The sequence below is a fragment of the Pseudomonas sp. RC4D1 genome, assembly GCF_018390395.1.
GTDB lineage: Bacteria > Pseudomonadota > Gammaproteobacteria > Pseudomonadales > Pseudomonadaceae > Aquipseudomonas > Aquipseudomonas danubii.
On record NZ_JAHBAW010000002.1, the window covers coordinates 1,107,672 to 1,221,269 of the forward strand.

Annotated in this window: 107 protein-coding genes and 4 pseudogenes (1 of these 111 cut by a window edge); 54 read left to right on the forward strand and 57 right to left on the reverse strand. The window is 60.3% G+C overall.

Going from position 1 to position 113,598, the window contains the following annotated elements:
• The first annotated feature begins 1 nt into the window (after position 1).
• The 7 genes from KHO49_RS20565 to ppnP all read left to right on the forward strand — a co-directional run bounded on the left by KHO49_RS20565 (position 2) and on the right by ppnP (position 7,487).
• Complete coding sequence (locus KHO49_RS20565; RefSeq protein WP_102880407.1) at positions 2-871, forward strand: SDR family oxidoreductase; 870 nt, start codon at positions 2-4, stop codon at positions 869-871.
• 3 nt (positions 872-874) lie between these two features.
• Complete coding sequence (gene atuC, locus KHO49_RS20570; protein WP_213665750.1) at positions 875-2,491, forward strand: geranyl-CoA carboxylase subunit beta; 1,617 nt, start codon at positions 875-877, stop codon at positions 2,489-2,491.
• 41 nt (positions 2,492-2,532) lie between these two features.
• Positions 2,533-3,690 carry a citronellyl-CoA dehydrogenase gene (gene atuD / locus KHO49_RS20575; protein WP_213665751.1) on the forward strand — a complete coding sequence of 386 codons (1,158 nt, stop codon included), beginning with the start codon at positions 2,533-2,535 and terminating at the stop codon, positions 3,688-3,690.
• Positions 3,687-4,484, forward strand: coding sequence for an enoyl-CoA hydratase/isomerase family protein (locus KHO49_RS20580; protein ID WP_102880410.1), 798 nt, complete (start codon positions 3,687-3,689; stop codon positions 4,482-4,484). Before atuD ends, KHO49_RS20580 begins: the two co-directional genes overlap by 4 nt.
• Positions 4,485-4,540: 56 nt before the next feature.
• On the forward strand, positions 4,541-6,526 hold the full coding sequence (locus tag KHO49_RS20585) for an acetyl/propionyl/methylcrotonyl-CoA carboxylase subunit alpha (RefSeq protein WP_213665752.1): 1,986 nt from the start codon (positions 4,541-4,543) through the stop codon (positions 6,524-6,526).
• A gap of 62 nt (positions 6,527-6,588) precedes the next feature.
• Positions 6,589-7,128, forward strand: a complete 540-nt coding sequence (locus KHO49_RS20590) for a 3'-5' exonuclease (RefSeq protein WP_102860940.1) — start codon at positions 6,589-6,591, stop codon at positions 7,126-7,128.
• Positions 7,129-7,202: 74 nt separating this feature from the next.
• Complete coding sequence (gene ppnP, locus KHO49_RS20595) at positions 7,203-7,487, forward strand: pyrimidine/purine nucleoside phosphorylase (protein WP_102860939.1); 285 nt, start codon at positions 7,203-7,205, stop codon at positions 7,485-7,487.
• Positions 7,488-7,568: 81 nt separating this feature from the next.
• Here ppnP and KHO49_RS20600 read toward each other — a convergent pair whose 3' ends face one another.
• Both KHO49_RS20600 and KHO49_RS20605 read right to left on the reverse strand, forming a co-directional pair.
• Positions 7,569-8,372 (reverse strand): MOSC domain-containing protein, encoded by an 804-nt coding sequence (locus KHO49_RS20600; protein WP_102880413.1) that lies wholly within the window; start codon positions 8,370-8,372, stop codon positions 7,569-7,571.
• Between the two features lie 94 nt (positions 8,373-8,466).
• A complete protein-coding gene (locus tag KHO49_RS20605) occupies positions 8,467-9,402 on the reverse strand; it encodes a chemotaxis protein CheV (protein WP_102860937.1) in 936 nt (311 codons plus the stop codon).
• A 563-nt stretch (positions 9,403-9,965) separates the two neighbouring features.
• On the opposite strand from KHO49_RS20605, the gene KHO49_RS20610 reads away from it, so the two are divergent.
• From KHO49_RS20610 to KHO49_RS20620, 3 genes are all read left to right on the forward strand, one after another.
• A complete protein-coding gene (locus KHO49_RS20610; RefSeq protein WP_102860936.1) occupies positions 9,966-10,403 on the forward strand; it encodes a hypothetical protein in 438 nt (145 codons plus the stop codon).
• Positions 10,404-10,937: 534 nt separating this feature from the next.
• Entirely contained in the window at positions 10,938-11,831 is an 894-nt protein-coding gene (locus KHO49_RS20615; RefSeq protein ID WP_213665990.1) for a sensor histidine kinase, read from the forward strand.
• Complete coding sequence (locus tag KHO49_RS20620; RefSeq protein WP_102880415.1) at positions 11,828-12,487, forward strand: response regulator; 660 nt, start codon at positions 11,828-11,830, stop codon at positions 12,485-12,487. The genes KHO49_RS20615 and KHO49_RS20620 overlap by 4 nt, the downstream gene beginning before the upstream one ends.
• 1 nt (position 12,488) lies before the next feature.
• Here KHO49_RS20620 and yegS read toward each other — a convergent pair whose 3' ends face one another.
• Positions 12,489-13,388, reverse strand: coding sequence for a lipid kinase YegS (yegS, locus tag KHO49_RS20625; protein ID WP_102860933.1), 900 nt, complete (start codon positions 13,386-13,388; stop codon positions 12,489-12,491).
• 208 nt (positions 13,389-13,596) lie between these two features.
• On the opposite strand from yegS, the gene KHO49_RS20630 reads away from it, so the two are divergent.
• The 3 genes from KHO49_RS20630 to KHO49_RS20640 all read left to right on the forward strand — a co-directional run bounded on the left by KHO49_RS20630 (position 13,597) and on the right by KHO49_RS20640 (position 15,739).
• Entirely contained in the window at positions 13,597-13,782 is a 186-nt protein-coding gene (locus KHO49_RS20630; protein WP_213665753.1) for a sugar transferase, read from the forward strand.
• The gene (locus KHO49_RS20635; RefSeq protein WP_213665754.1) at positions 13,783-15,240 is read left to right on the forward strand and encodes a mannose-1-phosphate guanylyltransferase/mannose-6-phosphate isomerase; all 1,458 of its coding nucleotides are present in this window, start codon (positions 13,783-13,785) and stop codon (positions 15,238-15,240) included. It begins immediately after the preceding gene.
• Positions 15,241-15,484: 244 nt separating this feature from the next.
• Positions 15,485-15,739 carry a hypothetical protein gene (locus KHO49_RS20640; protein WP_102880416.1) on the forward strand — a complete coding sequence of 85 codons (255 nt, stop codon included), beginning with the start codon at positions 15,485-15,487 and terminating at the stop codon, positions 15,737-15,739.
• A 54-nt stretch (positions 15,740-15,793) separates the two neighbouring features.
• Here the strand turns inward: KHO49_RS20640 and KHO49_RS20645 are convergent, their stop codons facing one another.
• Together KHO49_RS20645 and moaB are read right to left on the reverse strand one after the other, a co-directional pair.
• Entirely contained in the window at positions 15,794-17,020 is a 1,227-nt protein-coding gene (locus KHO49_RS20645) for a molybdopterin molybdotransferase MoeA (RefSeq protein WP_213665755.1), read from the reverse strand.
• On the reverse strand, positions 17,004-17,543 hold the full coding sequence (gene moaB, locus KHO49_RS20650; protein ID WP_213665756.1) for a molybdenum cofactor biosynthesis protein B: 540 nt from the start codon (positions 17,541-17,543) through the stop codon (positions 17,004-17,006). The genes KHO49_RS20645 and moaB overlap by 17 nt, the downstream gene beginning before the upstream one ends.
• Before the next feature lie 284 nt (positions 17,544-17,827).
• On the opposite strand from moaB, the gene KHO49_RS20655 reads away from it, so the two are divergent.
• Positions 17,828-18,049: a YgdI/YgdR family lipoprotein gene (locus tag KHO49_RS20655; RefSeq protein ID WP_102880419.1), complete on the forward strand. Its 222-nt coding sequence runs from the start codon at positions 17,828-17,830 to the stop codon at positions 18,047-18,049.
• Between the two features lie 72 nt (positions 18,050-18,121).
• On the opposite strand, the gene KHO49_RS20660 is transcribed toward KHO49_RS20655, so the two are convergent.
• From KHO49_RS20660 to KHO49_RS20675, 4 genes are all read right to left on the reverse strand, one after another.
• Positions 18,122-19,012, reverse strand: coding sequence for a pseudouridine synthase (locus KHO49_RS20660; RefSeq protein WP_213665757.1), 891 nt, complete (start codon positions 19,010-19,012; stop codon positions 18,122-18,124).
• A gap of 78 nt (positions 19,013-19,090) precedes the next feature.
• Complete coding sequence (locus tag KHO49_RS20665; protein ID WP_102860926.1) at positions 19,091-19,411, reverse strand: transcriptional regulator; 321 nt, start codon at positions 19,409-19,411, stop codon at positions 19,091-19,093.
• A 40-nt stretch (positions 19,412-19,451) separates the two neighbouring features.
• The gene (locus tag KHO49_RS20670; RefSeq protein WP_102860925.1) at positions 19,452-19,898 is read right to left on the reverse strand and encodes a S24 family peptidase; all 447 of its coding nucleotides are present in this window, start codon (positions 19,896-19,898) and stop codon (positions 19,452-19,454) included.
• A 111-nt stretch (positions 19,899-20,009) separates the two neighbouring features.
• Positions 20,010-20,246, reverse strand: a complete 237-nt coding sequence (locus KHO49_RS20675) for a glutaredoxin family protein (protein ID WP_102860924.1) — start codon at positions 20,244-20,246, stop codon at positions 20,010-20,012.
• Positions 20,247-20,546: 300 nt separating this feature from the next.
• Between KHO49_RS20675 and KHO49_RS20680 the strand changes: the two genes are divergently transcribed.
• Positions 20,547-22,502, forward strand: coding sequence for a monovalent cation:proton antiporter family protein (locus KHO49_RS20680; RefSeq protein ID WP_213665758.1), 1,956 nt, complete (start codon positions 20,547-20,549; stop codon positions 22,500-22,502).
• Positions 22,503-22,552: 50 nt separating this feature from the next.
• Here KHO49_RS20680 and KHO49_RS20685 read toward each other — a convergent pair whose 3' ends face one another.
• Positions 22,553-23,761: an ammonium transporter gene (locus KHO49_RS20685; protein WP_213665759.1), complete on the reverse strand. Its 1,209-nt coding sequence runs from the start codon at positions 23,759-23,761 to the stop codon at positions 22,553-22,555.
• A 333-nt stretch (positions 23,762-24,094) separates the two neighbouring features.
• Here KHO49_RS20685 and KHO49_RS20690 point away from each other — a divergent pair, with 333 nt between their 5' ends.
• From KHO49_RS20690 to KHO49_RS20735, 10 genes are all read left to right on the forward strand, one after another.
• Positions 24,095-24,409, forward strand: coding sequence for an ElaB/YgaM/YqjD family protein (locus KHO49_RS20690; RefSeq protein ID WP_011062506.1), 315 nt, complete (start codon positions 24,095-24,097; stop codon positions 24,407-24,409).
• A 1-nt stretch (position 24,410) separates the two neighbouring features.
• A complete protein-coding gene (locus KHO49_RS20695; RefSeq protein WP_102860922.1) occupies positions 24,411-24,800 on the forward strand; it encodes a phage holin family protein in 390 nt (129 codons plus the stop codon).
• Positions 24,797-25,138 (forward strand): hypothetical protein, encoded by a 342-nt coding sequence (locus tag KHO49_RS20700; protein WP_102860921.1) that lies wholly within the window; start codon positions 24,797-24,799, stop codon positions 25,136-25,138. The genes KHO49_RS20695 and KHO49_RS20700 overlap by 4 nt, the downstream gene beginning before the upstream one ends.
• 211 nt (positions 25,139-25,349) lie before the next feature.
• Entirely contained in the window at positions 25,350-26,513 is a 1,164-nt protein-coding gene (locus KHO49_RS20705; RefSeq protein ID WP_102880423.1) for an EAL domain-containing protein, read from the forward strand.
• A gap of 247 nt (positions 26,514-26,760) precedes the next feature.
• On the forward strand, positions 26,761-28,092 hold the full coding sequence (locus KHO49_RS20710) for a deoxyguanosinetriphosphate triphosphohydrolase (protein ID WP_102860919.1): 1,332 nt from the start codon (positions 26,761-26,763) through the stop codon (positions 28,090-28,092).
• 765 nt (positions 28,093-28,857) lie between these two features.
• A complete protein-coding gene (locus tag KHO49_RS20715) occupies positions 28,858-30,582 on the forward strand; it encodes a ShlB/FhaC/HecB family hemolysin secretion/activation protein (protein ID WP_110653138.1) in 1,725 nt (574 codons plus the stop codon).
• A gap of 101 nt (positions 30,583-30,683) precedes the next feature.
• Positions 30,684-35,642 (forward strand): hemagglutinin repeat-containing protein, encoded by a 4,959-nt coding sequence (locus KHO49_RS20720; RefSeq protein WP_213665760.1) that lies wholly within the window; start codon positions 30,684-30,686, stop codon positions 35,640-35,642.
• 250 nt (positions 35,643-35,892) lie between these two features.
• Positions 35,893-36,519 (forward strand): response regulator transcription factor, encoded by a 627-nt coding sequence (locus KHO49_RS20725; protein WP_102860916.1) that lies wholly within the window; start codon positions 35,893-35,895, stop codon positions 36,517-36,519.
• 43 nt (positions 36,520-36,562) lie between these two features.
• On the forward strand, positions 36,563-38,287 hold the full coding sequence (locus KHO49_RS20730; RefSeq protein WP_213665761.1) for a response regulator: 1,725 nt from the start codon (positions 36,563-36,565) through the stop codon (positions 38,285-38,287).
• A gap of 185 nt (positions 38,288-38,472) precedes the next feature.
• A complete protein-coding gene (locus KHO49_RS20735; protein WP_213665762.1) occupies positions 38,473-41,421 on the forward strand; it encodes an HD domain-containing phosphohydrolase in 2,949 nt (982 codons plus the stop codon).
• A gap of 6 nt (positions 41,422-41,427) precedes the next feature.
• On the opposite strand, the gene msrC is transcribed toward KHO49_RS20735, so the two are convergent.
• Positions 41,428-41,910 (reverse strand): free L-methionine (R)-S-oxide reductase MsrC, encoded by a 483-nt coding sequence (gene msrC, locus KHO49_RS20740; protein ID WP_016965076.1) that lies wholly within the window; start codon positions 41,908-41,910, stop codon positions 41,428-41,430.
• On the reverse strand, positions 41,907-42,797 hold the full coding sequence (locus KHO49_RS20745; RefSeq protein WP_213665763.1) for an ATP-binding protein: 891 nt from the start codon (positions 42,795-42,797) through the stop codon (positions 41,907-41,909). Before KHO49_RS20745 ends, msrC begins: the two co-directional genes overlap by 4 nt.
• Positions 42,798-42,962: 165 nt before the next feature.
• On the opposite strand from KHO49_RS20745, the gene KHO49_RS20750 reads away from it, so the two are divergent.
• Positions 42,963-45,284: a hybrid sensor histidine kinase/response regulator gene (locus KHO49_RS20750; protein WP_213665764.1), complete on the forward strand. Its 2,322-nt coding sequence runs from the start codon at positions 42,963-42,965 to the stop codon at positions 45,282-45,284.
• On the opposite strand, the gene KHO49_RS20755 is transcribed toward KHO49_RS20750, so the two are convergent.
• The 3 genes from KHO49_RS20755 to msrB all read right to left on the reverse strand — a co-directional run bounded on the left by KHO49_RS20755 (position 45,268) and on the right by msrB (position 46,707).
• Positions 45,268-45,729, reverse strand: a complete 462-nt coding sequence (locus KHO49_RS20755) for a MarR family winged helix-turn-helix transcriptional regulator (protein WP_102860911.1) — start codon at positions 45,727-45,729, stop codon at positions 45,268-45,270. The two genes, KHO49_RS20750 and KHO49_RS20755, sit on opposite strands and share 17 nt — an antisense overlap.
• Positions 45,726-46,211, reverse strand: coding sequence for a glutathione peroxidase (locus KHO49_RS20760; protein ID WP_110594560.1), 486 nt, complete (start codon positions 46,209-46,211; stop codon positions 45,726-45,728). Before KHO49_RS20760 ends, KHO49_RS20755 begins: the two co-directional genes overlap by 4 nt.
• Before the next feature lie 103 nt (positions 46,212-46,314).
• Positions 46,315-46,707, reverse strand: a complete 393-nt coding sequence (gene msrB, locus KHO49_RS20765) for a peptide-methionine (R)-S-oxide reductase MsrB (protein ID WP_102880431.1) — start codon at positions 46,705-46,707, stop codon at positions 46,315-46,317.
• 223 nt (positions 46,708-46,930) lie between these two features.
• Here msrB and KHO49_RS20770 point away from each other — a divergent pair, with 223 nt between their 5' ends.
• Complete coding sequence (locus KHO49_RS20770; protein WP_016965070.1) at positions 46,931-48,142, forward strand: pyridoxal phosphate-dependent aminotransferase; 1,212 nt, start codon at positions 46,931-46,933, stop codon at positions 48,140-48,142.
• 304 nt (positions 48,143-48,446) lie between these two features.
• A complete protein-coding gene (gene htpX / locus KHO49_RS20775) occupies positions 48,447-49,334 on the forward strand; it encodes a protease HtpX (RefSeq protein ID WP_102880432.1) in 888 nt (295 codons plus the stop codon).
• 68 nt (positions 49,335-49,402) lie between these two features.
• On the opposite strand, the gene KHO49_RS20780 is transcribed toward htpX, so the two are convergent.
• Complete coding sequence (locus tag KHO49_RS20780; RefSeq protein WP_110653133.1) at positions 49,403-50,068, reverse strand: thiopurine S-methyltransferase; 666 nt, start codon at positions 50,066-50,068, stop codon at positions 49,403-49,405.
• A 101-nt stretch (positions 50,069-50,169) separates the two neighbouring features.
• On the opposite strand from KHO49_RS20780, the gene KHO49_RS20785 reads away from it, so the two are divergent.
• Entirely contained in the window at positions 50,170-50,937 is a 768-nt protein-coding gene (locus tag KHO49_RS20785; RefSeq protein ID WP_102880434.1) for a DODA-type extradiol aromatic ring-opening family dioxygenase, read from the forward strand.
• 138 nt (positions 50,938-51,075) lie between these two features.
• Here the strand turns inward: KHO49_RS20785 and KHO49_RS20790 are convergent, their stop codons facing one another.
• Positions 51,076-52,749: a DEAD/DEAH box helicase gene (locus KHO49_RS20790; RefSeq protein WP_016968524.1), complete on the reverse strand. Its 1,674-nt coding sequence runs from the start codon at positions 52,747-52,749 to the stop codon at positions 51,076-51,078.
• 110 nt (positions 52,750-52,859) lie between these two features.
• On the opposite strand from KHO49_RS20790, the gene KHO49_RS20795 reads away from it, so the two are divergent.
• Both KHO49_RS20795 and KHO49_RS20800 read left to right on the forward strand, forming a co-directional pair.
• Positions 52,860-53,075: a hypothetical protein gene (locus KHO49_RS20795; RefSeq protein ID WP_162884077.1), complete on the forward strand. Its 216-nt coding sequence runs from the start codon at positions 52,860-52,862 to the stop codon at positions 53,073-53,075.
• 96 nt (positions 53,076-53,171) lie between these two features.
• Positions 53,172-53,963: a crotonase/enoyl-CoA hydratase family protein gene (locus tag KHO49_RS20800; RefSeq protein WP_102880435.1), complete on the forward strand. Its 792-nt coding sequence runs from the start codon at positions 53,172-53,174 to the stop codon at positions 53,961-53,963.
• 52 nt (positions 53,964-54,015) lie between these two features.
• On the opposite strand, the gene KHO49_RS20805 is transcribed toward KHO49_RS20800, so the two are convergent.
• Positions 54,016-54,771, reverse strand: coding sequence for a spermidine synthase (locus KHO49_RS20805; RefSeq protein WP_102860905.1), 756 nt, complete (start codon positions 54,769-54,771; stop codon positions 54,016-54,018).
• Between the two features lie 160 nt (positions 54,772-54,931).
• Between KHO49_RS20805 and KHO49_RS20810 the strand changes: the two genes are divergently transcribed.
• Positions 54,932-56,278 (forward strand): class II 3-deoxy-7-phosphoheptulonate synthase, encoded by a 1,347-nt coding sequence (locus tag KHO49_RS20810; RefSeq protein WP_102860904.1) that lies wholly within the window; start codon positions 54,932-54,934, stop codon positions 56,276-56,278.
• 67 nt (positions 56,279-56,345) lie between these two features.
• Here KHO49_RS20810 and KHO49_RS20815 read toward each other — a convergent pair whose 3' ends face one another.
• Positions 56,346-57,560, reverse strand: coding sequence for a winged helix-turn-helix domain-containing protein (locus tag KHO49_RS20815; RefSeq protein WP_213665765.1), 1,215 nt, complete (start codon positions 57,558-57,560; stop codon positions 56,346-56,348).
• 65 nt (positions 57,561-57,625) lie between these two features.
• Positions 57,626-57,847, reverse strand: coding sequence for a DUF1127 domain-containing protein (locus KHO49_RS20820; protein WP_102861006.1), 222 nt, complete (start codon positions 57,845-57,847; stop codon positions 57,626-57,628).
• Positions 57,848-57,944: 97 nt separating this feature from the next.
• Between KHO49_RS20820 and KHO49_RS20825 the strand changes: the two genes are divergently transcribed.
• Entirely contained in the window at positions 57,945-58,799 is an 855-nt protein-coding gene (locus KHO49_RS20825) for a LysR substrate-binding domain-containing protein (protein ID WP_102880437.1), read from the forward strand.
• Here the strand turns inward: KHO49_RS20825 and KHO49_RS20830 are convergent.
• Positions 58,789-59,538, reverse strand: coding sequence for a sulfite exporter TauE/SafE family protein (locus KHO49_RS20830; protein ID WP_213665766.1), 750 nt, complete (start codon positions 59,536-59,538; stop codon positions 58,789-58,791). The genes KHO49_RS20825 and KHO49_RS20830 overlap by 11 nt on opposite strands.
• Positions 59,539-59,643: 105 nt before the next feature.
• Here KHO49_RS20830 and KHO49_RS20835 point away from each other — a divergent pair, with 105 nt between their 5' ends.
• The 3 genes from KHO49_RS20835 (at position 59,644) to KHO49_RS20845 (ending at position 61,770) form a co-directional block, all read left to right on the forward strand.
• Complete coding sequence (locus tag KHO49_RS20835; RefSeq protein WP_213665767.1) at positions 59,644-60,594, forward strand: LysR family transcriptional regulator; 951 nt, start codon at positions 59,644-59,646, stop codon at positions 60,592-60,594.
• Positions 60,595-60,669: 75 nt separating this feature from the next.
• Entirely contained in the window at positions 60,670-61,131 is a 462-nt protein-coding gene (locus KHO49_RS20840) for a MarR family winged helix-turn-helix transcriptional regulator (RefSeq protein WP_213665768.1), read from the forward strand.
• Positions 61,132-61,350: 219 nt separating this feature from the next.
• Positions 61,351-61,770, forward strand: coding sequence for an organic hydroperoxide resistance protein (locus tag KHO49_RS20845; RefSeq protein WP_102880441.1), 420 nt, complete (start codon positions 61,351-61,353; stop codon positions 61,768-61,770).
• Between the two features lie 71 nt (positions 61,771-61,841).
• On the opposite strand, the gene KHO49_RS20850 is transcribed toward KHO49_RS20845, so the two are convergent.
• Together KHO49_RS20850 and earP are read right to left on the reverse strand one after the other, a co-directional pair.
• Positions 61,842-62,414 (reverse strand): elongation factor P, encoded by a 573-nt coding sequence (locus tag KHO49_RS20850; RefSeq protein ID WP_007931398.1) that lies wholly within the window; start codon positions 62,412-62,414, stop codon positions 61,842-61,844.
• 48 nt (positions 62,415-62,462) lie between these two features.
• Positions 62,463-63,596, reverse strand: coding sequence for an elongation factor P maturation arginine rhamnosyltransferase EarP (earP, locus tag KHO49_RS20855; protein ID WP_213665769.1), 1,134 nt, complete (start codon positions 63,594-63,596; stop codon positions 62,463-62,465).
• Positions 63,597-63,720: 124 nt separating this feature from the next.
• On the opposite strand from earP, the gene KHO49_RS20860 reads away from it, so the two are divergent.
• Positions 63,721-64,119, forward strand: coding sequence for a hypothetical protein (locus tag KHO49_RS20860; protein ID WP_213665770.1), 399 nt, complete (start codon positions 63,721-63,723; stop codon positions 64,117-64,119).
• A 2-nt stretch (positions 64,120-64,121) separates the two neighbouring features.
• Positions 64,122-64,604 carry a GreA/GreB family elongation factor gene (locus KHO49_RS20865; protein ID WP_213665771.1) on the forward strand — a complete coding sequence of 161 codons (483 nt, stop codon included), beginning with the start codon at positions 64,122-64,124 and terminating at the stop codon, positions 64,602-64,604.
• Between the two features lie 6 nt (positions 64,605-64,610).
• Here KHO49_RS20865 and cysB read toward each other — a convergent pair whose 3' ends face one another.
• From cysB to KHO49_RS20890, 5 genes are all read right to left on the reverse strand, one after another.
• Complete coding sequence (gene cysB / locus KHO49_RS20870) at positions 64,611-65,585, reverse strand: HTH-type transcriptional regulator CysB (protein ID WP_102860894.1); 975 nt, start codon at positions 65,583-65,585, stop codon at positions 64,611-64,613.
• Positions 65,586-65,696: 111 nt separating this feature from the next.
• Positions 65,697-66,197: a universal stress protein gene (locus tag KHO49_RS20875; protein WP_102860893.1), complete on the reverse strand. Its 501-nt coding sequence runs from the start codon at positions 66,195-66,197 to the stop codon at positions 65,697-65,699.
• A 95-nt stretch (positions 66,198-66,292) separates the two neighbouring features.
• Positions 66,293-67,198 (reverse strand): 5'-nucleotidase, encoded by a 906-nt coding sequence (locus tag KHO49_RS20880; protein WP_102860892.1) that lies wholly within the window; start codon positions 67,196-67,198, stop codon positions 66,293-66,295.
• 25 nt (positions 67,199-67,223) lie between these two features.
• Positions 67,224-68,180: a putative 2-dehydropantoate 2-reductase gene (locus KHO49_RS20885; protein ID WP_102880445.1), complete on the reverse strand. Its 957-nt coding sequence runs from the start codon at positions 68,178-68,180 to the stop codon at positions 67,224-67,226.
• Positions 68,180-68,566: a YbbN family protein gene (locus tag KHO49_RS20890; protein ID WP_102880446.1), complete on the reverse strand. Its 387-nt coding sequence runs from the start codon at positions 68,564-68,566 to the stop codon at positions 68,180-68,182. The genes KHO49_RS20885 and KHO49_RS20890 overlap by 1 nt, the downstream gene beginning before the upstream one ends.
• Between KHO49_RS20890 and KHO49_RS20895 the strand changes: the two genes are divergently transcribed.
• Together KHO49_RS20895 and KHO49_RS20900 are read left to right on the forward strand one after the other, a co-directional pair.
• Positions 68,565-68,999: a PilZ domain-containing protein gene (locus KHO49_RS20895; RefSeq protein ID WP_213665772.1), complete on the forward strand. Its 435-nt coding sequence runs from the start codon at positions 68,565-68,567 to the stop codon at positions 68,997-68,999. The two genes, KHO49_RS20890 and KHO49_RS20895, sit on opposite strands and share 2 nt — an antisense overlap.
• 140 nt (positions 69,000-69,139) lie before the next feature.
• Positions 69,140-70,216 carry a 3-deoxy-7-phosphoheptulonate synthase gene (locus tag KHO49_RS20900; protein WP_016967428.1) on the forward strand — a complete coding sequence of 359 codons (1,077 nt, stop codon included), beginning with the start codon at positions 69,140-69,142 and terminating at the stop codon, positions 70,214-70,216.
• 60 nt (positions 70,217-70,276) lie between these two features.
• On the opposite strand, the gene KHO49_RS20905 is transcribed toward KHO49_RS20900, so the two are convergent.
• A complete protein-coding gene (locus KHO49_RS20905) occupies positions 70,277-70,558 on the reverse strand; it encodes a GNAT family N-acetyltransferase (RefSeq protein ID WP_011062548.1) in 282 nt (93 codons plus the stop codon).
• A 634-nt stretch (positions 70,559-71,192) separates the two neighbouring features.
• On the opposite strand from KHO49_RS20905, the gene oprI reads away from it, so the two are divergent.
• Positions 71,193-71,444: an outer membrane lipoprotei OprI gene (gene oprI / locus KHO49_RS20910; protein ID WP_003448337.1), complete on the forward strand. Its 252-nt coding sequence runs from the start codon at positions 71,193-71,195 to the stop codon at positions 71,442-71,444.
• Positions 71,445-71,571: 127 nt separating this feature from the next.
• On the opposite strand, the gene KHO49_RS20915 is transcribed toward oprI, so the two are convergent.
• The 3 genes from KHO49_RS20915 to KHO49_RS20925 form a co-directional block, all read right to left on the reverse strand.
• The gene (locus KHO49_RS20915) at positions 71,572-72,546 is read right to left on the reverse strand and encodes a L,D-transpeptidase family protein (protein WP_110594578.1); all 975 of its coding nucleotides are present in this window, start codon (positions 72,544-72,546) and stop codon (positions 71,572-71,574) included.
• Positions 72,547-72,680: 134 nt separating this feature from the next.
• Positions 72,681-72,974 carry a hypothetical protein gene (locus KHO49_RS20920; protein WP_007931378.1) on the reverse strand — a complete coding sequence of 98 codons (294 nt, stop codon included), beginning with the start codon at positions 72,972-72,974 and terminating at the stop codon, positions 72,681-72,683.
• 56 nt (positions 72,975-73,030) lie between these two features.
• Positions 73,031-73,636 (reverse strand): arylesterase, encoded by a 606-nt coding sequence (locus tag KHO49_RS20925; RefSeq protein WP_102860887.1) that lies wholly within the window; start codon positions 73,634-73,636, stop codon positions 73,031-73,033.
• Between the two features lie 10 nt (positions 73,637-73,646).
• Between KHO49_RS20925 and KHO49_RS20930 the strand changes: the two genes are divergently transcribed.
• Both KHO49_RS20930 and KHO49_RS20935 read left to right on the forward strand, forming a co-directional pair.
• A complete protein-coding gene (locus KHO49_RS20930) occupies positions 73,647-74,330 on the forward strand; it encodes an ABC transporter ATP-binding protein (RefSeq protein WP_102860886.1) in 684 nt (227 codons plus the stop codon).
• Entirely contained in the window at positions 74,330-76,834 is a 2,505-nt protein-coding gene (locus KHO49_RS20935; protein ID WP_213665773.1) for an ABC transporter permease, read from the forward strand. The genes KHO49_RS20930 and KHO49_RS20935 overlap by 1 nt, the downstream gene beginning before the upstream one ends.
• Before the next feature lie 33 nt (positions 76,835-76,867).
• Here KHO49_RS20935 and greB read toward each other — a convergent pair whose 3' ends face one another.
• The gene (greB, locus tag KHO49_RS20940) at positions 76,868-77,341 is read right to left on the reverse strand and encodes a transcription elongation factor GreB (protein ID WP_102860884.1); all 474 of its coding nucleotides are present in this window, start codon (positions 77,339-77,341) and stop codon (positions 76,868-76,870) included.
• Positions 77,342-77,642: 301 nt separating this feature from the next.
• Between greB and KHO49_RS20945 the strand changes: the two genes are divergently transcribed.
• The gene (locus KHO49_RS20945; RefSeq protein ID WP_102860883.1) at positions 77,643-78,272 is read left to right on the forward strand and encodes a response regulator transcription factor; all 630 of its coding nucleotides are present in this window, start codon (positions 77,643-77,645) and stop codon (positions 78,270-78,272) included.
• Positions 78,273-78,416: 144 nt separating this feature from the next.
• On the opposite strand, the gene KHO49_RS20950 is transcribed toward KHO49_RS20945, so the two are convergent.
• The 3 genes from KHO49_RS20950 to KHO49_RS20960 form a co-directional block, all read right to left on the reverse strand.
• Positions 78,417-78,725, reverse strand: coding sequence for a hypothetical protein (locus tag KHO49_RS20950; RefSeq protein ID WP_102860882.1), 309 nt, complete (start codon positions 78,723-78,725; stop codon positions 78,417-78,419).
• A gap of 298 nt (positions 78,726-79,023) precedes the next feature.
• Positions 79,024-79,458, reverse strand: coding sequence for a DoxX family protein (locus KHO49_RS20955; protein WP_102860881.1), 435 nt, complete (start codon positions 79,456-79,458; stop codon positions 79,024-79,026).
• Positions 79,459-79,560: 102 nt separating this feature from the next.
• Complete coding sequence (locus KHO49_RS20960) at positions 79,561-80,982, reverse strand: MltF family protein (RefSeq protein ID WP_213665774.1); 1,422 nt, start codon at positions 80,980-80,982, stop codon at positions 79,561-79,563.
• A 235-nt stretch (positions 80,983-81,217) separates the two neighbouring features.
• On the opposite strand from KHO49_RS20960, the gene KHO49_RS20965 reads away from it, so the two are divergent.
• The 3 genes from KHO49_RS20965 (at position 81,218) to KHO49_RS20975 (ending at position 84,098) form a co-directional block, all read left to right on the forward strand.
• A complete protein-coding gene (locus KHO49_RS20965; protein ID WP_213665775.1) occupies positions 81,218-82,024 on the forward strand; it encodes a TatD family hydrolase in 807 nt (268 codons plus the stop codon).
• Positions 82,025-82,109: 85 nt separating this feature from the next.
• The gene (locus tag KHO49_RS20970) at positions 82,110-83,591 is read left to right on the forward strand and encodes a methyl-accepting chemotaxis protein (RefSeq protein WP_102880451.1); all 1,482 of its coding nucleotides are present in this window, start codon (positions 82,110-82,112) and stop codon (positions 83,589-83,591) included.
• A 144-nt stretch (positions 83,592-83,735) separates the two neighbouring features.
• Complete coding sequence (locus tag KHO49_RS20975; RefSeq protein WP_102861005.1) at positions 83,736-84,098, forward strand: terminase; 363 nt, start codon at positions 83,736-83,738, stop codon at positions 84,096-84,098.
• Between the two features lie 4 nt (positions 84,099-84,102).
• Here the strand turns inward: KHO49_RS20975 and KHO49_RS20980 are convergent, their stop codons facing one another.
• From KHO49_RS20980 to KHO49_RS20990, 3 genes are all read right to left on the reverse strand, one after another.
• Positions 84,103-84,900, reverse strand: coding sequence for an acyl-CoA thioesterase (locus KHO49_RS20980; RefSeq protein WP_110653122.1), 798 nt, complete (start codon positions 84,898-84,900; stop codon positions 84,103-84,105).
• A 109-nt stretch (positions 84,901-85,009) separates the two neighbouring features.
• Positions 85,010-85,777: a CHAD domain-containing protein gene (locus KHO49_RS20985; RefSeq protein ID WP_110653170.1), complete on the reverse strand. Its 768-nt coding sequence runs from the start codon at positions 85,775-85,777 to the stop codon at positions 85,010-85,012.
• A 143-nt stretch (positions 85,778-85,920) separates the two neighbouring features.
• Positions 85,921-86,199 (reverse strand): hypothetical protein, encoded by a 279-nt coding sequence (locus KHO49_RS20990; RefSeq protein ID WP_213665776.1) that lies wholly within the window; start codon positions 86,197-86,199, stop codon positions 85,921-85,923.
• Positions 86,200-86,420: 221 nt separating this feature from the next.
• Between KHO49_RS20990 and KHO49_RS20995 the strand changes: the two genes are divergently transcribed.
• Complete coding sequence (locus tag KHO49_RS20995) at positions 86,421-87,455, forward strand: patatin-like phospholipase family protein (protein WP_102880454.1); 1,035 nt, start codon at positions 86,421-86,423, stop codon at positions 87,453-87,455.
• 26 nt (positions 87,456-87,481) lie between these two features.
• Here KHO49_RS20995 and KHO49_RS21000 read toward each other — a convergent pair whose 3' ends face one another.
• From KHO49_RS21000 to kdpF, 6 genes are all read right to left on the reverse strand, one after another.
• Entirely contained in the window at positions 87,482-88,177 is a 696-nt protein-coding gene (locus KHO49_RS21000; RefSeq protein WP_213665777.1) for a response regulator, read from the reverse strand.
• A 103-nt stretch (positions 88,178-88,280) separates the two neighbouring features.
• The gene (locus KHO49_RS21005) at positions 88,281-90,932 is read right to left on the reverse strand and encodes a DUF4118 domain-containing protein (protein WP_102880455.1); all 2,652 of its coding nucleotides are present in this window, start codon (positions 90,930-90,932) and stop codon (positions 88,281-88,283) included.
• A gap of 74 nt (positions 90,933-91,006) precedes the next feature.
• Positions 91,007-91,552, reverse strand: coding sequence for a potassium-transporting ATPase subunit KdpC (kdpC, locus tag KHO49_RS21010; protein ID WP_102880456.1), 546 nt, complete (start codon positions 91,550-91,552; stop codon positions 91,007-91,009).
• A gap of 36 nt (positions 91,553-91,588) precedes the next feature.
• Complete coding sequence (gene kdpB, locus KHO49_RS21015; protein ID WP_102880457.1) at positions 91,589-93,673, reverse strand: potassium-transporting ATPase subunit KdpB; 2,085 nt, start codon at positions 93,671-93,673, stop codon at positions 91,589-91,591.
• 10 nt (positions 93,674-93,683) lie between these two features.
• Complete coding sequence (kdpA, locus tag KHO49_RS21020; protein ID WP_102880458.1) at positions 93,684-95,378, reverse strand: potassium-transporting ATPase subunit KdpA; 1,695 nt, start codon at positions 95,376-95,378, stop codon at positions 93,684-93,686.
• 11 nt (positions 95,379-95,389) lie between these two features.
• Positions 95,390-95,479 (reverse strand): K(+)-transporting ATPase subunit F, encoded by a 90-nt coding sequence (gene kdpF, locus KHO49_RS21025; protein ID WP_016964080.1) that lies wholly within the window; start codon positions 95,477-95,479, stop codon positions 95,390-95,392.
• Between the two features lie 343 nt (positions 95,480-95,822).
• Between kdpF and eat the strand changes: the two genes are divergently transcribed.
• The gene (gene eat, locus KHO49_RS21030) at positions 95,823-97,187 is read left to right on the forward strand and encodes an ethanolamine permease (protein ID WP_102880459.1); all 1,365 of its coding nucleotides are present in this window, start codon (positions 95,823-95,825) and stop codon (positions 97,185-97,187) included.
• Between the two features lie 132 nt (positions 97,188-97,319).
• A complete protein-coding gene (locus KHO49_RS21035) occupies positions 97,320-97,487 on the forward strand; it encodes a DUF2897 family protein (protein WP_020796133.1) in 168 nt (55 codons plus the stop codon).
• A gap of 45 nt (positions 97,488-97,532) precedes the next feature.
• Here KHO49_RS21035 and KHO49_RS21040 read toward each other — a convergent pair whose 3' ends face one another.
• Positions 97,533-98,384, reverse strand: a complete 852-nt coding sequence (locus tag KHO49_RS21040) for an urea carboxylase-associated family protein (protein WP_102880460.1) — start codon at positions 98,382-98,384, stop codon at positions 97,533-97,535.
• Positions 98,385-98,399: 15 nt separating this feature from the next.
• Positions 98,400-99,053 (reverse strand): GntR family transcriptional regulator, encoded by a 654-nt coding sequence (locus tag KHO49_RS21045; protein WP_213665778.1) that lies wholly within the window; start codon positions 99,051-99,053, stop codon positions 98,400-98,402.
• 192 nt (positions 99,054-99,245) lie between these two features.
• Between KHO49_RS21045 and KHO49_RS21050 the strand changes: the two genes are divergently transcribed.
• Positions 99,246-99,806: a TetR/AcrR family transcriptional regulator gene (locus KHO49_RS21050; RefSeq protein WP_102880462.1), complete on the forward strand. Its 561-nt coding sequence runs from the start codon at positions 99,246-99,248 to the stop codon at positions 99,804-99,806.
• A 23-nt stretch (positions 99,807-99,829) separates the two neighbouring features.
• Here the strand turns inward: KHO49_RS21050 and KHO49_RS31110 are convergent.
• Positions 99,830-100,153, reverse strand: a pseudogene (locus KHO49_RS31110) (SDR family NAD(P)-dependent oxidoreductase); the annotation flags it as partial.
• A gap of 56 nt (positions 100,154-100,209) precedes the next feature.
• Between KHO49_RS31110 and KHO49_RS21055 the strand changes: the two are divergent.
• The 3 genes and pseudogenes from KHO49_RS21055 to KHO49_RS21065 form a co-directional block, all read left to right on the forward strand.
• A pseudogene (locus KHO49_RS21055) lies at positions 100,210-100,458 on the forward strand (transposase); the annotation flags it as partial.
• Between the two features lie 222 nt (positions 100,459-100,680).
• On the forward strand, positions 100,681-102,027 hold the full coding sequence (locus tag KHO49_RS21060) for an IS110 family RNA-guided transposase (protein ID WP_213665779.1): 1,347 nt from the start codon (positions 100,681-100,683) through the stop codon (positions 102,025-102,027).
• A gap of 8 nt (positions 102,028-102,035) precedes the next feature.
• Positions 102,036-102,914: pseudogene (locus KHO49_RS21065) on the forward strand (IS3 family transposase); the annotation flags it as partial.
• A gap of 27 nt (positions 102,915-102,941) precedes the next feature.
• Here the strand turns inward: KHO49_RS21065 and KHO49_RS31115 are convergent.
• From KHO49_RS31115 to KHO49_RS21105, 9 genes and pseudogenes are all read right to left on the reverse strand, one after another.
• Positions 102,942-103,073 (reverse strand): annotated as a pseudogene (locus KHO49_RS31115) (SDR family NAD(P)-dependent oxidoreductase); the annotation flags it as partial.
• A gap of 172 nt (positions 103,074-103,245) precedes the next feature.
• Positions 103,246-103,575 (reverse strand): ComEA family DNA-binding protein, encoded by a 330-nt coding sequence (locus KHO49_RS21070; protein WP_102860865.1) that lies wholly within the window; start codon positions 103,573-103,575, stop codon positions 103,246-103,248.
• A 111-nt stretch (positions 103,576-103,686) separates the two neighbouring features.
• On the reverse strand, positions 103,687-105,681 hold the full coding sequence (locus KHO49_RS21075; protein ID WP_123394182.1) for a polysaccharide biosynthesis protein: 1,995 nt from the start codon (positions 105,679-105,681) through the stop codon (positions 103,687-103,689).
• A 79-nt stretch (positions 105,682-105,760) separates the two neighbouring features.
• On the reverse strand, positions 105,761-106,780 hold the full coding sequence (locus KHO49_RS21080) for an MraY family glycosyltransferase (RefSeq protein ID WP_123394181.1): 1,020 nt from the start codon (positions 106,778-106,780) through the stop codon (positions 105,761-105,763).
• A gap of 1,372 nt (positions 106,781-108,152) precedes the next feature.
• On the reverse strand, positions 108,153-108,449 hold the full coding sequence (ihfB, locus tag KHO49_RS21085; RefSeq protein ID WP_047701586.1) for an integration host factor subunit beta: 297 nt from the start codon (positions 108,447-108,449) through the stop codon (positions 108,153-108,155).
• 146 nt (positions 108,450-108,595) lie between these two features.
• Positions 108,596-108,877: a hypothetical protein gene (locus KHO49_RS21090; protein ID WP_123394180.1), complete on the reverse strand. Its 282-nt coding sequence runs from the start codon at positions 108,875-108,877 to the stop codon at positions 108,596-108,598.
• 198 nt (positions 108,878-109,075) lie between these two features.
• On the reverse strand, positions 109,076-110,770 hold the full coding sequence (gene rpsA / locus KHO49_RS21095; RefSeq protein WP_007931318.1) for a 30S ribosomal protein S1: 1,695 nt from the start codon (positions 110,768-110,770) through the stop codon (positions 109,076-109,078).
• A gap of 121 nt (positions 110,771-110,891) precedes the next feature.
• Entirely contained in the window at positions 110,892-111,581 is a 690-nt protein-coding gene (gene cmk, locus KHO49_RS21100) for a (d)CMP kinase (RefSeq protein ID WP_011062580.1), read from the reverse strand.
• A protein-coding gene (locus tag KHO49_RS21105; RefSeq protein WP_110594606.1) for a bifunctional prephenate dehydrogenase/3-phosphoshikimate 1-carboxyvinyltransferase crosses the window boundary here: on the reverse strand, positions 111,578-113,598 show its 3' portion. Its footprint extends 187 nt past the window's final position; 2,021 of the gene's 2,208 nt are visible here — the last part of the coding sequence; the start codon falls outside the window, past its right edge; the stop codon is at positions 111,578-111,580. Before KHO49_RS21105 ends, cmk begins: the two co-directional genes overlap by 4 nt.

The following is a 113,598-nucleotide window of genomic DNA, read 5'->3' on the forward strand; positions in this document are numbered from 1 at the left end:
CGTGGTGTACGACTCGATTTTCAAAGCGCAACTGTTTGCCGGCCAGACCATCATCGTCACCGGCGGTGGCAGCGGCATTGGTCGTTGCACGGCCCATGAGCTGGCGGCCCTGGGTGCCCAGGTGCTGCTGGTGGGGCGCAAGGCGGAGAAACTGCAGAAGGTTGCCGGGGAGATTGCCGAGGACGGCGGCCAGGCCCACTGGCAGGCCTGCGACATTCGCGACGAAGAAGCAGTCAAGGCCCTGGTAGGGCAGTTGGTCGAGCGCTTTGGTCCGATCCACGGCCTGGTCAACAATGCCGGTGGCCAATATCCGGCGCCCCTGGCTTCGATCAACCAGAAAGGTTTCGAAACCGTGCTGCGCACCAATCTGGTGGGCGGCTTCCTGATGGCCCGGGAAGTGTTCAACCAATCCATGAGCCGCCACGGCGGCAGCATCGTCAACATGCTCGCCGACATGTGGGGCGGCATGCCCGGCATGGGCCACTCCGGCGCGGCCCGCTCGGGGATGGACAACTTCACCAAGACCGCCGCCTACGAATGGGGCCACGCCGGGGTCCGGGTCAACGCCGTGGCACCGGGCTGGATCGCCTCCAGTGGCATGGACACCTACGAAGGCGCGTTCAAGGCAATCATTCCCACCCTGCGCGAGCACGTGCCGCTCAAACGCATCGGTACGGAATCGGAAGTCAGCGCGGCCATCGTCTTTCTGCTCAGCCCCGGTGCGGCCTTTGTCAGCGGCAGCACCTTGCGCATCGACGGCGCCGCCAGCCTCGGCAGCCGCGCCTGGCCGTTGGCCAAGGCGCGCAACAGTGAGTCGTACAACGGTTTTCATCGGGCCTACCTGCCCGATGTGCTCAAAGGCGAGGACTGAGCCATGCCGGTGATCCAATCCCAGCTCGATCCCCACAGCCCGCAGTTCGCGCAGAACCGCGAGGCGATGCTGGCGGGCCTGCAACAATTGCAGGCCCTGCAGCAAAACCTGCTGAACAAGGCGGCCGAGGCCAAGGCCAAATTCGACCAGCGCGGCCAGCTGCTGCCCCGGGAACGCCTCAACCTGCTGCTGGACCCCGGCGCGCCCTTTCTTGAACTGGCCAGCCTCGCCGGCTACAAGCTGCACGATGACAAGGACGGCAGCCAGGCCGGCGGCGGCCTGATCGCCGGCATCGGCTATGTGTGCGGGGTGCGCATGCTGGTGGTGGCCAACAACAGCGCGATCAAGGGCGGGACCATTTCCCCCAGCGGCCTGAAGAAGTCCCTGCGCCTGCAACAGATCGCCATGGAGAACAAGCTGCCGGTGGTAACCCTGGCGGAAAGCGGGGGCGCCAACCTCAACTACGCGGCGGAGATCTTCGTCGAGGGCGCGCGCAGTTTCGCCAATCAGGCGCGAATGTCGGCCATGGGCCTGCCACAGATCACCGTGGTCCACGGCTCGGCCACCGCCGGTGGCGCCTACCAGCCCGGGCTCTCGGATTACGTGGTGGTGGTACGCGGCAAGGCCAAGCTGTTTCTCGCCGGGCCACCACTGCTCAAGGCCGCCACCGGCGAGGTGGCCACCGATGAACAACTGGGCGGCGCTGAGATGCACGCCCAGGTCGCCGGCACCGCCGAGTACCTGGCGCAGAACGACGCCGACGGCATCCGCATCGTCCGCGAGATCGTCAGCCTGTTGCCGTGGAACGCTCAATTGCCGGTGCAGCCCGCCAGAACCTGGAGCGAGCCGCTGTATCCCATCGACGAACTGCTCGGACTGATTCCCTCTGATCCGAAAAAGCCCTATGACGCCCGGGAAATCATCGCCCGCCTGGCGGACGGCTCGCAGTTCCTGGAATTCAAGGGCGAGTTCGATGCCCAGACCCTGTGCGGCCACCTGCAGATCCAGGGCCGGCCCTGCGGTTTTATCGGCAACAACGGCCCGATCACGCCCCAGGGCGCGAGCAAGGCGGCGCAGTTTATCCAGCTCTGCGATCAGAGCCGCACGCCGCTGCTGTTTTTCCACAACACCACCGGCTTCATGGTGGGCACCGAATCTGAGCAGCAAGGGGTGATCAAGCATGGGGCGAAGATGATCCAGGCGGTGGCCAATGCCCGGGTGCCGAAGCTGACCATCGTCGTCGGCGGTTCCTACGGCGCCGGCAACTATGCGATGTGTGGCCGTGGCCTGGACCCGCGCTTCATCTTCGCCTGGCCCAACAGCCGTACCGCGGTGATGGGCGGCGCCCAGGCCGGCAAGGTGCTGCGCATCGTCACCGAGGCCAAGCATGCGAAGAACGGCCAGGAAGCCGACCCGAAGATGCTCGACATGCTGGAGCAGGTCACCGCGCAGAAGCTCGACAGCCAGTCCACGGCCTTGTACGGCAGCGCCAACCTGTGGGACGACGGCCTGATCGACCCCCGGGATACCCGCACGCTGCTGGGCTACCTGCTGGACATCTGCCATGAGGCCGAGGCCCGGGTCTTGCAGCCCAACAGTTTCGGCGTGGCGCGGTTTTGATAGGGCATTTCGCGGTCTGACCCCACTTGAGGAGAACAACAATGATCTTCACCCAGGAACACGAAGAGCTACGGCGCACGGTGCGCCAATTTGTCGACCGCGAAATCAACCCCCATGTGGAGGAATGGGAGAAAGCCGGGCGCTTTCCCATCCACGAGGTTTTCCGCAAGGCCGGCGAGCTGGGACTGCTGGGCATCTCCAAACCGGAAAAATTCGGCGGCATGGGCCTGGACTACAGCTATTCCATCGTCGCCGCCGAAGAGTTCGGCACCATCCATTGCGGCGGCATTCCCATGTCCATCGGCGTACAGACCGACATGTGCACCCCGGCCCTGGCGCGCTTCGGCTCCGATGAGCTGCGCGACGAGTTTCTGCGCCCGGCCATCACGGGCGAGCAGGTGGGCTGCATCGGCGTCTCCGAAGTCGGCGCCGGCTCCGATGTGGCCGGGCTCAAGACCCACGCCCGCAAGGACGGCGACGACTACGTGATCAACGGCAGCAAGATGTGGATCACCAACTCCCCCAGCGCCGACTTCATCTGTCTGCTGGCCAATACCTCGGACGACAAGCCGCACATCAACAAGTCGCTGATCATGGTGCCGATGAACACCCCGGGCATCAGCCTCAGTTCGCATCTGGACAAGCTCGGCATGCGCAGTTCGGAAACCGCCCAGGTGTTCTTCGACGATGTGCGGGTGCCCCAGCGCAATCGAATCGGTCATGAAGGCGCCGGTTTCATGATGCAGATGCTGCAGTTCCAGGAAGAGCGGCTGTTCGGCGCAGCGAACATGATCAAGGGCCTGGAGTACTGCGTCGACAGCACCATCGAGTACTGCAAGGAGCGCCGCACCTTCGGCAACCCGCTGATCGACAATCAGGTGATCCACTTCCGCCTGGCCGAACTGTCCACCGAGATCGAGTGCCTGCGGGCCCTGGTCTACCAGGCCACCGAGCAATATGTGCGCGGCCAGGACGTGACTCGCCTGGCCTCCATGGCCAAGCTCAAGGCCGGGCGCCTGGGTCGCGAAGTCAGCGACAGCTGCCTGCAGTACTGGGGCGGCATGGGCTTCATGTGGGACAACCCGGTGGCCCGCGCCTATCGCGATGTGCGCCTGGTTTCCATTGGCGGCGGCGCCGACGAGATCATGCTGGGGATCATCTGCAAACTCATGGGCATCCTGCCGGGGAAAAAGAAATGAGCCCGCTCCCGACCTGCCAGACACTGCTGCTGGAACCGCGCAATGGTGTGCTGTTCATCACCCTCAACCGCCCCGAGAGCCGCAACGCCATGAGCCTGCAGATGGTGGCGGAACTGCGCACCGTGCTCGCCGCCGTGCGAGATCGGCGGAGCATCCGCGCCTTGGTCCTGCGCGGCGCCGGTGGCCATTTCTGTGCCGGTGGCGACCTCAAGGACATGGCCGGCGCCCGCACCCGAGGCAGCGCTGCCTACCGTGAACTGAACCGGGCCTTCGGTGCGCTGCTGGAAGAAGCCCAGCAGACGCCCCAGGTGCTGGTCTGCGTGCTGCAAGGAGCGGTGCTGGGCGGCGGCTTCGGCCTGGCGTGTGTCAGCGATATCGCCATCGCCGAACACAGTGCGCAGTTCGGCATGCCGGAAACCGGCCTCGGCCTGCTGCCGGCGCAGATCGCCCCTTTCGTAGTGCAGCGCATCGGCCTGACCCAGGCCCGACGCTTGACCCTGACCGCCGCCCGCTTCGACGGCGCCGAGGCCCTGCACCTGGGCCTGGTGCATTTTGTCGAGGCTGATCCCCGGGCCCTGGAAGAACGCCTTGAACAGCAGTTGTCGCAGGTCCTGCGCTGCGCGCCCGGGGCCAACGCTGCGACCAAGGCCCTGCTCCTGGCCAGCGTCGACCAGCCTCTGGGGCCCCTGCTGGATCAGGCCGCCGAAGACTTCGCCCAGGCTGTCACCGGAGCGGAAGGCCTCGAAGGCACCCTGGCCTTTGTGCAGAAACGCAAACCGGCCTGGGCCAGCTGAGCCTTGTAGGAGCCGGCTTGCCGGCGAACGCCCCCCACCGATTCCCGGGAGCCTGTATGCCCACCTTCAACAAGATCCTGATCGCCAACCGTGGCGAAATCGCCTGCCGCATCCAGCGCACCGCCCAGGCCCTGGGCTACCGCACCGTGGCCGTGTTCAGCGACGCCGACGCCGAGGCCCTGCATGTGCACATGGCCGACGAAGCCATCCACATCGGCCCGTCCCCGGTGCAGCAGTCCTACCTCAACAGCGAGGCGATCCTCGACGCTGCCCGGCGCAGCGGTGCCGACGCCATTCATCCGGGCTACGGCTTCCTCTCGGAAAACCCCGAGTTCGCCGCGGCCTGTGCCGCCGCCGGTATCACCTTCATCGGCCCCAGTGCCGCCGCCATCGAACTGATGGGCAGCAAGCGCCGCTCGAAGATCGCCATGCTCGAAGCCGGCGTGCCTTGCATCCAGGGTTACCAGGGCGAGGAGCAGGACGACGCCACCTTGCAGCGCGAGGCCCAGCGCATCGGCTATCCGCTGATGATCAAGGCCAGCGCCGGCGGTGGCGGACGCGGCATGCGCCTGGTGCAGCAGCACGAAGATCTGCTGGAGCAGATCCGTACCGCGCGCTCGGAAGCCCTGCATGCCTTCGGCAGCGACGAGCTGATTCTGGAACAGGCGCTGATCGAGCCGCGGCACGTGGAAATGCAGGTCTTCGGCGACCAGCACGGTCACTTGATCTATCTGGGTGAACGGGACTGCTCGATTCAGCGCCGCCATCAGAAGGTCATCGAGGAGGCGCCCTGCCCGGTAATGACCGAGGAACTGCGTCGGGCCATGGGCGAAGCGGCGCTCAAGGCCGGGCGCGCGGTGAACTATGTCGGTGCCGGCACTGTGGAGTTCCTGCTGGACGCCCGCGGTCAGTTCTACTTCCTGGAAATGAACACCCGTCTGCAGGTGGAGCATCCCGTCACGGAATTGGTCACCGGCCTGGATCTGGTGGCCCTGCAGTTGCAAGTCGCTGCCGGCGAGCCCCTGCACCTGACCCAGGAGCAGGTGCAGCTCAACGGCCATGCCATCGAAGTTCGCCTGTACGCCGAGGACCCGGCGCAGAACTTTCTGCCCCAGACCGGCCAGGTCCTGCGTTGGCAGCCGGCGCCGGGGATACGCACCGACCACGGCTTGCAGGAGGGCCAATGGGTCAGCCCCTTCTACGACCCGATGCTGGGCAAGCTGATCGCCCACGGTGCCACCCGCGAGGAAGCCCGGCGCAAGCTGTTGCGCGGGGTCGAAGACTCTGTGCTGCTGGGGCTTGAAAGCAATCGCCGGCTGCTGGCCGGTCTGCTCAGGCACCCGGTATTTGCCAGCGGTCGGTTCAGCACCGCGTTCATCGCCGAACATTTTGCCGAGGACCTAAGCCTGCAACCGCAGTGCCCCAGCCTTGAGGAACTGGCCATCGCCGCTGCGCTCTTCTATCACCACAGCGCCAGCGCACACCGCTCAAACCTGAGTGCCTGGCGCAATAACGCCAGTGTGCCCCTGGGCTACCGCATCGGTCTGGATGACCGTCAATGGTCGCTGGAGCTGAGCCCTTCGACATCAGGCCTGTTGCACGTACAGCAGGGGGATGACGTGTGGGCAATTCAGGTGATGGCCGCTGATGGCCTTCGGGCCACGCTGGAGATCGCGGGCATTCGCCGGCACTACGCCTATCGGTTGCAAGACGGCGAACTCTGGCTGAACAGCCGCCAGGGCAGCCTGCATCTGCAGGACCGCACCCAGGCGCCGGTACAGAGTCAACTGAGCACCGATTCCGGCACCCTCAAGGCGCCCATGGACGGGGCCATAGTCGACGTACTGGTCAGCGAGGGCATGAGTGTCAGCAAGGGCCAACTGCTGCTGGTGCTGGAGGCAATGAAGATGGAGCACCCGCTCAAGGCCGGGATCGACGGAGTGATCACCCGGGTCCAGGTCAACCTCGGGGACCAGGTGAAGAACCGGCAGATTCTGCTGGAGGTGGAACAAGCCGGCCCCGCCGCGGAAATGGAGCACTAGGCGGATGCCTCAGCTTTGGCTACGCTCAAGCCTCATCAGGAGCTTGAAGGCTGGAATTAGCGATGCCCCACTGGCTGGTAATAGATCTGGAAGCCACGACGGATGAAGGGGGCTGGCCGGTAAGCGAGATGGAAATCATCGAAATCGGAGCCACCCTGGTCAACCGCCAGGGTCGGGAACAGGACCATTTCCAGCGTTTCGTCCGCCCCTTGCGACGCCCTCGGCTGACGCCGTTCTGTCGCGAACTGACCCATATCACCCAGGCCAATATCGACAGCGCAGCACCGTTGGGCGAAGTCTGGACCCTGTTCGAACGCTGGCTGGGCCAGCATCAGTCGCGCCTGGAGGGCTGGGCCAGTTGGGGCGACTATGACCGCAAGCAACTGCAACTGGAGTGGCACAACCAGCAACTGCACAGCCTGTTGAATGACGTCCCCCACATGAACCTCAAGCAGCGCTTTGCCAAGGCCCGGCGTCTGGAGCGCCCCCTGGGCCTGAATGCAGCCTTGCAGCTGGCCGGCATGCAGTTCAACGGCCAGCAGCATCGAGCCCTGGAAGATGCACGCAATACAGCGCGCTTATTGCCGCTGATTCTTCCATGATGGCGGCAGGTGACGGCCTTTGAGGCCTTGTGCATACTGGCCGACCTTTTTGACCCTTTCTTGAGGAATCGCCCATGTTTAAAGTCAACGAGTACTTCGACGGCACCGTCAAGTCGATTGCCTTCGGCACGGCCGAAGGTCCAGCCACCATTGGCGTCATGGCCCCGGGCGAATACGAGTTCGGTACGGCGCAACGGGAAATCATGCACGTGGTGTCCGGCGCCCTGACCGTGCGCCTGCCCGACAGCGCCGACTGGGAAACCTTTCCTGCCGGCAGCCAGTTCAACGTACCGGCCAACAGCAAGTTTCAACTGAAAGTCGCTGTGGAAACCGCCTACCTGTGCGAATACCGCGGTTGATTCACCTGTCACGGCTGTCGCGCTGACAAAAAAATGCCCGTCTCCTAAAGAGACGGGCATTTTTCATGGGGCCAAGAAACGCTATTCGAGGACAGTCACTGGCATCCCCACCTGCAAGCGACCATTGCCGTCGTTGACCAGATTCTGCCCGAACATCGCCCCGTCAGCCTGGGCGCGATATTTCTGCAAAGTGGCCAGGGGTTCGCGGTCGGCGCTGCGTTCGCCAGTCTGTGGGTCAATGGTGGTCAGGATGCAGCGCGAGCACGGCTTGACCACACGAAACTCGACATCGCCAATCCGTATGCGCCGCCACTGGTCCTCGGCAAAGGGCTCGCTGCCTTCGATCACCAGGTTGGGTCGAAAACGCAGCATCTCCAGAGGCCGCCCGACGCGACCGGCCAGGTCCTCCAGGGACGCCTGGCCAATCAACAAGAGTGGAAAACCATCGGCGAAGGCCACTTGATCATCGTCCCTGCCATAACCGGCGGCGGTGCTTCGCGCCCGTTCCGCGGGCACCTGCACCAGGCGGGTGGGCTTGCCGATGAACTCACTGACCCAGGCGCCCGCTTCGTCACCGGCATCAGGCACCCGCAGGCTGTCATGCCAGATGGTCACGCCGCGCAGTGCGGCATCGGCCGCTGGCAGGGGCACATCAAGGGTGGAAAACCCGGGAGCGCTGAGGGTCAGGCCACCCTGGTCATTGCACAGCGCCGAGAGCTGGCTCATGCGGCCCACGGCACGCTGGGTGAGGAAGCGCCCGCTGGCCTCGTCCACCAGCATCCAGCGGCGATCCCCCTCCAGGCCGAGCTTGTCCAGGCCGATCTGTTGCAGGGTTTCGCCCTTTGCGGATTTCAACGGGTATCGATAAAGCGCGCTAAGACGCATGTCCAGCTCCCTGTGTGGGCAAAAAGCCTCACCCTATACCAGCGCCTCGACGAAACAAAGGTGCAAGGGAAAAGCAGCCGGACATCCTCATGAATCAGACGCTGACTTCATCCAGCATCAAACGCTGACGGACCACGTCCACCAGTTTGTCCGGCTGAAACTTGGAGAGGAAGTTGTCGCAACCGACCTTCTTCACCATCGATTCGTTGAAACTGCCGGACAAGGATGTGTGCAGGACCACATAGAGCCCACGCAGGCGCGGGTCGTTGCGGATCTCGGTAGTCAGGCGATAGCCGTCCATCTCCGGCATTTCCGCATCGGTGAATACCATCAACAACTTGTCGGTCATGTCGACCCCGGTGTCGGCCCAGGCCTTGAGCATGTTCAGAGCCTTGAGGCCATCGCTGGCGATGTGCATCTTCACCCCCAACTGGCCGAGGGTGTCGCGCAGTTGTGAAAGCGCCACGTTGGAGTCATCCACCAGCAGCACTTCACGGCCGCGAGCACGTTCGAGCACAGGATCTTCCAGCTTGTCCCGGGAAACCTTGGCGTTGTAGGGCACGATTTCCGCCAGGACCTTCTCGACGTCGATGATTTCCACCAGTTGCTCGTCAACCTTGCTGATGGCCGTCAGGTAATGCTGGCGTCCGGCGCTGGTGGGCGGCGGCATGATGGCTTCCCAGTTCATGTTGACGATGCGGTCCACGCCGCCCACCAGGAACGCCTGCACCGAACGGTTGTACTCGGTGACGATGATGGTGCTGTTGGGCCCCGGAACCAGCGGGCGCATGCCGATGGCCTGGGACAGGTCGATGACCGGCAAGGTCTGGCCACGCAGGTTGACCACACCGCAAACGAACGGGTGGCGCTGCGGCATCAGGGTCAGCTTGGGCAGTTGCAGGACTTCCTGGACCTTGAAGACGTTGATCGCGAACAGCTGCCGACCGGCCAGGCGGAACATGAGGATTTCCAGGCGATTCTCACCCACCAGCTGCGTGCGTTGATCTACCGTGTCGAGAATGCCGGCCATTAATGACTCCTGGGCTTGTTCTGATGAATTCACTAAAGACAGATATCGGCGGGATCCGCCGGATCTTGACTCGCATGCAAATTGCCACATGAAAGCCATTGATGTCACATTAACATCATGCTTTACTGAGCCGGTCAATTCATCAGCACGACTCTCCGACGGCGCGACCTTCTTCGCGGCGTGAAGTTCCCGCGCCTAAGGGTTTCCCCTAGCAACAATCAGGACCATCCTGATATTCGCAATATCCAATAGCCATTAATGTGACGCCATTCTCATTGCATGAACGGAGTCAGGCTTTTGTTTGTGATCGCAGAAAGGTGGCCCAGCACCCTTTCAAGCCTCAGCACCTACGCCCATCAAGCCCCAGCGCAAGTGCGCCGCATTGCTGTGGCCGGCATTCGGGTTGCTTGCAAAAGCGATGAACAACCACTCTCACAGCCGCTCGCGCCACCTGAAAAAAAATCAGATTTATCTGATATACAAACGCAAAAAACGCGTCATACCTTAAAACCGTTCAGCCAAGGCCCTATCCCGCCATCGGACTCGAAGTCATGGAGATAAGCATGCTAAAGGACGGCCATGAGTGCGCTCCCCCCCTGCCTGAGTTCCTGCTTGAAGCTCAGGCTCTACTGGCTAAATCGGAAGATTGCCTGAGCCATCTGCACTTGATCAGGAATGACGAAGAAGCGATCAACTGCCTGCTCGCCAGCCTGCTGTGCCTGGCCCAGACGGCAGCACGCCATTCCATCAGCCCGCTGGCCGAATTCGCCTTGCACATTCATGGCGTGTTGAAACGTACAGCACATCCAGTGGACCTCAACGATCCGATCCTCGACGCCTTGAAAAGCTGCCTGACCCTGATGGCCTGGCAACTGGAATTGATCGACCCGCACAACGGCCAACTCAATCTGGATGACAGCGAACAGGCCCTGCTGATCAACGAACTGACCGATCAAGTGGCGCAAAACTGTACCTGCGCTTATCCATCCTGCACCCATTGAAGTTGCACTTGTGCCGCTGGCTGGCAGATAAAACCCGCAGTTACAATAGCCAACCCGAAATATCAGTAGAACTTCAGGCTCAGGGTCAACTATCTGGTCGTTATTGAGTATTTCATACCCAAGAGCGACATTATCGATTCAACAACTCCAACTAGCGCCAGCCCCGGGACTTACTGTTCAGAGCCCTGTATGGGCCCGCAACATCGCCCACATCCCGCGCTTTCATTAACCCTCCCGAAGTCCATGGAGGAAATGGAACAAACGTGCAGCAGATCCATATTCCTGACTTTCAGGACATATATAACTGTGCGTATAAACGCGACCAACGGTATCTTCGGTGGTATTATGTCGCCCATAAACGGACACAGTAATGGCACTTTGATTCCAATGTCGGCAGTCACTACTCGGCTTGTACAAGACAAACAGACAACGTTGATTGAAACCCAGTATTCAAATAACACCGTTTCTCAAACAAGCCTCGTCATCCACTTCTGACAAGGCTCTCGCAGCGAACATTCATTGGCTCCATCCGCTATGTACGCCAGCCTCAAGTCACTCTTCTCTTGGCCCCTCTCTCTAGATCATCTGCGCTGGCTCAGCCTGTTGCTGTGTTCCTGCTCGACCCTGGGCAACGCACTGATCTATTGCCTGGACCGGCCCTTGCCGCTGATCTTGCTGCTGCTCAATATCGCGGCCCTGACCTGTATCTGGGTGCAATACGGCTATTCGCGAAAGTCCATCCGTTTCCAGCCCCAGGAGCTCGCCGAACGCCTGCTAGAGGTCAAGGAAAATGAGCGACACCGCCTCAGCCGTGAACTGCACGATGACATCGGCCAGTTGCTGACAGCGGCAAAACTGCAGACCGATTGGCTCAAGCGTCGCCTGCCGGACGACCTGCAGGATTCCTGCGCGGTGCTCGGCACCACTCTGGAAGAGACCCTGGCCAAAGTGCGTGACGTGTCCGCAATCCTCAATCCCCGGCAGTTGGCCAGCCTGGGACTGGAGGCCAGCCTGCGCGCCCACCTGCTCAAGACCCTGGAAAACACCTCGGTGCACTGGAGCCTGGAATGCCGCCAGCGCCTGTCGGGAATCCCGGAAGAGATGGCCGTCGCAGCGTTCCGCATCACCCAGGAAGCGGTCACCAACATGCTGCGCCACGCCCAGGCGAAAAACCTGTTGGTACGAATACAGCGACTGCCGGAAGGTCTTTCGCTGTTCATCAGCGATGATGGCCAGGGGTTCGCCCCGGCCAGCGATCCCGGCGCCCTGGGCCAGCGCGGCATGGCCGGGATGCAGGAACGAATCAGCCAGTTGGGTGGCCTGTTGCAGGTCACCAGCGAGCTCAACCAAGGCACCCAGATCGAAGCACTCTTTCCCTGGGCCCCTCGCACCCTGGAGCGGGCCAGCACGAATAAGGTTTCACATTGACCTGTAATTTACTCTTGGTGGATGACCACTCGCTTATCAGGGCTGGCGTGCGTGCCCTGGTCATGGACATTCCCGGATACGCGGTGATCGGTGAAGCCGATGATGGCGCGCAACTGCTGGAAATGGTCGAGAAACTGCATCCGGACATCGTCCTGCTGGACCTGTCGATGAAACGCATCGGTGGCCTGGACGCCCTGCGCCGGCTCAAGGCAATGCGGCCCCAGAGCAAAGTCCTGATTCTATCGATGCATACCGATCCCTCCCTGATCATGCAGGCCCTGGAATCCGGCGCCCACGGCTATTTGCTCAAGGACACCACCGCCACCGAACTCGAACACGCCCTGGAAGCGTTGCGCAACAACGAACGCTACCTGAGTCCGGCCATTGCTCACACCGTGATCAACCAGGCGCTGACCCGAGCCCAGAAGCACCAGCCCCAGCCTGCGGAAAACCACAACCTGACGGCTCGCCAGCTGGAAATACTGCGGCTGATCGTGCGGGGCAAGTCCACCCGGGAGATAGCTCTGGGCCTGGGTTTGAGCATCAAGACCGTGGAAACCCATCGCTCGCAGATCATGAAACGCCTGCAGATCTTCGACGTCGCCGGGCTGGTGCTGTTCGCCGTGCGCGAGCGCATCATCAGCCTCGACGACTGACTCAGCGAGCGGCGCCGAGCAACGGCGAATCCGCCGGCAAATGCACCTGTAAAGCCGCAGGACGGGCGGTAAACCGCAAAGTGTCGCCCTGCAGCGGTTCGCCATCAAGATTGATGTCCAGGCCTCTTGAGGCCTTGATCTCAACCCAGGGCAGACGCGCGCGGACAAACATATTGTCGATCCCCAGGCCACCGGCCAGCAGACTCTTCAGAGTGCCCACCAGCTCCTGAGGCGCCGGCAGAATGCTGATATCCAGCAAGCCGTCGTCGGCCATGGCTCCCGGGCAAAGCTCGTGCCCGCCTCCCGCCTGCCGACCGTTGCCGATGCCCAGGGCCAGCAATTCACCACGCCAATGGAAATCCGGCCCCTGCAACTCGCCATAAGCCGCACTCAACTCGGCAAAGCGCGACAGCCCGGTGAACAGATAAGCGGCACCGCCAAGGACTTTCTTCAAGTCTTCAGAGGTGTTGGCAGTGACCTGGCTACCAAAGCCGCCGGTGGCCATATTGAGGAAAATCTGCCCGCCAACCTCCCCCAGGTCGATCGTCCGGGCCGGGACGTCCAGCAGCTCCAGGGCCGCCGCCGGGTCAAGGGGAACACCGGCAGCCCGGGCAAAGTCATTGGCCGTGCCCAATGGCAGCAGCGCCAGACTGGCCTGGGTCGACGCGTTGGCCAGGGCCTCGGCGATATCGCGCAGCGTACCGTCGCCGCCTCCGGCAATCAGCCGGGTATGCCCGGCGTCCAGCGCCTCGCTCACCAGACGCTGGGCATCTCCCGCCTCCCAGGTCAGACGCACCGAAACCTCCCAGCCGGCAGCACGCTTGGCCTCAACCGCAGCGCGCACCTCATCGTTGAGGGCCTGCTTGCCGTGCAGTATCAACAGTGCCTTGCGCTCATTCATCAACCATGACTCCGGTTATGGGTTCCTTGAGGGATGTTGACCTCGGGCACAGCGAAATAAGTCTGTCCCTTCGATTATTTTTTTTGCCCAAGCCAGCCTGGCCGTACCTCCCACTGATGACCCAGATTAGCCTGCCAACGAGGAAAATCTTCCATAGCTAGTACGCCGAGTCGCTCTTCGACAACCGGCTGCGCTTGCAACTGATCCTGTGCAATCTGCCGCTGCCGGGCTGGCGCCGGTCAATAACTACCGTGACGAGCCTCATACCCTGGAAAAAATCGAAAAACGTGTCGAATTCGACCTGGAATACATCGAAAATTGGTCAGCCTGTCTTGAACTGCACATCCTGTTCCGCACCATTGCGTCCGTCATCATGATCCACGAGGCCTTCTAAATGAGCCCGCTCATTCCCTGCATCATTGCTGGCGGCGCCGGCACCCGCCTGTGGCCGGTGTCCCGCGAGGCGATGCCCAAACCCTTCATGCGCCTGCCGGACGGCGAGAGCCTGCTGCAGAAGACCTTCGTGCGCGCCACGGCCCTGAAAGACGTCGGCCGGTTGCTGACGGTGACCAACCGTGAAGTGCTCTTTCGAACCCTGGATGACTACCGCCCGCTGAACAAGACTCAGCTTGAGCTGGATTTCATCCTCGAACCCTTCGGCCGCAATACCGCGCCGGCCATTGCCGCCGCCGCGCTGCACGTCAACCAGCACTACGGCGCTGACGCACAACTGCTGGTGCTGCCCGCCGACCATCTGATCAGTGACCTCCAGGCATTCGCCGCCGCGGTGGCGCGCGCCCGGCAGTTGGCCGAGCAAGGCTGGCTGGTGACCTTCGGTATCGAGCCGAGCTATGCCGAAACCGGTTTCGGCTATATCGAGAAAGGCCTGGGCTTGCACGGTGAAAGCTTCCAGGTCAGCCGTTTCGTCGAAAAGCCCGATGCTGCCACTGCCCAGTGTTACGTCGACGGCGGCCAGCACCTCTGGAACGCCGGCATGTTCTGCATGCGCGCTGATGTGATCCTCCGTGAGTTGCGCAAATTCGCGCCGCAGGTGGTCACTGCCGTCGAGCGCTGCCTGGAACAGAGCCACCACAGGCAAGGCCAACGCGAAGTACAAGTGGAGCTGGACCGCGACAGCTTCGCCCTGGCGCCGGACATCTCCATCGACTACGCGGTGATGGAGCGCTCGAAGGAGGTCGCCGTGGTGCCCTGCCAGCTCGGCTGGAGCGATATCGGCTCCTGGCAGGCAGTCCGCGAGCTGAGCCCGGCGGACGTACACGGCAACCAATGCAACGGCGAGACCGTGCTGCATGATGTCCGCAACTGCTACATCGATTCACGCCAGCGCCTGGTGGGCGGTATCGGCCTGGACAACCTGATCATCATCGACACCCCGGACGCCCTGCTGATCGCCGACGGCAAGCGCAGCCAGGAGGTCAAACTGATCGCCCAGGAGCTCAAGCGCCTGGGCCACGACGCCTACCGCCTGCACCGCACCGTGAACCGCCCCTGGGGCACCTATACCGTGCTTGAGGAAGGACCGCGCTTCAAGATCAAGCGTATCGAGGTCAAACCCGGCGCCTCGCTGTCGCTGCAAAGGCACCACCACCGCAGTGAGCACTGGATCGTGGTCAGCGGCATGGCCCGGGTGACCAACGGAGAAGACGAGTTTCTGCTCGACACCAATGAGTCGACCTTTATCAAGCCCGGTCGCCCTCATCGACTGAGCAATCCCGGGGTGATCGACCTGGTAATAATCGAAGTGCAAAGCGGGGAGTACCTGGGCGAAGACGACATCGTGCGCTTCAACGACATTTATGGCCGAGCTCCCGCCGCCCCCGGTAGCACCTGAAACAGTATTGGCCCCGTGAATTTGCCACAACGGCAATGACGACGCTGCTCTTCAGGCAACTCGCCCGATAAATAAACCCAGGCCCACGGGGCGGGCAGCCTCAGTGCAGGCGCCTGAAAAGAGACGTAGGACTCAAAGTGAATTTTCTGACCGAAGAATGAGATTTGCCTGAATTGACCCTGCGGAGCCAATCAGTGACTGTGCATGCCAGGCGCTGACGCCTCATACAAGGAAGTGCACCGTCATGAACGACAAGGGGTTTTATCCACAAGGGCATTCAACGCTCAATCGCATCAACGACAGCTCCTGGCTGGCGGCTCCTCCACTTCGGGAGTTCGATCTGCCACTCTCGTCCGAAGCACATCCGCCTCATTCCAGGCCGCTATCGATAATCAAGCGCCTGGCCTGGTTGACATTTGCGGCCTCGATAATGGCAGGGCTGGTGACCTGGGGTTTCCACAGCCGTTTCGGACTGCTGCTGTTATTGCTGCTGCGCTGAAGCAAGGCACGGACCCGGCGCCGAACCGGGCCCGTGGCCGATCAATCCAGCACTTCACTCCAGCACTTCACTCAAAGGAATGAAATTGACCACGTCACCTTCCTCCAGGGTCCGACCTTCCAGCACCTCTACCAGACCTTCCGCCCAGGCAGCGCTGCGCAGTACGCCAGAGCTCTGATTGCGATAGATGATCGCTCGCCCATTCTCCAGGCGGCCGCGCAAGTATTCGCGACGATTGCCGGGCCGGGGCCAGACAAAGCCTGCCGGCACCTGGAAGCTCAATGGTTGCACCTGCTGCACGCCCTGGCGCCGCAGTAGATAAGGCCGCGCCAGCAGGGCGAAAGTCACCAGGGTCGATGCCGGATTGCCCGGCAGGCCAATCACCGGTACCCCACGAAAATGTCCGAAGGTCAGGGGTTTGCCAGGCTTGATCGCCAGTTTCCACAGGGCCAGTTCACCGGCCTCCCGCAGGGCGATGCCGAGAAAGTCCGCCTCCCCCACCGAGACACCACCGGTGGAAAGAATCAGGTCCACATCCCCCAGCTCCGCCAGGCGCTGACGGGTCGCGGGAAGATCGTCGGGAAGGATTCCCGCATCCAGCACCTCACAACCCAGGCGCTTCAACCAACTGCACAGCAGCACTCGATTGCTGTTGTAGATCTGCCCCGGACCAAGAGGCCGACCAGGCTCCACCAGTTCGTCGCCGGTGGACAACACCGCCACACGGACTCGACGCAGCACCTCAAGCTCGGCACATCCCAAGGACGCTGCCAGGCCCTGCTCGATGGGCCCCAAGCGCGTACCGGCAGCCAAGACCTGCTCGCCTATGGTGGTTTCCTGGCCCTGGGGACGGATGTTCTGGCCGGCCTTCAAGGGCTCGGTAAAACGTACGCGCTGATCATCCTGAACCTGGGTGTTTTCCTGCATCTCGACGCAATCCGCCCCCGCCGGCACCGGAGCGCCAGTGAAGATCCGCGCACAGGTTCCCGGCTGCAAGGGCTCGGGGGACTGCCCGGCGAAAATCCGCTGGCTGATCGGCAAGGGCTCGCCCTTCCAGTCCTCCACGCGCAAGGCGTATCCATCCATGGCGCTGTTGGGCCAAGGCGGCAGATCCAGGCTGGATACCAGCGCCTCAGCCAGGACGCGGCCTTCAGTGGCTGCCAATGGCAGCCGTTCACGCTCGACAATGGGCGCTGCCTCGGCCATGGCCAACAGGCGCGCCAATGCCTGCTCCACCGGCATCAAGACCCCCTGTTTGCCCGGCTTACCCACGGGATTCACAAGGTGCCGCCTGTTTCAGGTGAGGGACGAAGTTGCACGGCCGATGCCGCGAATCCAACTGCTCGGCCAGTATTGCGTCCCAGCCGGTACGTACCGCATTGGTGGAACCCGGCAGGCAGCACACCAGGGTGCCATTGGCCAGCCCGGCCAAGGCACGGGACTGCACAGTGGAAGTACCTATATCCGCCACCGATATCTGCCGGAACAGCTCGCCAAAACCATCGACCTGCTTGTCCAGCAGGCAGGCCACAGCTTCCGGAGTACTGTCACGACCAGTAAAACCGGTGCCGCCGGTGATCAACACCACCTGCACCACGTCATCGGCGATCCAGGTAGCGACCTGGGCGCGGATCTTGTACAGATCGTCCTTGAGCAACACCCGCGCTGCCAGACGATGGCCCGCGGCGCCCAGGCGCTCGACGAAGACCTGGCCGGAGGTATCGGTTTCCAGGGTGCGGGTGTCACTGACGGTCAGCACCGCAATATTCAGGGGAGAAAAAGGTACATCAGCCTTGGCTTTCATAGGCTCGATCCAGAGGTAGGAGACACAGCCCGGTGTTATATCACAGCGTTTTGATCCGGCGCCGCTGCGGGGCCGGCCTTCACCTTGCCCCGGACTGCCAGCACAAGCAGTCCAGCCGTCGAGAAAGCCAGACCGCGGACAAACAGGCGCTGTGAGCTAAGCTGCAGCCGCCAACGCCTGCGATCCGCCCGGCAACGTGACAGAATGTCCCTGGCCAAGGAACTTGCAGACGTTGTATACGTCTGAAGACCAGCACTCAAAAGTACTCATTTCGGAGACACACAATGACTCAACGGACCCTCGCCACTCTCATGCTCGCACTGGGCCTGGCCACTCTCGCCGGTTGCGCTTCGCCGACAGTGATCACCCTGAATGACGGTCGCGAAATCCAGGCCGTCGATACCCCTGAATACGACAAGGATTCCGGCTTCTACGAGTTTGAACAGCTGGACGGCAAACAGACTCGCATCAACAAGGATCAGGTTCGTACCGTCAAGGAGCTGTAAGTCCGACGGTGGTTGCTCTGATGTAATAAAACCCGCCTGTTGCGGGTTTTATTGTTTCTGCGAGACGGTTTTTCACCACTGCAGGCTGATACGGCTTTCGAACTCGCGCTCCTGCCCAGTCAGCGGATCGATGAAGCGCAGGCCCTGAGCCAGCAGCTTCAGTGGATTGTCATAGTCATCCTCGGCGTCCTTGAGCACCTCGGGGTAGAACGGGTCATTGCAGATTGCCGCTCCAAGGGCACTCATGTGTACCCGCAACTGATGCTTCTTGCCTGTCACCGGGTACAAGGCATAGCGCCACAGATCGCCGTGCCTTTCCCTGACGTCGATGGCGGTTTCGGTATTGCTCGCCCCCTCGCCTTCCTGCATGCGGAAGAAGGGCTCCCCGTCCACCAATCGGCTTTTGTGCACCAGGGGAAAATTCAGGTGTGGCAAGGCACCGGCAATGGCTTCATAGCGTTTCTCGATCTGCCGGGTAGGGAACAACGCTTGATAGGCCGAGCGGCTGCCGGGATTGGCAGAAAACAGCACCAGCCCTGCCGTATGCCGGTCAATGCGATGCAGGGGCACCAGATTCGGGTTGTCCAGGCGGCGGATAAGGCGACGCAGCAAAGTCTGCTCGACGTACTCGCCCGCAGGGGTGACCGGCAGAAAATGCGGTTTGTCCGCCACCACCAGATGCTCGTCGGCATAGAGGATGGTCTCCTGCACCGGGATCACCTTCTCATCCGGCACCTCACGAAAATAATGAATCCGCAAGCCTTCGCGATAGGCCAGGTCCAGACTGATGGGCTGGCCCTGCCCGTCCAGCACTCGGCCGCGAGCGATACGATCCAGCCATTGTTCACGACTGATGGCCTTGAAGTGATCACACAGGCAATCCAGCACCGTCGGCCAGGAGCCAGGAGGCAGATACAAGGTACTGGCCTGATGCTGTGCAGCGGAAAAGCTCGCGGTGGACATACAAAAGCTCGAAAGATCAATGCAAGGCGGCATTATCCAACAGCGCCCCTCAGGAACCTAGAAGCAGTTTGCCCGACCTCAGGCACACGAGTGCTTGGCCTGGGCCGCTGCCTCGGTGAACTCCTTGAGCCAGCGCAGCACATCCACAGCCTCCCAGCGACCCGGATCATAGAGGGCATAGAGCAGCCCCTGATAACCCACCACATCCAGCTGCCGGTGGTAACCCGCTCGCTGGAACAGGGCTTCGATCTCGGCAAAGCAGGTATTGAAGTGCAGCTTGTTGAAGGGTGTCTTGCCCTCGGTGACCAAACCATCCAGGCGTAACTCAAGCACCGCCTCACGGAGCACATCGGTGGACATGCTGTTCACGCTGTTTTTCAGTTGTTCGACATTGACCATCATTTATTCCTTTAACCGTTTGAAGCGTCCGCCATATCCATCAGGGCTGCTTGCGTCCCACATAACTGACCACCCACAACACCACGCCCCAGATCTCGATCGAGCCCAGGTCATCCAGCACCAGGGAAGGGATTGAAGGGCGCGCCGCCTTGAGCAAAAGACCGCCACGAGGATCGGGAGCCAGCAGGCGCAGCGAGTATTCATGGGCGCCTTGGGGACGTACCACCAGGTACTGATCCACCACCGGATTGGCTGAGCGATCGACGATCAGCCGGTCCCCGGGGTAGATGCCGAACCCCAGCAGGTTGTCGTCGTCCACCAACAGGCCGTGGATCTGGGGAGACCCCAGACCCAGGGTCCGATCCAGGGAAAAGCCGCTACCGGTGGGCTCATTGGCAACGGCAGCGCAGCCGCTGTCACCCAGTTCCAGAAAACAGGTTGGCAACGGCTGTGAGCGTTCGGTACCGGTCAGGAAAGTGAGAGACATGGCGAGACTCCTCGATAGCTGTATATGCATACAGTAAACCAATCGACAGATCTCGCCAATGAATTCCGACCATGGGCGACAGGCGGAAGCTCGGATGTTGCAAGCCAAGTGTCAGCGCAGGAACGCCACCACCTGCTCGGCGTCGAAAGGCCAGCCGAGCTCGGCGCCATTGTCCACCCGGCGCAACACCGGGATACGCAGGCCATAGCTTTCGAACAGTTCCTGACTCTCGGCGATGTCCACCAGCTCGACCATCAAGCCGTGCTCCACTAGCGGCATCAACTCGGCCTCGGCCAGTTCGCACAGGTGGCAACCAAGGGTGCCGAACAATTGGCATTCAGGGGGCATGACAGGGCAACCGTGTGAAGAACGGGTGCTTATTTTAGGCCCGAGCGCGAAAGCCGTCGACCCGCCTCTGTCCAGATATGCCGAGGCCCCATGCCCCTCTGCGGCCCTGCGCAGAGAATGCTCCGACAGGCGTACAGCACCTCGATAGACACCTTCTGAGCCTGGCCAAGGCTCGCGAATATGCGAAATTCTCAACAAAAAATGACATGAGTCAGAATTATTTACCGCCAACCGGGCGATCCTCGCGGCCTTTTTGCCTCTAGGCTTTGCCCTGCCCGCCCCCTTGTCCGGAGATGCCCGTTGTTTGCCAATCTGCTGATCATTCTCGCTTCATCACTGGTGGTCATTGCGCTGTTCCGGCGCCTGAGCCTGCCACCGGTCCTGGGCTATCTGTCGGTGGGGCTGATGGTCGGGCCCACCGCCCTGGACTGGGTCAATGACAGCGAGGACCTGCCGGACCTGGCGGAACTGGGGGTGGTCTTCCTGCTGTTTTCCCTGGGCCTGGAATTCTCCCTGTCGAAGATGCTCGCCCTGCGCCGCGTGGTGTTTGGCCTGGGCAGCCTGCAAGTGCTGTGCAGTGGCCTGATCCTCGGCGTGCTCCTGGCCTTGTTCGGCATGCCCCTGACCTCGGCGCTGATGCTCGGCACCGGCCTGGCCCTGTCGTCCACAGCCATCGTCAGCAAGGAGCTGACCAGCCTCGGCGAGATCTTCAGCAGCCACGGACAGAATGCCATCGGCGTGCTGCTGTTCCAGGACGTGGTGGCAGTGCTGTTGCTGACCCTGGTGCCGGTCTTCGCCGGCCACAGCGACCAGGCCTGGTACTGGGCCCTGCCTGTCACCCTGGGCAAGACCCTGGTGCTGTTCTTCGGCCTGCTGCTGGCCAGCCGCTGGCTGCTGCCCCGGCTGTTCCACGAAGTCGCCGCCTCCCACTCTGCCGAGCTGTTCGTATTGCTGGCCCTGGTGATTGTGCTGCTGACCGCCTGGCTCACCCACTTGCTGGGCCTGTCGCCGGCCCTGGGGGCCTTCCTTGCCGGCATGCTGCTGGGAGAAAGCCACTACCGGCACCAGATCGAAGCCGATATCCGTCCGTTCCGCGACATTCTCCTGGGGCTGTTCTTCGTCAGCATCGGCATGCTCATCGACCTGCAACTGTTCATCGACCACAGCCTGTTGATCCTCGGCCTGACCCTGGCCCTGCTACTGATCAAGGGCAGCGTGGTGGCGATCCTGCTCAAGCTGCGCGGCAGCGACGGCGAGACGGCCTGGCGCAGCGGCCTGGCCCTGGCCCAGGGCGGCGAGCTCTGCTTCGCCCTGATGGCGCAGATGCAACTGACCCAGATGATCCCGTCGCACTTGAGTGGCCTGCTGCTGGCCGCCACCTTCAGCTCCATGCTGCTGACCCCACTGTTGCTGCGCGCCGCGCCGGTGATCACCGCGCGTCTGCACCGCAAGCCCAACCAAACCGCGCAATTGGAGGAAATCAGCGCGCAGAACGCCGAACTGCAGGGCCATGTGGTGATCTGCGGCTATGGCCGGGTCGGCCAGTCCATCGGCCGCTTCCTGCGTCACGAGCAACTGCGATTCATCGCCCTGGACGATGATCCGGTGCGGGTCCAGGAGGCCTCGGCGGCAGAGAGCTGCGTGCATTACGGCGATTGCCGCCGTGGCGACCTGCTGGCCGCCGTGGGCCTGGAGCGGGCCCGCCTGCTGGTGATTGCCGTGGACAAGACCGACATTGCCCTGACGGTGCTCAAGGCCGCGCGGCGCCTGGATCGCAACGTGCCGATCCTGGTGCGGACCCGGGACGACAGCCAGCTGGCCGAACTCAAGGCCGCCGGTGCCAACGAAGTGGTGCCCGAACTGCTGGAGTCGAGCCTGATGCTGGCTTCCCACGCCCTGATCATGCTCGGCCTGCCGGAGCAACGGGTACAACGCACCGTGGACGAGGTGCGTCACAGCCGCTATCGCCTGCTGCACGGCTTCTACCATGGGGCGCAAAGCAGCACCCAGGACAATCACGAGCCACCCGCGGTGCAAATGCACGCGGTCAACCTCGACGCCGACGCCCACGCCTGCAACCGACTGCTGCAAGAGCTGGGACTGGAAGCACTGGGCGTGGATGTGCAAGGCGTGCAACGCAATGGCAGCGAACTGCCGCTCAATCCGGCCCCGCGCCTGCGAGCCGGAGACCGGATACTGGTGTCCGGCTCCCAGGCCGCGATCGAGGCCTGCGAAGCACGCCTGCAGGGCGGTTGAGGCCGTCCCGCCCCGGCCCTGAGCAGTTCGCTGCCTGGGCCGGTGGCCCCTCAGTCCTGACTCACCGCACCGATCTTGTGCAGCGACAGGTCGGCGCCGTAATACTCCTGCTCCTGGGTCAGGCGCAGCCCGCAGACGGCCTTGATCACGCCATACACGGCGAATCCGCCCAGCAGCGCCACCAGTACCCCAAGGCCGGTGCCAATCAACTGGCTGGCCAGGCTGACACCGCCCAACCCACCCAATGCACTCTGGCCGAAGATCCCGCAGGCAATCCCGCCCCACACACCGCACAGGCCATGCAGCGGCCAGACTCCGAGCACATCGTCGATCTTCCAGCGGCTCTGGGCGGCCATGAAGCACCAGACGAACAAGGCCCCGGCCATCGCCCCGGTGACCAAGGCGCCCACCGGATGCATCAGGTCGGAGCCGGCGCAGATCGCCACCAACCCGGCCAGTGGCCCGTTGTGCAGGAAGCCCGGGTCGTTGCGTCCGACGATCAACGCCGCCACGGTGCCGCCGACCATGGCCATCAGCGAGTTCACCGCCACCAGCCCGCTCACCCCTTGCAGGGTCTGGGCGCTCATCACGTTGAAGCCGAACCAGCCGACAATCAGGATCCACGAACCCAACGCCAGGAAGGGAATGCTCGACGGCGCGAACGCCACCAGCTTGCCGTCGCGGTAACGGCCGTTGCGCGGCCCCAGCAACAGCACCGCCGCCAGCGCCAGCCAGCCGCCCATGGCATGCACCACCACCGACCCGGCAAAATCATGGAAGACGGCGCCAAAACGCTGCTGCAACCAGGCTTGCACCCCGAAGTTGCCGTTCCACACCAGCCCCTCGAAGAATGGATAGACGAACGCCACGATCAGCACCGTGGCGCACAATTGCGGGACAAAACGCGCACGCTCGGCGATGCCGCCGGAGATAATCGCCGGAATCGCTGCGGCGAAGGTCAGCAGGAAAAAGAACTTCACCAGGCCATAGCCGTGGTCGGCACTGATCACCGCCGCCGGTTGCAGGAAGCTCACGCCGTAGGAGATCCAATAGCCTATAAAGAAATAGGCCAGGGTCGAGACGGCGAAGTCGCTGAGGATTTTCGACAGGGCATTGACCTGGTTCTTCTGCCGGACCGTGCCCACTTCGAGGAAGGCAAAACCGGCGTGCATGGCCAGGACCATGACCGCCCCGATCAGAATGAACAGGGTGTTGGAACCGTGGACCAGGGTGTCCACAGCGCTTTGCAGATTTTCCATGGAGTAGGCAGATCCGAAATCGGCCATCATCTCCCCGGCTTCACGGCCGGCCTTGCACCAAATTGGCTCCGGGACACGCCATCACGCGTAATCGGTGAACCGTTTTGGCGCGCCAGGGGCCGCACGCGAAACCACGGGAAGGAGATTGACCTGAGGTTGTGATTTTTTTGGCCAGGGTTTACGCGGGCTGCAGCGCCACCCTTGCTCGTTTTCGGCGCAAGCCTCACGCCTTGCGCACCAGGACAAAGCAAAAGCTGTACCAGACAATTACAGTGAACCTTCACTCGGGGCTCACACTCATAGCTCACACACGCAATCAACGGAGAAACAACCATGGCCAGCAAAACGGCGAAGACGGCTCAAGAAGTACTGATGGCGGATTTTCAGGCACTGGTCAGTGACACGGAGCGTCTGCTGGAACACACCGCGACCCTGGCCGGCGACCAGGCCGATGAACTGCGCGAGCAGATCCACGACAGCCTGCTCAAGGCCCGGGAAACCCTGCAACTGACCGAGGACTCCCTGCGCCAGCGTGGCCAGGCTGCAGTCACGGCTGCTGAAGACTATGTACAGAGCAACCCTTGGCAGTCCGTCGGGATTGCTGCCGGCGTCGGCTTTCTCATCGGCCTGCTGGCGACGCGGCGCTGATATGGCTATCGGCGAATCCACTTCGTCCGGCAGCGGTCCAAGCGCGTCCTCGCGGCGCCTGGGGGCCGCTGTCCTGGGCCTGTTGCACAGCCACGTCGAACTGTTCGGCATCGAGTTACAGGAACAGAAAGCCCGCACCGTCAGCCTGCTGCTGTTCGCCGGCCTGGCCCTGGTGTTTGCCCTGCTGTTGCTGGTGGGGTTGTCGGCGCTGGTGCTGATCCTGCTGTGGGACAGCTATCGCCTGGCCGGGATCATCGGCCTGTGCGTGTTCTATACCCTGGCGGCAGTGTTCTGCGGCCTGCGCCTGAAGTCGGCGATCTTTGATGAATCTTCGCCCTTCCACGCCACGCTCGAAGAGCTGGCCAATGATCGGGAGCGCCTGCTGCCATGAAGTTGCCGGACATTCCGCAGAACACCTCACGCCGGGAAATGCGCAAGGTACTGATCCGCCTGCGCATGGAAATGCACCGCCAGGAAATCCGTCACGAGTCCCAGCAATTGCTGCAACCCCTGCAACGGGTTCGCGGCCTTGGGCAAAGCTGGCAGGAAGGCTTTGGCATCAAGCACGCCCCACTCTGGGGCGTGGCGGCGGTGACCCTGCTGGGGTTCATCACCGGCAAGGGTGCCAAGAGCGGCGGCACCAGCAGCCTCACCCGCCTGATACGCCTGGGCACCAGCCTGTTGCCACTGATCAGACTGGCGCTGCAAGGCGCCTCGCGCAAACCCTGAGCGAGCATCGGCAAGCGCCTGCAACAGGCAATGGCTGATCTGGCTGCATTCTTGCTAAGCAACCCGGATCGGCCCCTTTACCAAGGGGTCGACCCAGGGTGGGTGAAAACGCCGTATTGCTGAACGCGGCAATGTTCACCCAGCCTGGACGCCTGTCTGTCTACCCGACAGCCACAGCCCCCCTACCAACAAGACTCTATAAGGAGGCCCTGTGATCGACGGGCAACCGCTCGCCTGCTTCCAGCCATTCATCGATACCGCTACCGGGCGCATTGCCGGAGTCGAAGCTCTGGGCCGCCTGCGCCAGGGCAATGGGCAACTGGCGTCGGTGGGGCCGCTGTTCGCCGATCCCCGCACCCCTTCCAGCGCCTTGCGGCGTCTTGATCGCCTGGTCCGCGACGATGCCTTGCGCCGCCTGCACGAAGCCCCGGCGGACTGGTTCCTGAGCCTGAACATTTCCCCACGCTGGATCAGTCGATTGCGGCCAGGACAGCCGCTGCCCAGCCTCAAGCAGTTGCAGCAAAACGAGGTCGATCCGCGGCGCATCGTCTTCGAGATCACCGAGCTGGGGGGCAACAGCCAGCGCCTGACCGAGGTGGTGGCGCGCTATCGCCAGGCGGGGGCGCGAATCGCCATCGACGATTTCGGCGCCGGCTACTCGCAACTGGACCGGGTGCTGGCGCTGCAACCGGACATCCTCAAGCTCGACATGCGCCTGTTCCAGGCCGCAGCCCGGGGCGGGCCCAGCAGCGATGTGGTCAAGGCACTGGCACAGATGGCGGAAAAAACCGGCTGCTGGATCATCGCCGAAGGGGTGGAAACCGAGGCCGAACTGGATTTCGCCCTGGAGTGCGGCTCGCGTTACGTACAGGGCTTCCTGTTTGCCCGGGCCGAGGAACAGCTGTTCGCCAGCGATGCCTTCGTCCAGCCCTTCGCCCGCCTGCGCGAGCGCTATGTGCGGCACAAGCTGGCCGAACGCAACCGCCTGATGCGCATGCGCCTGCAACTGGCAGAGCTGATGAACCTGTTGCAGGCCTGGGCCCAGGCTCAGGCTCCCATCAGCCAACTGCCCGCCGTGGAGGCCTTTCCCTGGCTGCTGCGTTTCTACCAGTGCGACCGCCACGGCACCCAACTGACGCCCAATCTGGAATGGCGCCATAACCGCTGGCAGGCCGACAGCAGCTATGTGGGCCACAACTGGTCCTGGCGCCCGTACTTCTATCACCTGCTGGCCGAAGGCTGGGAGGAGCGCCGCCTGACCCTGTCCAACACCTACCGCGACGCCACCAGCAACCAGTACTGCCTGACTGCCGGCCAGTTCTTCGACAACGGCCAGCGCCTGCTGCTGATCGATATCGACGCCGCCGGCCTGTAGCCCCGTCCCGTTTGCCGGCGAGCGCAGCGAGCGCGGCGACACGATGGGTGCACGGGCTGCGGGCCCTTTCGCCGGCAAGCCGGCTCCTACAGGTGGGGCGCAGGCCACGCCATTTCCGCGTAGGAGCTGGCTTGCCAGCGAAGGCGTCGGCCCTATAGATGCACCAGCGCAGACCATGCGCCTCTTGCGGCCGCGCTCGGGAACCCGGAAGCTCTGCCCTTCAGTTTTTTTTCGGAGAGACCGCGCCTTGGATTGGCAGACCCTGCTCAACCGCGAACGCCTCGGAAAGCCAGTGCACAGCCCGGAAGAACTCGGCCGTAGCCCTTTCCATAAAGACCATGACCGCATCATCTTCTCCGGCGCCTTCCGCCGCCTGGGGCGCAAGACCCAGGTGCACCCGGTGTCCAGCAACGACCATATCCACACTCGCCTGACCCACTCCCTGGAAGTCAGTTGCGTCGGTCGCTCCCTGGGCATGCGCGTCGGCGAGACCCTGCGCGGCGCCCTGCCCGACTGGTGCGACCCCAGCGACCTGGGGATGATCGTGCAGTCGGCCTGCCTGGCTCACGACATCGGCAACCCGCCCTTCGGCCATTCTGGCGAAGACGCCATCCGCCACTGGTTCCAGCAGGCCGCCGGGCGTGGCTGGCTGGACGCGATGAGCGAGGCCGAACGCCAGGACTTCCTCAATTTCGAAGGCAATGCCCAGGGTTTCCGGGTCCTGACCCAGCTTGAATATCACCAGTTCGATGGCGGCACCCGGCTGACCTACGCCACCCTCGGCACCTACCTCAAGTACCCCTGGACCGCGCGCCACGCCGATTCCCTGGGCTACAAGAAGCACAAGTTCGGCTGCTACCAGAGCGAATTGCCGCTGCTGGAACAGATCGCCCACAAGCTGGGCCTGCCGCAGTTGGAGGAACAGCGCTGGGCCCGGCATCCGCTGGTGTATCTGATGGAAGCGGCGGACGACATCTGCTACGCCCTGATCGACCTGGAAGACGGCCTGGAGATGGACCTTTTGGAGTACGCCGAAGTCGAGTCCCTGCTGTTGGGGCTGGTGGGCGACGACCTGCCGGAAACCTATCGCCAGCTGGGCCCGGGGGATTCGCGCCGGCGCCGCCTGGCGATCCTGCGGGGCAAGGCCATTGAGCACCTGACCAACGCCGCCGCCCGGGCCTTTGTCGAACAGCAGGACGCCCTGCTGGCCGGCACCCTGCACGGCGATCTGGTGGAGCACATGCATGGCCCGGCCAAGCGTTGCGTGCTCAATGCCAAGGACGTGGCGCGGCGCAAGATCTTCCAGGACAAGCGCAAGACCCTGCACGAGATCGGCGCCTACACCACCCTGGAAATTCTCCTGAACTCGTTTTGCGGCGCGGCATTGGAGCAGCACGGCGGCAAGACCCCGTCGTTCAAGAACCGGCGGATTCTCGATCTGCTGGGCAATAACGCGCCGGACCCGAACTGGCCGCTGCATACCTCGTTCCTGCGCATGATCGATTTCATCGCCGGCATGACCGACAGCTACGCCAGTGAAATGGCCCGGGAAATGACCGGACGCTCAAGTCCGCAATGACCCTCGCTCATCAAGTGCCTGGCCGCTGCGCCAGGCACTTGATATGACCTGCAACATCCAATCGACAACTAAGGGATTCCCCTAGCCAGGCCGCCGCAACAGCAGCCGATAAACTCCGGATATACGCCAGTACAAGGGGAAAAACACTCGGCGCTACGGGCATTTCATTCAAGAGTCCGACTCTAAGGCATTCCCCGACCAACATGACTTCAATTAACGAACAACACGACTAGAGCAACTACTCAGGTAGAAAGAGCAACTAGCCGTAAACACTTGGTGTGCGGGGCGCAGATATTGCGCTGCTTTCACAAATTCGAACACCTGTTCTTGATTCAACCAAACATCCTACCTTTGCAGATTCTCACGAATTCCCTGAACCCCTTGCCAATCAAGGCCGCCAGGAATTTTTGTTAGCCTTCTATGCATTTACAATTTACGTACAAATCGAGTTTTTAGTTTCGGATAGTCTCGATTTCAACAAGATATTTCCCCGCTGACCGCCCTCGGAAAAATTAATTTCACACTGCGCTGTAACGTTTGCACTGCAACTCACTCAACCCTTTTGTCATACCTGATTTTAGATTGAAGCACCCGGCTCTCACTCAGGAATTGTCACTCGCGAGCACTTGAACATAGGCCACCGATATAGCAATCGACGGCACCTCATATTCATCGTGCAGAACTTAAAGCGACGTCACTAGTTGAGCCTCAACGATCGGCTTTTCTGTTGTTCGTCACTTGGTCTTTTTACAGTAAGGATGCCAAGTGCCCTATTCATCACGCACCGACCGCTCCCTTCTTGCCCACTCCGGCAGCTGGTGCCTGGGACTGGTACTGGGTCTGAGTTGCCTGGCCCCGGCCTTGGCCGACGATCTGCAACCGGGTCAGGAAGCCCTGCGCCTGCAGCAGCAACAGCAACGGGACCTGCAACAGTTGCAACTGGAGCAGCGCCAGCGGCAGATGCAGCGCGGCAGCTTCAGCAGCACCCCGGCCACGCCCAACCTGCCGGAGCAGACCGCCAGCGACAGCCGCTGCTGGCCCTTAAGCGGCACCCGCATCGGCGGCGTCAGCCTGTTCAGCAAAACCCGGCTCAATGACGCCATCAAGCCGTACGTGGCGCCGTGCATGGGGGTCAACCAGATCAACCAACTGCTGGCCGCCATCACCCGTCTCTACGTCGAGGCCGGCTACATTGCCAGCCGCCCCTACCTGGCCAGCACCCCGGCAGCCGGGCACAGCCTGGATATCCTGGTGGAAGAAGGCTACGTCGAAGCCATCGAACTGGCCGACCAGAGCCTGCCGGTGTCCCTGGGTGGGGCCTTCCCCGGCATGCTCGGCAAGCCCCTGAACCTGCGGGACCTGGAGCAGGGCCTGGATCAACTGAACCGCCTGCGCTCCCTGGACCTGACCGCCGACATCGCCCCGGGCAGCCAGCCCGGCGCCTCGCGGATCATCCTGCGTTCGCGCAGCAGCGCCGCCCGTTGGGGCCTCGGGCTGGGTGTGGATAACCTCGGCAGCGCCGGCACCGGCCGCGACCGGCAGTCGATCAACCTCAATCTCGACAGCCCGTTGCAGATCAACGACGCGCTGAACCTGAACTACAGCGACACACTCAACCACGGTCCGCGCTACAGCCGCAGCAGCAGCCTGTTCTACTCGGTGCCCTACGGTTACTGGACCTACAGCCTGTTCGCCAGCCACGCCGAATACCGCGCCCCGCTCAAGCTGGCCCGCACCACCCTGTACAACAGCGGCCGCACCGACATGGTCAGCGGCCGCGCCGACCGGGTGCTGTGGCGCGACCAGAGCCACCAGCTCAGCGCCAACCTGCAACTGGCCTACAAGGACGTGGACAGCTACCTGCAAAAAGCCCACCTGCAGATCCAGAGCCCGACCCTGACCGTGGCCGAGGCCGGGCTCAACCTGTTCTGGCTCAACAGCGCGGTATGGAACCTGGATGTCAATTACGCCCAGGGCCTGACCTGGTTCGGCGCCGACCGTGACTCGCAGCAGGTGCAACGCAACCTGCCCCAGGCGCAGTTCCGCAAGTACCGCGCCGGCCTCAGCCAGTGGCGCAACGGCCAGTGGGGCAACCAGCGCTGGCAGTGGCAGAGCCAACTCTCGGCCCAATACAGCCCGGACCCGCTGCCGGCCATCGAACAACTGCTGGGCACCGATGACTCGGCCGTGCGCGGCTACCGCGTCAACAGTGCCTCCGGCGCCATCGGCGCTGTGTGGCGCAACACGCTGCGTCTGCCGCTCAACAGCGACCTGCCGGTCAAGATCACCCCACGCCTGGGCCTGGACAACGGCTGGATCAAGGCCGAGCACGGCGCCCAGAGCCGCCATCTCGGCGGTGCCAGCCTGGGCCTCAACCTGGCCTGGAAAAACCTCCAGGTCGACTTGGATTACCAACGCAGCCTCAGCAACCCAGAGGGCTTTCGCACGGAACCGGAAGTCTGGCTGGCCAGGTTCAGCCTGCAGATTTGATCAACCGCCGATTAGCCTGAAACACCCGATGAACCTGAGCACAACGCGCCGTTGCACCCAAGAAAGCAACGCCCGGCTCACCCACTCAGCACGAGGTTCTCATGCCTGACAACACTCATAGATTCAACCTTTCACCCCAGGGCACATTGCGCTGGACCATCGCCGGCCTGCTGCTGGTGTCCCATCTGCCCCTGGCCCTGGCCGGCGGAATCACCGTGGTCGAAGGCCCCGGCGGCACCCCGCAACTGCAAAACCAGGGCGGCGTGCCCATCGTCAACATCGTCGCGCCCAATGCCGGTGGCCTGTCCCATAACCAGTTCCTGGACTACAACGTCGGGCAACAAGGCGTGGTCTTGAACAACGCCCTGCAGGCCGGGCAGTCGCAACTGGCCGGACAACTGGCGGCCAACGCGCAACTCCAGGGCCAGGCGGCCAGCGTGATCCTCAACGAGGTGATCAGCCGCAACGCCTCACAACTCAATGGCGCCCAGGAAATCTTCGGCCGCGCCGCCGACTTCGTGCTGGCCAACCCCAACGGCATCTCGGTCAATGGCGGCAGCTTCATCAACACCCCCAATGCCAGCCTGGTGGTGGGTCGCCCGGAACTCCAGGACGGCAAGCTGCAGGGGCTCAACACCCAGGACGCTCGGGGCCAGTTGGATATCCACGGCGGCGGTCTGCGCAATGCCGAAGGCTCGATCAACCTGATCGCCCCACGCATCGACAGCAAAGGCAGCCTCGCCGCCCGGGACCAGTTGAACGTGACCGTGGGCCGCAATCAGCTCGACTACCCCAGCGGCAAGGTGCTGAAGGTCGACCCGAGCAGCCACACCCAGGACCAGCGCATCGATGCCAGCCTGTTCGGCGCCATGCAGGCCGGGCGGATCAACATCGTCAGCACCGCTGAAGGTGCCGGAGTCCGGGTGGGCGCCGTCCAGGTGGATGGCCGCGACGGAGTCAAGCTGAGCTCCGCCGGTGATCTGGACATCCGCGGCGAGGCCGTGGCCAACAGCCTCGACGCCACGCGCGCCGGTGTTCGCAGCCAGGGTGATATCGAACTCCACGGTGCCAAGGACCTGACCCTGGCCGCCACCGACGTCAGCGGCCGCAACGTCAAGCTCGATGCCGGGCGCAACCTGACCCTGAGCAGTATCGAAAGCCGCAAGCTCCAGGAAAAACGCCAACAGTGGGACAAGAGCACCATCGGCATCACCTGGGAGACCTACGACGCTACCCAGACCGATAGCGAAACACGCCAGCACGGTAACAAGGTGCTGGCCCAGCATGACGCCGAGCTGAAATCCGGCGCCAATACCCAGATCCAGGGCAGCAGCGTCGAAGCCGGTCATAACCTCAGCGCCCGCAGCGGCGGCGACCTGCAACTGACTGCCGCCACCGAAACCCAGACCCAGCGCGACCAGGGCAAGCACCGCAAGCACCTATGGAAGGAAAACTGGGACAACGCCAGCAGCCAGCAGCGCAGCGTCACCAGCCAGCTCAAGAGCGGCAAGCAACTGCAACTCGACAGCCAGCAGAATCTGCGTCTTGAGGGCGCCGAACTGCACAGCCAGGGCGACATCCAACTGGCCGCCAAGGACGTCGACATCAACAGCGCCAGCCGCCGGCAAAGCCAGAGCAACCAGCATTACTCCGGCGACCTGGTGGGCGGTGGTTTCTTCGGCAAGAACGCCGACGGCGACCAAGGCAAGACCGAGAACCAGGGCAGCAAGGTCAACGCCGACGGCAAGCTGATCGTGCGCGCCGACAGCGTACGCATCAGCGGCAGCCAGGCCCGGGGCGGCACCCAGGCCAGCGTTATCAGCGACAAGGGTTCATTGACCATCGACGGCGTGCAGGACACCTCCCACCGCAACAGCCACAGCAAGGACAGCAAGTTCTTCGGCATCACCAAGGATGAGAGCCGTCAGCAGCACAAGGACAGCACCACCGTCAGCAGCCAGGTGCGCTCGGACAGCAACCTCAAGTTGCAAAGTGCCGAGGACCTGACCATCAGCGGTTCCCAGGTCGCCGCTGCGGGAGCACTGGACGCCAGCGCCAAGGGCACCGTTAAGGTCGCGGCCGCTGCAGACACCCAGCACGACAGCAGCAGCACCCAGAAGCGCGGCTTCGACGCCTACGCCAAGGAAAACGCCCCGGGCACCGGCCAGTACCGGGCCGGGGTGCGTTATCAGGATGAGCAGCGCAACGACAGCAGCGACAGCACCCGGCAACAGGCCTCCAGCCTCACTGGCGGCACCCTGGCGGTCACTGCCGGCGAGGACCTCAAGGTGCAAGGCAGCGACCTTGCGGCCACGGCCGGCGATGCCAGCCTGAGCGGCAAGAATGTGCAGTTGCTGGCTGCGGACAACCAAACCCAGAAGCACAGCGACAGCACCACCACCGGTGGCGGCTTCTACTACACCGGCGGCCTGGACCGCGCCGGCAATGGCCTGGAAGTGGCCCACACCAGCAGCCAGGACAGCAGCAGCAAGAGCACCGCCCAGACCAGCAACATCGCTGCCAGCGGCAACCTGACCATCAATGCTGGCAACCGCCTCACCACCGAAGGCGCCCAGGCCAAGGCCGGCGGTGCATTGCAGGTCAATGCAGCCGAGATCGACAACCAGGCCGCACACAACAGCGAAAGCAGCAGCCACAAGGAGAACAACTGGGCGGTGGATGTCGGCGCCAACGTCGAATACAAGGGCGTCACCCGCCCCATCGAAAAAGCCATCCAGGGCGTGGCCCAGCGCAAGTTCCACCAGCCTGGGGTACTCGATGCCCTGGAACAGCCCAATGTCGGGCTCGATGTGGATGTCAGCCACCAGAACCGCCAACGCAGCGAAAACGCCAGCACCGCCGTGGTCAGCCAGCTGAGCGGCGCCCAGGTCGCGGTCAAGGCCGATGGGCAACTCAAGGACCAGGGCACCCAGTACCGCGCCACCGACGGCGCCGTGCAGATCAGCGCCGGCAGCCTGGTGGCCAGTGCCGCCAGCGATACCCACAGCAGCAGCGAACAGGCCGTGGACGCCAAGGCCGGCGTACGGGTCTACACCAACACCGGTGAAGACCTGAACATCCGTGGCAGCGGTGCCGGTGGCAGCAGCAACGTCACCAGCAGCTCCGAGAAGGCCCAGGTCGGCAGCTACGCCGGCAGCCAGGGCGTGGACATCAAGGTCGGTGGCGATGCCAGCTTCGAAGGCAGCCAGTTCAATGGCGGTCTGGGCGGCGTCAACATCAAGACCGACGGCAAGCTGGCACTCAATCAGGCCAATGATCGCCAGAGCAGCAGCAACTCCAGCCTGCGTGGCGATGCCTCCCTGACCCTGGGCACCACTCCGGGTAGCAGCGGCACCAACCTCAACGTCGGCGCCGGCTTGCAACTGGATCACAAGAGCCTCGAGCAGCAGGACAGCCAGGCGCGGGTTGCCAGCATCCAGGGCCAGGGGCCGGTCAACCTCAAGAGTGCAAGCGACCTGACGCTGCAAGGCACACAGATCGGCAACGCCGCGCGGCCGGCCGGCGATATCACCCTGGACGCCGGCGGCAAGCTCGACCTGCAAGCAGCGGTGGACACCCACCACAGCCAGGGCAGCAACCTCGGTGGCGGCCTCACGGCCGGTGGCAGCAAGACCAGCAGCGAGCAAAGCAGCGGCAAGAGCGTCAACCTCAGCGCCAACTTCAACATCGGCCGGGTCAATGAAAACGACCAGAGCCAGCGCGGCGCCCAGCTCTACAGCCAGGGCCAGGTGCGACTGGGCAGCGCAGCCGAGGGCGACAGCGCCATTCACCTGCAGGGCACGCGCATCGACGCCGCCAAGGTGGTGCTGGATGCGGCCCAGGGCGGCATCTACCAGGAGTCGGCGCAATCCACCCAGGCCCACAACAACTGGGGCCTGACCCTGGGCGCCGGTGGCAGCATGGGCAAGACCACCCTGGCCGACGCCAGTGAGCACGACACGCCGAAAGTCGATCGCGGGATCAATGCCCGGGTCAAGATCGACGTCGATCAGCGCCAGAACACGACTCAGCACAACAGCCTGATCAAGGCCGATCAGGTGACCCTCAACAGTGCCGGTAACGTGCATCTGGCCGGCGCCAACATCGACGCGCAACGGCTCGACGGGGCCATAGGTGGCGACCTCAACATCGAAAGCCGTCAGGACCGGCTGCGTAACACCCAGGTCAATATCGACGCCAAGCTGGAAGTGGCGAAGAACCAGCCAGGGCTGGTGGACAAGCTGGCCAAGCCGGCCGGTCCGCTCAAGGACGACCTGAAGGCCAAGGCCGAGAAAGGTTTCGACAAACACCGCGAGAAGCTGGAAAACGCCGTCGACAAAGGGGTGGAAAAGGTCAGCTCGGCCAAGGACAGCGTGGTCGCCAAAGCCAGCGAAGCCAAGGAACGCCTGGGGGAGAAACTCAGCCGCAGCGGCAGCTACGACGTCAACCCTGAACCACGCGGCGCCATTGGCAACGGCGTGGACAAGGCCAAGAACTACCTGGCCGACAAGGCCGACGCCGTGGGCAATCGTCTCTCCAGCCTGAAAGAGCGCTTCTGGCCAAAAACCAGCGACAGCTATTCGGTCAGCGAGAAGAACACCGCCGGCAGCAAAGTGGCCAATACCGCTGAAGGCGTGCTGTTTGGCGACAAGAGCGGTAAGACCTCCTATACCCCGACCTTGAACCTGAACGTCAGCCACGAGAGCAAGAACCGCGTGGAACAGGCCTCGGGGATCAGTACCCAGCAGGGCGTCAACCTGCGGGTCGGCGGTGAAACCAATCTTACCGGTGCACGCATCGGGGCCAGCGAGGGCCGCGTCGAGCTGGGTGGATCCAAGGTCAACAGAACCGACCTGGCCGGCTCGGAACTGCGCGTGGACGTCGGCGCCAACCTGTCCAAGTCACCGGTCAACATTGCCACCGGCAGCGTGGCCGAATTGACCCGCAAACAGGATGACGCCACCCAGAAGGACCAGTTGTTCAACCTCGGCCCGCTGCGTGTCGGCGCCCACAGTGACAGCCAGCTGCTGCAAGCCGGTATCGATAAGAAAACACCATGAGGCTCAGGCCGCCCTCCTCCCGGGGGGCGGCCTGCGATGGCATTCGCCAGCCGACTTTTTACCGCTGTACCCGGCAGCCCGATGCAGGTCAATCCCGCTTTAACTTCCCTTCTATGCCAACTGGCTGTAATACCTCCCCTTATTCGCTGTAGGACCCGTCTTAGATTGGGTTTTTCCACACTTTCACAGCTACTTCCATTCCATCAGCTGGGCTACTGTTCGAACTTCCATTTATCGGTAGGAGACCAGTATGGGCACAGTACTTATCGTTGATGATCACCCTGTCATACGCATGGCCATTCGTATTCTGCTGGAACACGAGGGTTATAGAGTCTTCGGGGAAACCGATAATGGAGTCGATGCCTTGCAAATGGTTCGTGAAGGCGAACCGGACCTGGTCATACTCGATATCTGCATCCCAAAACTCGACGGACTGGAGCTGCTGGAGCGCTTGAGCAACATGCCCAGGCCCTTGCGAATCCTGGTCCTCACCGCCCAGTCGGCGGCCTTGTTCGCCAATCGCTGCATGCGCGCCGGGGCCAGCGGCTATGTCTGCAAACAGGAAGACCTGAGTGAATTGCTCAGCGCCATCAAGGCCATCTGCAGTGGCTACAACTACTTTCCCAGCCAGGCGCTGCAAGTTGATCGAAGTGCTCTTGGTGAAACTTTGGAGTTGGCGCAATTCAACTCGCTGAATGATCGGGAGTTAATGGTTCTGAAGCTTTTTGCAATGGGCCAAACCAATAAGGAAATTGCCACGGGCATGTTTCTCAGCAACAAGACGGTCAGTACTTACAAGAAGCGCATCATGCAAAAACTCGCCACCACCTCCATGAATGAACTGGTGGACATGGCCAAGCGCAATGAACTGATATGAAGCGCCAGCTCCTCTTGCCCTGGCCCCGTCGAGCGCCGCGGCGATGATCGAGGTCCTGCTCTCGCCATCCGGCGTTATCACGCTGCTGGTCCTGCTGCTGGCGTCATGGCTGAACCAGGCCCGACTCTACCGACAACGGCACAGTCTTCGGCAGCAATCCGGGAGACTGGAACAATCAGTGGCGGCACTGGAAACCGGCAAGCGCCAAGCCGAAGAAGCCAACCGGTGCAAAATCCAGTTCCTGGGCTGCATGAGCCATGAAATCCGTACTCCGCTGAACGCCTTCATCGGCCTGCTGGAACTGATCCTGCAACGAACCAGGGACCATCCACAAAACCACGCCTCCCTGGAACTGGCCCTGGGCGCCGCCAGGGATTTGCGCGAGTTGCTCGGAGACCTGCTGGACATCAGCCGGCTTGAATCCGGCCACCTGCAACTGAACCCGACTTGGAGCAGCCTGCGGGGCAGCGTCGATGGGGTGATGGGGGTGTTCCAGGCGTTGGCCCGGCAGAAGAACCTGGACCTCAGCCTTGAGTTCAAGGCCCCTGAGCCAGAGCCCCTGGTGCTGATCGACACCCTGCGTTTCAAGCAGGTGCTGGCAAATCTGCTGAGCAATGCAATCAAGTTCACCCACCAGGGTGCGGTCCTGGTCAGATTGCAACTGCAACTTACGATGCATAAGGGGCACTACAAGCTGCTACTGCAGGTGCTGGACACCGGCATAGGCATTCCCCGGGAGGAGCGGCAACGGCTGTTGCAACCCTTTGCCCAGGTTGACCCGCACAGCCAGTCGCCACGGGACAGTACCGGTCTCGGGCTGCCCATCAGCCATCAGTTGTGCCAGCAGATGGGGGGCAAGCTGAGCCTGCACGGGCGCCGCGGCCCCGGCAGCGAAGTCCGGGTGGAGTTGCCCCTGGCCGGGCGGGAGGGGGCAGCCCGGGCCAGTCCGGCCCCTGTACCCCAGGCCAACCGCCTGCCTCTGGACATCCTGCTGGCGGACGACCACCGCGCCAGCCTGACACTGCTGCAGGAACAACTGGAGTACCTCGGGCACCGGGTCACCTGCGTGGGGGATGGAGTGCAGGCTTACGAGCAATGGCAGGAAGGCGATTTCGACTTGCTGATCGTCGATTGCAACATGCCCTTGATGAACGGCTATCAACTGGCCGAGACCATCCGTCGACATGAAGCGCTGCAGCAACGGCCGCCGGTGACACTCCTCGGTTGCAGCGCCAGCGACGATACCCAGACGATCCAGCGCTGCATGAATGCCGGCATGCACGACTGCCTGCTCAAACCCCTGGATCTGAACCTGCTGAGCCAGACACTGGAGACACTCAAGGCGCTGCCCAGGGCGGACAGTTTCAGCATATCGACCCTGCGCACCCTGACCCGCAACCAGCCACTGCTTGCCCTGCGCATGCTCAAGACGCTCCTGCAGTGCTGTCGCGAGGACCGCCTCGCCCTGGGACTGATTCCGGCCGGCGACTCCCAAGCGTTGGTAGCCTTGGCACACAAGATCAAGGGCTCGGCGAAAATGCTCGGCGCTACCTCTTTACTGGCCTGTTGCGAAGCCCTGGAGCGGGTCTGCCAGGACAATGCCGGGATCGAGGCCTGTAGCGCCGCAAGCAACGCCCTGGACCGGGCCCTGCTGCGCTTTACCCAATCCCTGCTGCAGCATCTGGACCAGCACCGGCAACGGACGCCGGCTGCCACCTGCCCCGCCGTGGCCCCGGAGGCTTCTTGGAACCTTGCTGATCACCGATGATCAAGCCTCTTGCCAGGCATATATCAAAAGGCCAGTATTTCAGCGCAGTAGTCCACCTCTATGGGGTCCGTGCCCATGGACTTCCCGACATCCTCAATCCCCAGGCAAAGCCAAGGCAGAGAATACCGGCCTTAACTATGCTTGGTTCCTGAGCTATGCCTGATGTGCCCTTGGAGAGAATTGGAATGCCGAGCACGCCTCAACCTACACAACGCCGCTTTCCTCTCCATATCCATATCAGCGTGATGTTCACCCTGCTGCTGCTCCTGACTGGCGTGGTGCTGGGCATCTACAACTACCAACAGACCACCCGCATCATCCTGGGCAGCAGTGAAAAACTCTTCCAGCGCATCGAACAGGATGTGCGCAGCGACCTGAAATCCACCTATGACCCCATACGCCACCTGCTCAGCCTGCTGGCGGACAACCCGGCGGCCCAGGCTTCAAACCTGGAACAGCGTCTGGCGCTGCTCAAGCCGTTCAGCCAGTCGTTGCAGGACAACCCGAACCTGGCCTCGCTGTACCTGGGATATGCCAATGGCGACTTCTTCATGGTGCGTCCGCTGCGCAACGCCGAAATCAAGGACAAGCGCCATGCCCCGCCGGACAGCGCCTACGAAATCTGGAGCATCGAGCGCAATGCCAGCAGCGGCCAGGTTCACTCACAGTCGCTGTTCTATGACGCCGGGTTGTCCCTGATCGACCGTCGGCACCACGCCGACGAGCGCTACGACCCGAGAACCCGTGACTGGTTCTCCAGCGCCCGGGGCGATGCCGACCAGATCACCACCCGGCCCTATGTGTTTTATTCCACCCTCAACGTCGGCACCACCCTGGCCCGGCGCAGCGGCAGAATGGCAGTGATCGGTGCCGATCTGACCCTCGAACAACTGTCATCGACCCTGGCCAAGAACCGGGTCACACCGGCCACCGAGGTGGCGCTGCTGGATGACCAGGGCAATGTCGTGGCCTACCCCGACAGCCACAAGCTGCTGCTGGAACAGCGCAGCGCGCGCCTGATCAAGGGCAATGACCTGAACCCGATGCTCGATGCCCTGTTGCAGGGGCAGACCGTTGACGGTCACTTGCAGGCCCTGGGACGCGACTGGATAGTCGCCAGCAGCCATATCGCCGAAGGCGGGCCCGGCGGACTGCGACTGGCATTGCTGGTGCCCGAGGACGAACTGCTGGTCGATGCCTACCGCCTGCGCTGGCAAGGGGCCTTGATCACGCTGACCACCCTGCTGCTGTGTCTGCCCCTGGGCTGGCTGATCTCACGCATTCTGGTGCGGCCACTGCACGCTCTGGTGCAGGAAGCGGACGCCATCCGCAGCTTCAATTTCGACTACCCGGTGTCGCGGCGCTCACCTGTGCTGGAGGTGGACCAACTGAGCCTGTCCATGGCCCGGATGAAAGATACCTTGGCCAGTTTTTTCGAGATCAACGCCAGCCTGTCCGCCGAAACCCGCTTCGATCCCCTGCTGCAACGGGTGCTGTTCGAGACCGTGAAGATCGCCCAGGCCCAGGCCGGGCTGATCTACCTCACGGAAAGCAAGGGTTCGCGCCTGCAACCCTATGGCCTGATCATCGATGGACAACTCCAGGACCTGCAGCGCTTCGATATCGCCACCAAAGACCTGACGGACCCGAGGCTCCCGGACTGGCTGCATCAATTGACCGACAACGACAACGTGGTCACTACCCTGGGCTTCGAACAGGCCGGCAGCCTGCAAAGCGTGCTGCTGGCCCTGGACAGTCCCAGCTCCCATCTGGTGGGCATCCGCTTGCGCAATCGGCACAACGAAACGGTGGGCATGCTCCTACTGTTTCTGGTGGACAGCGGCACCGAGGCAGACCTGGAAAAACTCAGCCCGGACCGTATCGCCTTTATCCAGGCGGTGTCCGCCACCGCCGCGCTGTGCATCGAGAGCCAGCGCCTGCAGAACAAGCAAAAGCATCTGCTGGACGCCTTTATCCAGTTGCTGGCCGGGGCCATCGATGCCAAGAGTCCCTACACCGGCGGCCACTGCCAGCGCGTGCCGGCCCTGACCCTGATGCTGGCCGAAGCCGCTGCCGCCAGCCAGGCCCCGAGGTTCGCCGCCTATCAACCCAGCGACGACGAGTGGGAAGCCTTGCATATCGCCGCCTGGCTGCATGACTGCGGCAAGGTCACGACCCCGGAATACGTGGTGGACAAAGCCACCAAGCTGGAAACCCTGAATGACCGGATTCATGAAATCCGCACCCGCTTCGAAGTGCTCAAGCGCGATGCCTGGATCGACTACTGGCGGGCCGTGGCCGAAGGGGCCGAGGCCACCGCCCAGGCCGCCGAGCGCGACGAGCGCCTGCGGGCCCTGGACGAGGATTTCGCTTTTGTCGCGCACTGCAATCTGGGGGCCGAGTTCATGGCCGAGGCCGACCAGCAGCGCCTGCAGATCATCGCCCAGCGCACCTGGAGCCGGACCCTGGACGATCGCCTGGGGGTTTCCTGGGAAGAGCTGCAGCGTCAGAACCGCACCCCGGCGCCCAGCCTGCCGGTGCAGGAGCATCTGCTGGCGGACAAGCCGGAACACCTGCTGGAGCGCAGCGCCGTGGAGATCATGACCGCGGACAATCCCTGGGGCTTCAAGCTCCAGGTGCCAGCCCACAAGTACAACCGTGGCGAGCTGTACAACCTGAGCATCCCCCGAGGCACGCTGACCGCCGAGGAGCGCTATGTGATCAATCACCACATCGTGCAGACCATCATCATGCTCAACCACCTGCCCTTTCCCAGCCACTTGCAGAACGTGGCGGAGATCGCCGGCGGCCATCACGAGAAAATGGACGGCAGCGGCTACCCCAAACAGCTCAAGCGTGAACAGATGAGCCTGCCGGCGCGGATGATGGCGATTGCCGATATCTTCGAGGCACTGACCGCGGCAGACCGCCCCTACAAGAAGGGCAAGACCCTCAGCGAAGCGCTGAACATCATGGCCATGATGTGCCGCGACGCCCACATCGATCCCGAATTGTTCGAGCTGTTTCTTCAGGAGCAGATCTATCAGCGCTACGCCGAGCGCTTCCTGGTGCCACAGCAGATCGATGCCGTGGATCGTGACGCTCTGTTGAAAAAGGCAGGGTTGACCGCCTGATGGCGGTCAGCAGTCACTCAGGCGCAGGAAGATCGCCGCCAGTTGTTCGATCCCGGCCTGGTCCGCCGGGCTGAAGCGGGCCAGTTTCGGGCTGTCCAGGTCGAGCACGCCGATCAAGCGGCCGTCCTTGACCAGGGGCACCACCAGCTCGCTGTTGGACGCGCTGTCACAGGCGATGTGTCCGGCAAAGGCATGCACATCCTCTACCCGTTGAGTCTGCAGGGTGGCCGCGGCAGTGCCGCATACGCCACGACCGAAGGGTATCCGCACGCAGGCGATCTGGCCCTGGAACGGGCCGAGCACCAATTCCTGGTTGCGATTGAGGTAGAAGCCGGCCCAGTTCAGGTCATCGAGCTGGCTGAACAGGAACGCCGAGAACTGCGCGGCATTGGCGATGAAGTCACGCTCATCGGCCAACAGCGACTCCAGCTGGGCACACAGCAGCCCGTAGCCATCCAGGCCTTGGCCGGCACTTTGCAAATCGATCATGCTTTTTGCTCCAACAACTGCAAGCCCACCCAATAGCGGGCAAATTGATAGGCACATCGGCCGTTGCGGTTGCCCCGGCCCGTGGCCCAGCGTACCGCCAGAATGTCCAGCTCTTCAGTGCGCTGCCAGCTCAAGCCGGCCTTGCGCGCCAGTTCGCCGATCCAGTGTTCCACCACATTGAGAAAGTGTTCCTGAGTGAAGGGATAGAACGAGAGCCACAGGCCGAAGCGGTCCGACAGGGCGATCTTGTCTTCCACCGCTTCGCTGGGGTGCAGTTCGCCGTCGACGCGCTTCCAGTTCTCGTTGTCACTTTCCTTTTCCGGCACCAGGTGCCGGCGGTTCGAGGTGGCGTACAACAGCACGTTTTCCGGAGCCTGCTCCAGGGAACCGTCGAGTACGCTCTTGAGCACCCGGTAGTCGCCCTCGCCGGCCTCGAACGACAGGTCGTCGCAGAACAGCACGAAACGCTGGGGCAGCTTGACCAGTTGCTCCACCACCCGTGGCAGGTCCGCCAGGTGATCACGCTCGATCTCGATCAACCGCAGGCCGCCCTTGGCGTGCTCGGCCAACAAGGCTCGCACCAGGGAGGATTTACCGGTGCCACGCGAGCCCCAGAGCAAGGCATGGTTGGCCGGCAGGCCGTCAAGAAACTGCTGGGTATTGCGCGCCAACTGCTCGCGCTGTTTGTCGACCCCGATCAGATCGCTCAGGCGCATATCCAGGCTGACTTCCAGGGGCAGCAGGAAGCCACTGCGGCCTTCACGCTGCCAGCGGGCTGCCAGGCAGTGATTCCAGTCGATGCTCTGACGCAAGGCAGGTAGCAGCGGTTCGATTCGGGCCAGGACGGCATCGGCACGTTCAAGAAATGCATTCAATCGGGCATCCACGACTTTTCCTCAGGCACGTTCAAGGTAATGATGCGTCACACAGACCAAACGCCGTCCTGATCAAAGGGTCTATTGCCTTATCAGCTGCTGCCAGGCCAGGCCGGCAACCAAAGATGATCAGCTATGCTTGCGCAGCGAAGGGAAACGAAAGTGGTTCAGCCCCCCATGGATATCAAGTTCACCAATCGCCTGTCCTATAAACAGGCCCGGCTCACCGTGCTGGTGGGTTTCATTCTGGGGACCGCGCTCAGTCTGCTGCAAATCGGCATCGATTATGCCAGCGAAGATGCCTCCATCAATCGTGAAATTCAGTCACTGCTGGAAATCAGTCACAACCCGGCCTCACGCATTGCCTACAACATCGACTCCGAACTGGCCCAGGAACTGACCCTGGGTCTGCTGCGTTCCCCGGCGATCATTCGTGCGCAGCTCATCGACAACAACAATACCCTGCTGGCCAACGTCGAACGGCCCGCGCAACAGAGCCCCTACCGGGCCCTCAGCGACTTCCTGTTCGGTGCCGACCGGCAGTTCGAAAATCGCCTGTACCTCAGCCACCTGCCCGAGGAGTCCCTCGGCACCCTGCACCTGGACGTCGACACCTATGCCTTCGGCAGCCGCTTCCTGCGCCGCGCCGAGGTCACCCTGATCAACGGCTTCGCCCGTAGCCTGATCCTCACCGGGATTCTCCTGGCACTGTTCTACGTGATGCTGACCAAGCCTTTGGTGGGGGTGATCCGCGAGCTCAGCAGCCGTGACCCGCGCAGCCCGCAACAGACCAAACTGGAGTTTCCCCACGGCCACGAGAACGATGAAGTCGGGGTATTGGTCAAGGTGGCCAACCAGCAATTCGAGATCATGGCCACCGAGATCCAGCAACGACGCAATGCCGAGAACCGCCTGACCGAATACCTCGGGCAGCTGGAAAACATGGTCTCGGCACGCACCACCGAGCTCAAGGCCAGCAACGCCCGGCTCAGCCAGTCCAACGAGGAGCTGGAGATCGCCCGGCGCACTGCCTTGGACATGGCCCAGGCCCGCGCCGCATTCCTGGCCAACATGAGCCACGAGATCCGCACCCCGCTCAACGGCCTGCTGGGGATGATCGCCCTGTCCCTGGACAGCCCGCTGACCCCCGAACAGCGCCAGCAACTGTCTATCGCCCACGACTCCGGCAAAGTCCTGGTGGAGCTGCTCAACGATATTCTCGACATGTCCAAGTTCGACGCCGGGCAGTTGGAGCTGGAGCGCATCCCGTTCGACCTCGGGGTGCTGGTGGAAGACACCGCCAACCTGTTGTCGCAGAACGCGGCAGCCAGCGTGGAACTGGCCTGCCTGATCGCCCCGGACTTTCCGGCCCTGGTGCTGGGGGACCCGATGCGGGTACGACAGATCGTCAGCAACCTGCTGTCCAATGCCCTCAAGTTCACCCGCTTCGGCCGCGTCGATGTACGCCTGAGCACCCAGGGCGACGGGGTGCGTATCGAAATCTGCGACACCGGGATCGGCATCGCCCAGGAAGCCCAGGTGCGGATCTTCCAGCCCTACACCCAGGCGGGCGCCGGTATCACCCGCCAATACGGCGGCACGGGGCTGGGCCTGGCCCTGGCCTACAACCTCTGCGAGGCCATGAACGGGCGCTTGAGCATCAGCTCGGAAGTGGGCTTCGGCAGTCAGTTCTGCGCCGATCTGCCGCTGCCCTGCCATACCCCGGCCATTGCGCCGCCGGCGCTGTCCGGCAAGATCATCGCCATCACCGACGCCGGCAGCGGCCTGGCTGAACTGCTGGGTTCCCTGCTGCCGACCTGGGGGCTCGACTACCAGCGTTACGACATCGAGGACTCGCTGGCCGGGCGTGACCCCGACCTGCTGATCACGGATTGCCCGGAATGCCTGTTCGGCCTGCGCCCGGCCATTACCGCGCCGATCCTGCTGGTGACCGCCTATGGCAGCTTCCTGCCCAGCGAAGAGGCCAGCGCCCTGGCGCCGCTGCAGCAACAGGCTCGCCCCTTGGCGCGCAATGCCTTGTATCAGACCCTGCGCCGCTCGTTGCTGGCGGAAACCATTACCCTCAATGACGCCCAGCTGGAAATGCCGGCGCAGATCCGCCGGGCAGACATTCTGCTGGTGGAAGACAACCCGGTGAATCAACTGGTGGCCAAAGGCATGCTCAGCAAGCTCGGGTGTGCCGTGACCGTGGCCGTCCATGGCGCCGAGGCCCTCAACCAGCTGGAGCACAACCGCTTCGACCTGGTGCTGATGGACTGCAACATGCCGGTCATGGACGGTTATGAAGCCAGCCGACAGATCCGCCGCAGTGGGCGCTGGCCGGACTTGCCGATCATTGCCCTGACCGCCAACGCCATGCCCGAGGAGCGCGAACGCTGCCGAGCGGCGGGCATGAGCGACTACCTGGCCAAGCCATTTCGCCGCGAGGAACTGATCGCCCTGCTGGATCTGTGGGTGCCCACTACGACAAGGCTCTGATCTGCTGCAGCAGGTGATCGAGGCCGTCGCGCAACTGGTCCAGGCTGTTGAGGTCAACGCCGCTCTCACACAATAGCGCCGCTTTGAGCGGCGGCACCTGATCGCGCAGCGCCAGACCCGTTTCACTCAAGCTCAGGTGCACTTCCCGCTCATCACGTCCTGAGCGTTGGCGCTGCACCAGTTGCAGTTGTTCAAGACGCTTGAGCAATGGGGTCAGGGTGCCGGAATCCAGGGACAGACGCTCCCCCAGCGCCTTCACCGTCGGCTGCGGCACAGGCACCGCCTGCCACTCCCACAGCACCAGCATCACCAGGTACTGCGGATAGGTCAGGCCCAGGCGGTCGAGCATCGGCTTGTAGCCACGAACCACCGCCCGCGAGGCAGCGTACAGCTTGAAACACAGCTGGGAATCGAGTTTCAGTGAATCCGCCGACAGGTCGTTCATTTGAGCAGGGCTTCAATCTCGCGGCCGAGGTCCTGGGGCTTGGTCGTCGGTGCGAAACGCTTGACCAGCTTGCCGTCCTGGCCAATCAGGAACTTGGTGAAATTCCATTTGATGCCCTGGGAACCCAGGACCCCAGGCGCACGCTTCTTCAACTGGACGAACAGCGGGTGAGCGGCGGCGCCATTGACTTCGATCTTCTTGAACAGCGGGAAGCTGACGCCGTAGTTCAGCTCGCAGAACTCGGAAATCGCCCCTTCGTCACCCGGCTCCTGCTGGCCGAACTGGTTGCACGGAAACCCCAGTACCACCAGGCCCTGGTCCTTGTAGGTCTGCCACAACTCCTCCAGTCCCTTGTACTGGGGCGTGAAGCCACATTTGCTGGCGGTGTTGACCACCAGCACGGCCTTGCCGGAGAAGTCCGCCAGGGTCTTCTGTTCACCCTTGATGGTGGTGCAGGGAATAGTCAGCAGCGAATCGGTCATGGCAGCAACTCCATTCAAGATAAGAGGCGGTAAAAATAGCGTTCAATTAAATTGCACGCAATTTAATTGAACAAAGGGCGACTCCAAAGAATCGCCCTGGTGCTTAGCGCGGAACCAGATCCAGGCAAACCGAATTGATGCAATAACGCAAGCCGGTGGGCGGCGGACCGTCCGGGAAAACATGGCCCAAGTGGGCATCGCATTTGGCACAGACCACTTCGGTCCGGATCATGCCGTGGCTCACGTCACGAATCTCGACCATGGCACTGTCGGCGATGGGTTCAAAGAAACTCGGCCAGCCGCACCCCGAGTCGAATTTGGCCTTGGAGTCGAACAATGGCTCATTGCAGCAGATGCAATGATAGACCCCATCGGTCTTGGTGCCGTTGTACTTGCCCGAGAAGGGCCGTTCGGTGCCTTTGAGCCGGCAGACGTTGTACTGCTCCGGATCGAGCATCGCCCGCCACTCTTCCAGGGTTTTTTCCAGCTTTTCCATGGTCCTTCCTCTGCAACGGAAAAAGCCCGATCTGTGTCTTTTCCACGGATCGGGCGGCACGTATGATTGCGCCTCGTCAGACGCCAGTCTGGCAGCCGCGTTACACCCATTCAAACGGATTTTGCCGCGCCGGTGCGGGCTACAGGCCGGTGTGACACGGCAGGATTCCCAGTACGGTAGTTCATCCTCCGCCTGGATCGTTCATTTTCGGGAACACATCGCCATGCAGGTCAGCAAATCGAACAAGCTCGCCAACGTCTGTTATGACATTCGCGGCCCAGTGCTCAAGCACGCCAAGCGTCTGGAAGAGGAAGGCCATCGCATCCTCAAGCTGAACATCGGCAACCCGGCGCCCTTTGGTTTCGAGGCGCCGGACGAGATTCTCCAGGACGTGATCCGCAACCTGCCCACCGCCCAGGGCTACAGCGATTCCAAGGGCCTGTTCAGTGCGCGCAAGGCGGTGATGCAGTACTACCAGCAGAAGCAGGTGGAAGGCATCGGCATTGAAGACATCTACCTGGGCAACGGTGTTTCCGAACTGATCGTGATGGCCATGCAGGCCCTGCTCAACAATGGCGACGAAGTGCTGGTACCGGCGCCGGACTACCCGCTGTGGACCGCCGCGGTGAGCCTGGCCGGCGGCAACCCGGTGCACTACCTGTGCGACGAGCAGGCCAACTGGTGGCCGGACCTGGCCGACATCAAGGCCAAGATCACCCCGAACACCAAAGCACTGGTGATCATCAACCCGAACAACCCCACCGGCGCCGTGTACCCCAAGGAGGTGCTGCTGGGCATGCTGGAGCTGGCCCGCCAGCACAACCTGGTGGTGTTCTCGGACGAGATCTACGACAAGATCCTCTACGATGACGCCGTGCACATCTGCACCGCTTCCCTGGCGCCAGACCTGCTGTGCCTGACCTTCAACGGCCTGTCCAAGTCCTATCGGGTGGCGGGCTTCCGTTCCGGCTGGGTAGCCATTTCCGGTCCCAAGCAGCATGCCCTGAGCTATATCGAAGGCATCGACATGCTGGCCAACATGCGCCTGTGCGCCAACGTGCCCAGCCAGCACGCGATCCAGACCGCCCTGGGCGGCTACCAGAGCATCAATGACCTGGTGCTGCCGCCCGGCCGCCTGCTGGAACAGCGCAACCGTACCTGGGAGCTGCTCAACGACATTCCCGGGGTCAGCTGCGTGAAACCCATGGGCGCGCTGTATGCCTTCCCCCGGATCGACCCGAAAGTCTGCCCGATCCATAACGATGAGAAGTTCGTTCTCGACCTGCTGCTTTCGGAAAAACTCCTAGTGGTCCAGGGCACCGCCTTCAACTGGCCTTGGCCGGATCACTTCCGCGTGGTCACCCTGCCGCGGGTCGATGACCTGGAACAGGCCATTGGGCGGATCGGAAGTTTCCTCAAGTCCTACCGCCAGTAATCCGAATCACGCAGTGCGATCCTTACCCGGTCGCACTGCGATTAATTCAGCAACACATCTTCGCTGCCCTGCACCACGCCCCTTCTATAAGCTTGCACTTTCCGTCCGGCCCATTGTCACAAATCCTGCACCGCAGCCGGTTGATTGCCCCATCCGACAATCGCCCGCGCCGCGTCCATGCAAGCGTCTAACCCCGGGGCTAGACGACACAGTTTGAAATAGAAGCCGTATTGAATAGGCCGTTGCCGCACCTTATATACCCCGCAGTACGCTACATCTTTAGCTTGAGGAGATTTCTACAACCATGATGCGAATCCTGCTGTTTTTGGCCACTAACCTTGCGGTCGTGCTGATTGCCAGCATCACCCTGAGCCTTTTCGGCTTCAACGGGTTCATGGCGGCCAATGGGGTTGATCTCAACCTCAATCAGCTGCTGATTTTCTGTGCCGTCTTTGGTTTTGCCGGTTCGCTGTTCTCGCTGTTCATCTCCAAGTGGATGGCGAAGATGAGCACCAGCACGCAGATCATCACTCAACCGCGCACCCGCCATGAGCAATGGTTGTTGCAAACCGTTGAGCAACTGTCCCGCGAAGCCGGGATCAAGATGCCCGAAGTGGGTATTTTCCCGGCCTACGAGGCCAACGCCTTCGCCACCGGCTGGAACAAGAACGACGCTCTGGTGGCAGTCAGCCAGGGCCTGCTGGAACGCTTCTCGCCCGATGAAGTGAAAGCCGTACTGGCCCACGAGATCGGTCACGTTGCCAACGGCGACATGGTGACCCTGGCGCTGATCCAGGGCGTGGTGAACACCTTCGTGATGTTCTTCGCGCGGATCATCGGCAACTTCGTCGACAAGGTGATCTTCAAGAACGAAGAAGGCCAGGGCGTTGCCTACTACGTGGCGACCATCTTCGCCGAGCTGGTCCTGGGCTTTCTCGCCAGCGCCATCGTCATGTGGTTCTCGCGCAAGCGTGAATACCGTGCCGACGAAGCCGGTGCCCGCCTGGCCGGCACCAACGCCATGATCGGTGCCCTGCAGCGACTGCGTTCGGAACAGGGCCTGCCGGTGCATATGCCCGACACCCTGAACGCCTTCGGCATCAATGGCGGCATCAAACAGGGTCTGGCTCGCATGTTCATGAGCCACCCGCCGCTGGAAGAGCGTATCGACGCCCTGCGTCGTCGCGGCTGATCAGCCAACCGGAAACACCCAAAAGGGCGACGCAAGTCGCCCTTTTGCATGCTGCGGGAAAACACCTGTCAGCGTCCGCCCTGCTTTTCCAGACGATAGACTCGCTCCACCAGCCGCGTGACTCCATTCTGGAGAAACTTCCAGCTCTCCCCCAGAATGTCACGCTCAACCTCTACCTCCAGCTGCCAGGCACTCCCCAGTCGCTCACGGACTTCATCGTCGAGCACCGCAAATGGCGGACCGTCCAGCTGAGACTGATCGTAATCCATGGCAATCAACAGCCCCTTGCTGCCCGCGGGCAACAGACTATTGAGGTGCGTGGCGTAGCGCTGACGCATTTCGGGGGGCAAGGCGATCATCGCGGCACGGTCGTACAGTGCAGTACAACCCGCAACGTCCTCGACAGTCAGGGCAAAGAAGTCACCGCACCAGAGCTGGATCGGACCATGGGCATAGACCTTGAAACCACCTCGCTGGCTGAGCTGGGGTTCTAGATTGTGCTCGCGAAAGAAGTCTTCAACGGCCTTCTCCGCCAACTCGATGCCCAGCACCTGAAAACCCTGGTTGGCAAGCCAGATCAAGTCCAGGCTCTTGCCGCACAGAGGCACTAGCACCCGCGCGTCCGTGGGTAAGCCCAAACCCGGCCAGTACCGTTGCAGGTAGGGGTTGACCTCTGCCAGGTGAAAACCGATCTGATCCTGCTCCCAGCGTTTTTGCCAAAAGTCCGCGTGCATGAGAAGCCCTTAAAATTCGATCAAATAGCCCTAAAACTTATATTAGATTTAGATCAATGATCTGATTGAAGATGGCGCATCTTAACCTTCAGGACCTTCTCATGCTCCCCAGCCTGTTTATCTCCCACGGTTCTCCCATGCTTGCCCTGGAGCCCGGTGCCAGCGGTCCTGCCCTGGCCAACCTGGCGGCACAGCTGCCACGCCCCAAGGCGATCCTGGTGGTTTCAGCCCATTGGGAAAGCCAGGATCTGCGGGTCAGCTCCCACCCTCATCCGGAAACCTGGCATGACTTCGGCGGCTTTCCTGCCGCACTGTTTGCCGTGCAATACCCGGCTCCCGGCGATCCTGAACTGGCAGCGCAAGTGGTGGAGTTGCTCAAGGCCGACGGCCTGCCGGCGCAGTTGGACAACCAGCGGCCTTTCGACCACGGCGCCTGGGTGCCACTGTCGCTGATGTATCCACAAGCAGACATCCCGGTGATCCAGTTGTCACTGCCCAGTCACCAGGGCCCCGCCCTGCAGACCCGCATCGGTCATGCCTTGGCGAACCTGAGGAAACAAGGCGTGCTGCTGATCGGTTCCGGCAGCATTACCCACAACCTGCGGGAACTGGACTGGCACGCCGGGCCGGAAAGCGTCGAGCCCTGGGCCAAGGCCTTTCGTGACTGGATGATCGAAAAACTGGCGGCCGACGACGAAGCAGCCCTGCATGACTATCGGCAGCAAGCACCGAATGCCGTGCGCAGCCATCCCAGCGATGAACACCTGCTACCGCTGTACTTCGCCCGGGGTGCCGGTGGCGAATTCAGCGTGGCCCACCAGGGCTTCACCCTGGGCGCCCTGGGCATGGACATCTACCGCTTTGGCTGACGCCTCAACGGCAAGACTGCTACACAACCCCGCAGGAACCGGCTTGCCGGCGAACAATCCCGACCCAAACTCCAGGCAAAAAAAATCCCCGAACCAGTCGGGGATTTTTTATGCCTGATCAATCAGCCCGAGGGCGGATCAATCTTCGCGGTAGCGACGCAGCTTCAGCTGCTTGCCGGCAACGCGAGTGTCCTTGAGCTTGGTCAGCAGACGGTCGAGACCGTCTTCCGGCAGCTCGACCAGACTGAAGCTGTCACGCACCTGGATGCGACCGATGGCTTCACGGGCCAGGCCGCCTTCGTTGAGGATCGCGCCCAAGAGGTTCTTGGCAGCGATACCGTCACGGGCACCCAGAGCGGTACGGCAGCGAGCACGGCCTTCGCCCAGAGGCATTGGCGCGCGACGCTCACGGTCACCACGATCAGGACGATCGCCGGAACGCTCAGGACGATCACCACGTGGCGCGCTGTTGGGCACCAGTGGACGCTCTTTCTCGATGGCTGCCAGGTTCAGCGCTTGACCGTTGGTGGCCTTGCGCAGCAGGGCCGCGGCCAGGGCGCGCGGGCTGCAACCGATATCGGCAGTCAGGCGATCCAGCAGCTCACCGTGGGTGGCTTCAGCATCAGCTACCAGCGGCGACAGGCTGTTGGTCAGCTTCTTGATGCGCGCATCAAGAACAGCTTGGGCGTCCGGCAGGCGAACTTCGGCAACCTTCTGACCGGTCACACGCTCGATCACTTGCAGCATGCGGCGCTCACGCGGAGTCACCAGCAGCAGCGCACGACCTTCGCGACCGGCGCGGCCGGTACGGCCGATACGGTGCACGTAGGATTCCGGATCGTACGGCATATCCACGTTGAATACGTGGGTGATACGCGGTACGTCCAGACCACGAGCGGCGACGTCGGTGGCCACAACGATGTCCAGACGGCCATCCTTGAGGGAGTCGATCACGCGCTCACGCTGGTTCTGGGCGATGTCACCGTTCAGCGCAGCGGCTTTGTAGCCTTTGGCTTCCAGGGCACTGGCCAGGTCCAGGGTCGCTTGCTTGGTGCGCACGAACATGATCAGGGCGTCGAAATCTTCAACTTCCAGCAGGCTCAGAACAGCAGAGGTCTTCTGGTCAGCGTGAACCAGCAGGTGAGCCTGCTCGATCGCGGTGACGGTCTGGGTCTTGCTCTGGATCTTGACGTGTTTCGGGTCCTTCAGGTGACGCTCGGCAATGGCCCGGATCGACTGCGGCAGGGTAGCCGAGAACAGTACGGTCTGGCGGGACTCAGGCATGGCCTTGAAGATGACTTCCAGGTCATCCATGAAGCCCAGCTTGAGCATTTCGTCGGCTTCGTCGAGAACCAGGTGGTTCACGGTGGCCAACACTTTTTCGTCGCGACGCAGGTGGTCGCACAGACGGCCCGGAGTGGCGACAACGATCTGTGCGCCATTACGGATTGCTTTCAGTTGTGGGCCCATCGGCGCACCGCCGTAGACGGCCACAACAGTCACGCCCGGCATTTGCTTGGCGTAGGTTTCGAAAGCGGTTGCAACTTGCAGCGCCAACTCACGGGTTGGGGCCAGGATCAGAGCTTGCGGCTCGCGCTTGGACGGATCAATGCGGTGCAGGATAGGCAGGGCAAAGGCAGCGGTTTTACCGGTACCGGTTTGCGCCTGACCAATCATATCGTGACCGGCAAGGATGATCGGGATCGACTGCTGCTGAATAGCCGAAGGCTCTTCATAGCCGGTAGCGACTACTGCAGCGACAATATTGGGATGAAGTTCAAGAGCGGCGAAGCCGCCGATTTCCTGGGTCATGGGTCTGCCTCTAAGTGCATCCGCAAAGACCCATGCTCCAAAGCTGCGCATGCCGTGTAAGACTCAAGAGTCACCCTGGCAGCTTTGTCGGCGGGGATTTGCGAAAACGATTGGATGAATGGATCGTCAAGGATAGTCCGCGCAGCGGACAAGCAGCCGAAGCTGACTTCGGGGAATTGCATTACCTAAACGTGGCCCGGCTAAAGGCCGGCGCGCACTATACCGGAATTACTCAAAAAAGGGAGTTTTTTTTATCGGAAAAATCCGCTGAACGCCCGATGGTCACGGGCTTTGCGCAGACTCGAAGGGCGCGCTATTTTGCTTGAGCCCGCCGTTGTTGGTCGCCACCGCTAAAACGATTCACCCTGGTGCTTGAAAGCCGTCTTGCCCATTCCCTCTTCCCCCCCTTGAGGATCGCGCCCATGAATCAGCCCAGTGCCAGCCGTGTCAGCCGCGAACTGCGCGGTCATCTATTCCTGATCGGCCTGGACCGGGTCGCCAAGCGCAATGCCTTCGATCTGGAGCTGCTCAACCAGCTGAGCCTGGCCTATGGCGAGTTCGAAGCCAGCAGCCAAGCGCGGATCGCCGTGGTGTTCGGCCACGGCGAACACTTTACCGCAGGGCTGGACCTGGCCAATGTCGGCGCTGCCCTGGCTCAGGGCTGGCAGGCACCGCCCGGCGGCTGCGACCCCTGGGGCGTGTTCGCCGGACCACGGGTAAGCAAGCCCGTGATAGTCGCTGTACAGGGTTACTGCCTGACCATCGGCATCGAGTTGATGCTGGCGGCGGACATCAACCTCTGCGCCAGCAATACGCGCTTTGCCCAGATGGAAGTGCAGCGCGGCATCTTTCCCTTCGGCGGCGCAACCCTGCGCCTGCATCAACTGGCCGGCTGGGGCAATGCCATGCGCTGGTTACTGACCGGTGACGAGTTCGATGCCCATGAAGCCCTGCGCCTGGGGCTGGTCCAGGAAGTGATGGCCAGTGAGGACCTGCTGCCCCGGGCCATTGAACTGGCCGAGCGGATTGCCCGACAGGCGCCGCTGGGGGTGCAGGCGACGCTGATGTCGGCGCGCCAGGCCAGGCTAGAAGGCGAGACGCTGGCCGCTCAGGGCTTGCCACCGCTGATACACAAACTGATGAACAGTGAGGACGCCAAGGAAGGCGTGCGGGCGATGATCGAAAGGCGACCGGGGGTGTTCAAGGGTTGCTGATCCAGGAGGCCGGCAGATCGTCCTCGCCGATAAACCGGCTCCTGCGCAAGTATCAGGTGGCGGGACGAATGGCCTTGATCAGCGACTGCAGGGAGTAGCCCAGGCGCGGGGCCAGGGCTTCAGCCCGGGCGGTCAGGCTCGGCAGATCCAGGTCCTGCTCCAGGTCGGATGGCACGATCAGAATCACATTGCCCTCCTTCACCGGCAGCTCCCAGTAGTGGCGGTGATAAAGGCCACGCAACAAGGCTGCGCCCAGAGGCTTGCCGTCATCGGTAGCCCACTGGTTGATCACCAGCCAACCTCCGGGATTGAGGCGCTTCTGGCAGTTTTCCAGGAAGCCCCAGGCCAGATGACCGACGCCCGGGCCGACATCGGTGTACAGGTCGACGAAGATCAGGTCAGCGGATTCGGCACTGTCCAGCAACTCCAGGGCGTCACCGACTCTTATATAAAGACGCGGATCATCGTCCAGGCCCAGGTACTCGATGGCCAGGCGTGGAACATCCGGGCGCAGTTCGATGGCTTCGACGTCTTCCAGGGGCAGGAACTTCAGGCAGGCCTGGGTCAGGGTCCCGGCGCCCAGGCCGAGAAACAGTGCGCTCTCCGGCGCCTCATGACACAGGGCACCGATCAACATGGCCCGGGTGTAGTCGTACTCCAGCCAGCTGGGGTCGGCGGTGAACACGCAGCTTTGCTCGATGGCGTCGCCAAATTCGAGGAAGCGGTAGTCCGCCACTTCCAATACCCGAATCATGCCGAACTGGTCATGAACCTCGGCGAGCACACGCTCGACGCGCTCCTCAGTCATTTCATCTCCTAGTCGCGGGGCTCGCAATCGGGCCGGCGCGATAAACCAACCGCTCGGCAGCGAGCGGGAAAGGCGCGATTGTCGGCCAAGCGAGAGGAGCAGGTCACGCACTAATTTGCTGCTAACATGCCCCTCCTACCGTAACGCACTCGAGTCCGCGATGAGCCAACCCTGGAGCCCCGACAGCTGGCGCGCCTTGCCGATCCAGCAACAACCCCAGTACCCCGACGCTGCGCATCTGCTACAGGTCGAGCAAACCCTGGCCAGTTATCCACCGCTGGTGTTTGCCGGTGAAGCCCGGGAGTTGCGCCGCCAGTTTGCCGAAGTGACCCAGGGCCGCGCCTTCCTGCTGCAGGGCGGCGACTGTGCCGAAAGCTTCGCTGAGTTCTCCGCCGCGAAGATCCGCGACACCTTCAAGGTGCTGCTGCAGATGGCCATTGTCATGACCTTTGCCGCCGGCTGCCCGGTGGTCAAGGTCGGACGCATGGCCGGCCAGTTCGCCAAGCCGCGCTCGGCCAACGACGAAACCATCAATGGCGTGACCTTGCCGGCCTATCGCGGCGACATCGTCAACGGCATCGGCTTTGATGCAAAAAGCCGGATACCGGACCCGGACCGCCTGCTGCAGTCCTACCACCAGGCCACGGCCACCCTGAACCTGTTGCGGGCCTTCGCCCAGGGCGGCTTTGCCGACCTGCACCAGGTGCACAAGTGGAACCTGGACTTCATCGCCAACTCGGCTCTGGCCGAGAAATACAGCCAGCTCGCGGACCGCATCGATGAAACCCTGGCCTTCATGCGTGCCTGCGGCATGGACAGCTCGCCGCAACTGCGCGAGACCAGCTTCTTCACCGCCCACGAAGCGCTGCTGCTCAATTACGAAGAGGCCTTTGTCCGCCGCGACAGCCTGACCAACGACTATTACGATTGCTCGGCGCACATGCTGTGGATCGGCGACCGCACTCGCCAACTCGACGGTGCCCACGTCGAGTTCCTGCGGGGCGTGAACAACCCGATCGGGGTCAAGGTCGGCCCGAGCATGAACACCGAGGAGCTGATCCGCTTGATCGACATCCTCAACCCGGACAACGATCCCGGGCGCCTCAACCTGATCGTGCGCATGGGCGCCCACAAGGTCGGCGACCATCTGCCGCAACTGATCCGTGCGGTAGAAAGCGAAGGCAAGCAGGTGCTCTGGAGTTCGGACCCGATGCACGGCAACACCATCAAGGCCAGCAGCGGCTACAAGACTCGGGATTTCGCGCAGATCCTCACCGAGGTCAAGGAGTTCTTCCAGGTGCACCAGGCTGAAGGCAGCTATGCCGGCGGCATCCATATCGAGATGACCGGTCAGAACGTCACCGAGTGCATCGGCGGCGCACGACCCATTACCGAAGACGGCTTATCGGATCGCTATCACACCCATTGCGATCCGCGGATGAACGCCGACCAGTCCCTGGAACTGGCCTTCCTGATTGCCGAGACTTTGAAGCAGGTCAAACGCTAAAAGCGCTGTCGCGGACAAACCCGCTCCTGCAAGGCCACTGTAGGAACGGGCTTGCCCGCGAAGCGCTTCACTCCAGCACCTCACGCAGATGTCGCGCAGCATCACGCTGGCAATTGAGCTGAATCTGCTCCAATCCCAGCCAATCGGCCATCTTGCGCAATTGCACGGCCAATGCCCGGATGCCCTCTTCGTCCAGACCGGGCTGCTCTTCATGCACCCCATGCACCGCCAAACGCCCCTGAGCTCGCTCCGCCCGCAAATCGACCCGAGCGACGATCCGCTCGTTGTGCAAGAACGGCAGCACGTAATAGCCATAGACCCGCTTGTGCCGGGGCGTATAGATCTCCAGCCGATAGCGGAAATCGAACAGTCGCTCAGTGCGGCTGCGCTCCCAGATCAGTGAATCGAACGGAGACAACAGCGCACTGGCCTCGACCTTGCGCGGCACCTTGACCTGCGGCAGGCAATAGGCCGGCTGACGCCAACCCTGAACCTCGCAGGCCAGCAACTCACCGGACTCCACCAGCTCGGCGAGTCGTGCACGGCTGTCGCCTGGATCGAGACGAAAATAATCCCGAAGATCCTTTTCCGTGGCCACACCCAGAGCGGTTGCGCCATGCAGCATCAGGCGACACTGGGCCTGAGCCTCATCCAGCAGCGGTTGCCGAAGGATCTGCGGCGCGATCACCCGCTCCGGCAAATCGTACAGGCGCTCGAAGCCGCGGCGCCCCGCCACCGTTACCTCACCGGCCGCGAACAGCCATTCCAACGCATGCTTTTCTTCGCTCCAATCCCACCAGGGCCCGGCACGCTCCTCACGGGTGGACAGGCTGCCGGCGCCTAGCGCGCCCTGCTCTTCAACTGCGGCCATTACCCGACGGACAGTGGCCCGGCGCTCCTGGCCAAAGCGCGTCAACTGGGAGTAGATACCCTGCCCTTGTTTTGCCCGCTGCATCCGCCAGCGCATCAGCGGGTACATGGACATGGGTAGCAACGACGCCTCATGCCCCCAGTATTCAAACAACGTGCGTTGCCGGCCCTGACTCCAGGCGGCCTGATCGAGCAACGCCTGTGGATAACTGCCCAGGCGGGAAAACAGCGGCAGGTAATGGGCCCGCACCAAGGCGTTGACCGAATCGATCTGCAACAGGCCCAGGCGTTCTATCTGCTGATTGAGGCGTGCGGCCTTGATCGTTGCCGACGGCTGGCGCCCGCCGAAACCCTGGGCGGCCAGCGCCAGACGTCGAGCCTGTTTGAGAGAGAAAGAGCATTGTGCGGGCATGGGAGTTCTCCTTGTCTGCCCGCACGCTAGCGCACCGGGAAGTGGCTTGTGTAGCACTCTTGCCGCTATTTATGCATCGGGTCGTCCCAGAACGGGCGGACCCGCTCATGCTCGACATCGGCCCGCGTCAGACCCAGGTCCTTCAACGCCTCATCGCTCAGCCCGGCGAGCATCCGGCGCTCACGCCCAAGCTCATACCAGCGCATGACCCTGCGCCATAAGCCGCTCAATGACAGCGCCTGAAACGACAGCTTGTGGACCAGCACATAACCCTTTTGACCTTTCATCATCTTGCCCTCCAGTGGGGATGACGCCAGTCTCTGCTTAGGATTAAGATCAATCCAACGAATGTTTCTTATGTAATTCATCTCAGGATTTGATGGAATGTCCCAGTTCCCCAGCATCGACACCGAAGTCCTGCGCACCTTTGTCGCCATCGCCGATGAAGGCGGTTTTACCCGGGCCGGCGAACGGGTCAATCGCACCCAGTCGGCGGTGAGCATGCAGATGAAACGCCTGGAAGAAGATGTGCTGCAACGCCAGTTGTTCCAGCGCGACGGGCGCCAGGTCAAGCTCACCGCCGAAGGCCAGGTGCTGCTGGGCTACGCCCGACGCATCCTGAAACTGCACAGTGAAGTGTTCAATACCTTGCGCGAACCGCACATGGTGGGCCTGGTTCGCATCGGAACTCCGGATGATTATGTGATGCGCTTTCTACCGGGAATCCTGTCGCGCTTTGCCCAAAGCTACCCGCTGATCCAGATCGAGGTGCATTGCGAATCCAGCAAACAGTTGCTGCAACGCCAGGATCTGGATCTGTCCATCGTTACCCGCGAGCCGGGCAGCGAGATCGGCCAACTGCTGCGCAAGGAGCGCTTCGTCTGGGCCGTGGCCCAGGGCTTCAATCCCCACGAGCAATCGCCATTGCCCCTGGCGATGTTCAACAGCGACTGCTTTTGCAGACTCTGGGCCTGCAACGCCCTGGACGCAGCCGGACTCGACTACCGGATTGCCTACAACAGCTCGAGCCTGGCGGCGTTGATGGCCGTGGTCAGTGCCGGACTGGCAATCACCGCGCAACTGGAAAGCCTGATCACACCGGACATGCGCATTCTCGGCGAGGCTGAGGGGCTGCCCCAATTGCCGGAGGCGAGCATCATGCTGCTGCGCAACCTCAATACGCCCTCCCCCATCACCGAGTGCCTGGCGGAGCACATTGTCGAAGGCTTCAAACTTTAAAGGCCAGCATCACCGCGCACACCACCAGGAAACCGCAGAACAGCGCCCGCAGCAGGCGCTCGGGCAAAGCATGAGCCACCTTCACTCCCCAGCTGATGCTCAACAGGCCGCCGACCGCCAACGGCAGACCGATCATCCAGTCCACTTGATGATGGACACCGTAGGTCACCAGGGTCACGCCGGTGCTCGGCAACGCCAGGGCCAGGGACAGCCCTTGTGCCACCACCTGGGTGGTACCAAAGACGCTGGTCAATACTGGCGTGGCCACTACCGCTCCGCCTACGCCGAACAACCCGCCCATGGCCCCGGAAGCGGCGCCCAGAACCCCCAGCCAAGGCCAGGAATAACGCATCCGCGTGCTGGCCGGCGCGCTGCTCATGAACATGCGCAGCAGGTTATAGGCCGACAGCACCAGGAGAAAGACGACAAAGCCGATACGCATCTTCTGCGCGTCGATGCCCACCGCCCAGATCGAGCCGAGCCAGGCGAAACAAAAGCCCATCACTGCCAGGGGCAAGGCATGGCGCAATTCAATCCGGTTGCGCTGGTGATAGCGCCACAGCGCCAGCATCACATTGGGCACCACCATCACCAGTGCAGTGCCCTGGGCAATCTGCTGATCCAGGCCGAACAACCCCCCCAGCACGGGAATCGCGATCAAGCCGCCGCCGATTCCGAACAAACCACCCACAGTGCCCAGGGCCGCGCCCAACAGCAGATACATCACTAACTCGATCAAAGCCGCTCTCCTCACCTGAGAGCTGCATGCTACGCAGTCGGCCCTGGCACGGAAACGCACAGCAACGCACAATGGCTGTGCCGTTTTCGCATAAGCGCTCTGACCATGAATCCCAATACCCTCACCGAACAACTGGGGCTGTTTCTCGATGTGCTGGAAGCCGGCAGTTTTTCCGCCGCGGCTCGCCGCTATCCACTGACGCCCTCTGCCGTGGCCCGGCGTATCGACAGCCTGGAAAGTGCCGTGGGCACCACATTGTTCATGCGCACCACCCATGCAGTGGTTGCCACAGCCGCTGGCCTGGCCTTCGCCGAACGGGCCCGGCGCATTGTCGCTGAACTGCAACTGGCCCGGGCCGAGGCGGTGTCTCTGAGCCATGCGCCGGAAGGCCTGATCCGCATCGATGCCCCGGCCGCCTTCGGCCGCCGTCATCTGGCACCGGCGATCGCCGACTTCCTGGTGCTCTATCCCGGCCTGGATGTACAACTGCACCTGATCGACAGCTTCGTCGACATGCAGGGCTCGCACCTGGGCAAAGTGGACCTGGTACTGCGGGCCGGGCAACAGGTGGATACCCGGATGGTGGCCACCTCCCTGGCCAGCATCGTACGCATTGCCTGCGCCAGTCCGTCCTACCTGAAGAGCCGTGGCACCCCGACTCAACCCGCTGAGCTCAGCCAGCACGACGGCCTCGACTGGGATGGCCTGGCACCCTTGTTCGCCTGGCGCTTTGAACGGGACGGACAGCTGCACAGTCATCGCCCACAACGCATCCGCCTCAGTGCCAACAATGCCGAAGCCCTGCTTTCGGGAGCCTTGGCTGGGCTGGGAATTGCTCACTTGCCCACCTGGCTGGTGAGTGAGTACCTGTTGCGCGGAGAACTGGTGCCGTTGTTCTGTGATAACGGTCTGCCCAAGCCGGAAACCGCCGGTATCTATGCCTTGCGCATGGAGCAGCATCCCAATGCCCGTAGCCGCCTGCTGCTGGAGTACCTGAAAAGTCGCTTCAGTCCGGTTCCGCCATGGGACCTGGCACTGCAGAGTGCAATGAACTGACGTCGAAGAAATTTATCTGGTGCATTAAAGACTCGCCCGCTAGATTCAGGACCATTAACGACCAAGGCCCCCGACATGACCACCGACCGCTCTACCCCGGATACCTGCGAACAGCTGCTGCTGGACAACCAAGTGTGTTTCGCCCTGCACTCCACATCGCTGCTACTGACCAAGGTCTATAAACCGTTGCTGCAGCAACTGGGGCTGACCTATCCGCAGTACCTGGCAATGCTGGTGCTCTGGGAGCGGGATGGCCTGACCGTCGGCGAAATCAGCCAGCGCCTGCTGACCGACCCCGGCTCGCTGACTCCCTTGCTCAAGCGCCTGGAAGCCGAGGGTCTGCTGAGCCGCACTCGCAGCCGGGAAGATGAGCGAGTGGTCATTGTCGAGCTGACGGAACAGGGCCGAGCGATGCGCGAACAAGCCCGGAACATCCCACAGTGCATCCTCGGCGCCAGCGGTCGGACAGTGGAGCAGTTGCGGCTGCTGCAGGAAGATTTGCAGGTGCTGCGGGGGCATTTGCAGGACAGTCTCTAAGGCTTCGCCGACAAGCCAGCGCCTATGGCTGGGGCTAGGGCTGGTTTTGAGAAAAAAATATATTGTTAAAAAACAATGAGTTGAGCCAGAAAAAGGGCTTCGAGCAATAGTTTGCATAAAATTTATCTTGCGCACTAAATATTTGAGCGATACATTTATTTCGCACTTACTTAGCGCGCAAATAATTAGCGCAAAAACAACCCAGCACGAGGCTTCACCATGCAAACTCTCTACACCGCAGTTGCAACCGCCACCGGTGGCCGTGATGGCCGCGCTGTTTCCAGTGACAACATCCTCGACGTCAAACTGGCCACCCCCAAGGAACTCGGCGGGGCCGGTGGGCAGGCGACCAACCCGGAACAGCTGTTCGCCGCCGGCTATTCGGCCTGCTTTATCGGTGCCCTGAAGTTCGTTGCCAGCCAGAGCAAGCGCAAGATCCCGGACAACGCCTCGATCACCGCCCATGTCGGTATCGGTCAGATCCCTGGCGGCTTTGGCTTGGATATCGATCTGCATGTGAGCCTGCCCGGCCTGGCTCAGGAAGAGGCGCAAAGCCTGGTGGATGCCGCACATCAGGTCTGCCCCTACTCCAACGCCACCCGCGGCAATGTTGATGTACGCCTGCACGTGAACGTCTGAAACAGTAAACACCAGGCATAAAAAAGCCCGACTCAAGGTCGGGCTTTTTCATCGACAAGATCGAACCAGGATTAAACCTTGGCGCGGCCCTTGTAGGAACCGCCTTCGCGGGTATCGATCTCGATCATGTCGCCGATTTCGATGAAGTCCGCAACGCTCAGCTCGGTACCGTTTTTCAGTTTGGCAGGCTTCATCACCTTGCCCGAAGTGTCGCCGCGAGCGGAACCTTCGGTGTAGTCAACCTGACGCACGATGGTGGTCGGCAGGTCAACGGAAACCAGACGGTCTTCGAAGAACACGGCTTCGCAAACGTCGGTCATGCCTTCTTCGATGAACGGCAGAACGGCCTCGATATCTTCGGCGTTCAGCTCGTACATGGTGTAGTCAGTGGTGTCCATGAAGGTGTAGGTGTCACCGCTGATGAACGACAGAGTCGCTTCTTTGCGATCCAGGATCACGTCGTCCAGTTTGTCGTCCGCACCGTAAACGGTTTCGGTCTTGTAACCGGTCAGCAGGTTCTTCAGCTTGGTCTTCATGATCGCGCTGTTACGACCGGACTTGGTGAATTCAGCTTTCTGAACCAGCCAAGGATCGTTGTCGATACGGATCACGGTACCGGGTTTGAGTTCTTTACCAGTTTTCATTGCGAATATCCGAATTTGGATGGGATTTACAAAAATCTAGGCCGCGTATCATATCCAATTTAGGTAAAACTGCACCAGCGCCGCAGCAAGATCGGCTTGCAAGCCTTGTTCCAGACACCATTGTTCGGCGTGCGCGGCGACTTCGGGCCAGTGTTGCAGCAGGTTTTTCCAGGCGTCGGTCATCGCCGCCTCGGTATTCCAGGCCTGCCACAGGGCCCGCACCGCCGCTTGGGCGTCAGGTGAAAGAGTCCGGGTGTACAAGGCGAGAAAGGCCTCGAGCTTGTCCAGGTGAATGTCTTCGTCCTGACGGTAGATATGCCAGAGCATCGGCCGCCCGGCCCATTGCGCCCGAACAAAGGAGTCCTCTCCACGCACCGCGTTGAAATCGCAGCACCACAACAGACGGTCGTAATCTTCCTGGCGAACAAAAGGCAGGACCTGGACCGTCAGGGACTGCCGGATCTGCAGGCTGCCCACACTCAACGACGCGTCTCCCAGCCAGCGCTGCACATCTCCCAGGATGCGCCCTTCGGGCACCAGCAAATGGGTCTGTTGCGTATCGAGGGCCAAGGCATCCAGCCAACCACCAAGACTGGCGTTCTCATAGGCAAACAGTGACATCAAGCGGCTACCGGCGGCGGGAGTGACTCCCAGGCCCTGAAGAAACTCCAGCTGGACCTGGCGATCGGCCTGAAATTGCCGGCGGCGCTCGAGCAATCCGGCTTCGCGCAGCAAGCCGCCCGTGCCAGCCTGGAATCCGGGGAAGAAAAAGTACTTCTGTACGCCGCGAAACTTCACTGATGGCAGGCCGTGGCAGCCACTGACCCAGTCCTCGGCGCTCAGGTAATCCAGATTCAGCCACAAGGGTGCACGCTGGCGCTCGGCCATGGCCTCCATATAGGCATGGGGCAACTGACAGGCAAACGCAGCGATCACCACATCGGCTGCGACTTCAGGCTGCCACTGGGCCGGCCAGTGGCGCACCTCGACCCCATCCTGATACTGGCTGAGTCGCTGGAAGTCGATCTCTGGACAGATCTTTTCAAAGGCCCGCAGATCATCGACCCACAAACGCACCGTGCATTGATGCTCGGCCACCAACTGTCGGGCCAGGCGCCAGGTCACGCCGATGTCGCCGTAGTTGTCGACCACGCTGCAAAAAATATCCCAGGAGGCTTTCATTCCAGTCCCCGATTGGCAAAGGCGCCGATTGTCCGCATAAATGCTCCTGCGCAGAAGAGCCAACCTCGATTAATCTTCATGCGACAATCAGCCCTCGCCCACTATCGCCCGCCAGGAGGCAACCATGTCTTATCGCCCGCCCGCTCGTCGCTCCTTGCGCATCAGCTTCAATGCCCTGGCGCTCAGCGGCAGCATTGCCCTGGGCCTGTGGCTGGGTTTTCTGGCGATTGCCCTGACCTGCTGGCTAGCCTCGCACTTTCTCTTCAGCCAACAACTGGCCTCTGTAGCGCAAGCCGTGCAGCAATTGGCGAAGCCGCCGGTGGTGGTTTTACCGGAGCCGCCCAATCGGCTGTTCGAGCAGTATCAGGAAAACCTGCGCAAGAACGAAGAGTTGCAATCCCTGGATAACGCCCGCACCGACCCGCGCAACCTGTCCAATCCCAAATGCCAGTTCTGGTTGCAACAGGACCAGACAGCGCCCAGCGAAAAGAGTCGCGCCAACGTTCTGCAGTTCTGTAATTGATCATGAATAAACAGTCTGTCTGCCAACTGATTCTGCAACAGCTCCGAGAGGATCTGGAGGTCGCGGTGCGCGCTGCGCAAACCGCCTACGAAACCGCCACTCACGAAGAGAATATCGCCGAGAACAAGTACGACACCCTGGGGCTGGAAGCCTCCTACCTGGCGGCCGGCCAGGCTCGGCGGGTCGAGGAAATCCGTCAGGCATTGAGTCTCTGGCAGAACCTGAGTTTGCGATCCTACGACCCACAGGCCGGAATCCAGGTCGGTGCGTTGCTGGGGCTGGAGGATGAAAACGGCCACGAACAATGGCTGTTTCTTGGCCCCGACGGGGCAGGCTTGAAGGTTTATGTGGTGGGGCAACTGGTGACCGTCATCACCCCGCGGTCACCGCTGGGCAAGAGCCTGATGGGCAAGTTCGAGGACGACGAGGTGGAGATCGTGGTGGTGGGGACCCGGCAACAGTTCACTGTCACCGAGGTCCGCTAGCTGAAATCAGTGAACCGGCAGTTCGACGCCATCGAACAGTTCTTCCAGTTCCTGCTTGTTATGGCATTGAATCGCCTTGGCCATGACTTCGCGCGTCAGGTGCGGGGCGAACTTCTCGATGAAGTCGCACATGAAGCCGCGCAGGAATGTACCGCGACGGAAGCCGATCTTGGTGATGCTCGACTCGAACAGCTCGCTAGCATCCAGTACCACCAGGTCATTGTCGAGCTTGGTGTCGACCGCCATCTTGGCGACGATACCCACTCCCAACCCCAGGCGCACATAGGTCTTGATCACGTCGGCGTCAGCCGCAGTGAACACCACCTTTGGCGTCAGGCCACGATGGCTGAAGGCTTCATCAAGCTTGGAGCGGCCAGTGAAACCAAACACGTAGGTAACGATGGGGTATTCGGCCAGGGTTTCCAGGGTCAGCTTCGGCAGCTTGGTCAGCGGGTGGCCCTGAGGCACAACCACGCAACGGTTCCAGCGATAGCACGGCATCATCACCAGATCACCGAACAGCTCCAGCGCCTCGGTGGCGATGGCGAAATCCACAGTGCCATCAGCGGCCATCTCAGCGATCTGCATCGGCGAGCCCTGGTGCATGTGCAGGGCCACATCGGGGTACTGCTTGATGAAGCTACTGATCACCGGTGGCAGGGCGTAGCGTGCCTGGGTATGAGTGGTGGCGATGGACAGGGTGCCCTTCTTCTCGTTGGAGAACTCCTGGGCGATCTGCTTGATGCTCTCGACCTTGCGCAGGATCTCGCCGGCGGTGGTGATGATCCGCTCACCGGCCGGGGTCACACGGGTCAGATGCTTGCCGCTGCGAGCGAAGACCTCGACCCCAAGCTCGTCTTCGAGCAGACGGATCTGCTTGCTGATACCCGGTTGTGAGGTGTAAAGGCTTTGGGCGGTAGCGGAGACGTTGAGGTCGTGGTGCGCCACTTCCCAGATGTAGCGCAATTGTTGAAGCTTCATATCAATCCCTCAAAGCAGGTAGACGCCACGGGTATCAGCGACGGTATATAACTATATTAATGGTCAGGAGAATAAATCTAGAACTTTTATTCAGAATTTTCCATTCCGCCCTCAGACATCCCCCTGACGCCGACGCTGCACCAGAGGCACCAGATAAACCGGCACTTTGGCCAGCTGTAAAACCCGTGCGGCCGTACGCCCCAAAGGGGTTTGCGCACCGCCCCCGTGGCTGTGACTTCCTACGATCAGCAAATCCACCGAGAGTTTCGCCGCCTGATCCAGAATCACCTGGGATGGGTCCCCTTGAAGCACCCGCACCGACTGGATCAAGGTCAGGTCCTGCATGCCCTCCCCCAACTCCTCGCGAAAACTGTCCAGCACCCGCTGCTCGATATTGGCCATTACCGTGCTCAAGCCCTGGCGGTGAAACTCGTTCAAGGATTGCTCGTCCAGATAGCTCTGCAACACCGATTCGGCAAATAGCCCCATGGGTTCCACTGCGTGCACTACATGTAAGTCGGCATTGAACGTTCGAGCCAGCTCCAAGGCATGCTGCATGACAAAGGGCGCATACAGACCGAGGTCGGTGGCATACAGCATCGAACGAATCATATGACCTCCTCAACTGCCAAGATGGCGGAGATTGATTCAGCTTAGCAGTGCCTGGAACTGTGGGAGGTTCGACGCCAAGCCTGGGATTTTAGGGCTCAATCCCTGGCTTCGTTGCTGATGCCGTGGGGCACGTGGCCGGTGGCGACCACCTCACGGGCCAACTCGCAGTGACCGGCCTGATCATCAAAAAAAACATCGGCGGCGAAGGCTTCAAGAAAGGCGGCTTTCTCCAGGCCGCCCAGAAACAAGGACTCGTCCAGACGAATGTCCCACTCGCGCAAGGTGCGGATCACCCGTTCATGGGCCGGCGCCGAACGGGCCGTGACCAAGGCCGTGCGAATCGGGCAGGCATCGTTGGGAAACTCGCCCTGAAGCAGATTGAGTGCCGCCAGAAAGCCCTTGAACGGTCCGCCCGGCAATGGCTCCCGGGCCGACTGCTGCTCACTGGCCTGAAAGGCCTCCAGGCCACCGGTTTGATAGACCCGTTCCGAGTCATCGGAAAACAGCACGGCGTCCCCGTCGAAGGCGATGCGCAACTCGCCATTGGCGGCGCGCCGGGCGCCGCCGGAAAGGATGGTCGCGGCGGCAAACCCGGCCTCCAGAGCACTGCGCACATCGTCGGCATGGGTAGAGAGAAACAGATCGCTGCCAAAGGCCGCCAGATAGGGATAGGGACTGCGACCGCCGACGAAGGCCGCACGGGAAATACCCAGGCCGTAATGCTGGATCGAATTGAACACCCGCAGGCCGGTGTCGGCACTGTTGCGTGAAACCAGTACCACCTCGACCCGCGCACGTCCCAGGCTGGCATTGAGACTGAGCAGTTTCTTCACCAATGGGAAGGCATCGCCCGGTTCGAGGATCTCCTCTTCGTGTTCGATCTGGTACTGCCTATAAGCCTCGACACCCTGGGCCAGATAGACCTTATGGCTGTCGCTCAGATCGAATAACGCCCGCGACGAGATCGCCACCACCAGCTTGCCATCCAGGCCATTTGCCATATTCCGTCCCCTTCAGGTAATCAGCTCAAGCGTGATGCCGGTCGATGAAACTCAAGGCCTGGTAAAGCGCCTGGATTTTCGGCAGCTCACAGCCAGCGGCCCTGGCTGCCGCCAAAGGTGCGGCATAGATGGCTGCCAACTCCAGAGGACGCTGATGCAGGAAATCATGGTACATGCTCGGCCAATAGTCGGGCATGTGCTCGGTGGACTTGAACAGTTGCTGTGCGTAGGCATCTGGAATGACATGACCACAAGCCGCGGCCCCCAGAAGCACCTCCTGCATGAGGTTCTGAATCAACTCGCGGCTGTCCGGATCGGCCATCAACGGCGTAGTGCTGGCCTTGAGCAGCACCGACAGACCGTTGTAAGGCACATTCCACACCAGCTTCTGCCAACGCGCCTGCTGCAGGTTGCCCATGACCTTGGAATCAAGCCCGGCCTCACGAAACAACGCCGCCCCTTCTTCGACAATAGCCTGGCTCAACACCGGATCAGCGCTTGCCGGACCGCTGTGGTAACCCAGATTGACTGCACCAAGAGCCTGGTGCTCGATCTGGCCGGGCCCCGCACGATGGACACAGATAAAGCACAAGCCACCCAATAGGTGCAGCGACTCAGGAAGCACGGCGCGCAGGCCATCTTCAACGTCCAGGCCGTTCTGCAGCAACAGAACCTTGGCATCAGGCGCCGCCGCCTGAATGATCGCCGGCGCCAACTGGAGGTTGCTGGTGGTCTTGGCTCCCACCAGCAGCCAGTCACAAAGCGGCATCTCCTCAGCGCTGGCGTATGCCTGCACCGGTTTCAGGCTCAACGCCCCGTACTGAGCGCTGTTGACCTGCAGCCCCTGCTCCACCACCGTCGAGAACTCGCTACGCAATAGAAAGTGCACGTCGAAACCGGCGCGCGCCAGCATCACCCCGTAAAAACCTCCGATCGCTCCGGTCCCGATAATGCCCACACGCGGTTTACGACCTGCATCCATCAAGGCAACTCCTCTGGAATTCGATTGAGCGCCTGACGCAAGCCCTCAGTGAGCTCCTTGTACGTCAGCCGCGACTGCAACGCCCCATAAAACTCACCGTCGCTCACTACAAACAGGGCCGGCAGGTGAAACACCTGATAGCGCTCCACGGCGCCTCCGTTGTCAGCGGCATCGACCCAGCACAACCGCTCGACCGGCAAGCCCAGCCCCGGCAGTTGCGCCCGCGCCCAACGGCAACTGGAACAGCCAACGCTGGTGAAAACCACTAGGGAAACACCATCCAGGCCCAGCAATTGCTGGTCAATATCGAAGTCTGTCAGTTCCAATTCGACCACTATACTGGGGGAAACAATGTCAAATGGACGACACTCGGAGTCTGCGGTCATGGGACGTTTTTTGCCTCATCCTGATGATGTTCCGGTTGAACTGACCCTGCGTAAATACGCCTGCATTTCGCGTCAGCGGTTGCACACTATCAGCCTCGGTGGCATGGCGTGCAATTACCACCGCGCCTGGCGCCACGGCACCGCACTAGAGGTGTATATGCCGACGCTGGGGGAAAATGCGCGCTACAACGGCTATGTCGCCTGGTGCCTGAAGCGCAAGCGCGGCTACCTGGTGGGGATCGCTTTCGTCGATGAGCAAACGCTGTTCAGCGCCCGCATGGGCGAACAGGTGTGCCAGATCGCCCGATACTGCCGCCTGCATGAACCTCAGAGCGAACAACAATGCATCGAGGCCCTGGCCCTGAATTGGGTCGAGCAGCACGCAGAGGACTATTCCGAGGACCGCGTACACCAGGCTTTTGTGCAGCCTTAGCCCAATAAAACCGCCGCCTGCCCATTGTAGAGTCACCGGGTAACGCGCTAAGGTTCCGCTCCCCGACGCGCTCAAATCCGCTGTGCTCCGCCGCGCGGGGATCGCTGGCGGCCGGCACCCGTGACCTGACGAGTAACACGATGGCTGATTTACCGATCAACGACCTTAACGTCGCCTCCAACGAGACCCTGATCACCCCTGATCAACTCAAGCGAGACATCCCCCTTAGCGACACCGCCTTGCGCACCGTGACCAAGGGTCGCGAAGTGATCCGCAACATCCTCGACGGCACTGATCACCGTCTGTTTATCGTCATTGGGCCCTGCTCGATCCACGACATCAAGGCAGCGCACGAGTACGCTGAACGTCTCAAGGCACTGGCGGCGGAAGTCTCTGACACTCTCTATCTGGTAATGCGGGTGTACTTCGAGAAACCCCGTACTACCGTTGGCTGGAAAGGCCTGATCAACGACCCTTACCTGGATGACTCGTTCAAGATTCAGGACGGTTTGCATATCGGGCGGCAGTTGTTGCTGGACCTGGCTGAAATGGGCCTGCCTACCGCCACTGAAGCCCTTGACCCGATCTCCCCGCAATATCTGCAGGACCTGATCAGTTGGTCGGCCATCGGTGCACGCACCACTGAATCCCAGACCCATCGGGAAATGGCTTCCGGCCTGTCGTCGGCCGTGGGCTTCAAGAATGGCACCGACGGTGGCCTAACCGTGGCGATCAATGCGCTGCAATCGGTATCCAGCCCGCATCGCTTCCTCGGGATCAACCCACAAGGGGGCGTATCGATCGTAACCACCAAAGGCAACGCCTACGGCCACGTGGTGCTGCGTGGCGGCAACGGTAAGCCGAACTACGACTCGGTGAGCGTCGCTGTCTGCGAACAAGCCCTGAGCAAGGCCAAGATCAAGCCGAACATCATGATCGACTGCAGCCATGCCAACTCCAACAAGGACCCGGCGCTGCAACCTCTAGTCATGGAAAACGTTGCCAACCAAATCCTGGAAGGCAACCAGTCGATCATCGGTCTGATGGTGGAAAGTCATCTGAACTGGGGTTGCCAGGCGATTCCGAAAGACCTGTCGGACCTGCAGTACGGCGTATCGATTACCGACGCCTGCATCGACTGGGAAAGCACCGAGAAAACCCTGCGCAGCATGCACGCCAAGCTCAAGGACGTATTGCCGAAACGCGATCGCAGCTGATCCTTTTCGCCAGACACAAAAACGCCGGGCCAAGCCCGGCGTTTTTTATGGTCGCCCCGATCAGAGCTTTGCTGCGTGACGCTGATGGCGTTCCATGTAGCGTTCTACATAAGAACAGGATGGAATCACTGTGTAACCCATACGCTCGGCGTACTCCAGCGCCTGCTCGGTCAACGCCGCGGCAATGCCGCGCCCACGCAATGCGTTGGGCACGAAGGTGCGGTAGATATCCAGAGTCTGCTTACCCAGGTCCATATAGGTCAGGTAGGCACGATGACCGTCCACATTGGTCTCGAACTGATGACCAGCCTGGTCATGGTGGATGGACAACGCCTCGCTCATCACTACTCCTTGCGGGTCTGGAATGCTGACCCATACCTTACCGATGTTTTTCCGGCGAAGGAACAACTTACGCCACCTCGTGCCTGTCGGACACCACCGTAGAAGGCATCCCCCTTACATCGCGAGCACGTTACAAAATAGTAGGCGCCCTGGGCATAAATGCTCAAGCCACACTCGTCACAGATCAACGTAAAACGCCCTCAGCAAGCCTTGCAGAAAGCACCGTCAGGCCCAGTGTAAAAATGCGTTGAGGCTATACATCGCCGGATGCTGAAACTTAAGACGAGCACCGTTTCTTAAAGTCACCGGCAAGATGGATAAAGATAGGCCAAGGCTGGGCAGATTCTGAAGAAAAGTGCCATCGACAGAATATAGGCCCACTTTAGCCTAGACTCTGAAACAGCGCCTGGAGAATGCTGGCAAACAACCAGCACCCTCTGACAGAGCCTTGCCGCTGAATGTTTTTTATACAATCGCTTAAAAAGTTGCTCGAAAAAGAATCACCGCCTAGAATTTTTTTTGCTTCTTGCGCTACGTCAGTTTACTTACTACAAGTAATGGGTAGTATGTACGCCGGCTATTTCCTCACTCTGAGGTGATAGCTACTAATAGAAAGTCCTTGAAGGGGAACACGATGAACAACGTTCTGAAATTCTCTGCTCTGGCTCTGGCCGCAGTTCTGGCTACCGGTTGCAGCAGCGTATCCAAAGAAACCGAAGCTCGTCTGACTGCTACTGAAGATGCAGCAGCTCGTGCTCAGGCTCGTGCAGACGAAGCCTATCGTAAAGCTGATGAAGCTCTGGCTGCTGCTCAAAAAGCACAACAGACTGCTGACGAAGCTAACGAGCGCGCTCTGCGTATGCTGGAAAAAGCTAGCCGCAAGTAATAGTCCCTCGGGATTGTTATCAAGCCGATCCATTTTTTGGATCGGCTTTTTTATTGCCTGGGATTTTCCACTGACAATAAAAAACCCGTCGACACCGGCAGGTCTCGACGGGTTGTTGTTCTAACCCTTACTGCTGCAGATCGAACGGAGCACTGGACAACGATGTTGCAGGCGCCGTGGTCGGTATTGCGATCTCCACTGGCAAGCCATCTTCGGCCGCCACTACATCCCTGACCACATCCCAGTTCATGCGCAGGTTGTTGGCCAGATCTTCGCGCTTGAGCAAAGCATTGATCACCGCAGTGTGCTTGTCGACCACTGAAGGATTACCCTTGTCATCCAAAGGTGTATGCGCCTCCAGATAGACTTTGCCACCGCTGATACCGAACTTGTACGGCTCGTTGATGATACGCACGGAAGTTCCTACCGGAACCATCCCGGCCATTTCCAGCACGTTGTTGTTGAGCATACGGAAACAGCCATGACTGGTACGCATGCCGATGCCGAACTTTTTGTTCGAACCGTGGATCAGGTAACCAGGCGTGCCCAAGGTGAACTTGAACGGCCCCAGCGGGTTATTCGGTCCTGCCGGCACCACGCTCGGCAGCGGATCACCATCGGCAGCATGTTCGGCCCGGATCGACGCCGGTGGAGTCCAGGTTGGATTCGGGGTTTTCGCAGTAATGCTGGTATGAGCGATCGGCGACCCCCACCCCTCGCGTCCAATGCCCAACGGGAAGGTGTAAACCACATTCCGCCCCTTGGGGAAGTAGTAAAGACGATACTCCGCCAGGTTAATCACGATGCCCTCACGGGGCCCGGGAGGCAGGATGAAACGGGTGGGCAAGATGACCTCGGTCCCCGCCCCCGGCAACCAGGGGTCGATTCCCGGATTGGCCGCCACCATCTCCAGGTACCCCAGGTCATGAGCAGTGCCCAGGTCGGCGAAGGTGTCTTCGTACTTGGCCTTGATCACCTGCACCTGACCGACAATATCTTCACCGGGCGGCGGCAGAGGCAATTCCAATGCTGCAACGGGACCGGCCACACACAATGCGGCAAGTGTCAGGCAGCGGGTGACGACGGGGAGACGCGGCAACATCCGGATAATCCTTCGCATGAAAAACGAGTGATAGAAACGCGATTGTACACCCCGCCCCTTGGCTGCGGGAGCCAAGCGGGAGACACAAGCGCAGGCACATGAAATCCCTGTCGAAACGGTCCGCTATCGACCGCCTACAGCTCGAAGCGCAACTCCGGCCAGATCGGCGGAGTGCCGCGCTTTTGCGACTCCAGGATTGCCCGGCACAAGGGGCAGAGTCGTTGATCCTGGAAAATCGTCCGATCCACACTCGACCAGCGCGGCTGCGCGGGCAACAAAGTGCCACACAAGGTCCGATCGGCAGAACCACCCAACTCCAGCTGACGCGTCACCAGATGCACTCGAACTTCCTGGCAGGCGAACAGGTCAAGCTGTTCATCAGGCTCGATCAGTTGATAGGCAAACAGGGACCAGGCGGGACGCGGCATCGGGGGCTCCAAATCGGGGGCGCCACATTAGCCGAAACACTGCCACTAGAAAAGCGTCAAAGCAGCGGTTTTAGCGTCGGCCAGACATTTTCCAGCAACTTGTCCTGAGCCGCTGCTGCAGGGTGCAGACCGTCTGCCTGCATCAGTTCGGGATGACCACCGACCCCATCAAGAAAAAACGGTACCAGCGCCACCTTTTTGTCACTGGCCAACTGGCCATAAACCTGAGCGAACGCCTGGGTGTAGCGCACACCATAGTTGGGCGGCAACTGCATGCCCAACAGCAGCACCTTGGCACCACTGGCCTGGGCACTGTCGATCATCGACGCAAGATTTTGTTGCAATTGCTGAGGCGGCTGGCCGCGCAGGCCATCGTTGCCGCCCAACTCGAGGATCACCACCTCAGGCTTATGCTCTGCAAGCAGCGGCGGCAGCCGCGCCAGGCCACCGGCACTGGTGTCGCCACTGACCGAGGCGTTGATCACTTTGTCGGTGAAACCCTGGTCCTTGAGCCGCTTCTCCAACAGAGCCACCCACCCCTCACGGGTATCCAGGCCGAAAGCCGCACTGATACTATCGCCCACGATCAGGACCGTACCCGCCGCTGCGTTCTGGGCCATGCACATCAAGGCCAGGCCGGCACTCAAAAACCATACACGCATCGGATTCTCCATGGGCGCAAGCATTCTCACTGCGCGGAACCTTAGCAAAGTGGTTCCCAGCGCGGAAGGTGAACTGACCATCCTTCATGAACTCAGCCTGGAGCTGAACCAGGGCGACAGCCTGGCCATAGTCGGCGCCTCGGGTTCCGGAAAATCCACACTGCTCGGTTTGCTGGCAGGACTCGACCTGCCCAGCAGTGGTGAGGTCACCCTCGCCGGCCAGGCCTTGAGTCGCCTGGATGAAGATCAGCGAGCACGGGTCAGGGCCGAGCACGTTGGGTTCGTGTTTCAATCCTTCCAATTGCTCGACAGCCTCAACGCCCTGGAAAACGTCATGCTGCCCCTGGAACTGGATGGCCGCCGCGACGCCCGTGAGCGCGCCACCGAGCTGCTGCGACGGGTCGGCCTCGGCCAGCGCCTGAGCCACTCGCCTCGCCAGCTTTCCGGCGGTGAGCAACAACGAGTCGCCATCGCCCGGGCCTTTGCCGCCGAACCCGACGTGCTGTTTGCCGACGAACCTACCGGCAACCTCGACAGCCACACCGGTGAACGCATCAGCGACCTGCTGTTCGAACTCAACAAGGAGAGCGGCACGACTCTGGTGCTGGTGACCCATGATGAACGCCTGGCCCATCGTTGCCGGCGCCTGATCCGTCTTGAAGCGGGCTTGCTGGTCGCCCCTCTGGAGCCTTGATGGCACGTCTGCCGCTGTTGCGTCTGTTCAGCCTCGCCCTGCGCCAGCTGTTGCGCGATGCCCGCGCCGGGGAGTTACGGGTGCTGTTCTTTGCCTTGCTGGTGGCTGTGGCGGCGAGCACCGCCATTGGTTATTTCGGCGCCCGACTCAACGGAGCCATGCTGCTGCGGGCCACCGAGTTTCTCGGGGCTGATCTGCTTCTGGAGGGCAGCTCACCGGCACGCCCGGAACAGATCGACAGCGGGCAGGCATTGGGACTCGATCATGCGCGCATAGTCGAATTCTCCAGCGTTATCGCGACCGACACTGGCATCCAGCTGTCGAGTATCAAGGCAGTGGACAATGCCTACCCACTACGCGGCCAACTCAAGAGCGCGGCAGCGCCCTACGGCGTTGAAGAGCCCGGTGGCGGTCCAAAGGCCGGTGAAGCCTGGGTCGAATCACGCCTGCTGACCGCGCTGAATCTGAAGATCGGCGACAGCATCGATGTCGGCACGCACCCCCTGCGGCTGGCTCGGGTCCTGACCTATGAGCCCGACCGAGCCGGCAACTTCTATAGCCTGACGCCTCGAGTGCTGATCAGCCTGGACGATCTGCAAGCCACCGGCGTCGTCCAGCCGGGCAGCCGGGTCAGCTACAAGGAGCTCTGGCGCGGCCCGGCACCGGCCCTAGAGAGCTATCGCCAACTGATCAAGCCGGGGCTGGCGCCCAACCAGCGACTGCAGGATGCCCGCGATGGCAACCAGCAGATTGGCGGCGCCCTGGGCAAGGCCGAGCGTTACCTGAACATGGCCAGTCTGGTAGCCGTGTTGCTATCCGGGGTCGCCGTCGCCTTATCGGCTAATCGTTTCGCAACCCGGCGCTTCGATGCCAGCGCCTTGCTACGCTGCCTCGGTCTGTCGCGACGGGAAACCATGTTGCTGTTCAGCGTGCAATTGGGACTTCTGGGGCTCCTGGCCAGCATCAGCGGCGCACTGCTGGGGTGGTTGGCCCAACTTGGCCTGTTCTATCTGCTGCATGACCTGCTGCCCAGCGATGTGCCTCCAGGTGGCCTGCTCCCGGCCATTGCCGGCATTGGCACCGGGTTGGTGGCCCTGGCAGGGTTTGCCCTACCGCCCCTGGCTGCCTTGGGGCGGGTCCCGCCACTTCGCGTGTTACGTCGTGACCTGCTGCCAATTCCTTCCAGTACCTGGATGATCTACGGCGCCGCCCTGTTTGCCCTGGGCCTGATCATGTGGCGCCTGAGTCTGGATCTGATCCTGACCTTTGCACTGCTCGGCGGTGGGCTGATAGCGGCACTGGTACTGGGTGGGTTACTGCTTCTGGTGCTGCAAAGCCTGCGTCGTCTGCTGGCCCGCTCCTCCCTGCCCTGGCGCCTGGGACTGGGCCAGTTGCTGCGGCATCCCCTGGCGGCAGCCGGACAGTCCCTGGCCTTTGGTCTGATTCTGCTGTCCATGGCACTGATCGCCCTGCTGCGGGGCGAACTGCTCGATACCTGGCAGAACCAGTTGCCGAAAAATGCCCCCAATTACTTTGCACTGAATATCCTGCCCGCCGAAAAACAGGCTTTTAGCGAACGCCTGGTACAACTTTCGGCCCCTTCGGCGCCGCTGTATCCAGTGGTTCCCGGACGCCTGGTGAGCATCAACGGCGAGCCTGTAAGAGAGATAGTCAGCAAGGACTCCAGTGGCGACCGCGCGGTACAGCGCGACCTGAGCCTGACCTGGGCCGCCGACCTGCCGGCCGGCAACCGCATCACCGAAGGCAACTGGTGGTCAGCGCAGCCCGCCGACGCTGTGCCCGGCGTATCGGTGGAGGCCAAGGTTGCACAAAGCTTGAAACTGAAACTGGGCGACCAACTGACCTTCACGGTCGCGGGCGTTAATCGGGAAGCCCGGGTTACCAGCCTGCGCAGCATCAACTGGGACAACTTCCAACCGAACTTCTTCATGATCTTCCAGCCAGGCACCCTGAAAGATCTGCCTGCCACCTACCTGACCAGCTTTTATCTGAGCCCGGGACACGACCAGCAGGTCATCGAGCTATCCAGGGCCTTTCCAGCGGTGACTATTCTTCAAGTGGAGGCCTTGCTGGAGCAACTGCGCAGCATCCTGGCCCAGGTCACTCTGGCAGTGGAGTATGTATTGCTGTTTGTCCTGGCGGCCGGAATGGCAGTGCTGTTTTCCGGCCTGCAGGCCACGTTGGACGAGCGCATTCGCCAAGGCGCCCTATTACGCGCGCTCGGTGCCGAGAGGCGGTTGCTGGTCAAGGCTCGGCGGATCGAGTTCGGTCTTCTCGGCGCCGTCAGCGGCCTGCTGGCGGCCCTGGGTAGCGAACTGGTCAGCCTGGTGCTTTACCAGTTCGCCTTCGACCTACCCTGGCACCCACATCCCTGGCTGTTGCTGCTGCCGCTGATAGGCGCGCTGTTGGTGGGTGGGGCCGGGGTTTTCGGCACCCGCCGGGCATTGAACGCCAGCCCGTTGAGCGTCCTGCGCGAAGGGTGAAGAGCAACAGCTCGCCAGCACAGGCTGGTGAGCCTACTTCTCATAGTCGATCTGATTGATCCACCAGCAGGTTTCGCCAGCCGGCGTATGAACAATGGCCTCGTCGCCCACTTCCTTCTTCAGCAGCGCCCTGGCCATGGGCGAGTCGATGGAAATGTAGTCCTTGCGCAGATAGATCTCGTCGTATCCAACGATACGAAAGCGCTTGATCTCGGCAGCCTCGTTTTCCACTTCTACCCAGGCGCCAAAGAACACTCGCCCTTCCTGCTCTGGTGCGTAGGAAACCACCTTCATGTCTTCCAGACGCTTGCGTATGTAACGCACCCGGCGATCAATTTCCCGCAAGAGTTTTTTGTTGTACTGATAGTCCGCGTTCTCACTGCGGTCACCCAATGACGCGGCCCAAGTGACCTTCTGGGTAATATCCGGGCGCTTCTCCCGCCACAGATAATCCAACTCCTGCTTCAGAGCGTCGTAACCATCCTGTGTGATGAGCTTAGTACTCAATTGGCTTGTCACCTTCCAGCCTTGTACATGCTGTTCTGTTGTTTGAATGAGCTGATGCACTCGGCCCGTCATGGGAGGGTTGTTGCCCCCCCTCACCCAGCCAGGCAGCACTATCAGATTTGTCCGATTTAGATTTCAGAGAGGTCAGCCAATCATAGAGCCAAACAGCTGAGGCTTACGGCACAAGACACACCTTAAGTAACAGTGTTTGCACCCAGCCTGAGGCACAACTTGAAACCTACTTATCCAAAGCACCCGCCAATACTGACCAACACCTCTAAAAACAAAGGGAACGCACTAAATGGGCAACATCATTATCGTCGATGACCATCCTCTGATTCGACTGGCCATCAGGTCGGTGCTGGAACCCCACCATCACACCATCGTTGCCGAAGCCGACAACGGTGCGGACGCGGTGCAATTGGTGCGAAAGCACATGCCGGACCTGTTGATCCTCGACCTGGGTATTCCCAACCTGGACGGTTTTTCGGTCATCGCCCATATCAAGTCTGCGGACCTGCTTGTAAAAACCCTAGTCCTGACTTCCAGTGACTCGAAGAACTTCGCTCTACGATGCCTGCAAGCGGGAGCCGCGGGATTTCTGTGCAAGACTGAAAACCTTCACGAACTGGCCAATGCGGTTAAAGCCATTCTGTCCGGGTACAGCTACTTCCCGGAAGACACCATCAATATCCTGCAGCAAAACACCAATGCCGCCAGTCAGGAGAGCGTGTTGATCTCGCGCCTGACCGATCGCGAGATCACGGTGCTGAAGCTCCTGGCAAGCGGCCTCAACAACCAGCAGATTGCCGACGCTCTGTTGATCAGCCACAAGACCGTCAGTACCTACAAGGTTCGCTTACTCAAGCGCTTCAACATTTCCAACCTCGTGGCGCTGGCCGATCTGGCAAAACGTAACGCCGTAGTTTGAACATTAACCCGTTGTCGCTTGACTCATGACCAGCAGTAACTGCAACCGGGACTATCCCAATCAGTGCTTGTTAGGTGGGGTCACAATCTGAATACGGCGCAGTTCAGCAACAAACTGTACAGCGCCGCCGAAACCTCTATGCAACTAGCGGCGAATGATCAGGCCTTGGCGAGCGACGCGGGTCAGTTGCTTGATGACTTCAGCAGCATCCGCTGCACTGGGGGCCGGAATGACCGCCAGATCAAAGCTATCGCTGGCAAAACGTGCCAGAGACTCGCCCTCTTCAACAAACTGAATCAAAAAGGCCGCCGGGCCCGGGGAACGCCGTGGCCAGCCGTCGAGGTAACGCAACAAGGTGGGTTGATGTTTGCCGCCAAGAAGGATTTTCGGGTTGCGCTGGGAAAGACTCGCCGTGATCGGCGCAAGACGTACAAGGGGGCGTGGTGCATTCATCGTATTGTGTCTCTGCCTCAAGTTTCTGCCGGGCAGGTGAGAGGCAACACCGAACCAGCGCTTTAGCGGTATTTCGAAGCCAGAATATAGCTTCTAACAGTGGTCTTTCGACTCACTTGGCGCCCCGCAAGTAGCTGTTTAAATCGGCGCATGAGCAGCATCCTAGAGAAGCCAGCAGGTCAGTGTCAAGATTTCCCAACAACGAAAAAGGCCTGCATTGGCAGGCCTTGGAAATTTTCCTGGCAGTTGATCCAGAGCCGCCGAAGACCAACTTGACGGATGAATCGAGCTCGTCAAATCACTTGGTTATTGCTGCATCCACAGACAACTTGCCAGCACCTTCGAACAGGACCGCGACAGTACCGCCCAGCAGAGCCAGGGCGAACTCATAGCCGTTATTGGCCATGAACAAACCATTGCCGATATGCACCGAGAAGATCGCCACCAGCAAGGTAAAGGACAAGCCCAGAGCTGCCGGACGCGCCAGCAAGCCAATGACCAGCGCCAAACCAGCGAAGAACTCGGTACCACCTGCCAACAATGCCATCAGATACCCAGGAGCCAGACCAATGCTCTCCATCCACTGAGCCGTTCCCGCCAAACCGCCTCCCCCGAACCAGCCGAAGAGTTTCTGCGAACCGTGGGCCGCAAAGATGATGCCGACGAAGATCCGCAAAACGCTCAAGCCGTAACCGGCGCGAGTACTCAGTAGGTTTTTGATCAATGTGCTCATGCTCTGTAGTCCTGTGTATGGTGGGGAAGTTGGTCGCCATATTAATCAATTTTTATCATGCTAAAAGCGCAAAAAACCCAAGATAAAAATCAGTTTTTTCGATTATTTGCGAGACGCAACTTTTTGCTCCTGAGGCTCCAGAGAGCCTCGCTCGCGGTCAAAGGCCAGATAGTATTTATTGACGCTATTAACATAGCTGACCGCGCCCATGCCCACCTGCTCCATGGCAATACGCTCAACCTGGAAAAACCATTGATTGGGATTCAGTCCACGGCGCCGGGCCTCGCTGCGCATTCCTTGTACCCGTTCCGGGCCCATGTTGTAGGCCGCCAGGACGAACGCCATGCGCTCGCGTTCGTTAAGCTTGGGGCTGGAGAAGAACTTGCGGCGGATCATCGCCAGGTACTTGGCACCGGCCTGAACATTGTTGTCCAGAGACTGGATATTGTTGACCCCGACCCTTTGCGCCGCCGAAGGCGTGATCTGCATCAGCCCGGTTGGACCGCTGCCGCTCCTGGCGCTGGGCTGCAAGGCCGACTCCTTGAAAGCCAGGGCCGCCAGATTCAGCCAGTCCATACCCTGCTCCCCCGCATGCTTCTGCAACACCGGCCGCAGTTTTTCCAGGCGCTGACGATCGGCCCGAGCCAGGGGGTAATGCACCTGGTACTGGCGACGATAGATGCGCAAGAAGGCTACATCCTGGTCCGCCGGAGTCTTATAGGTCTTGAGGAAACGATCGATACTTGCCCGCAACATCGAGGCATCGCGCCGGACAAACCAGTGCTCCTCTCCCGGCTCACTGATCTTCAATTGCCTGTCAAAACGCAACTTGGGCAGGATCTTGCTCCAACGCTCGGCAATCGGCTGCTCGACAATGGTCAGGTGGAAGATCCCGCCCTGGACCATTTCCAGCACATCTTCCACCGCCAGACTGGGGTCCACCCACTCGACCTTGATCGGCGCCAGCTTGTGCAACGCAAGTTTCTGATTGATCTGACTCACCGCATCCCCTGCGGCGCTACCAGTGGTCAGGGTCAGGGTCTTGCCGGACAGCTGTTCGATACGCGTATAACGACGCTCGCCCTTGATCCCCACCAGCAGTAAGGGAACATTGCTGACGATCGGATCGCTGGAGCTGACCGCATGCCCTGGCTGAGCCTCCAACAACTCACCGGGAGCCACCAGATCCCCTTCTCCTCGCTGCAAGGCGCCAAGCAGTTGATCCTTGGCTTTGGGAATGATCTTGAGGCTGATTTCCTGACCGTCACGGGCATGGCCGTTGAGATACTGCTCGAACGAGCGCAAACGATGGTACTCGACGCCAATGGCCTGGCCCTGGACTTCACCGGAACTATTGCGGCTCTGGTTGACCAGTACCCGCAGAACCCGACTGCTGCGGATCTCCGCCAGGTCGCGGACCTTTCCCGCAGCCTGGGTTTCCGACGGCCCCGCCAAGCGCGCCATGGCCGGCAATGGCAGTAACAACGTCAGGCACAGCGCGAGCAATATCGAGGGTCGGGTCATCCGTTCTCCGCAAAGAATACTGTTCAACCCTTCGTCGTTTTTTGAAGAATTGATCGACAGAAACAGAGCGCCATGAGCACTGGCAAGGTGCGAAAGACAAGCGCAATGACAGTAACAAGCCTGAGCATTACGTTCTTCCGGCAGCAAAAGACAGCGTTAACTCGTTGTAGTTCTTGGTTTTTCTTATAAATCTACAGCTCTGATATGCTTTCCGGCCGCAGGCGGAGATAGCACCATGCAACTCATCGATATCGGCGTCAACCTGACCAATCCCTGTTTTGCCGAAAAACACCAAGCCGTTCTCGATCGTGCTTATGAGGCTGGGATCTGCCAATTGGTCCTGACCGGAACCAGCGTCGAAGGTAGCGAACAGGCCCTGGAACTGTGCCAGCAACTGGACAGCAACGGGCAGCGACTGTTCGCCACCGCGGGCCTGCACCCTCACTCTGCCAGTGACTGGAATGCCGACAGCTCGCGGCGTTTGCGCGCATTGCTCAGCGAACCACGGGTACGTGCAGTGGGCGAATGCGGACTGGACTTCAATCGCGACTTCTCCCCCCGCCCACAACAGGAAAAAGTCCTGGAGGAACACTTGGCGCTGGCGGTCGAGCTGCAACTGCCGGTGTTCCTCCACGAGCGCGACGCCAATCAGCGTCTGCTGGATATCCTGCGGGACTTTCGTGACCGTTTGCCAGCAGCCGTGGTGCATTGCTTCACCGGTGAACAACGGGCGCTGTTCAGTTACCTTGATCTTGACCTGCACATCGGCATTACCGGCTGGATCTGCGACGAACGCCGGGGCACCCACCTGCACCCACTGGTACGCAACATTCCCCGCGGGCGTCTGATGCTGGAAAGCGATGCTCCCTATCTGCTGCCGCGCAGCCTGCGACCAAAACCGAAGAACGGCCGTAACGAACCGGCCTATCTGACCGAGGTCTTGAGGGAAGTGGCACTGCACCGGGAAGAGACCCCGAAAGACCTGGCCAACCACAGCACCGCCTGCTCCAGAGCTTTCTTCCGCTTGCCAGAGATTGCTTGACTCATATCAAGATTTTTCCGAGATCATGACGGCACAATAATGGCACCTTGCCAATACTGTTCCGCTCAATCAGAGAAAACCTTCTATGGGTGCCTGGCTTAGCAATATCTCGTTGAAATACAAATTCTGGGCGGTCAATGCGGTCGCCTTTGTCACCACCTTGCTATTGGTGCTGTACGCCGTGCAACTGGAGCAGCAGGCACGTAGCCAGACCGCCCAGGCCGCCGCCCATAGCCAGGCCCTGCTGCTCAATGCCTGGCCTGCAGGACAGCCCCTGCCCACCGATGAACACCTACTGACTTTCTCCCAGGGACAGACGCCCAGTTTCAACGACCAGGCGTTGCCCGAGCTGAACGGCGCCAACGGCTGGATCGAGATCAACCACATGCCGCTGTTCGGTACCAACCCGTTGCTGGGCGCCGAAGTCGTCCATCGCGCCGACGGCCAGCAGGTCGCAGTCCTGGCCCACGCTCCAAGCCTGGCCCAAGTCTTCAGTGACCGCTTCACCAACTATGCGGCGGCCGTATTCATCCTGATGTTCGCCATGCTCTGCGCCTCGCAGTTGCTGATTCGCTTTCTCCTCAGCCAACTCAATACCCTCAAGGACGTCATGCTGCATGTTGAGAAGACCGGCGATCTGTCTGCCCGCGTACCGCTCTCCTGTAAGGACGAGGTGGGCCAGATGGCCAGCGCGTTCAACGCCATGCAGGCCGGCTACCAACGGGTGGTGAATACCGTGGCCAATACCGCTCGCCAATTGGATCAGGGCGCCGCGCGCCTAGCTTCAAGCATGAATGATGTACGCCACGGCATGCTCGGCCAGCAGAGCGAAACCGATCAGGCCGCCACCGCCATCAACGAAATGTCCGCCACCGTCTACCACATTGCCCAGCATGCAGGTGCCACTCGTGACCTGTCGCAAACTGCCGACACCCTGGCCGGCACTGGCCATGAAGTGGTCGGCCGAGTGCAGAAATCCATCGCTGGGCTGTCCAGTGGCGTGCAACAAACTGCCGAGATGATTCAGAAACTTGCCGAGGACAGCCAGAAAATCAACGGCGTGGTCAACGTCATCCACAGCATCGCCGAGCAAACTAACCTGCTGGCGCTCAACGCCGCCATTGAGGCCGCACGGGCCGGCGAAATGGGTCGCGGCTTTGCCGTGGTGGCAGATGAAGTACGCAACCTGGCCAAACGCGTACAGGCCTCGACCGACGAAATCACCGGCATGGTGTCCGCCCTGCAAGCCGGTACCCGCGATGCGGTGGACTTCATGCAGGAAAGCTCGTTCAAAGCCGACGACTGCGTGCAGCAGGCACAGGAAGCCGGGGCGGCACTGGCGGAAATCACCGGCGCAGTGGCACAGATGCGCGAAAGCAACACTCAGATCGCCGTCGCCGCGGAACAGCAGAGCCAGGTGGCCGAAGAAATGAATAGAGCGGTGGTCAGCATTCGCGATGTGACCGAAAACACCGTGCAGCAGACCGTTGCTTCCGCCACGACCAGCAGTGAACTGGCGACCCTGGCCGGCGAATTGAGCAAGGCCATCGGCCAGTTGAAGCTCTGATCCGCCAGCATGAGCCGCTACCCAGTAGCAGCCAACTGCCCTCACCCCACTGGCTATCGAACCGATAGCCAGCCTTGATTCGCCGCCAAACCGACTGCGCCCTATTCTTGGTCCATGAGTTTTCAAGCACTAAGGATGATCATCATGGGCAAACGTCACCCCAACCTCCCCGCCTGGCAATGGCGCGTCTACCCGCACAGCCACCAGCATCCGACCAACCTGGTTTTGCACCTGATCGCCGTCCCGCTGTTCATTGTCGGTTTTCTGCTGATTGCTTCGGGAGTGTTCTCCCTGAGTTTCCTGAGCCTGGCCATTGGCGTGCTCGGAGTGCTGGCTGCCCTCGGTTTGCAGCGTCACGGCCATAGCCTGGAGGCACAAGCCGGCGAACCATTCAGCGATCGCAAAGATGCAGTGCAACGCCTGCTAATGGAGCAGTTCGTGACCTTTCCACGCTTTGTCCTCAGCGGTGCCTGGTGGCGTGCCTGGCGGCAACGCCACCGTCACTGACGGATCAGGCGAAGATGGTTACCGTCTGCCGACTCAGGGCAATCAGTTGCCCCTCAGGACTCCACAACGCGGCGGCAGCGTGCCCGTAGCCATCGCGGGCATGCTCGATTTCCACCCGGTACTTGCACCAGTCCAGGGTGCTGATTGACAACAACGGCTGGACGAATTCGATGGTCCAGGTCAGGGTGCTGCCCGCCGCAGGCTTGTTCAAATGCGGCAACAGGGCCGGCGGCCAGGCATCCACCAGCGCCAGGATATGCGCCTCGGTCACAGGCTCCTCTTTGACATCCCCCCGCAGGCGCACCCAGCCCCCCATGTCCCGGGAACGGTTGCCAGTGAAGGGCATGCCGCCGATGCTCCAACGCATTGCCAAATGACGCATGAATTCCGGCGTCACGCCCTTGATGTAGGGCAGTTCCTGGCACTCCTCCCAATGCTTCATCTCGGGGGCCGGAAGGGCGCCGACACTGACCACAGACTCGCGGGAAGCGCCAAAGCTGCCCTGCACCAGGGTCACCACTTGGCCGTCCTGCATGACGCGTCCCAGCACCTGGCTGACAGCCTTGCCTTCGCGCAGCACATCCACTTCAAAGCTGACAGGCACATCCGGTGACACTGGCCCGACAAAGGTGACCGCCAAGGAACGTACCGGCCGGTCCAGCGGGACCTTGGCCCGCATCGCTTCGTACTGCAAGGCAACCACCAGGCCACCAAAGCTGGCACGCCCCTGAGCCCACTCGGCCGGAATGGTCAACGCCTGGGGCTGGCCGCGTACGGCCTCAAGCAAATCGTAAAAACGCATGAAAACCTCAAGGGGCAAAAAATAGACTCAAGGATCTTAACCAGCGTCGCAGAGCCGCACAGCCACTATTCTGGCCAAAGCAGCGGACAGATAAGCCGCACAACGGTAGTCAGTTCCTGAAGCAATCGCCATGAAGCTTGTCCAGTACCTGGTCGGCGCGGGCCTGGGACTTGTGCATGGTTTTACGCCAGGTGGCGACACAGGGCAGCAAGTCCATCTGCTGTTCGGCCTGGGCCAGCCATTGCCAGCAATCATGCCAATCCCCCAATGCCCCTTGGGCTGCCTTGAGGCGTTTCATGGCTTGGGGTGGCAAACGATCCAGTTCGGGGTATGCATCGGCGGCGTAACGCACACGCTTGATCAACAGTCGCAGGCGATGCCGGTCGTGGGCGGGATCACGCAACGCCTCACCCAGGGCTTTCCACTGCTTGGACAAGCGTTTTTCAATCTTTCCTCGTAAACCACGCAGCAGCCCCTGACGCTCGGAGGCCCGGAGAAACCGCGGAAACGCATCCAGTACCAGAAACAACTGCGCCAACGGCGGCCCGGCGGCGATCGCCGAATACTCCCCTTGCAACTGAGCGGTACGACGCTCGGCGGCAGCATGCAGGCCATGCTGATACAGATAAGCGGCCAACACTTCGCGGTCACGAATCGGCGTCGTCAGTTGTCCAACCTCACTAGCTGCAGCCTCCAACTGCTCGACACCAGGCAAACCGCGCAATGGACGCAACAAGCTGCGCAAGCGGCGCACAGTGATACGCAAGTCATGCAGTGCCTCGGCATCAGTGGCGGCAGCCAGTCGCGCCTGACAAGCCAGCAAGCTCACTTCCAGGCTCAGGATCTGAACCACCAATCGATCAACCAAGGCAGACATCAGGCTTTCCCCAATACGGCTCACAAGCCCTACATGGGCTTATCCGACTCAAGAATGACACCCCAGGCCCAAGAACGGCGTTGCGCCATATCATTGGGGTCCAGGGTGGAGATTCACCGCTTCAGCGTAGCGGCTGGCGCGGCTCAGCGCCCGGCGCGGGACTCACGAATATAGAAGCGCGCCTTCTCGGCTTTCTTGGTGCACCCTTCAAAGGCTTCGAATTGCTGCTGAGTCTTGGCCCCGGTCAGCAACGACAAGGCCTTGGAATAACTCACAGTGCCGGCGAAACCTTCAGCCTTGGCCAGGTCCAGCTCGTGCCAGGCGGCGTCCAGCTGAGTGCCACAGCTGTCGCGGTAGGCGGTCTTGCCTGCGCAACCGGTCAGTACCAATGCCATCAGGGGCAAGCAGATCCAGGCTTTCATCAATGACACCTCAAGAAAAGAAAACAGTCGTACAGGTTAAGACGATGGCAGCGTAAAAAAGTGCCTGACGCAACCCTTGGAAAATATAGCCGCAGGAGCATAGCCGCGCGGCCCGAGCCCCCCAAGGAAAAAACACCGGACAGGTCCGGCCTTACATCAGCAATTGAACCCCAGGCCGCTATGGGTGCATTGTTGCAACCTGTTTGGCGAAGGGACGAATCATGAACAAACGTGTCGCATTGGTACTCGGCTCGGGAGGCGCTCGCGGGTACGCCCATATCGGGGTCATCGAGGAGATCGAAAGACGCGGGTATGACATCGCCTGCATCGCCGGTTGCTCCATGGGCGCCGTGGTGGGCGGCATCTATGCCGCAGGCAAGCTCGCCGAGTATCGGGAGTGGATCGAAAGCCTGGATTACCTTGATGTACTGCGCCTGGTGGACGTGAGTTTCCGCCTGGGGGCGATTCGCGGCGAGAAAGTCTTCGGCCAGATCCGCAAGATCGTCGGTGAAGTGAATATCGAAGAGCTGCGCATTCCCTACACCGCGGTAGCCACTGACCTGACCAATCAACAGGAAATCTGGTTCCAGGAAGGCTGTCTGCATCAAGCCATGCGCGCTTCCGCAGCCATCCCCAGCCTGTTCACCCCGGTGATGCAGGGTAACCGCATGCTGGTGGACGGCGGTCTGCTCAACCCACTGCCGATCGTGCCAGTGGTCTCCAGCCATTGCGACCTGATCATCGCGGTCAACCTCAATTCCACCAACCAGCGCCATTATCAGTTACCGGTGATCCAGCGCCCCCCGGCGTTCAAAAGCCGCTTTGACAGCCTGATCAACTCCCTGGGCTCGCACCTGCCGTTCCGGCGTAAACAGGCCGAACAACTATTGCTGCTGGAACAGGAGGCCTTCAAGAGCCAAGCCGCCGAGATCAATCCCTGGGTCGAAGGTGCCGAACCGGAATCCCAGCAACCGGCCGCTGCGCCAGAAACCGACGGCGCGCCCAAGTCTGCCAGCGGTTCGTTCATCATCGACAACGTCGGTCCGGCCTCGCTACTGGACCTGGTGAACCAGAGCTTCGAGGTCATGCAGACGTCCCTGGCCCAATACAAGATCGCCGGCTATCCACCGGACATATTGATCAACGTGCCCAAGCGCGTATGCCGGTTCTTCGAGTTCTACAAGGCCCCGGAACTGATCGCCCTGGGTCGGGAAATCGCCAGCGATACCCTGGACCGCTACGAACAGGAGCAGTAGCAAGCGACATTCCGGGCCCCTAAAGCTCAGGGCTCGCCCCCCAAGAGACGGTAGCCAACCCCCGCCTCGGTGACGATGAACCGTGGTTGGGTCGGATCATCCGCCAGTTTCTGGCGTAAATGCCCGACCACGATCCGCAGGTAATGACTGTCCTCGGTGTGGGTCGGCCCCCAGATGTCCTTGAGCAGCTGCTGCTGGGTGATCACCCGACCGGGGTGTCGTGCCAGTTGCGCCAGCACAGCGTACTCCTTGCGCGTCAGGGCCACTTCCTGGCCATCGAGCAGTACCCGACGGTAGGCCAGGTCCACCGTCAGCGGCCCAACTTGCAACGCCGCTTCCTGCAACTCCCCCACCGGCGCCTGGCGCAACAGGGCGCGGATGCGTGCCAGGAACTCCTGGATGCCGAAAGGCTTGGTCACGTAATCGTTGGCGCCACCGTCCAGGGCTTCGACCTTCTGCACCTCGCTGGCACGCACCGAAAGCACCAGCACGGGCACCGTCGACCACTCGCGAAACTCGCGCAGTACCTGCTGGCCATCCATGTCCGGCAGCCCCAGGTCGAGCACCAGCAGATCCGGCTTGTTCAGTGCCGCCTGGGCCAGGCCCTCGGTACCGGTACCGGCTTCAATCACTTTGTATCCTTGGGACGCCAAGCTGATGCGCAGGAACTTGCGGATCTGCGGCTCGTCGTCGATGACCAGGATGGTCGCGGTCTGGCTCATGGGTTCAATTCAAGACAAATAAGAGGCAAAAGAGTAGCGCAAGGCTGCTCCGGTAATCCCGGTAGCGCTTGCGTTGCGAGGTATGAGTGCGTTCTACAGGTATTCACAGATCCTGCTCAAGCTCCGGCTGGGTTTGCAATGGCAAGTGCAAAGTGATGCAGGTGCCATGGCCGTCAATGCCATCGGCGACACTGATATGCCCGCCGTGGGCACCAACCATGCCCTGGCAAATCGCCAGGCCCAGCCCCGTTCCCTGCCCTCCCCGATCGCCACGGGCAGCGGTATAGAACATGTCGAAGATCTTCGCCCGCTCCTCTTCGGGAATCCCCGGGCCCTCATCGCTGACGGCAAAGCTCAATTCATGCTCATCGGCACTGACCTTGAGTTGCAGGCGACCCTGGTTTGGCGAAAAGCGTGCGGCGTTCTCCAGGACATTGACCAGTGCCTGCTCGATCAGGGCGGCATGCACATGGAGCAACGGCAGGTCCGCTGGCAATTCGGTGCTCACCTGCAGCGGCGCCAGCACCGCACGCAGGCGGTTCAGGGCGCTGCCGACTATGTCCCCCGGCGCGACCCAGTCGCGAGCCAGTTTCAACGCACCATGGCCGAGCCGGGTCATGTCCAAGAGGTTCTGGATGTAGCGATCCAGGCGCTCGGCCTCATCCCGCGTGCCTTCCAGGAGTTCACGCCGGTCTTCCAGGGGAATCGCCTCCCCCAGCGCCAACAGGCTGTCGATGCTGCCGCGCATCGAAGTCAGCGGTGTGCGCAGATCGTGGGAAACCGAGGCCAGCAAGGCACTGCGTAACTGTTCGGTTTCACCGCGCAGTCGCGCCGCCTCCAAATCCTCCGCCAAACGCGCCCGAGCCAGCGCCTGGGCCAGGGGCTGGCTGAGGGCGGTGAGCAGGCGACGACGCTGGCCACTGAACTCTTCGCCTTCCCTGGGACAGACACCCAACAAACCCAAGGGGCCGTCATCCACCGACAATGGCCACCACCACCAGCGCCCGAAGGGCAAGGTCCCGGTCCCCAGCCCCGCAGGCTGATCGTGCTGCCAGGCCCAATCGGCCGCCGCACGCTCAGCCTCGGAGAACTGCGGCGAGCCACCGGTTTCGACTTTCCAGCCCCCCTGCCCGTCGCGATTGAGCAGGCAGATACGCAACTCATCACGCCCATGCAGGTGCTGGGCTGCAGCACTGATCACCGCTTGCCGGTCAGTGGCAGCGGTGAGCTTGCGCGACAGGTCCAACAGTTCACCGGTTTCCTCCTGGGTCTCGCGCAGGGCCTGCAACTGCCGCCGCTGGCGCGCCGCCAGGTTGCCGGTGAGCGCAGCCATGAGCAGGAAAAACAGCAGAGTCAGCACATCCTCTTCACGCTGGATGGCAAAAGAGAAACTCGGTGGGATAAACAGAAAGTCATAGCTCAAGAACGACAGCGCCGCGCAGGCCAGGGCCGGCCCCAGGCTGCTGCGCACGGCCACCAGCAACACTGCGGCAAGAAACACCAGGGAAATGTTCGGCAACGGCAGCACACTGGCCACCCCCCAGGCCAGGGCACTGGCCAACACGGTCGCCAACAGCGCCAGGGCATAGTCGAACCACAACAGCGAATGCTTGGCTCGCAAACCCGGCTGATGGGGTTGTGGCTCGCTGTCCAGGACGTTGATTTCCAGGCCGTCGGCATTACGCAAGAGGCGCGCCGCCAGGCCACCACCAAACCAGCGCCGACGCCAGCGGCGGCTGGATTGCCCCACCAGCAACAGACTGGCGCGGCGTTCGCTGGCGTGCTGGATCAGGGTCTTGGCCACCTCGCCAGCCCGCAGCAGGACCACCTCCCCGCCCAGGCGCTCAGCCAATTGCTGCGCCGCCTGCAAGCGCAGGCGCGACTGCTCGTCCCGCAGCCGGCCGTTGTCCACATGCACCAGGCTCCAGGGCAAATGCCGACGCTGGGCCACACGACTGGCATGGCGTACCAGACGCTCGGCCTGGGCATCGCCATCAATGCCCACCAGCAAACGCCCACGCACCGCCGGAGCCGCCTGCCCCAACTGGCGATAGCCCAGGGCCAGGTCGTTATCCACCTGGGCCGCAGCAGTCTGCATCGCCAACTCCCGCAGCGCGGTGAGGTTGGTCTGGGTGAAAAAGGCATCGATGGCCGCCCGCGCCTGCTCCGGTACATAGACCTTGCCGTCCCGCAGCCGCTCCAGGAGCTCCCGCGGCGGCAGGTCCACCAGCAGCAATTCATAGGCCTCCTGCAGCACCCAGTCGGGCAGCGTCTCGCGGACCTGGACCCCAGTGATGCCGCGCACCTGATCGTTGAGGCTCTCCAGGTGCTGGACGTTGACCGTGGTGAACACGTCGATACCCGCCGCCAGCAGCTCCTGGATATCCTGCCAACGCTTGGCATGCCGGCTGCCCGGCGCATTGCTGTGGGCCAGTTCGTCCACCAGCACCAGCTTGGGCCGGGCCTTCAACAGGCCATCCAGATCCATCTCTTCGAGCACCACCCCACGGTATTCCGAGCGCACCAGGGGCTGCTGCGGCAAGCCGCTCAGCAGCGCTTCGGTCTCGGCACGACCGTGGGTTTCCACTACCCCGGCAAGCACCTTGACCCCTTGGCGCATTTGCGTGTGGGCGGCCTGAAGCATGGCGTAGGTCTTGCCGACGCCGGGAGCGGCGCCAAGAAAGACCTTGAGCCGGCCGCGGCCATCCCGGGGCAGATCAGCTAGCAGCGCGTCGGCGCGGCCGGAATCACTCATGGGTTATCTCTCTGCAACAAAACAATCAGTTCAATCCGCACTCTAGACGCTGCCACCCGCACGAACGGCAGCGGTTACAGATTCTCCAGGGCCTGGTTCAGGGCCAGTACATTGACCACCGGCGGCCCCACCAGCGGCCGCTCGATATGTGCCTGCACCAGCGCCTGTAGCTTAGCCGCCGGCAGATTGCGCGCTGCCGCGACCCGCGCTAGTTGATAGTCAATCGCCTCGGGTGGCAAGTGCGGATCAAGGCCGCTGCCGGAGGTGGTGAGCAAGGCCAGCGGCACCGGCCCTTGACCTGGCACCTGGAGCTTTTGGGCATCGTCGATCACCCGCGTGGCCAGGGCCGGGTTGCTCGGCGCCAAGTTGCTGGCACCACTGGACACCGTGGCAAAGGCTCCTGCCGATGGGCGTGGATGAAACCAGGCATCACCGACAAAATCCTGGGCAATCAGGGCCGAACCACGCACCTTGCCCTGGGCATCACGCACCAGGCTGCCATTGGCCTGATCCGGGAACGCCACCTGGGCCACACCGGTCACCACCAATGGATAGGCCACGCCAGTAATCAGACTCATCAACACAATCAGGCTCAAGGCCGGACGCAATACGCTAGTCATTTCTCAATCCTCGATTCATTCAATGCCGCAGGCGAGTTACACCAGGTGCAAGGCGGTCAGCAGCATGTCGATCAGCTTGATCCCGACAAAGGGCACCACGATCCCACCCACACCGTAGATAAGCAGGTTGCGCCGCAGCAGGTGGGCGGCACTGGCGGCCTGGACCCTGACCCCGCGCAACGCCAGAGGGATCAGCACCACGATGATCAGGGCGTTGAATACGATCGCCGAGAGAATCGCGCTCTGCGGGCTGGTCAGGTGCATGATGTTGAGCACGCCCAGCTGTGGATAAATCGCTGCGAACAGCGCCGGCAGAATGGCGAAGTACTTGGCGACATCGTTGGCGATGGAAAAGGTGGTCAGGGCGCCCCGGGTCACCAGCAGCTCCTTGCCGATCTGCACCACGTCCAGCAGCTTGGTCGGATCACTGTCCAGGTCGACCATGTTGGCCGCCTCGCGGGCCGCCTGAGTGCCGTCGTTCATCGCCATGCCGACATCGGCTTGGGCCAGTGCCGGGGCGTCGTTGGCACCGTCGCCGCACATCGCCACCAGGCGTCCGTCGTTCTGCTCGTGACGGATGCGCGCCAGTTTCTTCTCCGGCGTGGCTTCGGCCAGTACGTCGTCGACCCCGGCTTCAGCGGCGATGGCGGCAGCGGTCAGCGGGTTGTCGCCGGTCACCATGACAGTGCGAATCCCCAGCTTGCGCAACTCGGCGAAACGCTCGCGGATACCCGGCTTGACCACATCCTTGAGGTGAATGGCCCCAAGCATCCGGCCTTCGCCGCACACCAGCAGTGGAGTACCACCGCTCTGGGCGATTTTGTCGATTTCCCGGGACAGAGCCGGCGCCAGGTCGCTGCGCTTGAGGCCGACAAAGTTCAGCACCGAATCCACCGCCCCCTTGCGATAGATCCGGCCCTGGTAATCGACGCCGGACAGGCGGGTTTCCGCACTGAATGGCACGGCGGTCAAGACTTCAGGAGCCGGTTCAGGTTGTGGATAAAGCTCGCGCAAGTACTCGACGATGGATTTGCCTTCAGCAGTGTCATCCGCCAGGGAAGCCAGCAATGCCGCTTCGGCCAGTTCTCGTGCGTTCACGCCGGGAGCCGGATGAATGGCGCTGCAACGACGGTTGCCGAAGGTGATGGTGCCGGTCTTGTCCAGCAACAACACATGCACATCCCCCGCGGCCTCCACCGCACGCCCGGATTTGGCGATCACATTGAGGCGTACCAGACGATCCATCCCGGCAATGCCGATGGCCGACAGCAGGCCGCCGATGGTGGTGGGAATCAGGGTGACCAATAACGCCACCAGGAACACCAGCGGCAGGCTGCCATTGGCAAAGTGGGCGAAGGGCTGCAGGGTCACCACCACCAGCAGGAAGATCAGGGTCAGGCCGATCAGCAGGATATCCAGGGCCACTTCGTTGGGCGTCTTCTGCCGCTTGGCACCTTCCACCAGGGCGATCATGCGATCCAGGGTCGACTCGCCGGGATTGCTGGTGATGCGCACCAGCAGCCAGTCGGAAACCAGCCGGGTGTTGCCGGTCACCGCTGAGCGATCGCCACCGGACTCGCGGATCACTGGCGCCGACTCACCGGTAATCGCCGCCTCGTTGACCGCGGCAATGCCCTCGATCACCTCGCCGTCCCCCGGGATCATTTCCCCGGCTTCAACCCGCACCACATCGCCTTTGCGCAGGTTGATCGCCGGCACCACCTGATAGGTGCCCTCGCTGGTGCGACGGCGAGCACTCAAGCCTTCGCTGCCGGCCTTGAGGCTGTCGGCCCGGGCCTTGCCACGGCCCTCTGCCAGGGCTTCGGCAAAGTTGGCGAAAAGCACGGTGAACCACAGCCAGAGGGCTATCTGTGCCGCGACGAACGTCGATACCGAGGTATCCGGCACGAAACACAGCACAGTGGTCAGGATTGCCGTCAACTCCACCACCAACATCACCGGCGAACGTTGCAACTGGCGAGGGTCGAGCTTGACGAAGGCCTGAATCAGCGCCGGGCGCCACAGAGCAGAGATCGCGGTACTCGAAGATTCGGCCTGGGTACGCTTGGCCTTGGCGGCCGAGTCAACAGCCTTGTTCGAGGCAGGAACATGCATATTCATCATCAGGTCCTCAGAAGCCCATGCTCAAGTGTTCAGCGATTGGGCCCAACGCCAGGGTCGGCAGGAAGGTCAGGCCGCCCACCAGCAAAATGGTCACGGTCAACAAGGCCACGAACAACGGGCCGTGAGTGGGAAAGCTGTTCTGGCCGATGGGGGCGGGCTTCTTCAGCCCCAGGCTGCCAGCCAGGGCCAGCACCGGCAGGATGTAGCCGAAACGTCCAATCAGCATGCCCAGGCCCAGCATCAGGTTATGGAAGGGGGTGTTGGCACTGAAGCCACCAAAGGCCGAGCCGTTGTTGGCGCTGGCTGAGGTGTAGGCATACAGCAACTGGCTGAAACCGTGAGGCCCTGGATTGCTGATGGCTCCGGCCGGGCCAGGCAGGCTGGCGGCCAGGGCACCGAGGACGAGGACGCCAATGGGCATGACCATCAGGGTCACTACCAGCAATTGCACTTCCTTGGCCTGAAGCTTCTTGCCCAGGTATTCCGGGGTGCGACCGATCATCAACCCGGCAAGAAATACCGCGATCAGTACGTTCAACAGCATGCCGTAGAGACCCGCGCCGACACCGCCGAAGATCACTTCCCCCACCATCATGTTGATCAGCGCCACCATGCCGCTCAGAGGATTCAGGCTGTCATGCATGCCGTTCACCGAGCCATTGGACGCGGCCGTGGTGGTCACCGACCAGAGCACCGTGGCAGTGGTGCCGAAGCGCGCTTCCTTGCCTTCCAGAGGTGCCGCCTGCTCCACCGCAGCATTCTGCAACGCCGGATTGGGCTGGTACTCCGCCCACAACGAGGTGGCGCCGCCAATCAGGAACAGGGCAAACATGCAGGCAATGATCGCGCGGCTCTGGCGCAGATCCTTGACGTAGTGGCCGAAAGTGAATACCAGGGCCACGGGAATCAGGATGATCGACACCAACTCGAACAGGTTGCTCCAGGCACTGGGATTCTCGAACGGGTGAGCCGAGTTGACACCGAAGAAGCCACCACCATTGGTGCCCAACTGTTTGATGGCGATCTGGCTCGCCGCCGGGCCCAGGGGAATCACCTGGTCGTTACCTTGCAAGGTAAGGGCATCCACGTAGTGGGCAAAGGTCTGGGGCACGCCCTGCCAGACCAGGAACAACGCCAGCAACAGACTCAGCGGCAGCAAGCCATAGAGAGTCGCGCGGGTCATGTCGACCCAGAAGTTGCCCAGGGTGCGCACCGAACGCCGGCCAATGCCGCGGCACAAGGCAACCAGCACCGTCAGCCCGGTAGCAGCGCTGACGAAGTTCTGCACGGTCAGGCCGACCATCTGGCTGAGGTAGCTCAGGGAGGCCTCACCACTGTAGGACTGCCAGTTGGTATTGGTCATGAAACTGACGGCGGTGTTGAACGCCTGGGTCCATTCCTGTCCCGGAAGATTCTGCGGGTTGAGTGGCAGATACCCCTGGAACAGCAGGATGGCAAACAGCAGGACAAAACCCGCTAGGTTGAAGGCCAGCAAGGCCAGGGTGTATTTCTGCCAACTCTGCTCGTCTTGTGGATCGACCCCGGAAATCCGGTAGCACGCACGCTCCACCGGCCCCAGCACCGGGGTCAGCCAGGTGCGCTGGCCTTCCATGACCTTGTAGTAGAAACGTCCCAGCCAGGGCGCGGGCAGCAGCACCAGGGCAAAGAAGGCGAGGAGCAGCCAATAGTCATAACTGTGCATAACCGCAGCTCCTAGTTCCGATCCGCGCGCAGCAGCGCAACCAGTAGATAAACGAACAGGCCCACTGCCAGTAGCAATGACACCGCGTCCAGAATGTTCATGGAATGTCTCCGAGGTACGGCGATTGCCGCGAATGCAGCCATTGTCCGCAGGGTGCCTGTAAAGGAACGAGATCGACGGGGTGGGAGGCCCATAAAGAAAGCGTAAAGACTGGCTTTATGCGGCGTTTATCTGGGCAGTTGGAAGACGACAGCGGCTGCCCCCATGCTCCTCTGCCCCAATCGAAGGCACCGGGATGCACCAGACTGATATCGATCGACGATAAAAACCTGGAAAACATCCTCGATACGACCGCTTTCCTGGCTTTACGACGGTCGCCACGAGACTGGCATGGGCGCTGCACAGGCCAGTCCCGAGCACTTCCAACCGTTCAGGGAGCAACCGATGAACACACAACTCAAGCCCACTCTGGGCACGCTGCATTTATGGGGTATCGCGGTCGGTCTGGTGATTTCCGGGGAATACTTCGGCTGGAGCTATGGCTGGGGCGTGGCCGGAACCCTTGGTTTCCTCGTGACCTCTTTACTGGTCGCCACCATGTATACCTGCTTTATATTCAGTTTCACCGAGCTGACCACGGCCATTCCCCATGCAGGAGGCCCCTTTGCCTACAGCCGGCGCGCCTTTGGTGAGAAAGGCGGCTTGATTGCCGGGTTGGCCACTTTGATCGAATTCGTCTTTGCGCCACCGGCGATTGCCCTGGCCATTGGCGCCTACCTGAATGTGCAGTTTCCGGCGTTGGACCCCAAGCATGCCGCCGTGGGGGCCTACCTCGTCTTCATGGGCCTGAACATCCTCGGGGTAAAACTGGCGGCTACCTTCGAACTGGTGGTGTGCGTACTGGCGGTGGCAGAGCTACTGGTATTCATGGGCGTGGTAGCACCGGCCTTCAGCTTCAGCAATTTCGCCCTCAATGGCTGGGCCGGAGCCGACACCTTCGGTGCCCCGGCAATTGCCGGAATGTTCGCCGCCATCCCCTTCGCCATCTGGTTCTTCCTGGCCATCGAGGGTGCGGCCATGGCCGCCGAAGAAGCCAAGGACCCCAAACGCACCATTCCCAAGGCCTACATCAGCGGCATTCTGACCCTGGTACTGCTGGCCATGGGGGTGATGTTCTTCGCTGGCGGAGTGGGTGACTGGCGCACCCTGGCCAATATCAACGACCCGTTGCCCCAGGCGATGAAAGCCGTGGTGGGCGACAGTTCCGGCTGGCTGCACATGCTGGTGTGGATCGGCCTGTTTGGGCTCGTGGCCAGCTTCCACGGGATCATCCTCGGCTATTCGCGGCAGTTCTTTGCCCTCGCCCGCGCTGGCTATCTGCCAGCATCCCTGGCCAGGCTGTCACGCTTCCAGACGCCACACCGGGCGATCATCGCCGGCGGCCTGATCGGTATCGCCGCGATCTACAGCGATGGCCTGATCAACCTGGGCGGCATGACCCTGACCGCCGCAATGATCACCATGGCGGTATTCGGCGCCATCGTGATGTACATCATGAGCATGCTCAGCCTGTTCAAACTGCGCCGGACCGAACCGGACCTGCCACGCAGCTTCCGCGCCCCGGGCTACCCGCTGGTACCCGCCATCGCACTGGTACTGGCGCTGGTGTGCCTGGTGGCCATGGCCTGGTTCAACGCGCTGATTGGCCTGATCTTCCTCGGCTTCATGGTGCTGGGTTTCATTTACTTTCAGCTCACCGCACAACTGCGGGCCGATGCCCCGGCGGATGCCATGCTCACCGGTTTGTAAGCATCGGGCACTACTGGCCAGAACAATCAGGCATACAATGGAACCAGTGCGAAACGCTTTAACTCAAAGCATTACAGGCAGTCCCGAGGGCGAACCTTCGTCCTCGGGAAACTGCCGTTCAAGGAGAGCCCTATGCCCTGGTATGCCTGGTTGATTCTGGTGGTTGCTATCGGTTCGATCGTCGGCGGCTTGATGATGCTGCGCGACACCGCCCACAAGGTGGAACTGACTGATGAGCAACGTAAACGCGTAGCCGAACGCAACGCGGAAATGGATGCCAAAGAAGCGCAGGATCGTTAATCCCGTCAGCCCCTTCGTCCTGCATTGAAGGGACTGCTCAAGGCCCTACTTTTCCCATTCGGCCTTGGCGATGTGCAAACCGTGCAGACCTTTGTAGGCCGCCCGCTCCGGCTGGCTCCAGCCTTCAAGCAGTGACTCTTCGAGACGATAGATCTCCACTCCCAATGGCCGGCAAACGCTCAAGGGGTCCTGAGCCTCGGGGCCCCACATCGGCAAGGACAGATCGCCCCCCGGGCAGGTCGACAGTGCACACAGCAGGTCGATTTCGGCAAAAAACTCCAGATAGTCGCCCTTTTGCGCCGGACAGGCCTTCATGAAATACATGTCGTCATGATTAAGGCCGGTGCACTGAAAGATATTCAATACGTCATGCACGTCGAATTCGGTGAGGCCATGGGGCAGAACCGCCCGTGTCAGATTGGAGTGACAGTGATGATGAAAATCCTCGCCTGTGAGCATTCGGTTCACATAGGGATCGCACCGGGTACCCAATAAATCGTGCAGGCGCCCGCCATGCTCGTCGATACCATAATTCGCCAGGCTGTCATCGGTGATCGTGACCAGCGGCCGCAAGAAAGGCAGGTTCGACCAGAGCCGGTCATGGGTGCTGACATGGGCTCCCTGCAACTGCCGGGTACGTGCGGCCCATAGGCGTTCTCGCGGGTCATTGGCATTCCAGACGTTGAAGTCCCCCACTTGCGGGCCTACCGGCGTGGTCACTCGAAACACATGACCGGCAGGCACCTTCCAGGCCCGGCCCGTACGAATCGGCACCTCGAACTGCTCGATCAGCGTACGTTGTGCCCGGTTATCACGGATACGTTCATAAAAGGTTGTATCCACCTGCAGCGCCGAGCCTTTACTGACCTGATAAGCCGCTGGATAGTCTTTGTACATGGGTATCGCCCTCACTCAGTGACGCAAGGATTGGCTGAACATGTTCAGCAGCAGGCGCTCGGAGTCGTCCAGGTATGCCTCCATTGCCTCGCCGGCGCGGGCTTTGTCACCCTCCACCAGCCATTGGTGAATCTGCCGGTCACGAACCAGCCAGGGCGCCTGGAACAACGCTTCATCCGGCGCGGCGCAAAACACCAGACGCAATTGCGCGACTACATTGGTGAAAAATTCATCGAACAAGGGGGAATCCAGTAGCCTTACCACCTGCTGATGAAAGCGCAAACCATGGGTCCCGACAGCACGCCAGTCCTCGCGATCTCGGGCCAATTGGGCCGCCTCGATGGCGTCGAGCATACGATCAGCCTGGCACTCGCTCAGCGGCCTTGCACTGGCGATCGCCTGCAACTCCAGAGTCCGACGTACTCGGAACAGATCCTTTACCTCATCGCTGCTCAGGCATCTGACCACCACGCCTTTATAACGGACATAGTGGGTCAACCCCTCCTGGCCCAAGCCGTGCAACGCTTCACGTATGGTGTTGCGCGAAGCGTTGTAGGTGTTGACCAGATCGCTCTCTACCAACGGCATGCCAGGCAAAAGGCGACCACCGATAATTTCGGCACGCAGTTCCACCCTAATCTGGTCCGCAAGGGATAAACCGTTGCTCATGGCAACACCTCGAGATTGTTCAACAATTCATGATCAAACTTTAATCACTTATCGTGCCAATTCCTGAGCGCCCAGCAAACACTCGCCCTACCTGTCGGAACGCTGTAAATACGCAAAACACCCACTGATAAGTAGGGGCGTGATCTGATGATCCTTGGTTAAAATAACGCTCTAGTTGTGGAGGTTTCTCAAATGCGTTATTCAGCAGACCATAAAGCCCAGACACATCAACGCATTATCAAAGAAGCTTCGGAACGTTTTCGTCGTGATGGAATAGGGGGAACGGGATTACAACCACTGATGAAGGCACTGGGCCTGACCCATGGCGGTTTCTACTCCCACTTCAAGTCCAAGGATGAGCTGGTAGAAGAAGCCCTTTGCGCAGCTGCGCAAGACCTGGATGCCCACTGCGCAACCCTGTTCACACAAGAACAGCCCTTGCAGGCATTTATCGACAACTACCTTTCCGAGTGGCATCGCAGCTCACCCCATCAAGGTTGCCCACTACCAACAATGAGTTCGGAACTCGGCCAGCGCGGCCAACCCAGCCCCACCACCGATGCAGTGCTCAATGCCAGACTTGCCCAAGTGGAAGCGACTCTGGAAGGTGAAAATAAGGCGCAACGCAGCCTGATGATCATGTCGACCCTGGTGGGAGCGTTGATGCTCTCGCGCAGCGTGGAAAGTCCTGAACTGGCGGTACAGATACTGGAAGTCGTCAGTGAGGGCCTGAAGAAACAGGAGCAGGAATAATACAACCCGCTCCATGGGCCGCCTTACTTGGAACGCGCGGCGGCACTGTTCCTGGAAAGATTGGCCCCCAAGGCCAGGCGTGCGGCGACCAGTGCCTGCAAGTCCGCCGGAGCGGGAAACGAAGGCAGCGTGATCAACTCTCTCTGGTCGAAACCATTCAATGCCGCGTCCACAATCTCAGTCGCCTCCGTCACCATCTCTAGGGGGATGGCCTTAGCCTCCAAGCCTGAACGCCCCCAGATCTCGGTACAAGTAACGTCAGGCAAGCTCCCCTGAGCCTGAACGTCATTGCCTTTCAACTCAGCCTGCAGTGACTGAGTCAGGCTTAGCACGTAAGCCTTGGTGGACTGCCCCCGGCATCGTAGACATCTCCAGCCTATGCTTTGAGCATAGGAGGAAGTTTATGAGCACCCAACGATTCACGCCGGAATTCAAGGCAGAAGCCGTGAGGCAAGTTATTGAACGCGGATACTCTGTTGCGGAAACAGCCGAGCGCCTCGGCGTTTCGACCCACAGCCTCTACAAATGGGTCAAAGCCGTGACGCCTGACAAAACCGAGAAACAGGCCAGCGAGTTGCTCGAAGCCAAAAGCGAGATTTTGCGGCTGCGAGCCCAAATGCGACGCTTGGAAGAAGAGCGCGACATATTAAAAAACTGCCTCTGCGGCGCTCCGCAGCCCATTGCATTAGAAACACGGGCGCTACACTGAGTTAGTTGGACAGTGGTCGCTGGCTTTTTGGAGGCTTTGACCCCGTCAAAAAACATGACCCAGGGGAAGCTGCGGACCCGTGATTGGTGGCACGTGCCGTGACCCCGTTTAGGAATGTGATCTGATCCGAGTCCCCGTCCAACATCTCTGCGTTGGAGGGTTGTCATGAAAAAGTCTGCTACTCAAATCGGCCTGCCGATCATCAATGAACGGGCGGCCGGCATCGATATCGGTTCAAGGTTTCACGTCGTGGCGATTCCGCCAGGACTGTCCAAGGAGTCTATTCGAACCTTTCAAGCGTTCACCGGCGATATAGAGAAGATGGCAACCTGGCTGATCGACGTCGGCATCCAAACAGTAGCCATGGAGTCGACCGGTGTTTACTGGATTCCAGTTTACGAAATCCTTGAGACCCATGGACTTCACGTCGTATTGGCGAACGCGCGCGATGCTCGGGCCGTACCCGGGCGCAAGACGGATGTGAATGATGCTCAGTGGATTCAAAGGCTGCATGCCTGCGGACTGCTGCGCGCAAGCTTTCAGCCTGATCGAGCCATCTCGGCGTTACGTAGTTATCTCCGGCTCCGAGAGCGCCATCTTGACTATGCAGCGGCTCATATCCAACACATGCAAAAAGCGCTCACCCATATGAATCTTCAGTTACATCATGTGGTCAGCGACATCACGGGCGTGACCGGTATGCGGATCATCCGGGCCATCGTGGCCGGGGAACGCGACGTCTCAAGGCTGGCAAGTTTGCGTGATACGCGCTGCAAATCCAGTGAACAGACGATCCACGACGCGTTGATTGGCAACTACCAACCCGAACATGTCTTTGCCCTTACGCAAGCGCTGGCCATGTATGATGCTTATCAAGAGCAGTTGCTCATCTGCGATCAGCAGATTGCCAGAAGCCTCTCCAGCCTTTCCCTGCAACAGCCTCCGCCGACAGAGCCCTTACCGAAGGCCCGACATAACACTCGGCAACCCAACGCCTTGGCCTTTGAAGTGCGCCCCCTGCTTTACCAGCTAGTCGGCGTCGATCTGACGCAAATACACGGCATTGGCCCCTATCTCGCGCTCCGCCTGGTGGCTGAGTGCGGCACGGACCTCAGCCGATGGCCCACAGCTCATCATTTCACTTCCTGGCTGACGCTTGCTCCTGGTTGTCGCATCAGTGGCGGAAAGGTGCTGTCGGCCCACACCAGGAAAACCAACAATCGGGTGACCGCGCATCTTCGGCTCGCCGCGGTGACTATCGGTCGAACGAGCACGGCCCTTGGGGCCTTTTACCGACGCCTGTCAGCCCGCATCGGCAAGGCGAAAGCGGTCACTGCCACCGCCCGGAAAATTGCCATCTTGTTCTACAATGCCATGCGGTTCGGCATGGCCTATCAGGATCCAGGTGCAGACCACTACGAGCAGAAGTACCGAGAGCGCGTCGTTAAGAGCCTCCATCGGCGTGCTGCGGAGTTTGGATTTTCGCTGCTGCCTATGGAAGGTGTTTCTTAGGAAGCAGCGCGGTACTTCGCCAGGGAACCCGAGTGAAATACCGCTTTATGAACGAGCATCGGAATCAATACGCGATCACTACGCTGTGCCGGGTTTTGCAAGTTGCTCGTGCCGGGTTCTATCAATGGCTACACAAGCCTGTTTCTGACCGCGAAAAAGAGAATGGTCGGCTGTTAGGGCTGATCCGCGACTCCTATGCGGCCAGTCGAGGTGTGTATGGCGCACGACGGTTGTTTGCTGACTTGCGCGAGGCTGGAGAAAGTTGCGGCAAGCACCGTGTCGCGGCACTGATGCGCACCAATAAAATCAAGGCGCTCAGAGGATATAAAGCCCCGCGCGCAATCAAAGGCAGACCATCGATCATTGCCCCCAATCGACTTAACCGGGCCTTCACTGTCGATGCCCCTAATAAGGCTTGGATGACCGATATCACTTACATCTGAACGTGGCAGGGATGGCTATATCTGGCTGTCGTACTGGATCTCTACGCTCGCAAGGTGGTCGGCTGGTCAATGAAGCCAACGCTAGGCAAGGAGCTGGCGCTGGACGCGCTGCTCATGGCGGTATGGCGCCGTAAACCCAAAACCAGAGTCATCGTGCATTCGGACCAGGGTAGCCAATATGGTAGCGATGACTGGAAACGTTTTTGTCTGGCCAACCACCTCGAGCCGAGTATGAGCCGCCGAGGAAACTGCTGGGACAATGCCGTGGCTGAGTCTTTTTTCAGTAGCCTGAAAAAAGAACGCATCCGCAAGAGGATCTACAAAACCCGGGACATGGCCCGTGTCGACGTATTCGATTACATTGAGGCGTTTTACAACCGAACGCGTCGTCACAGTCACCTGGGCGGCGTCAGTCCTGAGGACTTTGAAAGTGCCTCACTTTGAGGCTGGAAAATGTCTACGGGAGCGAGGATAGTCCATGGGGGCACTGTAAGTCGCATTGAAACGCTCCGGGATTAACGCAACCACCGAGACAATTTTGATGATCGCCCTGCGCCCGGCCGCGAAAAAACTCGTCGCGGCTGCTCCTGACAATCTTGAAAGTAATGGACGCCTCCGATTGGAACATCCGGAGAGCGAAAAATATTACGTACACAATACTCTTGCAGCACCATGAAAAAATTGCCCGTTGATAGAGATTCATGGCTAGGCACCAAATCCGCCCGAAATACAGAAGGCCGGTCACTGACCGACCTTCGATTGCTACTTGATCAAATCAGTTGACGACGAGCTTGTCTCGATTGCGCTCCAGGATAGTCTTGCCGATACCCTTGACCTCAAGCAGTTCATCCACCGAAGCAAAGGGACCATTCTCTTCACGATAAGCGACAATCGCCTTGGCCTTGGCCTCGCCAATTCCAAATAGCTCGCGCTGCAGGACAGCCATATCGGCGGTATTGAGGTTGATTTTGCTGACTTGAGGCGTTGCCTGCTCCACTGCCTCAGGAGCAACAGTCTGCGCCTTGACAGCAGGCGCTGCTTGAGCTGCAAGTGAAAGGCTGGCTAGAACGGCAAAGATCAGCGAGGAGAGATAAGAGTTACGCATAGTGACGCTCCATGACATCGAGTAAGGAAAGCAGCTTTTCCGAAGCTGCCTTCCAAACCTAGGTGATGCCGCAGGCAAGTCAAAAGCAGGAGGGTTACCGGTTGTGTAGATTCAAGGCTTGAGACGCCGCTGTTGATAAACCCAGTCGACGATTTCACCGTCCGGGGTATAACCACTCACCGTCTCACGAAGCAGTTGTCGAACTCTTGCATAATCATCTAACTCAAGCGCTTCAAGGAGTTCGCTGAGCTTGGCCTTAAGCAAATCCCAAGACAGATGATCCTCATTGGCGCTCATGATCATTGGGTGTTGAGTCGCCACTACGTTGTCGCCAATCAGCAACTCTTCGTAAAGCTTTTCACCAGGACGAAGGCCGGTAAACTCGATAGCGATATCGCCATGAGGATTTTTTTCCGAGCGGATGCTCAGCCCAGAGAGATGAACCATCTTTTCCGCCAACTCGACGATTTTCACCGGCTCACCCATATCCAGCACAAAAACATCACCGCCCTGTCCCATCGATCCAGCCTGGATAACCAACTGAGCAGCTTCCGGAATAGTCATGAAATAGCGCGTAATCTTCGGATGAGTGACCGTCAGCGGACCACCTGATTTGATCTGTTTGTGAAACAGTGGAATGACCGAGCCTGAAGAGCCCAATACATTACCGAAACGCACCATGGTGAAACGGGTTTTATTTACCCTCGAAATATTTGAAGAGTCATTGAACAACACTGGCGCCACTTCTTTGCTCAACGCCTGCAGAGTAAGTTCCGCTAAGCGCTTCGTGCTGCCCATTACGTTAGTTGGGCGAACAGCCTTATCAGTTGAAATCAGTACAAAATTAGCCACATCGGATTGCAAAGCGGCCTGCGCCGTGTTGAGCGTACCCATCACATTATTAAGTACACCTTCAGCAATATTATGCTCTACCATCGGTACATGCTTATAAGCAGCAGCATGATAAACCGTCTCGACACTCCAGGTTTTCATGACAGACAACAGCTTTTCGTAGTTACGCACAGAGCCTAGTATAGGGAGCAATTTTACAATACGAGCCTCTCGCGCCACACGCTGTTCAAGCTCAGACAAAATACTGTAGAGATTGAACTCGCTATGATCGAGCAGAATCAGAGCGGTGGGGCCCAAGGACAAAATCTGTCGACAAAGCTCAGATCCAATAGATCCTCCGGCACCTGTCACCAGAATAGTTTTCCCTTTTATACAGTGCGCCAACAAATCGCCTTGAGCAGGCACAGAGTCACGCCCAAGCAAGTCCGCAATGTCTACTTCTTGAATGTCATCAACCTTCACTCGCCCACTGGCCAAATCCATAAAGCCAGGAACACTTCGAACATGAAGGGGAAAACCTTCCAGATAACCCAGAATCTCTCTTCGGCGACTACGAGTGGACGAAGGGATAGCAAGAAGTATCTCTTCTGCATCTGTTTCGTCAATCATCTGTTGTAAATGCTTGGGTTTGTATACTTGTAGTCCGGCGATCATCCGGTCAGCGATACTGCTGTCATCATCAATAAATGCCACCGGCCGCATCAGTCGTCCCAATCGCAACGCTGCAACCAGTTGATTACCTGCCGCCCCCGCACCATAAATGGCTACCTTGGGTAAACCATCATCCCTATTGGTGAAGGGCACATGCTGGGCTGCAGTGAACCAATCCCCCAGAAAGTACTGGCGCATAGCGAGCCTGAGCCCACCGATCATCACCATACTCAACCACCAATAGTTGAACACAATTGAGCGTGGCACTACTGTTTGGTGATTGCTATACAGATAAACGACCAAGGCAAGAATCAAGGCAGACAACGTCACAGCCTTAACTATTGCTATGAGGGCATCGTTACCAAAATAGCGCATCACTGCACGATACATCCCGAACCGTACAAACAAAGGTATGGCAACGATGGGTGCGCTAGCAAAGAGCCAGAAATGCACAACAAAGGGATTGTTTAGGTCATCAAAACCCAGCCTGACGACAAACGCCATCCACAACGCAGCCCACACTAACAAAATGTCGGTGATGACTTGCAAAACTCGCTTCTGTCGGCGCGTTAGCTTTAACAGACATGTTCGTATTGTATCCATAATCGCTTTTTCGAACCCCGGCCCCTAGCCTCGATCTATCTTACGCACTGATGTGGAGTATTCCTGGCATCGAGCCCTGTCATACAGCCTTCTCAAGCTCTCCCGCATGAAACCTTATAGCAAGGAGCACCAAAGGCACATAAGCCAATACCATGCCCATACTACCATCCAAGTCGAATAGCCCCACGCACATGGCAATTGGCAGCAGCCAAAATACGTTAATCACCATAACCGCCAGAGTCACCGGCAGATGTCGACCAAATTGGCGAGAGGCAAACTGATAAGCATGGCTGCGATGAGCTTCATAAACTTTATCTCCACGTAACAGTCTACGAGTCAGAGTAAAAGTCGAATCAACAATGAATACTCCAAGAAGAATCAACCAAACCCAAAGAAAACGTGAAGAGGTCCAAGCAGCCTGGACTGAAAACAAACCCAAAATAAGCCCGAGAAAACCACTACCTGCATCACCCATAAAAATTCGTGCTGGGGGGAAATTCCAATAAAGAAACCCAAGTACTGCCGTAACTAATAGTAGCGGCATCCAGATCAAAGATAAGTCTCCAGACAACCAATAGATAACGCATGCGCCAAGACATGCGCTCACTGCCTGCACACTGGCTATTCCATCAATACCATCCATGAAGTTATATAGATTAAGCATCCAGACCAAATAGAAAACAGCGAAAAAATGACCAACCCATGAAAGGTTGAAGTCCATTCCCAGCAACTTTACAGGGGGCAAGCCACCCAACCAAGCCAACGCCCAAATCGAGGCAGAAAAATGAGCAAGTAGCCTCCAACGTGCGGCTATATGACCGTGATCATCCAGAAAACCAATCACGGCGATAAGCGCACCAGCTCCCCATAAAGCCCAAATATACGGCCAAGACACATCAACAAAAAAAGTGAGAAGAGGACTAGCCACAAGAAAGCTCAAGACAATTGCAACCCCTCCCCCCCTTGGGGTAGGTACCGAGTGAGAACTACGGTTATTGGGAATATCCATCAGGCTGCGGGCAAGCGCATAGCGACGTAGTACCCAAGTCAACAAAAGCGAAATGCCGAGCACCCCCAACATCAACCACCAGATTGCCATGTATATTTACCCCTAATTCCAAACAAGAGAGCCAGCACAACTAGAACTGCTCAATCTAAACAATGAAAAACCTCAAAAAAACATTCCTGATAAAATTAAATAACCAAGAACACATATCAATAAAATGCTTAGCAGTAAGACTAAGCGTGACATCCACAATTATCGCCCCCCCAAAAAACTCGAAACTCTTCGCCACATCAACTTTAAGCGAGCGGCACAATCGTTGAGACAGAATTTTTTCCCACAATGGCCGCACCAAAATTCAAAGCCCCACTCGGCACAGGCAATAAGTGAGCGATTCCCCCCAATACTGCCCACACTTTTTCGAGCCAAACAGTTTTTATAGATAACCACTATTACTAACCAATTTTTTATTTGCAACTTTGAAACAATCAATACATATACATTCATATCCACCAAGTTACTCAACGCAACCAAGCTCCGGCAATTATGTATCCCACCGAAAGGAAAAGAAAAACCTTTATACAACCATTGCATCACACTCAAGATACTTACCTTAACCCCAGAACCACAAACAAGCGCAGGGAGAATGATCACAACCTCCATTATAGTTTGAGATACTATTGTCATAAGTTAATTTTCCGCTTCCATCTTGGGAATTCCGTAGACCCCCACCAGAACTTGCTCAACATCTGCTGTGTAGGGCTCATCAGGTGCCGCTTCCTCGCCATTGACTTTGATGGAACTAATGGACATCAAACGAAGCCCCCTCTTTGCGCAGCTTGTCGCGCAAGATTCGAGGGTCAAGGGAGGGATCATGCATTATATGAACACGAGCAGCTACGCGTGTTACGACATCACAATCCAACAGGGCCTGAGCCCAGTACATAAAGCCATCAATTTGATCAATGATCGTAGAGAGCACTAACCCCTGCATTGGCGTACGTATTACCAAAGTTAGCTTCTGAATTGAAACCTTAGACAAGTACTCATAAACAGCTCCTCCCACAAAACCGGATGCTCCTGTCTAAAGGATACTGCTCATTTCCTACTGTACCTTCTTCAACTGGTGCCAAAAGGTAGTAGCTAAAGCTACTCAAAAATTGACATCTTGCGCTTATACAATCCTAATACCCATAATTCAGTAGCAAAAAATGCCCGCAACTTAATTTCTATTGAGCGAAGCGCCAAACCCTCAAAAAACACAACCCAAACAAAACCACTTAGAAAACGCACTAGAAAAATAGTCTGACACAACAAAAAACCATAAACACAAAAGAATTTATAAACACTAGAAAACCATATGTAAATTTATAAAATATTCTTTCTCATCAGGAAAAAAAACTAAGACATACCAGATAAACTGATGCTCAGTAAGATCAGAACAGCAGTTATTCCTTAGCTTACAGGCTTAGAACCCATCTCCCTCCTCTTCATTTACCCGATCGCGAAGCTCCTTACCCGGTTTAAAATGGGGCACAAACTTCCCATCCAGGCTAACTGACTGACCAGTTTTTGGGTTCCGACCTACCCGAGGAGCACGATAGTGAAGCGAGAAGCTGCCAAACCCTCGAATTTCAATTCGATCCCCAGTAGCCAGACACTGAGACATTTGCTCAAGCATAGTCTTGATAGCCAACTCGACATCCTTGGATGACAGCAGCCCTTGATGGGTGACAATTCGTTCGATCAACTCCGACTTCGTCATATTTTTCCCTTCTTTTTCAAGCAGCTAGGTCAGTGCTCAAAAGGTTTTAGCATGCTCTGAAGGTTTTGAACAGCCCAAGAACTGCGTAGATAACACATACTCCTTTTGCCAGCGATAGAGACGCAGAGATGTAAACTCAGGCCTTTCTATCGACACATCACGAGCATCGTACGCGTGAGGTACCCCGCCGGGTTCCAGCCGAAGGGATAATCCCCCTCCTCGTCCTTGGCGTCGCTCGACTTAGTGATGATTTTGTAACCACCAGCCTTACATTCGCTCGCAGCACGCCTGTAGCACTGCCCCCAATCCGCTCCCAAACCTGAACAATCGATCTCAATACCACTGCCCCCACGAACAGCATGAGTCTTTACATTGGTCGCACAACCAACCAACAAAAGAACCAAAACAATCATAACCAGCCTGCTCATGCTCTTCCTTATAGCAGCCCCTGCTGCTCGAATGATGCACATCCAAGGCAAAGCCTAGCTCCGAATATGCAGCCGGCCACCTAAGAAAGAGACAGCTCACGGTACGTGTTGGTTTCCCTTGCGGAGAACTCTCAAACTAACGATTTTGGAGCAAAAAAAAGAGCGACCGAAGTCGCCCTTTTTATGGTCTGACAGAACTTAGTTCTGCTTTTCCATCTGTGCACGCAGCAGGTCACCCAGAGTGGTAGGACCAGCAGCGATATCCGAAGCAGCTGGCTTGTCGCGCAGGCTCTGGATAGCTTCTTTCTCGTCTTCAACGTCTTTCGACTTGATCGAGAGCTGGATTACACGGCTCTTACGGTCAACGCTGATGATCTTGGCTTCAACTTCTTCGCCTTCTTTCAGAACGTTACGCGCATCTTCGATGCGGTCGCGGCTGATTTCGGAGGCTTTCAGAGTAGCTTCGATATCATTAGCCAGGGTGATGATGGCGCCTTTGGCGTCAACTTCTTTTACAACACCCTTAACGATTGCGCCTTTGTCGTTCTCTTGAACGTACTCGGAGAACGGATCGCTTTCCAGTTGCTTGATACCCAGGGAGATACGCTCGCGCTCTGGGTCAACCGACAGGATAACGGTGTCCAGCTCGTCGCCCTTCTTGAAGCGACGTACGGCTTCTTCGCCCACTTCGTTCCAGGATATGTCGGACAGGTGAACCAGACCGTCGATGCCGCCGTCCAGACCAATGAAGATACCGAAGTCGGTGATCGACTTGATGGTGCCGGAGATCTTATCGCCCTTGTTGAACTGGCCAGAGAAGTCTTCCCATGGGTTGGACTTGCACTGCTTGATGCCGAGGGAGATACGACGACGCTCTTCGTCGATGTCCAGAACCATAACTTCCACTTCGTCGCCGACTTGTACGACTTTCGAAGGGTGGATGTTCTTGTTGGTCCAGTCCATTTCCGAAACGTGCACCAGGCCTTCCACGCCTTCTTCCAGCTCAGCGAAGCAGCCGTAGTCGGTCAGGTTGGTTACACGAGCGGTAACGCGGGTGCTTTCTGGGTAACGAGCCTTGATAGCAACCCATGGATCTTCGCCCAGTTGCTTCAGGCCCAGGGAAACACGATTGCGTTCGCGATCGTACTTCAGAACCTTGACATCGATCTCGTCGCCAACGTTGACGATTTCGGAAGGATGCTTGATACGCTTCCAAGCCATGTCAGTGATGTGCAGCAGGCCATCGACGCCGCCCAGATCAACGAATGCGCCGTAGTCAGTGAGGTTCTTGACAATACCTTTGACTTGCTGACCTTCCTGCAGGGATTCCAACAGAGCTTCACGCTCAGCGGAGTTCTCGGCTTCGAGGACGCTACGACGGGAAACGACAACGTTGTTGCGTTTCTGGTCGAGTTTGATGACTTTAAACTCGAGCTCTTTGCCTTCCAGGTGCGTGGTGTCGCGCACTGGACGGACGTCAACCAGAGAACCTGGCAGGAACGCACGGATGCCGTTAACGTCGACTGTGAAGCCGCCTTTAACCTTACCGTTGATAACGCCCTTGACCACTTCTTCGGCTGCGAAGGCTGCTTCCAGAACGATCCAGCATTCAGCGCGCTTGGCTTTTTCACGGGAGAGCTTGGTTTCACCGAAACCGTCTTCAACCGAATCCAGAGCAACGTGAACTTCATCACCAACATTGATGGACAGTTCGCCAGCATCGTTGTAGAACTGCTCAAGCGGGATCAGTGCCTCAGACTTCAGACCAGCGTGAACGGTTACCCAACGCGCTTGGTAGTCGATGTCGACGATAACACCGGTGATGATGGAGCCTGCCTGAAGGTTCAGGGTTTTTAGGCTTTCTTCAAAGAGTTCCGCAAAGCTTTCGCTCATTTTAATTCCTGTTGATAAGGGCGAAGAATACGCCCATCTGCCACATCCCAGACAATGTGGGTTACGTTCATATAAAAGAAAGATCGCAGGACTATGACTGGTCCCCCGCGACCCTCCTTGTTCACCCGGCGATATCGCGGATGGCGATCTCACTCAAGATGCGTTGCAACACCTGATCGATGGACAACTCCGTGGAATCCAGCTGTATGGCGTCGGCCGCCGGCTTGAGCGGGGCTACCGCTCGCTGGGTGTCGCGCTCGTCGCGCGCACGTATCTCATCTAGCAGACTCGACAGACTAACACCATCGACTTTTCCCTTCAACTGCAAGTAGCGCCGACGAGCACGCTCCTCGGCACTGGCAGTCAGGAAAATCTTCAATGGCGCATCAGGAAACACCACGGTGCCCATGTCGCGACCATCCGCAACCAGGCCCGGCGGCTCTTGGAATGCACGCTGACGCTGTAACAAGGCATCACGCACAGCCGGCAGCGCTGCCACTTGAGACGCCCAGGCTCCAACCTGCTCATTGCGCAGGTCGTCGGTCACATCATCGCCCTCGAGGATGATCCGCTGTGGATGATTTTCAGTGGCACCGAGAAACTGCACATCCAGATGAGCCGCCAACAACTTCAGCGACTCTTCGTTAGTCAGGTCAACGCCATGATTGCGTGCGGCGAAAGCCAGCAGCCGGTAAAGAGCCCCGGAGTCCAGCAGGCACCACCCCAGATGCTTGGCCAGCTTGCCAGCAATGGTGCCTTTACCTGAACCACTTGGCCCATCAATGGTGATCACGGGCGCCTTGATATTCACGACTGAGCCTCTTGCGCGACACGAATCCCCACCTGCGCGCACAACGCAAGAAAGTTCGGGAACGAGGTAGCAACGTTCGCACAGTCGTGGATACGAATCGGCGCATTGGCACGCAACGAAGCAACACTGAATGCCATGGCGATACGGTGATCACCATGACCATGCACTTCACCGCCCCCAATCTGGCCACCCTCAATAATGATGCCGTCAGGAGTCGGCTCACACTTGACTCCCAAGGTCAGCAAGCCATCAGCCATTACCTGGATACGATCGGACTCCTTGACCCGCAGCTCTTCCGCGCCACGCAGCACAGTACGCCCTTCGGCGCAGGCGGCAGCTACGAATAGCACAGGGAATTCGTCGATCGCCAATGGCACCAACTCTTCAGGAATCTCGATCCCCTTGAGCTTGGCAGCACGCACATGCAAATCGGCAACCGGCTCACCGCCGACTTCGCGCTGGTTTTCCAGACGAATATCAGCACCCATGAGGCGCAGGATATCTATCACGCCAGTACGGGTCGGGTTGATTCCCACATGCTCCAGCACCAACTCAGAGCCTTCGGCGATGGAAGCAGCTACCAGGAAGAACGCCGCAGAAGAAATGTCTGCAGGGACTTCGATATGAGTTGCCTTGAGCTTACCGCCCGACTCAACCGATGCAGTTGCACCGTCAACACTCACCGGGTAGCCAAAACCACGCAGCATACGTTCAGTATGGTCGCGGGTCGGTGCTGGCTCTGTGACTGTGGTCTTCCCCTCAGCATACAAGCCAGCCAACAGCAGACAGGACTTAACCTGGGCACTGGCCATTGGCAAGGTGTAGGTCAGCCCTTTGAGCTTGTGACCACCACGAATCACCATTGGCGGGCGACCTTCGGCCGCTGTCTCGATCACCGCACCCATTTCCCGCAGCGGGTTGGCCACGCGATTCATCGGACGCTTGGACAGCGAGGGGTCCCCCGTGAGGGTGCTGTCGAAGCTCTGCGCAGCCAGCAGACCGGAGAGCAGGCGCATCGAAGTGCCGGAGTTACCCAGATAGATCGGGCCCGGCGCCGGCTTCAAGCCATGCAGACCAACACCATGAATAGTCACACGCCCATGGTGCGGACCTTCGATGACCACCCCCATATCGCGGAAGGCCTGCAGCGTCGCCAGAGCATCCTCACCCTCGAGAAACCCCTCGACTTCGGTGGTGCCCTCAGCCAGGGAGCCAAGCATGATCGAACGGTGGGAAATCGATTTGTCGCCCGGTACACGAATCCGCCCAGACAGGCGGCCACCAGGATTTGCCAGGAAAATCAGATCGTTGGAGTTCATAGCGTCCACATAGGCCCGGCGGGCCAGGATTTTACCGAAATGCTCGCGGGCAACCCGGGCGCGAGTGAATACGCCCAACAACTGATGCCCGTCCCCTGCATTGACCGCGTCGCGCAAGGCGTCGAGATCGTTGCGAAATGTATCGAGTGTGCGCAGAACTGCTTCGCGGTTGGCGAGGAAGATGTCGTGCCACATGACCGGGTCGCTGCCGGCGATTCTCGTGAAATCGCGGAACCCGCCCGCAGCGTAACGGAAGATGTCGAGATTTTCACTGCGCTTGGCCAGGGAGTCGACCAGACCAAATGCCAGTAAGTGCGGCAGGTGACTGGTCGCTGCCAGAACTTCGTCGTGGCGCTCGACCTGCATGTGCTCGACATCAGCCCCCAACTCACGCCAAAGCTTGTCGACCAGATCCAGCGCGGCAGGATCGGTTTGCTCCAGAGGCGTCAGGATCACTTTGTGACGACGAAACAACTGCGCATTGGAGGCTTCGACGCCACTCTGCTCGGAGCCAGCAATAGGATGCCCCGGGACGAACCGAGCTGGCATACCCGCAAAGGCCGCCTGCGCCGCACGCACCACATTACCCTTGGCACTGCCAACATCGGTCAGCACCGCCGACCCCAAATCCATGCGGGCCAACAGTGCCAGCAGTTTTTCCATGGCCAGGATCGGTACCGCGAGTTGAATCACATCGG

Excerpts from the sequence above, each read along its gene's own strand:
- atuC (WP_213665750.1), top strand. The coding sequence starts at position 875 with ATGCCGGTGATCCAATCCCAGCTCGATCCCCACAGCCCGCAGTTCGCG.
- atuD (WP_213665751.1), top strand. The coding sequence starts at position 2,533 with ATGATCTTCACCCAGGAACACGAAGAGCTACGGCGCACGGTGCGCCAA.
- KHO49_RS20580 (WP_102880410.1), top strand. The coding sequence starts at position 3,687 with ATGAGCCCGCTCCCGACCTGCCAGACACTGCTGCTGGAACCGCGCAAT.
- KHO49_RS20585 (WP_213665752.1), top strand. The coding sequence starts at position 4,541 with ATGCCCACCTTCAACAAGATCCTGATCGCCAACCGTGGCGAAATCGCC.
- KHO49_RS20590 (WP_102860940.1), top strand. The coding sequence starts at position 6,589 with ATGCCCCACTGGCTGGTAATAGATCTGGAAGCCACGACGGATGAAGGG.
- ppnP (WP_102860939.1), top strand. The coding sequence starts at position 7,203 with ATGTTTAAAGTCAACGAGTACTTCGACGGCACCGTCAAGTCGATTGCC.
- KHO49_RS20600 (WP_102880413.1), bottom strand. The coding sequence starts at position 8,372 with ATGCGTCTTAGCGCGCTTTATCGATACCCGTTGAAATCCGCAAAGGGC.
- KHO49_RS20605 (WP_102860937.1), bottom strand. The coding sequence starts at position 9,402 with ATGGCCGGCATTCTCGACACGGTAGATCAACGCACGCAGCTGGTGGGT.
- KHO49_RS20610 (WP_102860936.1), top strand. The coding sequence starts at position 9,966 with ATGCTAAAGGACGGCCATGAGTGCGCTCCCCCCCTGCCTGAGTTCCTG.
- KHO49_RS20615 (WP_213665990.1), top strand. The coding sequence starts at position 10,938 with ATGTACGCCAGCCTCAAGTCACTCTTCTCTTGGCCCCTCTCTCTAGAT.
- yegS (WP_102860933.1), bottom strand. The coding sequence starts at position 13,388 with ATGAATGAGCGCAAGGCACTGTTGATACTGCACGGCAAGCAGGCCCTC.
- KHO49_RS20635 (WP_213665754.1), top strand. The coding sequence starts at position 13,783 with ATGAGCCCGCTCATTCCCTGCATCATTGCTGGCGGCGCCGGCACCCGC.
- KHO49_RS20640 (WP_102880416.1), top strand. The coding sequence starts at position 15,485 with ATGAACGACAAGGGGTTTTATCCACAAGGGCATTCAACGCTCAATCGC.
- moaB (WP_213665756.1), bottom strand. The coding sequence starts at position 17,543 with ATGAAAGCCAAGGCTGATGTACCTTTTTCTCCCCTGAATATTGCGGTG.
- KHO49_RS20655 (WP_102880419.1), top strand. The coding sequence starts at position 17,828 with ATGACTCAACGGACCCTCGCCACTCTCATGCTCGCACTGGGCCTGGCC.
- KHO49_RS20660 (WP_213665757.1), bottom strand. The coding sequence starts at position 19,012 with ATGTCCACCGCGAGCTTTTCCGCTGCACAGCATCAGGCCAGTACCTTG.
- KHO49_RS20665 (WP_102860926.1), bottom strand. The coding sequence starts at position 19,411 with ATGGTCAATGTCGAACAACTGAAAAACAGCGTGAACAGCATGTCCACC.
- KHO49_RS20670 (WP_102860925.1), bottom strand. The coding sequence starts at position 19,898 with ATGTCTCTCACTTTCCTGACCGGTACCGAACGCTCACAGCCGTTGCCA.
- KHO49_RS20675 (WP_102860924.1), bottom strand. The coding sequence starts at position 20,246 with ATGCCCCCTGAATGCCAATTGTTCGGCACCCTTGGTTGCCACCTGTGC.
- KHO49_RS20685 (WP_213665759.1), bottom strand. The coding sequence starts at position 23,761 with ATGGAAAATCTGCAAAGCGCTGTGGACACCCTGGTCCACGGTTCCAAC.
- KHO49_RS20690 (WP_011062506.1), top strand. The coding sequence starts at position 24,095 with ATGGCCAGCAAAACGGCGAAGACGGCTCAAGAAGTACTGATGGCGGAT.
- KHO49_RS20695 (WP_102860922.1), top strand. The coding sequence starts at position 24,411 with ATGGCTATCGGCGAATCCACTTCGTCCGGCAGCGGTCCAAGCGCGTCC.
- KHO49_RS20700 (WP_102860921.1), top strand. The coding sequence starts at position 24,797 with ATGAAGTTGCCGGACATTCCGCAGAACACCTCACGCCGGGAAATGCGC.
- KHO49_RS20720 (WP_213665760.1), top strand. The coding sequence starts at position 30,684 with ATGCCTGACAACACTCATAGATTCAACCTTTCACCCCAGGGCACATTG.
- KHO49_RS20725 (WP_102860916.1), top strand. The coding sequence starts at position 35,893 with ATGGGCACAGTACTTATCGTTGATGATCACCCTGTCATACGCATGGCC.
- KHO49_RS20730 (WP_213665761.1), top strand. The coding sequence starts at position 36,563 with ATGATCGAGGTCCTGCTCTCGCCATCCGGCGTTATCACGCTGCTGGTC.
- KHO49_RS20735 (WP_213665762.1), top strand. The coding sequence starts at position 38,473 with ATGCCGAGCACGCCTCAACCTACACAACGCCGCTTTCCTCTCCATATC.
- msrC (WP_016965076.1), bottom strand. The coding sequence starts at position 41,910 with ATGATCGATTTGCAAAGTGCCGGCCAAGGCCTGGATGGCTACGGGCTG.
- KHO49_RS20750 (WP_213665764.1), top strand. The coding sequence starts at position 42,963 with ATGGATATCAAGTTCACCAATCGCCTGTCCTATAAACAGGCCCGGCTC.
- KHO49_RS20755 (WP_102860911.1), bottom strand. The coding sequence starts at position 45,729 with ATGAACGACCTGTCGGCGGATTCACTGAAACTCGATTCCCAGCTGTGT.
- KHO49_RS20760 (WP_110594560.1), bottom strand. The coding sequence starts at position 46,211 with ATGACCGATTCGCTGCTGACTATTCCCTGCACCACCATCAAGGGTGAA.
- msrB (WP_102880431.1), bottom strand. The coding sequence starts at position 46,707 with ATGGAAAAGCTGGAAAAAACCCTGGAAGAGTGGCGGGCGATGCTCGAT.
- KHO49_RS20770 (WP_016965070.1), top strand. The coding sequence starts at position 46,931 with ATGCAGGTCAGCAAATCGAACAAGCTCGCCAACGTCTGTTATGACATT.
- htpX (WP_102880432.1), top strand. The coding sequence starts at position 48,447 with ATGATGCGAATCCTGCTGTTTTTGGCCACTAACCTTGCGGTCGTGCTG.
- KHO49_RS20780 (WP_110653133.1), bottom strand. The coding sequence starts at position 50,068 with ATGCACGCGGACTTTTGGCAAAAACGCTGGGAGCAGGATCAGATCGGT.
- KHO49_RS20785 (WP_102880434.1), top strand. The coding sequence starts at position 50,170 with ATGCTCCCCAGCCTGTTTATCTCCCACGGTTCTCCCATGCTTGCCCTG.
- KHO49_RS20790 (WP_016968524.1), bottom strand. The coding sequence starts at position 52,749 with ATGACCCAGGAAATCGGCGGCTTCGCCGCTCTTGAACTTCATCCCAAT.
- KHO49_RS20800 (WP_102880435.1), top strand. The coding sequence starts at position 53,172 with ATGAATCAGCCCAGTGCCAGCCGTGTCAGCCGCGAACTGCGCGGTCAT.
- KHO49_RS20805 (WP_102860905.1), bottom strand. The coding sequence starts at position 54,771 with ATGACTGAGGAGCGCGTCGAGCGTGTGCTCGCCGAGGTTCATGACCAG.
- KHO49_RS20810 (WP_102860904.1), top strand. The coding sequence starts at position 54,932 with ATGAGCCAACCCTGGAGCCCCGACAGCTGGCGCGCCTTGCCGATCCAG.
- KHO49_RS20815 (WP_213665765.1), bottom strand. The coding sequence starts at position 57,560 with ATGCCCGCACAATGCTCTTTCTCTCTCAAACAGGCTCGACGTCTGGCG.
- KHO49_RS20820 (WP_102861006.1), bottom strand. The coding sequence starts at position 57,847 with ATGAAAGGTCAAAAGGGTTATGTGCTGGTCCACAAGCTGTCGTTTCAG.
- KHO49_RS20825 (WP_102880437.1), top strand. The coding sequence starts at position 57,945 with ATGTCCCAGTTCCCCAGCATCGACACCGAAGTCCTGCGCACCTTTGTC.
- KHO49_RS20835 (WP_213665767.1), top strand. The coding sequence starts at position 59,644 with ATGAATCCCAATACCCTCACCGAACAACTGGGGCTGTTTCTCGATGTG.
- KHO49_RS20840 (WP_213665768.1), top strand. The coding sequence starts at position 60,670 with ATGACCACCGACCGCTCTACCCCGGATACCTGCGAACAGCTGCTGCTG.
- KHO49_RS20845 (WP_102880441.1), top strand. The coding sequence starts at position 61,351 with ATGCAAACTCTCTACACCGCAGTTGCAACCGCCACCGGTGGCCGTGAT.
- KHO49_RS20850 (WP_007931398.1), bottom strand. The coding sequence starts at position 62,414 with ATGAAAACTGGTAAAGAACTCAAACCCGGTACCGTGATCCGTATCGAC.
- earP (WP_213665769.1), bottom strand. The coding sequence starts at position 63,596 with ATGAAAGCCTCCTGGGATATTTTTTGCAGCGTGGTCGACAACTACGGC.
- KHO49_RS20860 (WP_213665770.1), top strand. The coding sequence starts at position 63,721 with ATGTCTTATCGCCCGCCCGCTCGTCGCTCCTTGCGCATCAGCTTCAAT.
- KHO49_RS20865 (WP_213665771.1), top strand. The coding sequence starts at position 64,122 with ATGAATAAACAGTCTGTCTGCCAACTGATTCTGCAACAGCTCCGAGAG.
- cysB (WP_102860894.1), bottom strand. The coding sequence starts at position 65,585 with ATGAAGCTTCAACAATTGCGCTACATCTGGGAAGTGGCGCACCACGAC.
- KHO49_RS20875 (WP_102860893.1), bottom strand. The coding sequence starts at position 66,197 with ATGATTCGTTCGATGCTGTATGCCACCGACCTCGGTCTGTATGCGCCC.
- KHO49_RS20880 (WP_102860892.1), bottom strand. The coding sequence starts at position 67,198 with ATGGCAAATGGCCTGGATGGCAAGCTGGTGGTGGCGATCTCGTCGCGG.
- KHO49_RS20885 (WP_102880445.1), bottom strand. The coding sequence starts at position 68,180 with ATGGATGCAGGTCGTAAACCGCGTGTGGGCATTATCGGGACCGGAGCG.
- KHO49_RS20895 (WP_213665772.1), top strand. The coding sequence starts at position 68,565 with ATGGGACGTTTTTTGCCTCATCCTGATGATGTTCCGGTTGAACTGACC.
- KHO49_RS20890 (WP_102880446.1), bottom strand. The coding sequence starts at position 68,566 with ATGACCGCAGACTCCGAGTGTCGTCCATTTGACATTGTTTCCCCCAGT.
- KHO49_RS20900 (WP_016967428.1), top strand. The coding sequence starts at position 69,140 with ATGGCTGATTTACCGATCAACGACCTTAACGTCGCCTCCAACGAGACC.
- KHO49_RS20905 (WP_011062548.1), bottom strand. The coding sequence starts at position 70,558 with ATGAGCGAGGCGTTGTCCATCCACCATGACCAGGCTGGTCATCAGTTC.
- oprI (WP_003448337.1), top strand. The coding sequence starts at position 71,193 with ATGAACAACGTTCTGAAATTCTCTGCTCTGGCTCTGGCCGCAGTTCTG.
- KHO49_RS20915 (WP_110594578.1), bottom strand. The coding sequence starts at position 72,546 with ATGTTGCCGCGTCTCCCCGTCGTCACCCGCTGCCTGACACTTGCCGCA.
- KHO49_RS20920 (WP_007931378.1), bottom strand. The coding sequence starts at position 72,974 with ATGCCGCGTCCCGCCTGGTCCCTGTTTGCCTATCAACTGATCGAGCCT.
- KHO49_RS20925 (WP_102860887.1), bottom strand. The coding sequence starts at position 73,636 with ATGCGTGTATGGTTTTTGAGTGCCGGCCTGGCCTTGATGTGCATGGCC.
- KHO49_RS20930 (WP_102860886.1), top strand. The coding sequence starts at position 73,647 with ATGGGCGCAAGCATTCTCACTGCGCGGAACCTTAGCAAAGTGGTTCCC.
- KHO49_RS20935 (WP_213665773.1), top strand. The coding sequence starts at position 74,330 with ATGGCACGTCTGCCGCTGTTGCGTCTGTTCAGCCTCGCCCTGCGCCAG.
- KHO49_RS20945 (WP_102860883.1), top strand. The coding sequence starts at position 77,643 with ATGGGCAACATCATTATCGTCGATGACCATCCTCTGATTCGACTGGCC.
- KHO49_RS20950 (WP_102860882.1), bottom strand. The coding sequence starts at position 78,725 with ATGAATGCACCACGCCCCCTTGTACGTCTTGCGCCGATCACGGCGAGT.
- KHO49_RS20955 (WP_102860881.1), bottom strand. The coding sequence starts at position 79,458 with ATGAGCACATTGATCAAAAACCTACTGAGTACTCGCGCCGGTTACGGC.
- KHO49_RS20960 (WP_213665774.1), bottom strand. The coding sequence starts at position 80,982 with ATGACCCGACCCTCGATATTGCTCGCGCTGTGCCTGACGTTGTTACTG.
- KHO49_RS20965 (WP_213665775.1), top strand. The coding sequence starts at position 81,218 with ATGCAACTCATCGATATCGGCGTCAACCTGACCAATCCCTGTTTTGCC.
- KHO49_RS20970 (WP_102880451.1), top strand. The coding sequence starts at position 82,110 with ATGGGTGCCTGGCTTAGCAATATCTCGTTGAAATACAAATTCTGGGCG.
- KHO49_RS20975 (WP_102861005.1), top strand. The coding sequence starts at position 83,736 with ATGGGCAAACGTCACCCCAACCTCCCCGCCTGGCAATGGCGCGTCTAC.
- KHO49_RS20980 (WP_110653122.1), bottom strand. The coding sequence starts at position 84,900 with ATGCGTTTTTACGATTTGCTTGAGGCCGTACGCGGCCAGCCCCAGGCG.
- KHO49_RS20985 (WP_110653170.1), bottom strand. The coding sequence starts at position 85,777 with ATGTCTGCCTTGGTTGATCGATTGGTGGTTCAGATCCTGAGCCTGGAA.
- KHO49_RS20990 (WP_213665776.1), bottom strand. The coding sequence starts at position 86,199 with ATGAAAGCCTGGATCTGCTTGCCCCTGATGGCATTGGTACTGACCGGT.
- KHO49_RS20995 (WP_102880454.1), top strand. The coding sequence starts at position 86,421 with ATGAACAAACGTGTCGCATTGGTACTCGGCTCGGGAGGCGCTCGCGGG.
- KHO49_RS21000 (WP_213665777.1), bottom strand. The coding sequence starts at position 88,177 with ATGAGCCAGACCGCGACCATCCTGGTCATCGACGACGAGCCGCAGATC.
- KHO49_RS21005 (WP_102880455.1), bottom strand. The coding sequence starts at position 90,932 with ATGAGTGATTCCGGCCGCGCCGACGCGCTGCTAGCTGATCTGCCCCGG.
- kdpC (WP_102880456.1), bottom strand. The coding sequence starts at position 91,552 with ATGACTAGCGTATTGCGTCCGGCCTTGAGCCTGATTGTGTTGATGAGT.
- kdpB (WP_102880457.1), bottom strand. The coding sequence starts at position 93,673 with ATGAATATGCATGTTCCTGCCTCGAACAAGGCTGTTGACTCGGCCGCC.
- kdpA (WP_102880458.1), bottom strand. The coding sequence starts at position 95,378 with ATGCACAGTTATGACTATTGGCTGCTCCTCGCCTTCTTTGCCCTGGTG.
- kdpF (WP_016964080.1), bottom strand. The coding sequence starts at position 95,479 with ATGAACATTCTGGACGCGGTGTCATTGCTACTGGCAGTGGGCCTGTTC.
- eat (WP_102880459.1), top strand. The coding sequence starts at position 95,823 with ATGAACACACAACTCAAGCCCACTCTGGGCACGCTGCATTTATGGGGT.
- KHO49_RS21035 (WP_020796133.1), top strand. The coding sequence starts at position 97,320 with ATGCCCTGGTATGCCTGGTTGATTCTGGTGGTTGCTATCGGTTCGATC.
- KHO49_RS21040 (WP_102880460.1), bottom strand. The coding sequence starts at position 98,384 with ATGTACAAAGACTATCCAGCGGCTTATCAGGTCAGTAAAGGCTCGGCG.
- KHO49_RS21045 (WP_213665778.1), bottom strand. The coding sequence starts at position 99,053 with ATGAGCAACGGTTTATCCCTTGCGGACCAGATTAGGGTGGAACTGCGT.
- KHO49_RS21050 (WP_102880462.1), top strand. The coding sequence starts at position 99,246 with ATGCGTTATTCAGCAGACCATAAAGCCCAGACACATCAACGCATTATC.
- KHO49_RS21060 (WP_213665779.1), top strand. The coding sequence starts at position 100,681 with ATGAAAAAGTCTGCTACTCAAATCGGCCTGCCGATCATCAATGAACGG.
- KHO49_RS21070 (WP_102860865.1), bottom strand. The coding sequence starts at position 103,575 with ATGCGTAACTCTTATCTCTCCTCGCTGATCTTTGCCGTTCTAGCCAGC.
- KHO49_RS21075 (WP_123394182.1), bottom strand. The coding sequence starts at position 105,681 with ATGGATACAATACGAACATGTCTGTTAAAGCTAACGCGCCGACAGAAG.
- KHO49_RS21080 (WP_123394181.1), bottom strand. The coding sequence starts at position 106,780 with ATGGCAATCTGGTGGTTGATGTTGGGGGTGCTCGGCATTTCGCTTTTG.
- ihfB (WP_047701586.1), bottom strand. The coding sequence starts at position 108,449 with ATGACGAAGTCGGAGTTGATCGAACGAATTGTCACCCATCAAGGGCTG.
- KHO49_RS21090 (WP_123394180.1), bottom strand. The coding sequence starts at position 108,877 with ATGAGCAGGCTGGTTATGATTGTTTTGGTTCTTTTGTTGGTTGGTTGT.
- rpsA (WP_007931318.1), bottom strand. The coding sequence starts at position 110,770 with ATGAGCGAAAGCTTTGCGGAACTCTTTGAAGAAAGCCTAAAAACCCTG.